The organism is Cellulomonas xiejunii (genome assembly GCF_024508315.1).
Classification (GTDB): domain Bacteria; phylum Actinomycetota; class Actinomycetes; order Actinomycetales; family Cellulomonadaceae; genus Cellulomonas; species Cellulomonas xiejunii.
In genome coordinates this window covers 2177961-2293303 of record NZ_CP101987.1, presented here as the reverse complement: position 1 = coordinate 2293303, position 115343 = coordinate 2177961, and the positions used below count along the sequence as shown (strand labels likewise).

The following is a 115343-nucleotide window of genomic DNA, read 5'->3' as shown; positions in this document are numbered from 1 at the left end:
CGTCGACGGGTCGCCCAGCACACCCAGGAGGTCGTCCCGGAGCTGGAAGGCCTCCCCGAGCGGGAGCCCGACGGCACGGCAGCCCGCGATCGCGTCCTCGTCGGCGCCCGCGAGGGCCGCTCCGAGCACGATCGGGTGCTCGACGCTGTAGCGCGCGGACTTCGCACGGACGACGTCGCGCGCGCGCCGCTCGTCGTCCTGCGGGTCTCCCCACGGCATGGTCTGCGCGACCAGGTCGAGGTACTGGCCGATCGTCACCTCGGTCCGCATCACCTCGAACACCGAGTGCGCGGCCTGTGCGACGGGCTCGGGCAGGCCGGCGACCGCCCGGGACATCGCGTCGTCGCTCGCGACCAGCGCGAGGTCGCCGAGGAGGATCGCGGCACCGTCACCGAAGCGCCGGGCCGCACCGCGGCGTCCCGTGGCCCGGTGGTGGTCGGCGAAGACGTGGTGCGCCGTCGGCAGGCCGCGACGCGTGCTCGAGTCGTCCATGACGTCGTCGTGGAACAGCGCGGCGGCCTGGAAGAGCTCCAGGGCGGCGCCGGCCCTCAGGACGGGCTCCTCGCGCCCGTCGCCGGGCGTGCCGCCGTGCGCCCGCCAGGACCAGTAGCAGAAGGCGGCGCGCAGCCGCTTGCCGCCGGCGAGCATGCTCTCGACCGCGTCGGCCAGGGGTGCGGCGTCGGCGCTGATGACGCGGGCCGTCTCGCGCAGGTCCGCGACGTGCCGGGCGAGTGCTGCGTCCACCCCGGCACGCAGGTTCTCACGGTCGACGACGGAAGCGTTCGCGGTGGGCACGAGCCCACCCTAGGGTGCGGGAACGGCGACCGTCCCGCCAAGCGTCATCGTCCTGCGACCGTCACGGTCGAGGACGCCCACGACCAGGAGCTCGGCGCCGTCCGCGCGGGAGAACGTGGTCTGCGCGGCCAAGCCGGGCTCGGGCGCCGGCGGCGCGGACTCGCTGAACCCGGCGGCCAGCAGCGGCGCGCGCACGGCGTCGAGCAGGCCGCCCGTGTCCTGGTCCGTGCGCACGTTGAGGCTGATGCGGAGCCGGTTGTCGCCGAGCGGCTCGGCGGAGGACACGAGGACCTCCGCGTCGGGCGGCACGGGGACCAGTGCGGCAGGGAAGCCCGGGGCGAGGGTCCCCACCGCGGTGTCGTCCGCGATGTCGTCGGAGAGCAGGGACTCGCTGGGCGTGGGCGCGGGTGATGCCGCGCTGGAGGACGGTGCCACGGGGGCAAGCTCCGCCGGTGACGTGCAGCCTGCCGTCAGGCCGACACCGAGCAGCGCGGTGGATGCCAGGGCGATGAGGGTCGGGCGGGACACGGCGCCAGGGTAGCCGGGCACCTCCGCAGGATCACGGCCCGAGCGCCGAGCCGACCACAGGACCGGTCCGCTCGAGCTCCGCCCACAGGTCGGTTCGCGGCGCCCCATCGCAGGCCCGGAGAGCGGTTCGGTGGAGCCATGGAACCTCCTCTCCTCCTCCGCATCAGCGAGTCCCGTGAGCTCCTCGCGCTCGTCCCGCACCTTCTCGGCTTCCAGCCGCAGGACAGCGCCGTCGCCGTGAGCCTTCGCGGGCCTCGCGGCCAGGTGGGGCTCGTCGCGCGGGTCGACCTCGCGGACATCGCCGACGCGGTCCACGGCCCGCAGGTCGCACGATCGCTCGCGAGCCACCTCGACCGTGACGGCGCACGCCGCTGCGTCCTGGTCCTCTACGCCGAGGACTCTGCGCCCGCGGGTGCCGCTCGTGTCGAGGCTGCGGCCTCGCACGTCGCCGAGGCCTTCGACGTCCCGTTCGGCGGCGCCGACGTCCTCGTGGTCGGTGACCACGCGTACCGCTGCCTCGCCTGCGACCCCACGTGCTGCCCACCGCAGGGGCGCCCCCTGAGTGACCTGCAGGGGTCGCGTGCCGGAGCGGAGATGGTGCTCGCCGGGTCGGTCGTGGCGGCCGGGAGGGACTCGCTCGGCCGGGTACCGGCGGCACCGGCCGACGCCCGACGGGGGGTTGCACGTGTGCGTCGACGACGGGCCGAGGCGCGGACACGCGCACTGGTGAGCGGGCCGCAGGCGTTGGGTCGCTGGCGGGCGGAGTCCCTCGCAGCGTGGCGCGCACTCGTCGCGCCCCCGTCCGGTACGCACGCCGGGCCGCTCACGCGGTCCGCTCTGCTGGGGCGCGTCGAGGCCGGGCTCGCGGACCGTCGCGTTCGCGACGCGGTACTCGTCGCCTGCCTGCCGGACGCCGGGTCGCTGCCCGAGCGCGTGCTCGTGCGCGGCGGTCCGGACGAGGACGCGGAGGTCGGGGCGGCGATCGGACGTCTCGTGGACCCGGCGTCGGGGGAGCCGCCGGGCGATGACGTCCACGCCGTCCGGACGGCGCTCGAGGACGTCGTGGCGCACGGCCGCCGTGGCGCGCAGGCGCCCGCGTCGACCCTGCTGGCGACCATCGCGTGGTGGCAGGGCGACGGGGCGCGGGCGGCGGTGCTGCTCGACCGGGCGCTCCAGGACGACCCGGCGTACCGCCTGGCTCTGCTCCTGCGCAGCGCGGTCGACGCCGGTCTGGCGCCCGGGTGGGTGCGGCGGCGCGGATGACGGGTGGGGAGCGTGGATGATCAGGCGCTTCCCGCCCGTCGCGGTCGTCGCAGGTCCCGCGCTCCGGTAGCGTCGCGCACGAGGCCGGACGGGGCCAGGAGGAGGAACGACGATGGGAATCGTGGTCGGCTACCTGGCGACCCCCGAGGGGCGAGCAGCGCTGGATGCGGCGGTCGAAGAGGCTCGGCGCCGGTCCGTCCGCGTCGTGGTGGTGGTCAGCGTGCGTCGGGACGAGACGCCGGAGCGGCGAGGAGAGGTCGAGCAGGCCCTCGCGCGCGTCGACGAGGAGCTCCAGGCGCACGGTGTCGAGCACGACGTCCGGCTGCTCGACGGAGGCGACGTCGCCGACGACCTCATCAGCACAGCCGAGGAGGTCGGGGCGCAGCTCGTCGTCCTCGGTCTGCGTCGGCGCAGCCCTGTGGGCAAGCTCATCCTCGGCTCGAACGCGCAGCGGGTGCTCTTCGACGCGCCGTGCCCCGTGCTCACGGTCAAGCCCGCAGGCTGACGCCTCGGCGCCGCCGGTCCGTCCTCGCCGGGCACACGCGCACGGCGTGTGCCTGCACACGTGCGGTACGCCGGGAGGACTGCGGGAATGCCCTCGCCCGGCGCTGTGTTGCACCGGTCGACCCCCGAGTTCGATGTCACGCGCCGATCCACGGCTCGCGCGACAACACGCGCGGCGCGCCCCCGCGGGTCGGTACAATATCTGTCTGTCTCCCGGTCCTTCGGACACTCCACGGTTCCGGTTGCCGCGCTGACGAAAGGTCGTTTCTTGACGTCCCAGACCCCCCACCCCGCACTCCCGCGTGAGTTCCAGCACCCTGCTCTGCAGGAGTTGGTCATGCGAGGACGGACCCACGGCAGCGTCGACAGCGCCTCGGTTCGCGCCGCCTGCGAGGCTGCCGGTGTCGAGGGCGCCAAGCGGCTGCGCGCCGTCGTGCGTGGTCTCGGCACGGCCGGTGTCGACGTGAACGACCTCGGCTCCGCCGGACGGGCCGTCGCGGCGACGAGCGCCAAGTCGCGGCCCGCGGCCAAGGCCACGGTCGTGGACGGTGCCGCCAAGCCGGCGCGTGCCACGACGAAGGCGGCGGCCGCCAAGACCGCGACCAAGTCGGCCACCACGAAGGCGGCGACCGCGAAGGCCGCGCCCGCGAAGGCGTCGAAGGCGGGCGACGACGTGACGGACGAGGACGTCGACGTCGACGTCGCCGAGCTGGAGGACGTCGAGGTCACCGACACGGTGGAGATCGAGACGGACGACGTCGTGGACGCCGCGGAGGACGACGGCGAGGAGACCCCGGCCAAGCCGGCGGTCGCGAAGAAGGAGGACGAGCCCGAGGACACGGGCTTCGTCTACTCCGACGCGGACGACGACGACGCGCCGGCGCAGCAGGTCGTCACGGCCGGCGCGACCGCGGACCCCGTCAAGGACTACCTCAAGCAGATCGGCAAGGTCGCGCTGCTGAACGCCGAGCAGGAGGTCGAGCTCGCCAAGCGCATCGAGGCCGGCCTGTTCGCCGACGAGAAGCTCGCGGAGATCCGCGACACGCTCGAGCCGAAGATGCGTCGCGAGCTGGAGTGGATCGCGCAGGACGGCCGCCGGGCCAAGAACCACCTCCTCGAGGCGAACCTGCGTCTGGTCGTCTCCCTCGCCAAGCGCTACACGGGCCGCGGCATGCTCTTCCTGGACCTCATCCAGGAGGGCAACCTCGGTCTGATCCGCGCGGTCGAGAAGTTCGACTACACCAAGGGCTACAAGTTCTCGACGTACGCCACGTGGTGGATCCGGCAGGCGATCACCCGCGCGATGGCCGACCAGGCCCGCACGATCCGCATCCCGGTGCACATGGTCGAGGTCATCAACAAGCTCGCGCGCGTCCAGCGCCAGATGCTCCAGGACCTGGGTCGCGAGCCCACGCCGGAGGAGCTGGCCAAGGAGCTCGACATGACGCCCGAGAAGGTCGTCGAGGTCCAGAAGTACGGCCGCGAGCCCATCTCGCTGCACACGCCCCTCGGTGAGGACGGCGACAGCGAGTTCGGTGACCTCATCGAGGACTCCGAGGCCGTCGTCCCCGCGGACGCCGTGAGCTTCACGCTGCTGCAGGAGCAGCTCCACCAGGTCCTCGACACGCTCTCCGAGCGCGAGGCCGGCGTGGTGTCCATGCGGTTCGGCCTCACCGACGGCCAGCCCAAGACGCTCGACGAGATCGGCAAGGTCTACGGCGTCACGCGTGAGCGCATCCGCCAGATCGAGTCCAAGACGATGTCGAAGCTGCGTCACCCGTCGCGTTCGCAGGTGCTGCGGGACTACCTCGACTGACGGTCACCCCGCACGTCCACGAGAGCCCGGCCCCACGGCCGGGCTCTCGTCGTTTGCCAACGGGCCGGCGAGGCCCGCACGCCCGGCGTGCTGGTCGAGCACATCGGTTCGTGGTGGCCGGCGCGGGATCTGCGCAGGCGCGCGCCACGACGAAGGCCCCGGACCGTGGTCCGGGGCCTTCGGGGTTCGTGGTGGTCCGCTCGTCAGCCTGCAGCGGCGCCGGGGCCCGCCCCGTGCTCGGCGAGCAGGCGGTCCGTCTCGTCCTGGACGTGCGTCGCGACGCTCGCGAACTTCGGTGCGTGCTCCCGTGCGTGGTGCGCGCAGAACAGCAGCTCACCGACCGGGAGCACGACGCGGACGTAGGCCTGGGCGTTGCAGCGGTCGCAGCGGTCGGCAGCCGTCAGCGGGGTCCTGGATTCCATCGTCATCCCTGTCACATCTCCATACAACCACCCGCTCCGCGGTTCCATGCCCTCAGGAACGGGTGGTTCGCTCTCTGCGTACAAGATCGTGACGCGTTGCCACGTGTTCGTGATCCCCGCGCAACGTGACGTGCGGCACGCACCCCCCGGTGCCCGCACGCGTGGCGGGGCGCGGAGTGGGCGTCCGCACGGCATGGCGAGGAGGGCCTCGTGGACGCGCGCGGTTACCATCGGCGCCGTGACGACGACCTCCGCTCAGGCCGGCTACACGGCCCGGCACCTCTCGGTCCTCGAGGGCCTCGAGGCGGTGCGCAAGCGACCCGGCATGTACATCGGGACGACCGACAGCCGCGGCCTCATGCACTGCCTGTGGGAGATCATCGACAACTCCGTCGACGAGGCCCTGGGTGGGCACGGCGACCGCATCGAAATCGTGCTGCACGCGGACTCCTCGGTGGAGGTGCGCGACAACGGGCGCGGCATCCCCGTGGACGTCGAGCCGAAGACCGGGCTCACGGGTGTCGAGGTCGTCCTGACCAAGCTGCACGCCGGTGGCAAGTTCGGCGGCGGCTCGTACGCAGCCTCCGGAGGCCTGCACGGCGTCGGCGCGTCCGTGGTGAACGCGCTGTCCGCACGCCTCGACGTGGAGGTCGACCGCGGGGGGCGCACCCACCGCATGACGTTCCACCGCGGTGAGCCCGGGGTGTTCGACGACCGGGCGGGCGTCAGCCCTGACTCGCCGTTCGAGCCCTTCGTGCAGGGCTCCGAGCTCGCGGTCGTAGGCAAGGTCGCCAAGGGCGTCAGCGGGACGCGCGTGCGGTACTGGGCCGACCGGCAGATCTTCCCCAAGAGCGCGGTCTTCTCGTACGACGAGCTCGTGACCCGCGCGCGGCAGACGAGCTTCCTCGTGCCGGGCCTGGCCATCACGCTGCGGGACGAGCGCCGTGTGCCCGGCACGCCCGGTGAGCACGGTCCGCACGAGGAGACGTTCCTGCACACGGGCGGCGTCGTCGACTTCGTCGACCACCTCTCGCCGGACCCGGCGGTCACCGACACGTGGACCCTGCAGGGGCAGGGGACGTTCACCGAGACCGTGCCCGTGCTCGACGACCGCGGGCACATGACCCCGCAGGAGGTCTCGCGCACGTGCGACGTCGACATCGCGGTGCGGTGGGGCACGGGGTACGCGACCGAGGTCCGCAGCTTCGTCAACATCATCGCGACGCCCAAGGGCGGCACGCACCTGGCCGGCTTCGAGGCGGCACTGCTCAAGACCGTGCGTGCCCAGGTCGCCGCCAACGCGCGGCGCCTGAAGATCTCGGTGAAGGACTCGTCGTCCGAGCGGGTCGAGAAGGAGGACGTGCTCGCGGGTCTCACGGCCGTGGTCACCGTGCGCCTGGCGGAGCCGCAGTTCGAGGGCCAGACGAAGGAGGTGCTCGGCACCGGACCGGTGCGGGGCATCGTCGCGCGCGTCGTCGAGCAGGAGCTCACGGCCGTGCTCACGTCCTCCAAGCGCGACCACAAGGCGCACTCCGCGCTCCTGCTCGACAAGGTCGTGGGGGAGATGCGCGCGCGGGTGTCCGCGCGCAAGCAGAAGGAGATCTCGCGCCGGAAGAACGCGCTCGAGTCGTCCTCCCTGCCCGCCAAGCTCGCGGACTGCCGCATCGACGACGTCGCGCGCAGCGAGCTGTTCATCGTCGAGGGCGACAGCGCGCTCGGTACCGCGAAGCTCGCCCGCAGCTCGGACTTCCAGGCGCTCCTGCCGATCCGCGGCAAGATCCTCAACGTCCAGAAGGCGTCCGTCGGCGACATGCTGAAGAACGCCGAGTGCGCCGCGATCATCCAGGTGGTCGGGGCCGGCTCGGGCCGCACCTTCGACCTCGAGGCCGCGCGCTACGGCAAGATCGTGCTGATGACGGACGCCGACGTCGACGGTGCCCACATCCGCACGCTGCTGCTGACGCTGTTCTTCCGGTACATGCGGCCGCTCGTCGAGGACGGGCGGGTGTACGCGGCGGTGCCCCCGCTGCACCGCATCGAGGTCATCGGGGCGGGCTCGCGCAAGAACGAGTACGTGTACACGTACTCGGAGGCGGAGCTGGCGAGCACGCTGAAGAAGCTCGACCGCGCCGGTAAGCGCTACAAGGACGACATCCAGCGCTACAAGGGCCTGGGGGAGATGGACGCCGACCAGCTGGCCGAGACGACCATGGACCCGCGGCACCGCACGCTGCGCCGGGTCCGCATCGGTGATGCCGAGGCGGCGGCCGCCCACGTCGAGAAGGTGTTCGAGCTGCTCATGGGGTCCGACGTGGCTCCCCGCAAGGACTTCATCGTCGCCAACGCGCACGCCCTGGACCAGTCGCGGATCGACGCCTGAGGGGCGCCGCGGCCCGCGTGTCGACGCGCGACGCACTATGCGGTGGACCGGTGTCCGGCGCCGCGTCAGGCTGGGCGCCATGACCGACTCGACCGTTCCCCTGGCCGTCCGAGCGGCCGCGCCCGTGTACGCCCCGCAGCCGGCTGCCGGGCTGGGTCTGACGTGGCGCGCTGTCGGCGCGGCCGACGCGGGCGGGCTCGCTGCGCTGCGGGCGCGGTGCCAGGAGGCCGACGGGCTCCCGTACCGCACGTCGGTCGAGGAGGTCGTCGCCGAGCTGGAGCCGGCCTGGCGCGACCTGGCGCTCGACACCCTCGCCGGGTACGACGGCGACGGGACCGTGCGTGCGTGGGCACAGGTGGACACCGCGCCCGGCGACGAGCGCGTCGTCCGCGCGTTCGTCGAGGGCGACGTCGACCCGGCCTGGCGGGGTCGAGGCATCGGGGCCGCGCTGGTGGCCTGGTCGCACGCCCGCGCGCGGCAGGTGCTCGCCGCCTCCGGCAAGGAGCTGCCCGCACGGATCGCCACGTACTGCGACGACTCGACCCCCGACGTGGCGCGCGTGTACCAGGCCGCGGGGTTCACCCCCGTCCGGTACTACACGCACATGCGGCGTCCGCTCGACGTGCCACTTCCCGACGTGCCGCAGATCGACGGACTGCGCGTCGTGCCGTGGTCCCCGGGGCTGGACGACCAGGTCCGTCTGACGCACAACGCCGTGTTCGCGGACCACTGGGGCTCCGAGCCGCGCACCCCCGAGCAGTGGCGCGCGGCGCGCGCGATGTTCGCACCGACGTGGTCGTTCGTGGCGCTCGACGGCGCCGACCAGGTCGTCGGGTACGCGGTCTCGGCGCGCTTCGAGCACGATTGGCCGGCGGCCGGCTACCCGTCCGGGTACACCGAGCTCCTCGGCGTGCGGCGGGAGTGGCGCGGCCGACGCGTCGCGGTCGCGCTGCTGGCGAACGTGATGCGTGCGTACGCGGCTGACGGGATGCGGTACGCCGAGCTCGAGGTCGACACCGACAACCCGTCGGGCGCCCACGGGATCTACGCAGGGCTGGGTTACGAGGTCGCCCACTCGTCGACCATGCTGACGATCGAGCTGTGAGCACCGGCACGCCGCGGGACTGTGAGATCGGGCGGGACGCGCTCGCTCCGGCACGTCGCGACGTCCGGGACGGTTAGGGTCTGTGGACATGACCGACGTGCTCGACCTGCAGGACGTGACGATCCGCCGGGGGGCGACGACGATCCTCGACTCCCTGACGTGGCGGGTCCAGGACTCGGAGCGCTGGGTGGTGCTCGGCCGCAACGGTGCCGGCAAGACGACCATGCTGCAGGTCGCGTCCGGCCGCATGCACCCGACGTCGGGGACGGCCACCCTGCTCGGCGCGCGCATGGGCGCCACGGACGTGTTCGAGCTGCGCTCGCGGATCGGCTTCGCCAGCGCGGCCCTGGCCGACCGGATCCCGTCGGGCGAGACCGTGCGGGACGTCGTGCTGACCGCCGCCTACGGCGTGACGGGACGCTGGCGCGAGGCGTACGAGACCGTCGACGAGGTGCGGGCGACGGACCTGCTCCGGGCGTTCGGCGTCGACCACCTCGCGGAGCGCTGGTTCGGCACCCTGTCCGAGGGGGAGCGCAAGCGGGTGCAGATCGCCCGCTCGCTCATGAGCGACCCCGAGCTGCTGCTCCTCGACGAGCCGGCGGCGGGCCTCGACCTCGGGGGGCGCGAGGAGCTCGTCGGGGCGCTGGCCGAGCTCGCGCACGACCGACGTTCTCCGGCGCTCGTGCTGGTGACGCACCACGTCGAGGAGATCCCCCCGGGCTTCACGCACCTGCTCCTGCTGCGCGCGGGACGGGTGTTCGCCGCGGGTCCGATCGTCGAGACCCTGACCGCCGAGAACCTGTCCGGCGCGTTCGACCTGCCCCTGGGCCTGGACCACGTCGACGGCCGGTGGGCAGCGCACGCCACCGGGCGGTCCCCGGCCTGATCGTGGCCGTACCGTGATGCGTCGGCCACAGGTTCGCAAAGCGATCACATAGGATCGGTCCACGGACGACGACGACTGCGGAGGTGGCGGCCATGGGATGGCTCTGGTGGGTCGGGGGAGCCCTGACGCTCGGCATCCTGGAGATGCTCTCACTGGATCTCGTGCTCGTCATGTTCGCGGGCGGGGCCCTCGCGGGAGGGTTGGCCTACGCGCTCGGCGCGCCCGTCGCGGTGCAGATCCTCGTCGCAGCGGTCACCTCGATCGTCCTGCTCGTGGCGTTGCGCCCCTGGCTGCTGCGCCACCTCAAGGGCCGCGTCGACCTGCCGGAGACGAACGCCGCGGCGCTCGTCGGGCGACCCGCGACGGTCGTCTCCACCGTCGACGGCACGACCGGGCGGGTGAAGCTCGTCGGTGAGGTGTGGACCGCGCGCACCGCGGACGGCGGCTCGTTGCCGCCGGGTACGGCGGTGACCGTGACGAAGATCGACGGCGCGACCGCCGTGGTCAGCCCCGCGGTGGCCACCGCCCCGGGTGACACCGCGGCCCCCGGCGTCGCGCCCGCCTGACGGCGAGCCGACCGAGACACCGACCCGGGCTCCCGGGTCACCGTGGCCGTCCCGGTACGGGCGGCAGAACCTGCGGAGGTCCCATGAACGACGGCCCCGAAGCCGGCCAGATCGCCTTGATCGCCGTCCTCGTCCTGGTCCTGATCTTCGTCGTCGTCGCGCTGGCGCGCGCGGTGCGGATCGTGCCGCAGGCGGTGGCGATCATCGTGGAGCGGCTGGGACGGTACAACAAGACGCTCGACGCCGGTCTGCACCTGCTGATCCCGTTCGTGGACCGCGTGCGAGCGAGCGTCGACCTGCGGGAGCAGGTCGTGTCGTTCCCGCCGCAGCCGGTCATCACGTCCGACAACCTCGTGGTGAGCATCGACACCGTCATCTACTTCCAGGTGACGTCGCCGAAGGACGCGGTCTACGAGATCGCGAACTACATCACCGGTATCGAGCAGCTGACGGTCACGACGCTGCGTAACGTCATCGGGTCCATGGACCTCGAGCAGACCCTGACGAGCCGCGACCAGATCAACGGCCAGCTGCGCGGTGTGCTCGACGAGGCGACCGGCAAGTGGGGCATCCGCGTGAACCGCGTCGAGCTCAAGGCGATCGACCCGCCCGCCTCGGTGCAGGGCTCGATGGAGCAGCAGATGCGTGCCGAGCGTGACCGGCGCGCCGCGATCCTCACGGCCGAGGGCGTCAAGCAGTCCGCGATCCTCACCGCCGAGGGCGAGAAGCAGTCGGCGATCCTGCGGGCCGAGGGTGAGGCGCAGTCCGCCATCCTGCGGGCCGAGGGTGAGGCCCGCGCGATCCTGCAGGTCTTCGACGCGGTGCACCGCGGCGACGCCGACCCCAAGCTGCTCGCGTACCAGTACCTGCAGACCCTGCCGAAGATCGCCGCGAGCCCGTCGAACAAGATGTGGTTCCTGCCCGCCGAGCTCAGCGGCGCCCTGGGGTGGCTCTCGAAGGGCTTCCAGGGTGGCTCCGGCGACGACGGCGACTACCCGACGCGTCCCGCGGGGAGCTCGCCCATCGCCGACGGCGACCTGCCGCCCGTGTCGCTGACGGACCCGAGCGAGGCACTGGCCGAGGCGCGACGCGAGTCGGCGGCGGCCACGGCGGACGCGACGAGCGCGGGCACGCTCTCGGGGGTGCCCTTCGACCCGTCGGCCGAACGGGGTCAGCGACCCGGTGCGGGTCCGGCGGCGCCGCAGCAGCCGACGTACGGGTCGCCGACCGCGACGCCGCGGCCCGACCCGCAGCAGGACGTCCCGCCGCGCGACGACCCCCGTCCGCCGGCACAGCCGACGCCCTGACGCTCGTCCGCTCGCCCGACGCCGGCGCCCCCACGGGGTGCCGGCGTCGGCCTGTCCGCCCTGCGCGGAATGGTGGTGCCCACCGGCCTCAGGCGCGGCATCGTGTACCTGCCGCAGTCCGGCTCCTCGGGGGCCGGGCGCGTCGTCCACCGGCGGATCCCGCCGCCACGGAAGGGCCCTGACCATGCTGGTACGTCTGCTCCGGGAGCATCTGCGCCCCTACCGGGGTGCCGTCGTCGCCGTGCTCGCGCTGCAGCTCGTGCAGGTGATCGCGACGCTGTGGCTGCCGAGCCTCAACGCCGACATCATCGACGACGGGGTCGCGCAGGGTGACACGGCGACCATCTGGCGGCTGGGCGTGGTCATGCTGGGGGTCAGCCTGGTGCAGGTCGCCGCGTCGATCGCGGCGGTCTGGTACGGCGCTCGTGCCGCGATGTCGTTCGGTCGCGACGTCCGTGCCCGCGTGTTCGCGCAGGTCCAGTCCTACTCCCAGCAGGAGATGGGCCGGTTCGGCGCGCCGACGCTGATCACCCGCACGACGAACGACGTCCAGCAGGTGCAGATGGTCGTGTTCATGACGTTCGTGTTCCTCGTCATGGCCCCGCTCATGCTCATCGGCGGCGTGGTGATGTCGTTGCGCGAGGACGTCGGGCTCTCGGGCCTGCTGCTCGTGGTGGTGCCGGTGCTGGCAGTGGTCATCGGGCTGATCGTGTCCCGCATGGTGCCGTGGTTCCGGCAGATGCAGAAGCGCATCGACGCGGTCAACCGGGTCATGCGCGAGCAGCTGTCCGGCGTTCGCGTCATCCGGGCGTTCGTGCGCGAGCGCCAGGAGCAGGCGCGGTTCGAGGTCGCCAACACCGACCTGTACATCGCCTCGCTGCGAGCGGGCCTGCTGTTCGCCCTGATGTTCCCCGTCGTGATGCTGGTGATGAACCTCTCGAGCATCTCGGTCGTGTGGTTCGGCGCGCAGCGGGTGGACTCCGGTGAGATGCAGATCGGGTCGCTGATCGCCTTCCTCAGCTACATCATGTTCGTCCTCATGGCCGTGATGATGAGCTCGATGATGGTCGTCATGGTGCCGCGGGCCATGGTGTCGGCCGACCGCATCGGCGAGGTGCTGGACACCTCCACCACGGTCCGGGCACCCGACCGGCCCGTCGCGTTCCCGACGGGCGCGGACGCGCGTCCGGGGCTGCTCGAGCTGCGTGACGTCGAGTTCCGCTACCCGGGGGCGGAGGACGCGGTGCTGCGGGACGTGTCGTTCGTCGCCGAGCCCGGCCGGACGACCGCGATCATCGGCTCGACGGGCTCCGGGAAGACGACGCTGCTGCACCTCGTGCCGCGGCTCTACGACGTCACCGGCGGGCGCGTCCTCGTCGACGGCGTGGACGTGCGGGACGCCGACCCGGCCGAGCTCGGTGCCCGGATCGGGTTTGTGCCGCAGCGGCCGTACCTGTTCACCGGGACGGTGCGCAGCAACCTGCAGTTCGGCAGGCCCGACGCGGACGACGCCGAGCTGTGGCACGCGCTCGAGGTGGCCCAGGCGCGCGACTTCGTCGAGGAGCTCCCCGAAGGGCTGGACGCACCGGTGGCACAGGGCGGGACCAACCTGTCCGGCGGCCAGCGCCAGCGGCTCGCGATCGCGCGCGCGCTCGTCCGACGCCCGAGCATCTACCTCTTCGACGACTCCTTCTCCGCGCTCGACTACGCGACGGACGCGGCACTGCGGGCCGCCCTGGCGCCCGAGACGCGGGACGCCACCGTCCTCGTCGTCGCGCAACGCGTCGCGACCATCCGGTTCGCCGACCGGATCCTCGTCCTCGACGAGGGCCGTGTCGTCGGGGACGGCACGCACGACGAGCTCCTCGCCTCGAACGAGACGTACCAGGAGATCGTGTACTCCCAGCTGAGCGCGCAGGAGGCGGCATGAGCGGCACGGCGAAGGAACCGCGCGCCGGCGGCACGGCACCCCCGGGTCCGCCCCCGGGCGGTCCGCGCGGCGGTCACATGGGCCCGGGGCTCGGGATGCCCGGGCAGAAGTCGATGGACTTCCGCGGTTCGCTGCGTCGCCTGCTCACCGTGCTGCGCCCGGAGCGCGCACGGCTCCTCGCGGTCCTGGTCCTGGGGGCGCTGTCCGTCGCCGCGGCGGTCGCCGGTCCCAAGCTCCTCGGCAACGCGACCGACGTGCTGTTCGAGGGCGTCGTCTCGCGCCAGCTCGGGCAGGTCGTGCCGGCCGGGGCGTCGCAGTCGCAGGCCGTCGAGGCGCTGCGGGCCGCCGGGCAGGAGCAGCTCGCCGACCTCGTCAGCGGCATGGCGCAGCTGACCGTCGGGTCCGGCGTCGACTTCCAGCGGCTCGGCTCGATCCTGCTGGTCGTCCTGGCCGTGTACGTCGCGGCGTTCCTCTTCTCCTGGCTCCAGGGCCGCCTGACCGCACGCGCGGTGCAGAACACCGTCCGCCGGATGCGTTCGCAGGTCGAGGAGAAGCTCGCGCGCGTCCCCCTGTCGTACTTCGACCAGCAGCCGCGTGGCGAGCTGCTCTCCCGCGTGACCAACGACATCGACAACGTCGCCCAGACGGTGCAGCAGACCCTGTCGCAGCTCGTGACGTCGGTGCTCACGGTCGTGGGGGTCCTGGCGATGATGTTCTGGATCTCCCCGCTGCTGGCGGTCGTCGCCCTGGTCACCGTCCCGTTGTCCGTCGTGATCGCCGCGGCCATCGCCAAGCGCTCGCAGCCGCAGTTCGTCGAGCAGTGGGCCTGGACCGGCAAGCTCAACGCGCACATCGAGGAGATGTTCACCGGCCACGCGCTCGTGACCGTCTTCGGGCGTCAGGAGGAGGCCGCCGCGACGTTCGCCGAGCGCAACGAGCGGCTCTACGAGTCGTCGTTCCGGGCGCAGTTCATCTCCGGGATCATCCAGCCGGCCCTCGGGTTCGTCGCGAACCTCAACTACCTCGTGGTCGCGGTGGTCGGCGGCCTGCGGGTCGCGTCGGGCACGATGACGCTCGGTGACGTCCAGGCGTTCATCCAGTACTCACGGCAGTTCACGCAGCCGATCACGCAGATCGCCTCCATGGCGAACCTGCTGCAGTCGGGCGTCGCGTCGGCGGAGCGTGTCTTCGAGCTCCTCGACGCGGACGAGCAGTCCCCGGACCCCGCGCAGCCGGTCACGCTGCCGCCGCGCGTGCGGGGACGGGTCGCGTTCGAGGACGTGTCGTTCCGCTACGAGCACGACACCCCGCTGATCGAGCACCTGTCGGTCGTCGCCGAGCCCGGCCAGACCGTCGCGATCGTCGGGCCGACCGGTGCGGGCAAGACCACGCTCGTCAACCTCGTGATGCGGTTCTACGAGGTCGACGGCGGCCGGATCACGCTCGACGGCGTCGACACCCGGGACCTCACGCGCGACGCGCTGCGCTCCCAGGTGGGCATGGTCCTGCAGGACACCTGGCTGTACCAGGGGACCATCGCGGAGAACATCGCCTACGGCGTCGACGACGCGACGCACGTCCAGATCGTCGAGGCCGCCGTCGCCACGCACGTCGACCGCTTCGTACGGACGCTGCCCGAGGGGTACGAGACCGTCCTCGACGACGAGGGCGGTGCGGTGTCGGCGGGCGAGAAGCAGCTGCTGACGATCGCGCGCGCGTTCCTCGCCGACCCGGCGATCCTCATCCTCGACGAGGCGACGTCGTCCGTGGACACGCGCACCGAGGTGCTCGTGCAGCACGCGATGAACGCCCTGCGCGTGGGACGCACGTCGTTCGTCATCGCGCACCGCCTGTCGACGATCCGCGACGCGGACGTCATCCTCGTGATGGAGCACGGGCAGATCGTCGAGAAGGGCAGCCACGGCGAGCTCCTCGCTGCCGGTGGCGCCTACGCGCGGCTCTACGAGAGCCAGTTCGCCGCGGCGGTGGCCCCCGTCGACTGACGCGGCACGCGTGGCTGGTGGTCGACGGTCGCTCGGATCGACGGTCGGTGAGGCGCGTCACTGGTGACCCGAAGGTCCCACGGGGGCCCGCCGGCCACGACGTAGCGTCGAGTGGGACGACGTACCCGCCACGTGACGAGAGGGTCGACCCATCAGCTCCACCGCAGCCCCGGCACCCACGCACCCCTCACAGGGACGGAACCGTGGGAGCGGGCCCCCGCGTGCGGAGCGGCTGCGCCGCCCGAGCCGCCCGACCGTCGGCCTGGTCGTCGGTCCGCTGCTCGCGGCGCTCGTCGCCTGGGTGGTCCCCGACATGCCGCCCGAGGCCGCCGGTGCGCCCGCGTACGCCGGGGCGGTGACCGCAGCGACGCTCGTCCTCATGGGCGTGTGGTGGATGACCGAGGCGCTGCCGCTGGCCGTGACCGCGCTGCTGCCGCTGGTCGTGATGCCGGTCGCCGGCGTCGCGCCCGTGGCGGACGTCGCGGCGCCCTACGCCAACAAGGTGATCTTCCTGTTCCTCGGCGGGTTCGTCCTCGCCATCGCGCTGCAACGCTGGGACGTCCACCTGCGCATCGCGCTGGGGGTGGTGCGCCTGGTCGGGACCGCGCCGCGTCGTCTGGTCCTGGGGATGATGGTGGCGACCGCGCTGCTGAGCATGTGGGTCTCCAACACCGCGACCGCCGTGATGATGCTGCCCATCGGCGTGTCGGTGCTCGCGCTGCTCGGACGTGAGCGCGGCGGCGTCGACGCTCGGCTCTCCGCCGCGCTGATGCTCGGCATCGCGTACGCCGCCACGATCGGGTCGTTCGGCACCATCATCGCCAGCCCGCCCAACGCGCTGCTCGTCGGGTACATGTCCGAGACGTACGGCATCGAGATCTCCTTCGGCCAGTGGATGGCCGTGGGGCTGCCGCTGTCGGTGGTGTTCCTGCTGATCGCGTGGCTGGTCCTGACCCGCCTGGTCTTCCGCATCGACCCGGAGCCCCTGTGCGACGACGACTCCGTGGTCAGGACGGAGCTCGCCAGGCTCGGACCGATGGGCCACCCGCAGCGGCGCGTCGTCGTGGTCTTCGCGCTCGCGGCGCTCTCGTGGATCGCCCTGCCGCTGATCTGGCGCGGCACCCCGGTGACGGACGAGGTGGTCGCGATCCTCGTCGCCGTCCTGCTGTTCCTGCTGCCGTCGGGCGCGGACTGCGGCGGCCGGCTGCTCGACTGGTCGGACACGCGCGAGCTGCCGTGGGGCATCCTGCTGCTGTTCGGCGGAGGGCTGGCACTCGCGTCGCAGATCACGTCCTCGGGCCTGTCGCAGTGGATCGGTGAGCGGGCGAAGGGCCTGGACGGTCTGCCGACCGTCCTGGTCATCGCGGTGGTCTGCCTGCTGACGGTCGCGATGACGGAGTTCATGTCGAACACCGCGACCGCCGCGACCCTGCTGCCCATCATGAGCACGGTCGGAGCGGCCCTCGGCTACGGCCCGCTGCTGCTCGCGGTGCCGGTCGCCCTGGCGGCGGGTTGCACGTTCATGATGCCGGCGGCCACGCCGCCCAACGCCATCGCGTACTCGTCGGGGTACGTGCGGGTACCCGACATGATCCGGGCGGGGGCGCCCCTGAGCGTGGCGTCCGTGCTGCTGGTGACGATCACGGTCACGACCCTCGCATCGTGGGTGCTGGGGATCCCCGCCTGAGGATGAGAGTCTGTGCATCGGTGCGACGACGCCCCTGCTGTGGCTCGGTCGCCGACCGCTTCGTCCCCCTGTCCTGAGGAGCCGCATGACCCCCCCGCCGAACACGTCCGCAGCCGTGGCCAGTGCGGCCGTCGCCGATCCCGGGGTCGCGCACCGCACCCGGACGCGGACGGTGCAGCTGCTCGACCCGGCAGGCAGGCCGCTGGTCGGGTCGTCCGTCACCGTGGAGCAGACGGGCCACGACCTCGGCTTCGGGTGCATCGGGTTCGACGAGGTGCACCGTGCGGGGCGTCGGCTCGCGGGCAAGCCGTTCACGGCGGCGGAGGAGGAGCTGCACGAGCGGCTCGACGCCCTGTGGTTCGACCTGTTCGACACCGCGACGCTGCCGTTCTACTGGGGCACGTTCGAGCCGGAGGAGGGCAAGCCGCGCACCGCTGCGCTGCGTGCCGCGGCCGAGCACTTCGTCTCACGCGGTGCCCGCGTCAAGGGCCACCCCCTGGTCTGGCACACGGTCGCCCCGCAGTGGCTCGTGCCCAAGCCCGACGACGAGGTGCTGCGGCTGCTGCGCGCCCGCGTCCAGCGTGACGCGTCGGAGTTCGCCGGGCTCGTCGACACGTGGGACGCGATCAACGAGGTCGTGATCATGCCGGTCTTCACCAAGGACGACAACGCGGTGACGCGCGTCGCCAAGACCGTGGGCCGTGTCGGGATGGTGCGCCTGGCGTTCGAGGAGGCGCGGGCGGCCAACCCGTCGGCGACGCTGCTGCTCAACGACTTCGACATGTCCGCGGACTACGAGCACCTCATCGAGGAGTGCCTCGCCGCCGGCATCCGCATCGACGCACTGGGGCTGCAGAGCCACATGCACCAGGGCACGTGGGGCAAGGAGAAGACGCTCGACGTCCTCGAGCGCTTCGGCCGGTTCGGCCTGCCGCTGCACTTCACGGAGATCACCCTGATGTCCGGTGACCTCATGCCGAAGCACCTCGACGACCTGAACGACCACCAGGTCGAGCAGTGGCCCAGCACGCCCGACGGCCTCGAGCGCCAGGCGCAGGACGCGGTCGAGCTGTACTCCACGCTCGTCGCCGACCCGCGCGTGCAGGTCATCACGTACTGGGGGCTCTCGGACCACGGCATGTGGCTCAACGCGCCCGGTGGTCTCGTGTTCGCCGACGGGACGCCCAAGCCGTCGTACGACGCGCTGCGCGGCCTGATCCGCGGGCAGTGGTGGCTCGCGCCGACCACGGCGGTGACCGACGACGAGGGACGGGTGCAGGTGTCGGGTCTGCCCGGCCGCTACGCGGTGGAGGCGCACGGCACCCGGACCGAGGTCCAGGTGGGTGACGACGCCGCCGAGGTCGCCGTCACCGTGCGATGACCCCTACGGGGACCGGTCCGCGGTGCGGCGCACACCGCAGACGGGTGCGGGCTGAGTCCCGCGGTGCCCGGTGACCGATGCTCCTCCCATGCCACCGCTGCGCCCGCGGCTCGTCCGGGACCGTCTCACGCTCGGCCTCTACACCCCGTTCGTCGTGTGGGGCTGGTTGCTGTACAGCTTCAACCCCTCGGTGCCGCTGCTGGCTGACGAGCTCGGTGTCACCGCTGCGCAGGCGGGCCTGCACGGGACCGCGATGGCCGTCGGCGGGCTGGCGGCCGCGCCGCTGACGCCGCGCGCGGTCCGTCGCTTCGGTCGGCGCGCGACGATCGTCGTCGCCCTGGTGCTCGTGGCGGTGGGCGTCACGGGCCTGCTGCTCGGCCCGACCCTGCCGTGGACGCTGACGGGCATGTTCGTCACCGCGGTGGGTGGGAACGTGATGATCGCCTCCACGCAGGTCGGGGTCGCGCAGCACGCGGGTCCCGCTGCGTCGGCAGCCATCACGGAGGCCAACGGTGTGGGCTCGTCCGTCGGTCTGGTCGGGCCGATCGCCGTCGGGGCGTGCGTCGCCGCCGGGTGGGGCTGGCGCCCGGGCGTGGCGGTGACGGCGGTCCTGGCCGTGGTGACGGCGCTGGTCATCAGCCGTCTGCCCGCGACGCCGGCGTTGCCTCGGTCGTCGGTCCGGGGGGGACGGGGGGACGCGGCGGACACCGCGCCGACAGGGCGTGCGGACGTGTCGGACGCGGCACCCGTTCCGAGCGCCCCGGACGGACCCCAGGTCGACGGGACCGCCGACCGGTCGACGCCGGGCGGGTCCCGATTCTCGCGTCACGCGGCGCCGCTCTTCCTCGCGGCGCTCGTCGCCGCGATCGCGCTCGAGAACGCCACGACGTACTGGGCGACGGACCTCGTGCTGGCGCGCACCGACGCCGGGGCGGGCATCGCGACGGCGACGACCGCCGGTCTCGTCGCGGGCATGTCGATCATGCGGTTCATCGTCGGGCCGCTCTCGCTGCGGGTGCACCCGGCGCACCTGCTCGCCGGCTCCTTCGCCCTCGCCATCGCCGGGTGGGCGCTGCTGTGGACCGCGACGGACGTCGGGGTGGCACTGACCGGCCTGGTCGTCGCGGGGTTCGGCTACGGCGCGCAGTACCCGCTGGGCGTCGCGCTGCTCCTGGCGGTCTCGCCCGGGCAGGGCGACCGCGCTCAGTCGCACGCGACGCTCGCGGGGGCTCTCGCGATCGGCGTCGCGCCGTTCCTGCTGGGTGCGCTCGCCGACGCGTTCGGCACGCACCAGGCGTTCCTGCTCGTGCCCGTCGTGGCAGCGACGGGTGTCGTCGTCGCCCTCCTCGGTGCCCGGGCCGTGCGCCACCCGGCGCAGGCCGACCTGGGATGATGGCGCGGTGCTGCGCCCCGACGTCCAGTCCGTCACCGACCGCGACGACCCCCGGCTGACGGACTACGTCGGCCTGACCGACGTGGCGCTGCGCATGCGCGTCGAGTCAGCGAACGGCTTGTACATGGCCGAGAGCTCGACGGTCCTGGGGCGTGCGCTGCGCGCCGGCCACCGCCCGCGCTCCGTGCTGCTCGCACCGCGCTGGCTGCCCGACCTCGAGAAGATGCTCGCGGACACCCCCGGTGACGGGTCCGTGACCGTGTACGTCGCTGCCGAGCCGGTGCTGGAGGCCATCACCGGCTTCCACGTGCACCGTGGTGCTCTCGCGGCGATGCACCGGCCCGCGCTGCCGGCCGTCGCGGACGTGCTGGCGTCGGCGCGCCAGGGCGCCGGGGCCAGGCGCGTCGCGGTGCTCGAGGACCTCGTCGACCACACGAACGTCGGGGCCGCCTTCAGGTCCGCCGCGGCGCTGGGCGTCGACGCCGTGCTCGTCACCCCGCGCTGTGCCGACCCCCTGTACCGGCGCTCGGTGCGCGTGTCGATGGGCGCGGTGTTCCAGGTGCCGTGGACGCGGATCAGCCCGTGGCCCGAGGGGATCGCGACGTTGCGCGACGCGGGGTTCGTCACGGCGTCGCTCGCGCTGGCCGACGACGCGGTGACGCTCGACGACCTGGTCGCGGACCCGCCGGAGCGGCTCGCGCTCGTGCTCGGCACCGAGGGGGACGGGCTCAAGCCGGCGACGGTCGCCGCGGGGGACCTGACGGTGCGGATCCCGATGGCCGGGGGAGTGGACTCGCTCAACGTCGCGGCGGCCGCGGCTGTGGCGTTCTGGGCGACCCGGGTCTGAACGAGCCCCCGGGCCGCCCGCCGCTCAGGATCCGTCGCGCAGGTCACCCAGGCGGGTCGGCGTGAAGCTGATCCGGTCGAACGTCACCGCGCACCCCTCGCCGGTGGGCGACTGACCCTCGAAGCCGACCGTCACCACGCCCTGCGGGTCGTCCAGGGCGAAGTGCCGGACCAGCGACCACCGGGCGCCGTCGAGTGACGCGTGGTACGCGTACGCGGCGCCGATGCGCGAGACGCGCAGCCACACCTGGTTGCCGTCGACCGCGAAGCCGTTCGCGTCGTCGGACACGCCGCGCGTGACGACGGAGACGATGAGCGGGACACCGTCGGGCGAGTACTCGAAGCAGAGCTTGCCCCAGTTCCGGTCGTCGACGTGCAGCAGCAGCACACCGGCGTCGAACGTCGCGGCGAAGTCGACCGTGACGCGAGCAGTCAGCTGGAAGTCGCCCGCGGGCGGGGTGCCCAGCAGCGTGGGGGCGTTGAGGACGCCGTCGGAGTAGAACGAGATGCCGCCGCTCGGGTCGAGGAAGACGTCGGTGCGCGGCGGTGCGGTCACCCGCACGGTGCCCGGCACGTCGTCCACCACCCACGCGGAGCCGGCCGAGGGGGCCAGGTCGAAGGGGACGGCGGGGACGTGCAGGGGTGTCGTCATCGGGGATCTCCTGGAGGTGGTGGGTCGGCCGGTCGGGACCCATCGAGGCCTTCACGCCCGGCCTGGACAGGATCGCACCAGGCGGCGCGATCCTGTCGGCGCCGCGCACCGACCGCGCCCGGTGTCCCGCGAACGGACGCAGGGGCGGCCCCGGCAGGCAGGCGGGACGAGGCGACCGCGGTGGTGACGCGGCCACGTCCCGCGGCCGTCAGCCGAGCGCCAGCCCTGCGACCGCCTCGACGCCCGGGGCGCGCACCAGCAGTGCACCGGGCAGCGCGATCTTCGAGCGGCGCAGACCGCTCCCGATGATGACGGTGCCGCCCGCGTGGGGGTCGTCGTCGGCGACGGCGGCGTCGGCCAGCACCCGGTACCCGGCGGGCAGGCCGAGCGGCGTGATGCCGCCGTACTCCATCTGCGACTCCGCGGTCGCGCGGTCCACCGGCAGGAACGACGCCTTGCGGACGTCGAGCAGGCGCTTGACCGCGTTGTTGACGTCCGCGCGTGTGGTGGCCCGCACGAGGCACGCGGCGGTCCGCTCCTCGCCCGCTCGCCTGCCGGCGACGAGGACGCAGTTGACCGACGCCGACAGCGGCAGCGCGTAGGCCTCGGTCATGGCGGTGGTGTCCGCGAGGTCGGGGTCGATGGCGGCGACGAGCACGGCGTCGGCGACCGCCGGCTCGACGGCGGCCCACCCGCTGATCGCGGCGTGCGTGCTGGTGGCCAGCAGGTCCGGGCGGTCGACGGCCCGCTCCCAGGCGAGCGTCCCCAGTGCGGTGGTGGTCATGCGCGGCAGGCTACCGGCGTCGCGGGAGGGCCGCGGGGTGGCCGGCTCAGCGCTGGTACGTCCCCATGAGGACCGCACGTGCGACGGTGTGGAACACCAGCGCGCAGCTCGCCGCGCCCGAGGTCGTGTCGGGCGTCAGCCCCAGGTCGTCCGTGTCGAGCGCGTGGACCGCGACGTAGTACCGGTGCACCTGGTCGCCCGGCGGGGGAGCGGCCCCGACGTACCCGGCCACCCCGTCGTCGCCGCGCAGGTGGAACGCGCCGGTGGGCAGGCCCGAGCCGTCGGGACGTCCCGCGTCCCGGTCGAGCGACGTGACGTCGGGCGGCAGGCCGAGCACCGTCCAGTGCCACCACCCGGCGACGCCGGGCGCGTCCGGGTCGAAGACGTTCACCGCGAACCCGGCGGTCTGCTCGGGGAACCCGGACCAGGTCAGCTGCGGCGAGACGTTGCGCCCGGCGTCGGTGTTGGTGTGCACGTCAGGGATCGGCGCACCGTGCACCCAGTCCGTGCTGGTCACGGCGAAGGTGGGCACGGGCGGCAGCAACGGGTACGGCTCATGGGCGACGGGGCGTGTCAGGGACGTGGGCACGACGACCTCCGGTCCGTCCCGACGCCGGTCGCCGGGGCGGTCACCCCATCCTGGTCGTCACCTGCGCGCGGCGCACGTGCGAGCGGGCGTGCGCGAGCGCGTCCTGGAGGTCGTCGAACACGTGCTGGTCGTCGCTGAGGGCGCTGATCACGCCCACCCCCTCCGCGAGGCGGCGGTGCTCGGGACGCAGGCCCTTGAGGAGCACGACGATCCCGCGCCGGCGCATGTCCGTGATGATCTCGACCAGCGCGTTGGCGCCGCTCGCGTCGAGCACCCGCACGTTGCCCAGGCGGAGCACGACGACACGGACGTCGCTGACCAGCGCGATCTCGTCGAGGAACCGGCGCACGTCGGCGAAGAAGAGGGCGCCGTCGATGCGGTACACCGCGATGTGCTCGTGCAGCAGCGCGTGCTCGGTGTCCGCGGTGAGGTGGTCCTCCGACTCGTCGTCGAACGGCTCGCGGTGCAGCCCGCTGCTGCGCGCGACCGCGCGCAGGGCGAGGACGGCGGCGGCCGCGACCCCCACCTCGACGGCCATGACGAGGTCGAAGACGACCGTCACGGCCAGGGTCACGCAGAACACCAGCGCCCCGGAGCGGCTCGAGCGGCAGATCGCGCGCATGGTCGGCACGTCGACCATGCGCGCGGCGGTCACCAGCAGCACGCCGGCGAGGACGGACAGGGGGATGCGGCCCACGAGCGGGGCGGCGAGGTAGACGATCGCGGCGAGCACGAGCGCGTGCATGAGGGAGGCCACCCTGGTGCGGCCGCCCGAGCGGACGTTGACGGCGGTGCGGGCGATCGCACCGGTCGCGGGCAGGCCGCCGAACAGGCCGGACGCGACGTTCGCGAGACCCTGGCCGAAGAGCTCACGGTTGGGCCTCGTGCGGCCGATGTCGTCGGCCATCCCGTCCGCGACGCGCGCGGACAGCAGCGACTCGAGCGCCGCGAGGGCCGCGACGGCCAGCGCCGACGAGAACAGCGCGCTGGTGGTCGCGAGGTCGACGACCGGCAGGTGCGGGCCGGGCAGGCCGGAGGGAAGGGCACCGATGCGGTCGACGTCGAGGTGGGCCACCTCGGCGACGAGGGTGGCCGCCACGACGGCGATGAGCGAGGCGGGCAGCCCCTTGCGCAGCCGGGGCAGGACGATCATGACCGCGACGACCAGCGCGACCAGGCCGAGCGGTGCGACGGCCTGGGGCCAGTCCACGGCGCCGATCGTGCTCAGTGCGACGAGGCCCGCGTTCTCGCCGTCCGCGCGTGGCGTGTCGAGGGCGAGCGGCACCTGCTGCAGCGCGATGACGACACCGATGCCGCACGTGAACCCCTCGACGACGGGCCAGGGGATGTAGGCGACGAGTCTGCCGATGCCGAGCACGCCGGCCAGCACGACGATGCCGCCGGCCATGATCGCGACCACCGGCACGGCCTCGGTGCCGTGCCGCGCGACGACGGGCAGCAGGACGACCGCCATGGCCCCGGTGGGGCCGCTGACCTGCAGGTGGGAGCCCCCGAAGATGGCGGCGACGGCGCCCGCGACGATGGCGGTGACCAGTCCGGCGGCGGCGCCCAGCCCGGACGCGACGCCGAAGCCGAGTGCCAGCGGCAGGGCGACGACGGCGACCGTGACACCGGCGAGCAGGTCGTGACGCCAGGAGCGGGGCAGGTCGGTGTAGTCGGAACGTGCGGGGGCCAGCGCACGCACGCGTTGCGCGACGGAGGACGCGAGTGCCTCGACGGTCATCTCATGCCTCGGGTGCGGTCGCGGCGGTGTCGAGCAGGCCCTGGCGGCGCGCGGCGGCGTCGACGAGCACGGTCCGGGCAGCCGTGAGCATGTCGGCGACCGCGGGCAGGGTGAGCGCGTAGTGCACGGCGTTTCCGGTGCGTCGCGCGGTGACGACGCCCGCGCGGCGCAGCACGGCGAGGTGCTGCGACAGGTGGGATGCCTCGAGACCGAGCTCGGTCAGCAGCTCGCTGACCTGCCGGTCGCGGTCGACCAGGAGCTCGAGGGTGCGCACGCGCACGGGGTGGGAGAGGGCTTTGAAGAGCTCGGCCTTGACCTCCGCGAGGGGGCGGTCGTCACCGAGGGCGTGCAGGGGCACAAGAACTCCGAATGATGAGTTGATGGAACCGTCAAATCATAGACCTGCCGAGGAGTGGCCCGAGGTACTCGGTGCGCGGGGTGGTTCACCCGCACGAGGCGGATTGACACCTCCCGGGTGTCGGCGTGTACTGGCATGATCGAACACATGTTCGATCCGCTGAGGGTCGGGCAGGCGAACGGCGCCGCGTCCGGCTGCTCACGACGCGAGCCCCGGAGCGGGGCCGGCGTGGTGTCAGGACGCGAGGACGAGGAGCAGACGTGACCGGGACGAGCACCGTCGACCGCGCAGCGCGCGCACGTGCCGCGCTCGCGGCCGCGGAGCTGCGCACCGGTGCGCGCACGGTGCTGTCCACGATGCTGTCCGAGGCGCCCCCTCTCGACGCAGTGGCACCGGACGACGCGGCGGCGCTCGCGGTCGAGGTGCCGCGGACGTCGCTGCTCACCAGCGAACGGCCGCAGCTGCCCGTGCCGCCACCGCTGGCCGACCTGATGCCCGACGGGCTGCGACGCGGCGCGACCACGTCGGTCCTCGGGTCCACGTCACTGGTCCTGGGGGTGCTCGCGCACGCGTGCGCGTCCGGTGCGTGGGCGGTGGCGGTGGGGCACCCGCGACTCGGGCTGCTGGCTGCCGCGCAGGCGGGCGTCGACCTCGCGCGGTTCGCGCTCGTCCCCGACCCCGGTGCGGACGCGGCGCTCGTGCTGGCAGCGCTGGTCGACGGGATCGACGTCGTCCTGGTCGGGCCGGGTGCCCCGCTCGCGGACGCCGACCGCCGCCGCCTGTCCGCCCGCGCCCGCGAGCGCGGCGCCGCGCTGCTGACGACCACGACGTGGCCGGGCGCCGCCGTCGTGCTCGACGCCGGACCGGCGCGGTGGTCGGGCGTCGGTGCGGGGGACGGCCGGCTGCGCACGAGCGAGGTGCAGGTGCGTCGTACGGGTCGGGGCAGCGCCGCCGTCCCCACGGCGGTCGACGTCGTGCTGCCGTTCGCGCCACCGGGTGAGCACGTGCCCCGGGGTCCGGTGCGCCGCCGCACGCGGGCGGCCGGCGGTCTGCGGCTGGTCGGATGAGCACGCGGACGACGGTCGTGTGGGTGCCCGACTGGCCCGTGGTCGCGGCGATGGCGGCCGACGAGGTCCCGGTCGACGCCCCCGCGGCGGTGCACGACGGGCGACGGGTCACCGCGGTGTCGGCGCTCGCGCGCGCCGACGGGGTGCGTCGAGGGATGCGTCGGCGTCAGGCGCAGGGCGTGTGCCCCGAGCTGGTGCTCCTGCCCGCCGACGACGCCCGCGACGTGCGGCTGTTCGAGCCCGTGGCCGCGGCGACCGAGACCGTCGTCGCGGGCGTCGAGGTCGCCCGGCCGGGTCTGCTGCTGCTCCCCGCAGGTGGCGCGGCGCGCTACCACGGCTCGGAGGAGGCCCTCGCGGAACGCATCGTCGACGCGGTCGCCCGGGCCACGGGGCACGAGTGCGGCGTGGGGACGGCCGACGGGCTGCTCGCCGCGGTGCTGGCTGCCCGCTCCGGCGCTGTCGTCGAGCCCGGCGTGTCGGGCGTGTTCCTCGCGCCGCACGGCGTCACCGAGCTCGTGTACGCGACGACCACACCTGAGCAGGCTGCGGAGGTCGCCCGCCTGGTCGACCTGCTGCACCGGTTGGGGTTGCGCACGCTCGGCGCGTTCGCCGCGCTGCCGGCGCCCGACGTGCACGCGCGGTTCGGCCGGCTCGGCACGTGGGCGCGCACGCTCGCGCGCGGTCTTGACGAGCGTCCGCCTGCACGTCGCCGTCCCGAGGCCGACCTGGAGGTGAGCACCGACCTCGACCCGCCGGTCGACCGCGTCGACACGGCGACCTTCGCGGGCCGGCGTCTGGCCGAGCAGCTGCACGCCGACCTCGTCGCCCGGTCCGTGACGTGCGGGCGCCTCCAGGTGTCCGCACGCACGGACGACGGCACCGAGCTCGTGCGCACGTGGCGGACCGACCTGGGCGGGTGGGGTGCGATGGCCGCCGCCCGCATCACCGACCGGATCCGCTGGCAGCTCGACGGGTGGCTCACCGCGTCGGCCGTCGCGACCGCCCGGGACCGGCGGCGCGAGGCGTGGGAGCGGGACCGGGGCGTCGGGTCCGGTGACCGGCGGGTCGACGTGCGCGCGCCCGGCGACGAGGACGACCTCGCCCCGGTCGCGCTGGTCCGGCTGACGCTCACGGCGCTCGACGTCGCCCCCGCCGGTGCGGAGGCGACGCAGCTGTGGGGCGGCCCGTCAGGCGGTGACCTGCGTGCGCACCGGGCGCTCGAGCGTGCGCAGAGCATCGTCGGTGGCCCCGGGGTGCTGACCGCGACGCTGCAGGGCGGCCGTGACGTGCGCGACCAGGTGCACGTGCGGCCGTGGGGTGAGCAGAGCGACCCCCCGCGTCCGGCGGACCGGCCCTGGCCGGGGCGCCTGCCGGACCCCGCGCCCGCGACCGTGCTGGTCGACCCCGTGCGTGTCGAGGTGCGGGGCGTCGACGGTGCGCCCGTGCGGATCGACCGGCGGGGCCGGCTGAGCGGGTCGCCCGGCACCGTGCGTGCGCAGCCCGACGGCGACGACCAAGCCGTGGCCGGGTGGGCCGGGCCCTGGCTGCTGTCCGACCGCTGGTGGTCCCACCCGGGTGCGGCGCCGCAGGTCCGGGGGTACCTGCAGGTCGCGTTCGACGACGGCGGAGCGGTGCTGCTCACGCACACCGACGGGGTGTGGACCTACGAGGCGGACTATGACTGAGGACCGGTTCCCGGGGCGCGTCGTGCACGAGGCCCGCGCGGACTGGCCGCCGCGGTACGCCGAGCTGCACGCGCACTCCGCCTTCAGCTTCCTCGACGGGGCCAGCCAGCCCGAGGAGCTCGCCGCCGAGGCCGCGCGGCTCGGGCAGAGTGCGCTCGCGCTGACCGACCACGACGGGCTCTACGGGGTCGTGCGGTTCGCGCAGGCCGCGCGCGCCGTCGGGCTTCCCACCGTGTTCGGGGCAGAGCTTCACCTGCCCGCACCCGACCCGCGCCGCCACCCGCGCGAGAAGCGACCGGCACCCGGACCGCCGGTCCTCGACGCGCCCACGGGCGTCCCCGACCCGCGCGCGAGCCACCTGCTGGTGCTCGCGCGGGGGCCGGACGGGTACCGCGCGCTGTCGCGGGCGATCGCCGAGGGGCACCTGCGCACCGGGCGCAAGGGCGCCGCGGAGTACCACCTGGAGGAGCTGGCCGAGGCCGCCGCGGGCCAGTGGCTGGTGCTGACCGGGTGCCGTAAGGGCGCCGTGCGGCGGGCGCTGGCCGGGGGCGACCCCTCGGGGGTCCTCGGTGTCGCGCGCGGCGGGATCGAGGCCGCGCGGACCGAGCTGGACCGGCTCGTCGCGCTGTTCGGGCGGGACAACGTGGCCGTCGAGACGACGATGCACGGCGACGCGTACGACACCGACCGCGCCGACGCGCTCGCTCAGCTCGCGGCCGACGCGCGACTGCCGCTGGTGGCGACCGGCAACGTGCACTACGCCACCGAGCGCGACGCGGACCTCGCCCAGGCGCTCGCGGCCGTGCGCTCGCGGTCCTCCCTCGACGACCTCGACGGGTGGCTGCCCGGTGCGCCCGTCGCGCACCTGCGCTCGGCCACCGAGATGCTCTACCTGCACCGCCGGCACCCGAGCGCGGTGACCACGGCGGCGGACCTGGCCGCGGAGTGCGCGTTCGACCTGTCGCTCGTCGCCCCGAGCCTGCCGCCGTACCCGGTCCCCGACGGGCACACCGAGGCGACGTGGCTGCGTGAGCTGGTGCGCCGCGGCGCGCTCGAGCTGTACGGGCCGCCGGAGGCCGAGCGCGTGCCCGGTGCGTACGCGCAGCTGCAGCACGAGCTGCGCGTCATCGAGGACCTGGGGTTCTGCGGCTACTTCCTCGTGGTCTACGAGCTGGTCGAGTTCTGCCGCCGCAACGGGATCATGGCGCAGGGGCGCGGCTCGGCCGCCAACTCCGCGGTCTGCTTCGTGCTGCGCGTCACCGCGGTGGACCCCGTGAAGCACGGTCTGCTGTTCGAGCGGTTCCTGGCGCCCGAGCGCGACGGCCCCCCGGACATCGACGTCGACATCGAGTCCGCGCGCCGGGAGGAGGTCATCCAGCACGTCTACGCCATGCACGGCAGGTCGCACGCCGCGCAGGTCGCCAACGTCATCTCCTACCGGCCGCGCTCGGCGGTGCGCGACGCGGCCCGGGCGCTGGGGTACGACGTGGGGCAGCAGGACGCGTGGAGCTCGTCGATCGAGCGGTGGGGGAGCCTGCGCGGGCAGGAGAAACCGAGCCCGTGGTGGACGTTGACGCGGTCGGGGCCCGTGAGCCCGGAGACGCCGGGACGACCGACCGCCGACAACCACGATGTCGTCCCGGCGCACATGCCGCCGGCCGCGGCGGACACCGAGGACATCCCCGAGCACGTCATCGACCTGGCCGAGCGCTTCCTGCGTCTGCCGCGCCACCTGGGCATCCACTCGGGCGGCATGGTGATGTGCGACCGGCCCGTCATCGAGGTGTGCCCGGTGGAGTGGGCGCGCATGGAGGGGCGCACGGTCCTGCAGTGGGACAAGGAGGACTGCGCCGACGCGGGGCTGGTGAAGTTCGACCTGCTGGGCCTGGGGATGCTCACGGCGCTGCGGCTGGCGTTCACCGAGGTCGAGAGGCACGAGGGCGTCACGCTCGACCTGCACGGGCTGCCGCACGAGGACCCGGCGGTGTACGAGCTGCTGTCCGCGGCGGACACCGTGGGCGTCTTCCAGGTGGAGTCGCGCGCGCAGATGGGGACGCTGCCGCGGCTGCGGCCTTCGACGTTCTACGACATCGTCGTCGAGGTCGCGCTGATCCGGCCCGGGCCGATCCAGGGCGGGTCGGTGCACCCGTACATCGAGCGGGCCCAGGGTCGGCAGAAGGTCACGTACCTGCACCCGACGTTGGAGAAGTCGCTGAGCAAGACCCTCGGTGTGCCGCTGTTCCAGGAGCAGCTCATGCAGATGGCCATCGACGTCGCGGACTTCACGCCCGCGGAGGCGGACCAGCTGCGCCGCGCCATGGGGTCGAAGCGCTCGATGGAGCGCATGGAGGCGATGCGGGCGCGGCTCATGGACGGCATGGCTGCCAAGGGCATCGGGCCGAAGGTCCGCGAGGAGATCTTCGACAAGCTCAAGGCGTTCGCGGACTTCGGGTTCCCCGAGTCGCACGCGTACTCGTTCGCGTTCCTCGTCTACGCGAGCTCGTGGCTCAAGGTGCACCACCCCGCCGCGTTCTACGCCGGCCTGCTCGCGGCGCAGCCGATGGGCTTCTACTCACCGCAGTCCCTGGCCGCGGACGCCCGCCGGCACGGCATCGAGGTGCTGCGCCCGGACGTGCAGGCGTCCGACGTGCTGGCCGTCGTCGAGCGGGTGGGTCCCACGCCGCCGGGTGGTGAGCCGCGCCTGGTGCCGCAACCCAGCGGCACCGGTCCGACCCGACCCGTGGGGGTGCGCACGGGCGAGGGGTCGGTGCGCGCGCTCGCGGTGCGGCAGGGGTTGACGCAGGTGCGGACCATCGGCGAGGACGTCGCCCGCGCCCTTGTCGACGAGCGCACCGCCCGCGGCCCGTTCGCCGACCTGCACGACCTGGTGCAGCGGGTGCAGCTGACCACCGCGCAGCTCGAGGCGCTCGCGACGGCCGGTGCGCTGGACTGCCTCGGGGTGGACCGCCGGGCGGGGTTGTGGGCGGCGGGGGCGCTCGCGCAGGAGGGGCCGGACACCCTGCCGGGGGTGGCCGTCGGTGTGAAGGCGCCGACGCTGCCGGGGCTGTCCGACGTCGAGGTCGCCACGGCGGACGTGTGGGCCACGGGGGTGTCGGTCGACTCCTACCCGACGCAGTTCGTCCGCGAGGGTCTGGACGAGGCCGGTGTGCTGCGCGTCGAGCAGGCGTTCCGCACCGAGGAAGGCCGACGGATCGCCGTCGCCGGCGTCGTCACGCACCGCCAACGCCCGGGCACGGCCGGGGGAGTGACCTTCCTGTCCCTGGAGGACGAGACCGGGCTGCTCAACATCGTGTGCTCCGCCGGGCTGTGGCAGAGGTTCCGGCGGACGGCCCGGACGGCGAAGGCGATGGTCGTGCGGGGGCGGCTGGAGAAGGCGGACGGGGCGACGAGCCTCGTCGCGGAGCACCTCAGTCCGTTGTCGTTGAAGGTGCGCAGCAGGTCGCGGGACTTCCAGTAGCCCTGCCCTGCGCTGTTCGCGTCAGCCTGCCAGCCGGGACGACACCAGACGGTTGAGCGAGACGCCCTGCTCGGCCGCCTCCGTCGCGAGCCGGCGGTGGACCTCGGGCGGGATGCGCACCTGGAAACGTCCGGAGTACACGCGGTCCGCCAGTGGCAACGGCGGGGTCTCACCGCTCTCCGCCATGTCCTCGAGGACGTCCTGCAGGAGCGACTCGATGCCGGACAGTGCCGCGGTGCGGTCCGTGTCGATCCACGAGAGCGACGGGAACTCGGCGACGGTCGACACGTAGGCCTCGTCCTCGGCGGACCACGTGATCCGGTACGTGTAGTGGTCGGCGCTCGTCATCGTTCCTCCTGCTCCACCTTCTCGATCGCGGCCAGCACCTGCCGGACCTGGTACGGCTTCGCGGAACCGTGGTCGTCCTGGATGTTCACCCGAGGGTCGCCCTGCCACGGAGTCCTGAAGACCTGGTGCGACGACCCACGCTGACGCGGTTCGCCGAAGTAGTGCCGACAGACCCGCTCGAGGTCCGAGAAGCGCACACCCTGGGGCGAGCGACGCATCTCCGCGACGAGACGTTCAATCGACGGCATGAGTCATGGTGTCACTATTGACACTGGAAGTCACGTGGCCGACGGCCCCTCGCGAGCTGCGCGTGGTGGGGGAGAGGGCACCTAGTTCGCATTAGTGAGGCCGGATGTCCCTCAAGATCGGTGCTTGCGGTCGAGTGTGTCCAGAGCCGGGCGACCCTGCTGTCGACGCGCACGCGGCATCCGCATGGTGGCGGTCGATCGCAGAGAGCTCATCCGCTACCAGCACCTCGAGGGGTGCGGCCGCGCCCCTCGTCACCCCGAGAGATCACAGCCCTGAGGTCTCCTGCGTCATCGCGCTGAAGCACCGGCGATCGACGGTCGGATGGCGGAGTACAGCAGCATGTCCACCCGTCGCCCGCCGACGACCTGCCGGCTGCGCAGCAGCCCTTCACGTTCGTAGCCGGCGTTCTCGGCGGTGCGGGTGGACGCCACGTTCCACGGTTCGATGAAGAGTTCGATGCGGTGCAGCTGGGGGATGGTCCACGCGAACGCGGTGACCGCCGTCAGAGCGCGCGCCGCGATCCCTCGGCCGCGTTCGGTCGGTGCGACGCCGTACCCGGCGGTCGCACGCCCGTGCTCGATGTCGGCGATCCACAGCCCGACCTGCCCGAGCGCACGGTCGTTGTTGGCGTCCGCGACGCAGAACGAGTACCCGGCGCCCGTCACCAGCCGGTAGTGCTGCCGGTCGATCCACTCCTGGGCCTGCTCGGCCGTCGCATCGGCGACCAGTGTGCCGGTCAGGGGCGTGTACGGGTCCGTCGACAGGTTGTGGACCATCCCGACGTCGCGGGGTTCGAACGCCCGCAGGCGGACGCCACCGAACGTCGGGGCGGGCGTCGGCAGCACGAGCATGGGGACAGTGTCGGCGCACTGCCGAACCTCGTCCACGGCTCCGCGCTGGCGATTTCGTGCCTCGAGGATCTGCGCGGTGTCGCCGTGCGAGTCGCACTCAAGGCGGGAAGGTGCCCGCGGACCCGAACCCACCTGTGGGCGTGGATCGCGGTGGCTCTCATCGCGGTCGTTGCCGCGGGCGCGTTCGTCGCGGCTGGGCTCTAGCGCGGCGCTGGCGCGCTACCGCGTGCGCACCACGCTCCACGCCGCGCTGCGGCCCACCCCGTCGACCTCGACCAGTCCTTCGCTCCTCAGCTCGCCGAGGACCAGCCGGATCGTCTGGTCGGAGACCCCGGGCAGCGCGGCCCGGGCGTCGCTCATGCGGAACGAGCGACCTGCGTGCTGCAGCACGTAGGTACGGACGCGCTCCTGCTTGCTCCTGCCGCTGCGCGCGGTGGCGACGAGGGACGAGAGCTCGTCGGAGCAGTCGGCCAGCGCGCGGACCAGGGAGCGCAGCCACGGCCACGGGTCGTGCCGGCCGTCCTGCCAGTCCGCGGTCGAGTCGAGCAGGGCGGTGGCGTGCACGTCGGCGGATCGCGCGATGGCTGCGTCGAGCGACACGTACCGCGCCACGTCGTACCCGGCGTCGTGCAGCAGGCCCGGTGTCAGGGCGCGCGCGAGCCGGCCGTTGGCGGTGGTGAAGGGGCGGATCGCCATGAGGTCGAGCACGAACAGGCCCGTGAGCAGGACCGGGTGGTGGCGGCCGGTGACGAGCGCGCCGCGGTACCGGGCGATCAGCTCGTCGAGGTGGTGCGGGACGTCGGCAACCGCGACCGGGGTGAATCGCTTGACCCGCGCGGAGCGGGGGTCGCGGTCCAGCACGACGCTCTCCACCCGCCGGAGCCGTCCGCCTGGCGTCGGGGTGCGCGCGAGCAGCAGCCGGTGGACCTCCAGGACGAGGTCGACGTCCACGGGTCCCCGACCCTCGCCGGCGACGTGGTCGAACGCGTCGCGGCACCCGGCGAGCTCCTGCTCCTCCCGGCCCTGCAGCCGGTCGACATCTCCCGCGACGATGGCCGCCGCGCGTCGGTGCATCACGACGACCCCGTCGAGAGCGGCGGACGACTCGATGCTCGCGGGGCGTGCGCGGGCGGCCAGGCTCGACAGGAGGCCGGGCAGGACGTCCGGCAGGAGCCCCGCGGAGCCTTGTACCGCGTCCACGACGCGGAGGTCCGTGACGACGTCGAACGGGACGGACCCGATCAGGCCGTCGAGGTCGTCGAACGACTTCACGCTGTCACCGGTCTCCACCAATCATCACAACACGCCCCATAAGTTGGTGAGTTTAGCGTGTGAGTAACAACTATGCGTCCAGAATCGCCAGGAGACGCCGCGTCGTAGCTTTCGCACCGTGCGTCCCCGTGTCGACGCACCTACGACGTGCGCTCGGGCTCCGTGGCGACCTCCACGACGGCGGACGAGCACTCGTCCAGGAAGCAGAGCTCGCTCTCGCCGCAGACCGGGTCGAGGTGCGTGATGCCGACCTCCCACCGCCCCGGCGGCAGGTCGACGGGGACGACTTCGCGCGTGTCGTCGGGGGTGAGCACGACGTCCCCGGCCTCCTCCCAAGCGTCGTCGGAGCCGGCGGGCCGGCTGTGAAGCCGGAACGTCTGGTCCTGGAAGCGGCCCATCGTGACGTCGCTCCACGCCAGGCCGGCGCCCCGCTCGTCGGACACGGCCTCGACCGTGAGGAACGGCGACTCCGGCTGGTTGTCGCAGACCTCGTCGGCGCTGAGCTCGTCGGCGGCGACGTCCGAGCAGCCCGTCAGGGCGGCGAGCAGCACGACCGCCGCCCCCAGCGCACGTCGCACGTCTGCCATGCGGCGCACCCTAGGCGCCGGATCGTCCCGGTTCCGCCCCGGCGGTCGCGAGTCATCCGGACGGCCCAGCCGCCTGCTGGTGCACCGGGACGTGCCGCTGCGCACGCTCGGAACGGAGGTTCGCGGTCAACGGGTGGAAGACCTGGGCCACTCGGGTGAGACAACACGGATCTGCTGATCGGGCGCGAAACGGACCACCTAGCGCGCGAGCGCCGGGGCGAGCGTCAGTCGACGGCAGCCCCGTCGGGCGGCGGTCCGACCAGCGTGCCGAGGTGGGCCGTGAGCTCGTCCATGGTCCGCGCGAACGCCGCGGGCAGGTCGACGTCGTACGCGTCGGCGAGCACCAGCAGCGACCACAGGCAGTCGGCGAGCTCGTGCGCGAGGGCGTCGTCGAGGTCGGCGCGAGGTCGCACACCGGCCTTCCCCTGGACGAGCTTGGCGAGGTCGCCGACGTCGCCGACCAGGCCGAGCATCGTCTCCTGCGTCGTCCAGGCACGCCCGTAGCGCTCGGCCCCCACCTGGTCGTACAGCGCGCGCACCGCCAGGGCACGCGCCTGCATCGACCTCAGGTCGCCCGCGCTGCCGTCCTCGGTCACGCCGTGGTCACCCCCTCAGGAACCCCGGCCACCGGCTTGGTCCGCGACCGGCCGGCCGCGTCCTTCAGCACGATGTACTTGAGGTCGACGTGCGGCTCGAGCGCGCTGAACTTGTCGTTCGGCGCCCCGATGACCAGCTGGAACCCCAGCCCGCGCCACGCGCCGATCGCGCGGCCGGTGAACCGGGCGTCGGCCTTGATGAGGGCCTCGTCGAGGAACACCGGCGCGTAGCGCGGCCGCTCGGCACCGGAGTCACCGAGCTGGTAGCGCAGCGCCGCGCCGACGATGAACGCCACCAGCTCCTGCGACTCCCCGCCGGACTTCTCGCCGATGTGGTCGTACAGCGCGACGTGGTTGCCGTCGAGGTCGACCTTCTCGGCCGACAGCCGCACGTGCCGACGCACGTCGACGAGGTCCGCGTAGTCCGGTGCGGTGCGGCGGATGCGGTCGATGACCTTCGCCATGCGGTGGTACCGGCGCTCGCGCTCGGCGTCGGTCGCCTCGGTCGAGAGCACCTCGCGCAGCTCGCGCAGCTCCTTGCGGAACCGAGCGACGACCGTCGACTGGGTGTCGCGGGCGTCGATGCGCAGGCGGTGGTCGTCGTCCGCGAACGGCAGGTCCGCGAGGATGTCGTTGACGGGGCGGATGCGCTCCTTGATCTCCCGCACCGACCGCGACAGCGCGCTGTGCAGGTCCGCCAGGTCGTTGCCGGAGAGCCGCAGCAGGCTCTTGCGCCACTCCGCCTCGAGCTCGTGCAGGCCCTGGGTCTGCAGCTCGGTGAGGATCCGGTCGTAGTCGCGGTACGACGCGTCGGGATCGGTGCCGAGGTTCGGGTCGGGCCAGCGCTCGACGAACGTCTCGAACGTGCGGCGCAGGGCGTCGCGCGCGGTCGCGACGGTCTGCTGGGCGGACTGCCGGTCGGCGCGCAGCAGGTCCGCGGCACGCGCCACGACGGTGTCGAAGGCGTCCAGGGCGGCGGCCGGGTCCCTCCGGTCGTCGACGCGGGGGAGGTCCGGCTCGGTGCCGCCGAGCACGCTCTCGAGGTAGGCGCGCTGCTCGGGGTCGAGCTGCGTGCCCGCGTCCTGCGCGGCGTCGAGCGCGCCCTGGGTGACGTCGACCGCGTCCGTCGTGGCCGACCAGCGCTCGCCCAGGCCGCCTGCGGCGCCCTTGGTGCGCCCGAGCTGCTCGGTGAGGTCCTGGATGAGGACCTCGAGCTCGGCGGCCCGCTGCTGCAGGCGCCCGACGTCGGGGTTGCCCGAGGTGACCTCCTCGACGACCCGCTGCCACCGGTCCCGCTCGGCCTCGACACCGGCGATGTCGACCTGGTCCCAGGTCAGCTCGACGACCCCGGTGTACGCCTGCAGCGTCGCGTCGTGCCGGTCCCACGCGGACTCGGCCTCCTCGACGCGCGCCTCGGCCTCGCTGTACCGCGCCTCGGCGCGCTCGAGCTGCCGGTTGAGGTCCGTCAGGCGGCGCGTGTTCGTGAACCCCAGGACGTTGCGCGCGCCCTGGCCACCGTGGGCGCCGCGACGCCCCTCCGAGAGCTGCCCGCCGCGCGTGAGCGCCCTCTCGTGCTGCGCGAGCTCGCCGGGGGTGTCGACGCACACGTACGCGAACCGCGACGCCAGCTCGCTCTTGAGCCAGCCGGTGAACGGGCTCTGCCGGTAGTCCAGGCGGCCCGGCAGCGTGCGGCCGTCGAGGCCGACGTCGTCGCGCAGGTCGGTCGGCACGCCCTCGAACCGGATGCGCCGCCCCGTGCGCACGGAGTCGATCGCACGACGGAACGCCTGCAGGTGCGCGACGTCCAGCAGGATGAGCGTCGCGAACCCGCCCAGGGCGAGGTTGAAGGCGTCGCGCCACGGCTCGTGCTCGGTGCGGACCTCGACGAGCTCGGCGACGAACGGCAGGTCCTCGGGCGTCAGGCCGGCCGCCTGCGCGAGCGCGGCGCGCGTCGCGTGCAGGTCGCCGGGGATGTTGTCGTGGCGGTGGCGCGCGTCGGCGTGGTCGCGGCGCAGCACGGCCAGGTCCGCCGCGGCCTCCTTGCGCTCGGACATCGCGTCGACCAGGGCCTGGCGTGCGGCGGCCTTCGCGTCGGTGTCCGCCAGTGCGGTGCGTGCCCGCCCGACGAGGTCGGTGAACTCGTCGAGTGACGAGACGGTCTGCCCGAGCGTCGAGCGGAGCGCGTCGTCCAGGCGCGCCCGCGCGCGGCGGACCTCCTCGACGTGCGCCGCGACGCCCTGCAGCTCGCGCTGCGCGGTCGCCAGACGGTCGCCGCCGGACGCCCACAGGGTCTGCTTGACCCCGTCCAGCTCGGCGCGCGCCGCGGTGACGCGCGCGGATGTCTCCGCCGCCAGGCGCTGCGCCTCGCGGTGCCGGCTCTGCAGGTCGGCCTCGACGTCACGCAGCAGCCCCAGGCGCCGCTCGTGGCGCCACAGCGCGGCGGGGGAGGTGCCGTCGTCGAAACCGCCGACGGCGTCGACGACGCGCAGGCGGGCCGCCGCCTCCTCGATCGCGGCGCGGTGCTCGCGGATCGGCTCGAGCGCCTTGACCTGCTGCCGGGCGGTGATCATCTGGTCGCGCGTGCCCGTGAGCTTGTCGAACTGCTCGACCACGGCGTCGGCCGTGGCGAACGTGTCGGGCTCCTCGAGCACCATCGCCTTGTACAGCGCGTCGACGGTGGTGATCTGCTGGCCGGCCTGGATGCGGCCCAGCAGGGCGACGGCCTTGCCGCCGTCGCCCGCGGCGCCGATGCCGAGCGTCGAGTGCAGCCGCGCGGTGAACTCACGGTCGGTGTCGAAGCAGGTGAGGCCCGCGGCCGCGACCGCCGAGCGCGTCAGCCGCTGGGCGGCGGCCGGCTCCAGGTCCCGCAGGTCGAACTCGGTCTCGCACGTCGCCCGCACGGCCGTGACGTCCTCGAGCGTGCGCGCCGACGACGGCACGTACCAGCCGCGCACGGCCGTGAACCGCGTGCCCGACTGGTCGGCCCACGTCATCGCGATCGCCGACCACGTGTCCTTGCCGTCACCGCGCAGCACCCGCTGGCGGGTCCCCTCCGCGGTGCGCGACTCGTCGAGCTTGCCGCGCGCGTAGGACAGGATGTTGCGCTGGTCCTTGCCGCGCGGACGCCCCACGACCCCGCCGTTCGAGGCGCCGTTGAACGGCGTCGTGTGCGGCATGAGCAGCGCGATGTACCCGTCCATGAGCGTGGACTTGCCCGAGCCGGACCCGCCGGACAGCAGTGTCGCGGTCGACGCGAGGCGCACCCGGTGGTGGCCGTCGTAGCCGCCCCAGTTCACCAGCTGCAGGTCGAGGGCGACCCACTGCTGACCCGTCGACGCCGCGGGGATCAGCCCGAACAGCGAGTCGACCATCGTCACGGTGCCGTCTCCTCGTCCTCGTCCTCACCGGACGTCTGGTCCGCCAGCGCCTCGTCGATCGTCCCCTGGCCGGGGATCTCCTCGACCGGACCGCCCGGGGGTGCCTCACCGGGCCGCTCGCGCGTCGCGTCGACGGTCGTCCCGGCGGTGGGCCCGTCCGGGTGCGCCGTCTCCGCGATGTCCGTGGTCTCGGTGTCCGTACGTTCGTCGTCCGTGTCTGCGGCGTCCTCGGTGACGTGGAACCGCTGGGCGGGGGCCTCGTCGTGCGTCGCGGGCGTGTCGTGCGTGTCCGCGTCGCGCGTCTGCAGCCACTCGCGCAGCTCGCCGAGCCGCTCGTTGCTGAGCACGACCTCGACCAGCGGTGTCACGCGGTAGCGGCCCTCGGACTCCTCGTCGATGACGCCGTCCTTCGCGAGGCGGGCGACCGCCGTGCGGATCTCCCGCTGGTGCGCGGCGACGTTGGTGTCGTCGGGGTCGAAGTAGGTCAGCGCGGTGGCCTCGAGCTCCTCGACGTCGACGCGCGCCGACGTCTCTCCCGCGCCGCGCTCCCGCTGGAACACCGTGCGCAGGTGCACGAGGACGAGGGTCTCGGCGCGCGTGTACGCCTCGTCGCGCAGCAGCACGGGCACGTCGAGCTCGGCCGAGCGCACCTGGCGCTTGTACGCGATGCCGCGCTCGTGGTCGACGACCAGGTGGACGAACAGGTCGTGCAGCCGCGACTCGACCACCTGCTGGTTCTCCAGCAGGGTGCGCCACTGCGCGGGGTTGCGCTCGGCCAGCAGGAACCGGCGCTGCAGCAGCCGCACGAGCACCCGGCGCACGTCGGCGTCGAGCGTCCCGGTGTCGCCGGCGAACAGCTCGGCCGGGTCGTCCTCCATGGCGACGGGCGCGATGAACCCGCCGGCCTCCACGTCGTCGTGCATGACGGTGTCCGTCATCGGTCCTCGTCCCTCGTCCTCGTCGTCGTCGCGCCGAACGCGAACCGGCGGCGCGTGCCGTCGGGGCGGACCGCGTCCACGAACGCGAGCTCGTCGCTCTCCGTCATGCCGCGCTGGTGCGCGAGCTCCAGCAGGCCCAGCAGGTCGACCGGTCGGCGCAGCTCCGCCGGCGCGGCACGGAACGCCGCCGCCAGGTCGACCTCGGGTGCGTCCTCGCCGAACGTGCGCAGGTGCGCGTCGAGGTCGGCGTAGTGCGGCCCGCCCCACGCCCGGGCGTCGGTGTCCGCCACGTCCGCGCCGTCGTCCCAGTCCGCCAGCGCGTCGGGCGCCCGGGCGGGGCGCAGGTCGCCCGGCGTCTGGCGAAGGTGCTCGACGTCCGCGACGGGCAGCCGGCGCAGCGGCGTCACGGCCTGCCCGCGGCGCGAGTCCGGGAGCCACGCGGCCATCCCCGTCATGACGTCGCGCAGCAGGTCGTCGACCTGCCGGTCGCGCAGCGGGTCGTGGTTGCGCACCTGCGCCGTGATCACGTACGACGCCTCACGCTGCGCGGCGAAGACCTGGTCGAGGCCCTGCTCGATGCGCCGGACGATCTCGCGCAGCTCGGCCCGCTGGGGCGAGGGCAGCCGGGTCGCGAACCGGTGCCGCAGCACGGTGTCCAGCTGGGCCGACAGCTCGTCGAGCCGCTGCGGGTCGCCCAGCAGGCGCAGCGCACCGGCGAACGCGCGTCCCTCCGGGGTCGCGTCCATGACCTGCTCGCCGCGCTGCAGGTACTCGCGCAGCACGTCGCCAGTCGGGCGCTGGTCCTGGCGCAGCGCCGTGACGACGTCGCGCTGCATGGCCTTGATCGACTCGGCGACGCGCGCGAAGTCCGCCGGCAGCTCACGCACGAGGTGCAGGACGTTCTCGGCCTCCTCGAGCAGCTCCTCGTCATCGACCTCGTCGACCTCGCCCGTGCGCTCGAGGCGCGCGATCTCGGCCTGCAGCCGCTTCACCTCGGTGTCGAGGCGTGCGATGCGCATCATGACGTCGGGGTCGGCGTCGAGCGCGAGCCGCTCGACCGCCTCCAGCAGCGTGCGCACCCGCGACTGCGACACCCGGGCCCGGACGCCGCCGGCGCGCCCCGCGACCTCGAGGGCCCCGACCGCGTGCGCAGACAGGCGGTACACCTCGACGTCGTCGTCCAGCACCTGTCGCACGAGCCAGCCCGCGTCCGCCCACTGCCGGCACAGGTCGCGGGCCGAGCCGGTCGGCAGCCCGTCGCCGTGCCCCGCCGCCCGCAGCTGGTCGAGCGCGTCGGCGACCTCGGTGTGGGCGTCGGCGACCGGTACGGCAGGGCGCTCGACCGTGAACACGAGCGACAGCAGCGAGACGACCAGGGGAGCGTGCCGCTTGTGCAGCAGGTCCAGCATGGGGTTCTGGAACGCCCGGACAGCGCCCAGGTACGCCCCTTCGGCACGAGTGATCATCGCCGGACAGCGTAGGTGCTGTACGGGCCCCGGCTGGTCAGGGGGCGACGGCAGAGAGCGGGTCCTGGACGCCTCGGCGTGCGCGGCCCCAGCCGACTGTCCGGTTCGCCGTGGATCGCCCGCAATCCGGCGTCACGGGACGGCAGCGGGGTGGCGCTGATCACGGTGGTCGAGTCCCGGAGGGCGGCAACGAAGAAACCCCCGACCGCGTCTCCGCAGGTCAGGGGTTCTTCGTCGCTGTCTCAACGAGTGTCCGGAGGGGGACTTGAACCCCCACGCCCTTTCGGGCACTAGCACCTCAAGCTAGCGCGTCTGCCATTCCGCCACCCGGACAGGTGGGCGTCCGCGGAACCGTTTCCGGCCCCTCGGCGCGGCAGAGAACATACCACGGGGCCGGTGCCGATCCCGCATCGAGGTGCTGCCGCGCACGCCCACGGAGCGTCGGCGGGCAGCGGCCGGACCTGGGGGGCAGACTGCTCCTGACGGTTCCCCTGGGTGGAGGTCATCGCATGGTCGACGTGTCGGACACCCGGTCGTCGCCCGCGGTCCCGAGCGCCTCTGCGCGCAAGGTCGCCGGGGGCCGGCGCAACCCCGCCGTCATCGGCCGGGACGACACGGCGCCCCGGTGGCTGCGGAGGTCGGCGGGGGTCTCGTGGCGGCTGCTCGTCGTCCTCGCCGCGGTGGTCGTCGTGTTCTACGCGACGTCACGCGTCACGCTGCTGTTCATCGCGGTCTTCCTGGCTCTGGTCTTCACCGCCGTGCTGCGTCCGCTGGTCGAGCTGCTGGCGCGGGTCATGCCGCGGGGCCTGGCGACCGCGCTGTCGCTGCTCGGCGGCATCCTGTTCTTCCTCGGGATGCTCACCTACGTCGGCTACTCGATCGCCACGCAGTGGAACAACCTGAGCAAGCAGTTCGAGTCCGGCATCAAGCAGATCACCGACTTCCTCGAGAGCGGCACGCTGCCGTTCACGATCACCAACGCGCAGATCGCGGAGTGGATCGAGAACGGGGTCAAGTGGATCCAGGACCACGCGGGCGACCTGGCGGGCCAGGTGGCGGCGAGCGCCGGCTCCGTCGTCGAGGCGTTCACGGCGGTTGCCCTGGCGGTCTTCTGCACCGTGTTCTTCCTGGCACGTGGCGCCACGATGTGGACCTGGTTCCTCAACCAGCTGCCGATGCGGACCCGTCCGACGTGGATCACGGCCGGGGAAGCCGGCTGGTACACGTTCTCGGGGTACACCCGCGGCACCGTGATCATCGCCCTGACCGACGGCATCATCGCGTTCCTGCTGCTCACGCTCCTGCGGGTGCCGCTCGCGGCGCCGCTGGCGGTCCTGGTCCTCATCGGTGCGTTCATCCCGCTCATCGGTGCGCCCGCCGCCATGGTCGTCGCGATGATCGTGGCGCTCGCGGCCAACGGCCTGTGGTCGGCGGTGTTCGTCGGGGTGGGCATCGCGCTCATCGGCCAGCTCGAGGGGCACATCCTGCAGCCGCTCATCATGGGCAAGCAGGTCTCGCTCCATCCCGTGGTGGTTGCGCTCGCGGTCACGGCGGGCACGCTGACCGCGGGCATCCTCGGTGCGGTGATCTCGGTTCCGCTGGTCGCCGTCGCCTGGGCGATCTTCTCGCGGCTGCGGACGCTCGACCCGCCGATCCAGGACGAGGACGTCGTCGACGAGGACGAGACGACCGAGGACGACGCCGACGCCTCGGAGCTCGTCGGGTAGTCGTGCCGTCTGCGGACCGCCCAGAGCGCTTCGCTAGGTTGGCGCCGTGACATCGCACACGCTCGGCGCCGTCGACACGCCACGGGTGCAGGCAGGCCCGAGCCCGCAGCACCTCCTGGCGACCGTCCTGGGGGAGTACCTGGACTCGTCCGACGCCCGGCTGCCGGCGGCGGCCCTCGTCGCCGTGCTGGCGGAGTTCGGCATCAGCCCGGGCAGCACGCGTGCCGCCCTGGCCCGGCTCGTGCGCCGGGGCCTGGTCGCCTCGCAGGGCAGCGGTCGCTCGACGACCTACCACGTGAGGCCGGACGTGATCGTGCACCACCACGCCGTCATGCACGCGTTCCTCGCGTTCGGCGCGCAGCCGCGGCAGTGGGACGGGCACTGGGTCGTCGTCTCGTACTCCCTGCCCGAGTCGGGGCAGCCGCAGCGGCACGCGGTGCGCAAGGCACTGGGCGCGCGAGGATTCGCGCGGCTCTACGACAGCGTGTGGATCAGCCCGGCGCCGGACGCGGTGGCGGTCCGGGAGTCGCTGCGCGGGCTGCTGACCGACGTCCCCGGCGCGCGGTGGTCGGTGATGCGCGCCCGCTTCGAGGACGACCCGGCGGGCCAGGGCCCGGCGAACGCCTACGACCTCGCCGGCCTCGCGGCGGCGTACCGCACGTTCGTCGCGGACCACGCGGCGCTGCGGGCGGACGTCCGCGCGCGGCGCGTGCGCCCCGCCCAGGCGCTGGTGGCCCGGGCGACCCTCATGGACGCGTGGCGCACCTTCGCCGACACCGACCCGGACCTGCCGGCCGAGCTGCTGCCGGCGTCCTGGCCTCGTCCGCAGGCGCGCGAGACGTTCCTCGAGGTGCACACGGCGCTCGGCCCCCTCGCGCAGGAGCGGCTGATCGAGCTCATGGCGCCGTCATGGCCGGATGCCGCCTCCTGGGTGACGCACTTCGTCGCCGCGGACGACCCGCTGGCAGCGCCGCGCGGCGGGCGGCACTGACGCGGTCCTCAGCGGGTCGGCTGCGCGGAGGCGGTGGGTCGACCCCTGATGGTCGCGGAAACGATTAGGTGACGGCTGCCGGGCGGGCGCTTCTCGACATTTGTCGTGATCGCAGCAACCGTAAGGGTGGATCGTTCGCACACCCCTGGAGGTAGCCCCATGAGACGGACCATCGGACGGGCGGCGCTCACCGCCGTCGTGTCGCTCGGCGCACTGGTCGGCGCCGCCGCGCTGACCCCCGCGGTCGCCGCACCGAGCGGCTCAGGCCCGTACCCGGCGGACTACTCCACGACCGGGGCGCTGCCCAACCACACGATCTACCGTCCGGCGAACCTGCCGTCCGAGCGGATGCCCATCGTGGTGTGGAGCAACGGAGCGTGCTCCGCGGACGGGACGTCGGCCCAGAACTTCCTCAAGGAGATCGCCTCGCACGGGTTCCTCGTGATCTCGAACGGGCGGCCCGGTGGCGGTGGCAGCTCCAACTCCACGTGGCTGACGCAGGCCATGGACTGGGCGGTGGCCCAGAACTCGAACGGCCAGAGCAGCTTCTTCAACCGCCTGGACACCAGCAAGATCGGCGTCGCCGGCTTCTCGTGCGGAGGCGTCGAGGCCTACGCCGTGTCGGGAGACCCTCGCGTGACGACCACCGGGATCTTCAGCAGCGGTCTGCTCAACGACGCGGACGACTACCAGCTGCGTCGGCTCGACCACCCGATCGGCTACTTCATCGGGGGACCGAGCGACATCGCCTACCCGAACGCGATGGACGACTGGGGCAAGCTGCCCGCCGGTCTGCCCGCGTTCATGGGCAACCTCAACGTCGGTCACGGCGGGACGTACCACGAGACCAACGGCGGAGAGTTCGGCCGCGCGGCGCAGCTGTGGTTCCGGTGGCACCTCAAGGGTGACACGCAGGCCGGGCGCGCGTTCGTCGGGCAGAGCTGCGGGCTGTGCAACACGGCCTGGAACGTCCAGCAGAAGAACCTGACGCTCGTCGAGACGACGCCGACGCCCACCCCGACCCCGACGCCCACCCCGACGCCCACCCCGACGCCGACCCCGACGCCCAGCGTGACGCCCACGCCGAGCGTGACCCCCACGCCGACGCCGCCCCCGGCCTCGGGTGCGTGCACCGCGTCGTACAAGGTGGCGAACCAGTGGGGGGAGGGCTTCGTCGCGGACGTGACGGTGACCGCGGGTGCCTCTCTCAACGGCTGGGTCGTGCGCCTGGAGCTCCCCAGCGGTGCCGGGGTGTCCCACGCCTGGAACGGTGTGCGTGGCAGTGCGAGCAGCGGGTCCGTCACGGTGACGAACGCCGACTGGAACGGTCGTCTCGGGGCCGGCCAGAGCACCGCCTTCGGCTTCCAGGGCACCGGTAACGGGTCCGGTGCCACCGTGACGTGTGAGGCCGCCTGACGGTCACGCACCCGGGTGCGACGCGGTGGGCCCAGGGGGCGCCCACCGCGTCGCAGCCGTTGCACCCCGCGGGCCGACCGTGACGCCCGATCGAACAGGTGTTCGAGTAGCATGGTCGCCATGTCCGCCGCGACGATCCTGCACGCCGACCTGGACGCCTTCTATGCGTCGGTCGAGCAGCTGCTGGACCCGCGACTGCGCGGCCGGCCCATCGCCGTCGGGGGCAGCGCCCGCGGTGGCGTCGTGCTGGCGGCCTCGTACGAGGCGAAGGCCTACGGCGTCGCGGGCGGCATGCCCGGCTGGCGAGCCGCGCGGCTGTGCCCGTCGCTGCAGTTCGTCGCAGGACGGTTCCGCGAGTACCAGCCGCTCGCGGACCGCGTCATGGACGTCCTGGGTGACGTGACGCCCGTCGTCGAGCGGATCTCCATCGACGAGGCGTTCCTCGACGTCGCCGGCTCCACGCACCTGTTCGGGACCCCGGCGCAGATCGCGGCGCTGCTGCGGAGACGGGTGCGGGACGAGGTCGGTCTGCCCATCTCGGTGGGCGTGGCCCGGACCAAGCACCTCGCGAAGATCGCGTCGCAGGTCGCCAAGCCCGACGGCCTGGTCGTCGTGGAGCCCGACCGGGAGCGCGAGTTCCTCGAGCCGCTGCCCGTCGGGCTGATGTGGGGCGTGGGTCCGGTGGCCCGCGCCCGGCTCGCCGAGCGCGGCATCACGACGATCGGGGAGCTCGCGCGGACGCCGTCCGGAGCCGTGGAGCAGATCCTCGGCCGGGCGGTCGGGGCGCGGATGTCGGCGTTGTCGCACAACGACGACCCCCGACAGGTCGCCGGGGCGGGCCATGCCCGCTCGGTCGGGGCGCAGTCCGCGCTCGGACGTCAACGGGTCACCCCGGAGCTGGTGCGCGAGGTTCTCAGCCACCTCGCCGACCGCGTCGCCGGACGGCTGCGCGCCAAGGACCGTGCCGGACGGACCGTGACGGTGCGCGTGCGGTTCCCCGGCATGCGCTCGGTCACACGGTCGCTCACGCTGCCGGGGCCGGTCGCGACGACCCTCACGCTCACCGAGGTGGCCGAGCAGCTCGTCTGGCAGGCGATCCGCGAGCAGGCGCAGCCCGAGCCGGAGGTGACCCTGCTCGCGGTCGCGGTGTCCGGGCTCGTGCCGCAGTCCGCCCTGCAGCTCGAGCTGCCGCTGCTGGCCGACGACCCGCGACGGCCGGGGTCGGCGCCCGGGGCCGCGCGCTGGGCGGTGGACCGGTCGGTCGACGCCGTCCGCGCCCGGTTCGGCAACGGCGCGGTCGGCTACCTGCCGACCGCGATGCCCCGGCTGCGGACCGTGCCCGACGAGTTCCGCGAGCTCGCGGAGCACGAGCTGTGAGCTGCCCGCGAGCCGGTTGCTGACGAGGCCGGCCGGTCGGGCCCCTGCGGCCCCGCCGGCACGACGGGGGGCCGCGCTGCCCCCAGCGGATCCGCCGTCGGCAGCGCAGGGCACCGGTGCGTACCCGACCGCCGCACGACCTAGGCTCGGTGCCCGTGAGCAGCAGCGCGTCCAGCACCCTGAGCGGCACGACCGTGGGCGAGACCGGTGCGCCGGTCGTCTTCCTGCACGGCCTGTTCGGCCAGGGGCGCAACTTCACGCAGATCGCCAAGGCGCTGGCGCCGGAGTACCGGTCGTTGCTGCTCGACCTGCCGAACCACGGCAGGTCGCCGTGGACCGAGCAGTTCGACTACGCCGCGACCGCCGATCTCGTGGCGCAGCACCTGCGGGCCGAGCTCTCCGGCGACGGGCCGGTCCACGTCGTCGGGCACTCGATGGGCGGCAAGGTCGCGATGCTCCTCGCGCTGCGCCACCCCGAGGTGGTGGACCGGCTCGTCGTCGCGGACATCGCCCCCGCGTCGGGCGGGTCCCTGGGGGAGTTCGCGCACCTCCTCGACAGCCTGGCGGCGATCGACCTGACGACGCTGACGCGCCGGGGCGACGCCGACGCCCGCCTGGCCGAGCGCGTGCACGACGCGCGGGTGCGCGGCTTCCTGCTGCAGAACCTGCGCGCCGACGGCGACGGGTTCCGGTGGCAGGCCAACCTCGACCTGCTGCGGCGCGACCTGCCGGTGATCGGCGGCTTCCCCGACACAGCCGGCGCCACCTTCGACGGCCCGGTGCTGTGGGTCGCGGGTGACCGCTCCGACTACGTGCGCCCCGAGCACGCACCGGCCATGCGCACGCTGTTCCCCCGCACGACCCTCGTGACCCTCAAGGGCGCGGGCCACTGGGTGCACTCCGAGCAGCCCGAGGCGTTCGTCTCGGTCCTGCGCACGTTCCTCGGGGCGGACGAGGACTGACGGCACGCCGGAGGTCAGACGTCCGGCGCCGTCAGGCCGCGTTCCGCGTGCAGGCCGCGGTACACCGCGGTGCGCAGCTCGATCGCGTACGGCTCGCGCTGCGGCATCCGCAGGTCCCGGGCCACGGCGATCTCCGCCTCCACGTCGTACGGCACGCGGACGACCTGCAGCGAGAACGGCGCTGCGGTGTCCGCGCCTGGCTCGCCCTCCAGCACGACGTACGACGCGGTCGGCTCGTCGAGCGGGTTGCCGACGCTTCCGACGTTGAACAGCGTGCGTCCCTGCCAGGTCTCGATGTACGCGTCGTGCACGTCGCCGTACCCGACCATCGTCGGGGCGGGACCGTCGCCGGTCAGCTCCGTCGTGGCGAACATGCCGTCGAACTCCTCGACGGTGTGGTGGAAGTGCACGCGCACGTGCACGCTGCGTGCCGACGCGTGGAACAGGCGGATGCGCCGCCCGCTGAGCTCGACGTGGTGCACGAGGGGCAGTGACATCAGCCACGCGTGGTCGTCGGCGGTCAGCTCCTCGTACCACCAGGTCAACGCCTCGTCGCGGACCGTGTCCGGGTGGGGCAGGAAGTCGTCCCAGTTGCCGCGGACGGTGACGGCGCAGCGCTCGCGGCTGCGGGCGACGGCCGCCGAGCCGCGGGGGCCCTTGCCGGCCACGTCGCCCAGGTTCAGTACCGTGTCGATGCCCCGGGCGTCGATGTCCCGCAGCACCGCGTCGAACGCCGTCATGTTGCCGTGCACGTCCGACAGCACCGCGATGCGCTCCACGTCCCCGCTCCCTTCGTCGTCGGCGAGCGTACGGGGCGGGGTCCGGCGTGTCAGGCCGTGCGCGGGCCCACGTGCGTGTGCGCGGCGAGCTCGTGCAGGGCGTCGAGCAGGACGCGGTTGAACGCCGCGGGCGCGTGCGAGTTCACGTCGTGCCCCGCCCGCGGCACCACGGTGAGACGCACGCCCGGCAGCGCGCGCAGGTAGCGCCGCTCGTCGAGGCGCAGCGGGTCCCGCCGCCCGTTGACCACCCACACCGGCAGCAGCAGGCGACGCAGGTCACGCAGGGGCGAGTAGCCGGCCAGCGCGCTCAACATGTCGGTGACCACGTGCCACGTCCCCTGCCCGCGTCCCAGCCACTGCGTCACGCGCGTCGACGCGCGACGGTACAGGTGCAGCGGCTTGCCCTTGATCTCGGTCGAGCAACCCGCCAGCACGACGCCCGCGAGCCTGTCCTCGTGCTTGCTCGCGTACGCCAGGGACACGTACCCCCCGAGCGAGAGCCCGACCAGCAGCGGCGGTGCCGGGCACGCCTGGACCGCATCGTCGATCGCCGCGAGGGCGCCGTCGAGCGTGAAGCGCTCGTCGCTGCGGGTGCCGTGCCCGGGCAGGTCGATCGCGAACGTCGGGTGGCCGCCGCGACGCAGCGCGGACACCTGCGCGTGCCAGATCTCGGACGAGGTCCGGGTGCCGTGCACGAGCACGATGGGCCTGGTGATGGTCGGCCTCCTCTGCGATGTCGCGTCCCCGGTGACGTCGGCAGCGCGCGCCGTCCTCGAGCGCGGCGAGGTTAACTCGCGCACCTGGGAACCGGATGGGAGGAGGCGGAGCCCTCACCAAGCCCTCACACAACCCCGTTCCCGACCGGCCGTACCCCTCCAGCGTCCCTCAGGGCCGGGCGGCGTGCAGCACGCGTCGCGTCTGCTCGACATAACCGCCACCGAACAGCAGGGCGTGCACCGCGACCGGGTACAGCTGGTGCAGCCCGACCCGGTGCCGCCAGCCGCGCCGCAGCGGGTGCACCTCCTGGTAGGCGCCGAGCACGTCGTCCAGGTGCGGGAGCCCGAACAGCGCGAGCATCGCCAGGTCCGTCTCACGGTGCCCGCCGTGCGCCGCGGGGTCGATGAGCGTCACCCCCTGGGCGGTCCACACCACGTTGCCCTGCCACAGGTCACCGTGCAGCCGCGACGGGGCGTCGCCGTCGTCCCACCGTCCGTCGTGCAGCAGCGCGACGAGCCGGTCGAACGCCACGTCGTCGTCACGGGTCGTCAGCCCCGCGTCGCGCAGGGCGGTGGCGACGGGGGAGACGCGGCACTCGGCGAGGAACGGACCCCAGGTGCTGTACCGGCCCGCGCGCATCGGCAGCGGCGCGTCGAGCGGGCCGAACCAGCCGTCGCCCGGCCACCCGTCGGGCGGGACGCCGAACGCGTCGGCACCCGCGTCGTGCGTACGCGCCAGCGCTGCGCCGAAGGCGCGCGCCGCGTCCCGGTCGGGCGGCACGTGCCGCAACCGCACGAGATCGAGGTGGTCGTGCGCGACGTCGATCACCTCGACCACGCGCGCCCCGCCCGCGGCGGCGAGCCACCGCAGCCCGGCGGCCTCGCACGCGAAGAACCCCGGGGGCGCACCCGGGCGCGCCTTGCGGTGCACGGGCGTCCCGCCCGCCGGACCCGCACCCGGACGGCTCGCAGGCATGCCTGCACGCTACCGAACAGCCGCCGGGCGTCATACGGTCGCAGGACACGTACGCCGCACCGGGGGCGCACCACCGTCCTCGCCGTCCGACAGGAGCACCACGATGCAGGTCGGCATCCCGCGCGAGACCAAGAGCGGCGAGCACCGCGTCGCCCTCACCCCGGCAGGCGCGCAGCACCTGGTCGCGGCGGGCCACGAGGTCCTCGTCGAGACGGGCGCCGGCGCCGGGTCGGCGATCGACGACGCCGACTACGCGGCCGCCGGCGCACGCATCGTCCCGAGCGCGGCCGACGCCTGGTCCGCCGCGCTCGTCTGCAAGGTCAAGGAACCCGAACCGGCCGAGCACGCCTACCTGCGCGACGACCTCACCCTTTTCACCTACCTGCACCTCGCCGCCGACCCCGCCACGACCGACGCGCTCCTCGGCTCCGGGACCACCGCGATCGCCTACGAGACCGTGCAGCTGCCCGACGGGTCGCTGCCGCTGCTGGCGCCCATGAGCGAGGTCGCCGGCCGGCTGGCCACCCAGGTCGGCGCCTACCACCTCATGCGCGGCCCCGGCGGCCGTGGGGTGCTGCTGGGCGGTGTCCCCGGTGTCGACGGGGCCAAGGTCGTCGTGATCGGCGCCGGTGTCGTCGGCAGGCACGCCGCCCAGATCGCCGTCGGCATGCGCGCGGACGTCACGGTGCTCGACCTGTCGCTGCCGCGGCTGCGCGAGATCGACGACCTGTTCGGCGGACGCGTGCGTGCGCTCGCGTCGTCGACGTGGACGATCGAGCACGAGCTGCTCGACGCGGACCTCGTGATCGGGGCGGTCCTGCTGCCCGGTGCGCGAGCGCCACGCCTCGTGAGCGACGAGCTGGTCTCCCGCATGCGGCACGGGTCCGTCCTGGTCGACGTCGCCGTCGACCAGGGGGGCTGCTTCGAGGGCACCCGCCCCACCACGCACGACGACCCGACGTTCCGCGTGCACGGATCGCTCTTCTACTGCGTCGCCAACATGCCCGGCGCCGTGCCCGTGACCTCGACCCAGGCGCTGACCAGTGCCACGCTGCCGTACCTCACGCAGCTCGCCGACAGCGGCTGGCGTGCCGCGGCGTCGGACGACCCGGCGCTCGCGGGCGGTCTGACGACGCACGGCGGCCGGCTGCTCAACGAGGCCGTCGCGCAGGCGCACGGACGGGCGTGGACCCCGGTGGCCGAGGTGCTCGCGCGGGCCTGACGGGTACCCGGTGCCCTCCTGGCGCCGGGACCTGAGCTCCGGGGGTATGCCAGGGCGGGCCGACGCGGTGTCCGGGCCCCCGGGGATGTGACCATGGTGCCCATGACCTCCGACGTGCTCCCGCTCGACGCCGCCAACCCGTTCGCCCGTGCGTCCGACCTGCCGTACGGCCTGCCGGACTTCCGTGAGCTGCGTGAGGAGCACTACCTGCCCGCGCTGCGCGCCGGCATGGCCGAGCAGCGCGCCGAGGTCGAGGCGATCGCGACCGACCCGAACGAGCCGACCGTGGAGAACACGCTCGAGGCGCTCGAGCGGTCCGGGCGGCTCCTGCACCGCGTCGCCTCCGCCTTCTACGTCCAGGCGGGCGCCGAGTCCACGCCCGGTCTGCAGGACGTCGAGGAGGAGGTCGCGCCGCTGCTGGCGGCGCACTCCGACGCCATCTGGCTGGACGCGCGGCTGCACGCACGGGTCGAGGCGCTCGCCGCCCGCGTCGAGGCCGACGGCGTGCAGCTCCCACCCGACACGGCCTGGCTGCTGCACCGCACCCGGACGCGCTTCACGCGTGCCGGCGTCGGCCTGGACGAGGCGGACCAGCAGCGGCTGCGCGCGATCAACGCCGAGATCACGTCGCTCGACGCGGCCTTCGGGAGGCTGCTGCTCGCGGGCGCCAACGCCGCGGCGGTCCTCGTGACCGACGAGGCCGAGCTGGACGGCCTGCCGGACGACGCCCGCGACGCGGCGGCACAGGCCGCGGCCGCACGCGGCGACGAGGGTGCGTGGCTGATCGAGCTGCAGCTGCCCACCCAGCAATCTGTCCTGTCGCTGCTGCGCGACCGCGGGCTGCGCGAGCGCGTCATGACCGCGTCGCTCGGCCGCGGTGCGACCGGCGACGAGCACGACACGCGCAGCACCCTGCTGGGACTCGTGCGCCTGCGCGCCGAGCGTGCCCGGCTGCTGGGCTTCGAGCACCACGCGGCCTACGTGGCCGCGGACGCGACGGCCGGCTCCGCGCAGGCCGTCGAGGAGATGCTCGTGCGACTGGCTCCCGCGGCCGTGGCCAACGCCCGCGCCGAGGCCGCCGACCTCGAGCACGCGTTGCAGGCCGACCACCCGGGTGCGTCGCTCGAGCCCTGGGACTGGGCCTACTACGCCGGACGTGTCCGGCAGGAGCGCCGTGCGCTCGACGAGGCGGAGCTGCGCCCCTACCTCGAGCTCGAGCGCGTCCTCGCGGACGGGGTGTTCCGCGCCGCGAACGCGCTGTACGGGCTGACGTTCGCGGAGCGGCACGACCTCGTCGGGTACCACCCCGACGTGCGTGTGTTCGAGGTCTTCGACGCCGACGGCACGGGCCTCGGCCTCTTCCTGGGGGACTGGTGGACGCGACCCGCCAAGCGCGGCGGGGCCTGGATGAACTCGCTCGTCGACCAGTCGACCCTGCTGGGGGAGGCGCCGGTCGTCGTCAACAACCTCAACGTCCCCAAGCCGCCGCCCGGGCAGCCGACGCTGCTCACGTGGGACGAGGTCATCACGATGTTCCACGAGTTCGGGCACGCGCTGCACGCGCTGCTGTCGGCCGTGCGGTACCCGTCGCAGTCGGGTACGAGCGTGCCGCGGGACTTCGTGGAGTACCCGTCGCAGGTCAACGAGATGTGGGCGTGGGACCCCGAGGTCCTGCGGTCGTTCGCGGTGCACCACGAGACCGGTGAGCCGATGCCGCAGGAGTGGGTGCAGACCCTGCTCGCGGGGCGTCAGGACGGCGAGGGGTTCGCCACGACCGAGTACCTCGCGGCGGCGCTGCTCGACCAGGCCTGGTACCGCCTGGCGCCCGAGGACGTGCCGACGGCGCCCGAGCAGGTCGAGGAGTTCGAGGCTCGCGCGCTGCGCGACGCGGGTGTCGACCTGCGCACGGTGCCGCCGCGGTACCGCACGACGTACTTCAACCACATCTTCGGGTCGGGCTACTCCGCGGGGTACTACGCGTACATCTGGTCCGAGGTCCTCGACGCCGACACGGTCGAGTGGTTCGCCGAGAACGGCGGGCTGCGGCGCGAGAACGGCGACGCCTTCCGGACGCGGCTGCTGGGCCGCGGCGGGTCGATCGACCCGCTGCAGGCGTTCCGCGACCTGCGCGGCCGCGACCCGCGCATCGAGCCGCTGCTGGCGCGGCGCGGACTGGCGGCGGCGCAGTGACCGTGTCCGACACGCAGGTCCCGACCGCCCAGGACGAGGTCGTCGACCTCTGCCGCGACCTGATCCGCTTCGACACGACCAACCCCGGTGACGGCACGGGCCCGGGGGAGCGTGAGGCGGCCGAGTACGTCGTCGGCCTGCTGCAGGACGTCGGGCTCGAGCCCGAGCTGTTCGAGAGCGCACCGGGCCGCGCCAACGTCGTCGTGCGCCTCGAGGGTGCGGACCCGTCGCGTCCGGCGCTCGTCGTGCACGGGCACCTCGACGTCGTCCCCGCGCACGCGCCGGACTGGTCGGTGGACCCCTTCGCGGCCGAGGTGCGCGACGGGCTCGTGTGGGGTCGCGGGGCCGTCGACATGAAGGACATGGACGCGATGGTGCTCGCCGTCGTGCGGCAGATGGTCCGCGAGGGCCGCCGTCCGGCGCGGGACGTCGTCCTCGCGATGTTCGCCGACGAGGAGGCGGGCGGTCGGTTCGGCGCCCACTGGGCCGTGGAGCACCGCCCCGAGCTCTTCGCCGGGGCGACCGAGGCGATCAGCGAGGTCGGCGGGTTCTCGGTCGACGTCGCCGGGCAGCGCGTCTACCTCCTGCAGACCGCCGAGAAGGGGCTCGCGTGGCTGCGGCTCGTCGCCGAGGGGCGCGCCGGGCACGGCAGCCAGGTCAACACGGACAACGCGGTGACCCACCTGGCCGCGGCCGTCGCCCGCATCGGCGAGCACGCGTGGCCGTTGCAGCTCACCCCGACGGTCCGGGCCCTGCTCACGGGCGTGGCGGACCTCACCGGCCTGCCGTTCGGCCCCGAGGACCCGGACGCGGTGGACGCGCTGGTCGACGCGCTGGGCCCGGCGTCACGGTTCGTCGGCGCCACCCTGCGGCACTCGACGAACCCGACGCGCCTCGCGGCGGGCTACAAGGAGAACGTCATCCCCGGATCCGCGACCGCCGCGGTCGACGGACGCTTCCTGCCCGGCCTGTCCGCCGAGTTCGACGCGACGGTCGCGCGCCTCGCGGGGCCGCACGTGCGCATCGAGGACCTCGTGCGGGACACGGGCCTGGAGGCGCCGTCCGAGGGTGCGCTCGTCGACGCGATGGTGGCGGCCGTCGTGGCGGAGGACCCCGGCGCGCACGTCCTGCCCTACATGCTCTCCGGTGGGACGGACAACAAGTCGTTGTCGCTGCTGGGCATCACGGGGTACGGGTTCGCGCCGTTGCGCCTGCCGCCCGACCTGGACTTCGCCGGCATGTTCCACGGCGTGGACGAGCGGGTCCCGGTCGACGCGCTGCGCTTCGGCACACGCGTCCTCGACCGCCTGCTCACGACCTGCTGACCGGGGGACGGCCGCCTCACGACGAGGTGGCCGGAGGCGGGGACGGGCGTCAGACCGAGGTGTTCGCGAGCGTGGAGCGCACCCGGATGATCTTGCGCCGCAGCCACACCCGCCTCTCGCCGCCGGCGTAGAGGCGCAGGCGGGCGAGCTCCCAGCGGCCGTACTCGGCCTCGTCGGTGAGCATGCGCCGGGCGTCCCCGCCGGACGTCGTTGCCGGGATCCGCAGCACGCGGTACTCCCACTGGCCACCGTGCGCGTCCCACTCGCTGCGCCGCTCGCGCGCCCGACTGTCCGTCATCGCCCACCTCGTCCCGTCGGTGTGGTCCTGACGTCGCGTCAGGAGCGCCTGTCGGCGCCGCTGCGGTGCCATTGTGCCTCGGGCGGCGCTACGGTTCATCGCATGACCGTGGACCCGCGCGCCGCACTCGACCGACTGGTTGCCGCCCTCGAGGCGCACTACGCCGCAGTCGTGGGCAAGAACGGTGAGGACGACCCTGCCGTGGACGACGCGTACGACGTCCTGGCCGACGCGTTCGAGGTGTACGACGACGCGCTGGGCACGGTCCACGGCGAGGCGACCCCGTTCTACCTCGGTGAGGACGACGAGGACGGCGACGAGCCCGACGAGGACGACGAGGACGACGAGGACGACGACGACGACGAGGACGACGACGACCTCGACACCGACTTCGAGGTCGACGACCGCGCCTGAGTCACGTCACCGCGCCGTCCGGGACGCCCCGGACGTGCCGGCCTAGCGCTCGGGGTAGCCCGCGTTCGGCGCCGTGAGCTCGTCGAGCACCGCGACGATCTCCGGCGGCAGGCGCAGGTCGTGCACGGTCAGCGCACCGCGCAGCTGCGCCGCGGTGCGGGCCCCGACGATCGCGCCGGCCACCCCTGGCCGGGACGTCACCCACGCGAGGGCGACCTCCAGCGGCGTGCGGTCCAGCCCTGACGCGGCCATGACCACGGCGTCCACCACCCCGGCCGCGTCGGCCGTGAGGTACGGCTGCACGAACCCCGCGAGGTGCGCGGACGCCGCGCGCGAGTCCGACGGGATCGTGCGGCGGTACTTGCCCGTGAGCACGCCGCGTCCCAGCGGTGACCACGCGAGCAGCCCGGCACCCAGCGCGGCGCACGCCGGCAGCACCTCGCGCTCCACGCCACGCTGCAGGAGCGAGTACTCCGCCTCGACGGCGGCCAGCCCGGGGTCGGTCTCGAGGAGCGTGGCGGCACGCGCGACCTGCCAGCCCGCGTGGTTCGACAGGCCCACGTAGCGGGCCTTGCCGACCTGCACGGCGTGGCGCAGCGCCGAGACGGTCTCCTCCAGCGGGGTGCGCGGGTCGGGCGTCGCCAGCCACAGGTCGACACGGTCGGTCCCGAGGCGACGCAGCGACGCGTCGAGGCTGTCGAGCAGGGCACCGCGTGAGGCGTCGACCATCCCGCCCTCCGCCGTGCGCCGCACACCCGCCTTGGTGCAGATGACGACGTCCTCGCGGTCGACGACCTCACCGAGCAGGGTGCCGAGGAGCTCCTCGGAGCCGCCGTCGGCGTACGCGGCCGAGGTGTCGACGAGCGTGCCGCCCGCCTCGACGAAGTCGCGCAGCTGCTCGGCGGCCTCGTGGTCGTCGGTGTCGCGGCTCCACGTCATCGTCCCCAGACCCAGCGACGAGACGCGCAGGCCGGTGCGGCCCAGACGGCGGTGCTCCATGAGGCGTCACCCTAGCCGCGCCGGGCGCACCTCCGGAGCCCGACGAGCCGCGCGCCGGGACCGGACGGCACCGCTATCGTTGCGCCTCGTGGCAACGGGCATCGGTACGGGCGAAGCGATCTTCCTGGGGCTGGTCCAAGGTCTGACCGAGTTCCTGCCGGTCTCCTCCAGCGCCCACCTGCGCATCTTCGGTGAGCTCGTCGGGTCCGGTGACCCGGGCGCCGCGTTCACGGCGATCACCCAGCTCGGCACCGAGACCGCCGTGCTCCTCTACTTCCGCCGCGACATCAAGCGCATCGCGCTCGCGTGGTGGGCCGCGGTGCGTGGGGCCTACGGCACCGACTGGCGCTCGCGCGCGGGCATGCCCGCCGGGCAGCCGTCGGACCGCGACGCGCTCATGGCGTGGTTCATCGCGCTCGGCTCGGTGCCGATCGTCGTGCTGGGGCTGGCGTTCCAGGACGCGATCGAGCGCCCCTTCCGCAACCTGTGGCTCGTGGCGCTGACGCTGGCGGGGTTCGCGCTCGTCCTCGGGTGGGCGGACCGTCGCGGGGCCAAGACCCGGCGGCTCGAGGAGCTGACACCCAAGCACGCGATCGCCTTCGGGTTCTGGCAGGCGCTCGCGCTCGTGCCCGGGGTCTCGCGCTCGGGCGGCACGATCACCGGCGGTCTGCTCATGGGCTACACCCGCGAGGCCGCGGCGCGGTACTCGTTCCTGCTCGCCATCCCCGCGGTGTTCGGCTCGGGGCTGTTCCAGCTCGTCAAGAGCGTGGGCGACTTCGGGCAGGCCGGCACCCCGAGCCTCGGGGCGACGCTCGTCGCGACGCTCGTGGCGTTCGTCGTCGGGTACGTCGTGATCATCGCGTTCCTCAAGATCGTCTCGACCTTCAGCTACGCGCCGTTCGTGTACTACCGGCTCGGTCTCGCGCTGCTCGTCGTGCTCCTGCTGCTCACCGGTGTGCTCGAGCCGGTCACGGCGCCCGCGAACGCCTGACGCGGCTCACAGCCGGCCGGAGTGCCGGAAGGCCCGCCACAGGGCCAGGCACGCCGAGGGCGCCGCTCCCGGCGGTTAGGCTTCCGGCGTGCTCACCTGGCCCGCTCCGCAGATCCCTCGGCTCCCCGGGACCGGTGAGCCGGTCCGGGTGCTGGACACCTCGACCGGCCAGGTCGTCGTGGCGGCGCCGGGCCGCGACGCCCGGCTCTACGTGTGCGGCATCACCCCGTACGACGCGACCCACCTCGGCCACGCCGCCACGTACGTCGCCTTCGATGTGCTGGGGCGTGCGTGGCGCGACGCGGGTCAGCAGGTCACGTACGCGTCGAACGTGACGGACGTCGACGACCCGCTGCTCGAGCGCGCCACGGCCATCGGCGTCGACTGGCGCACCCTCGCGGCGGACCAGACCGCCCTGTTCGCGTCCGACATGGCAGCCCTCGGTGTCGTGCCACCCGACGTGTACCGCGGCGTCGTCGAGTCGGTCCCGCAGGTCGCCGCAGCGGTCGAGCTCCTCCTGGCACGTGGTGCGGCCTACCGGCTCGCGTCCCCCGACGGCGGCGACGACGTGTACGCCGACCTGTCCGCGGACGCGGCGTTCGGGTCGGTCGCGCGGCTCGACGACGCGGCGATGCTGGCGCTGAGCGCCGAGCGTGGCGGCGACCCCGAGCGCCCCGGCAAGCGCTCACCCCTCGACCCGCTGCTGTGGCGTGCCGAGCGCCCCGGCGAGCCCGCCTGGGACACCCCCGGCCTGGGGCGCGGCCGTCCCGGGTGGCACATCGAGTGCTCCGTCATCGCACGCGACGGTCTCGGTGTGCCCTTCGACGTGCAGGGCGGCGGATCCGACCTGGCGTTCCCGCACCACGAGTGCAGCGCGTCGCACCTGCGCCTGCTGGACGCGGGGGAGTCGGCGCGCGCGCACGTGCACACCGGGATGGTGGGGTACGAGGGCCACAAGATGAGCAAGTCACGCGGCAACCTCGTGCTGGTCTCCCGGCTGCTCGCGGACGGGGTCGAGCCCATGGCCATCCGCCTCGCCGTGCTCGCGCACCGGTACCGCGACGACTGGGAGTGGACCGACGAGGGCCTCGCGGCGGCGCAGCAGCGTGTCGTGACGTGGCGCCGGGCGCTGTCCGGCAACGGCGGGCCCGACGCGGCTCCGCTCCTCGCCGGGGTCCGTGCCGCCGTGGCGGACGACCTCGACACCCCGCGCGCGCTCGCGCTCGTCGACGCCTGGGCCGCGACCGCGCTCGCCGGTCAGGTGGAGTTCCACGCGGGCGCGCCGGGCGTCGTGTCCCGCACGATCGACGCGCTGCTGGGCGTGCGGATGTGACGACCCCCGCGGGTGACCGCGGGGCGCTCGATCAGCCGCCGGTGCCCTTGTCCCGCCGACGTAAGTAGCGCTCGAACTCCTGCGCGATGGCCTCGCCGCTCGCCTCCGGGAGCTCGGCGGTGTCCTTGGCCTCCTCGAGCTGGCGCACGTACTCGCCGATCTCGGAGTCCTCACCGGCCAGCTCGTCGACGCCCAGCTGCCACGCCGTCGCGTCCTCCGGCAGCTCCGCGAGCGGGACCGGCTCGCCGATGAGCGCCTCGATGCGGTGCAGGATCGCGAGGGTCGCCTTGGGCGAGGGGGGCGCCGCGACGTAGTGCGGCACCGCGGCCCACAGCGACAGGGCCTGCATGCCGCGCGCGGCGGCCTCGTGCTGCAGCACGCCGACGATGCCCGTCGGCCCCTCGTACGTGTTCGGCTCCAGGCCCATCAGCTCGCGGACGTGCGCGTCCTCGCTCGTCGCGTTGACCGGGATCGGACGCGTGTGCGGCACGTCGGCGAGCAGCGCCCCGACGGTGACGATGGTGCGGACGCCCAGGCCGGCCGCGATGTCGAGCAGCTCCCCGCAGTAGCGCCGCCACCGCATCGACGGCTCGATGCCGTGGACGAGCACCACCTGGCGTCCCGAGCGCGGGGTCGTCGCGACCGCGACCGCGGTCGTCGGCCACGTGATCTCGCGCGTTCCGTCGGGCCCCAGGCCGACCACGGGCCGGTTCACCTGGAAGTCGTGGTACTCCTCAGGGTCCAGCTCGTCGACCTGCTCGGCACCCCACACGTCGTGCAGGTGCTCGAGCGCCGTCGTCGCGGCGCTGCCCGCGTCGTTCCACCCTTCGAACGCCGCGAGCATGACGGTCTCACGGGCCGGCAGGTCCGGGGCTGCGTCCTCGTTCACCGTCCCAGCCTAGGGCGCGTGGGCCTTCGCGGCCGGACGCCGCGAGCGCACGGGGGTGCGCGGGTACGCTCGACCGACCGTCCACCAGCCGATCGCACGCACCAGGAGACCGCTCTGAGCACGTTCGCCGACCGCACGACCGCCGCCCGCGCCCAGGTCCGCGACATGCCCGGGCAGGTGCTCCCGGCGGCGGTGCTGTGGGACATGGACGGCACGCTGATCGACACCGAGCCGTACTGGATGGCAGCCGAGATCGAGCTCGTCGAGGCGCACGGCGGGGTGTGGACCCGCGAGCAGGCGGTCGCGATGATCGGCAGCTCGATGGACGTCGCCGCCGGGCTCCTGCAGGCGGCGGGCGTCGGCCTGCCGGTCGCCGAGATCGCCGACGCCCTCAACTCCTCCGTGCGTGCCGCCGTCGCCGCTGGCATCCCCTGGCAGGCGGGGGCGCACCGCATCCTGGGTGCACTGCACGTCGCGGGGGTGCCGCAGGCGCTCGTGACCTCGGCGTTCGAGGTGGTGGCGGCGCCCTTCGCGCGCACCGTGGGGCTGTTCGACGTCGTGGTCAGCGGTGACACCGTCAGTCGTCCCAAGCCGGACCCGGAGCCGTACCTGACCGCGGCGCGGCTGCTGGGCGTCGACATCACGGACTGCGTGGCGTTCGAGGACTCCCGCTCGGGTGTGGCGTCGGCCGTGGCGAGCGGGGCGCGGGTCGTCGCCGTCGACTCCCACGTGGTGCTGGACCCGCCGACGGAGGTCTCGCGCACGTCATCGCTGGAGAGGATCGGCCTTGACACGATCGCGCGCATCGCGCGCGGTGAGGTGCTGGACCTGCGCGACCACGTCTGACGCGCCGGACGCTGCCGTGCACCGCCGGGGGCGTCAGCCGGCCGGCGAGGGCGTCACCCCGATCGCGCGTTCCACCGCCCCCTCCGGGACCGGTGGCGGCGTCCCGCCGAACGACGGGCACCGGTCGCGGAACGAGCACCAGTCGCACAACCGCGAGGGGCGCGGGCGCCAGTCGCCCGAGCGGGCGGTGTCCTCGATGCCGGCCCAGATCGACCGCACGCGCGCCTCGAGCGTGTGCATCTCGGACTCGGTCGGCTCGTGGCTGACCACCACGCCGTCGCCGAGGTACGCCAGCTGCAGCCGCTTCGGCAGCACGCCACGCGTCCGCCACACGACGTACGCGTAGAACCGCATCTGGAACAGCGCGGAGCTCTCGTACCCGGCGCGCGGGGATCGGCCCGTCTTGTAGTCCACGACGCGCACCCAGCCGTTCGGTGCGACGTCGACGCGGTCGACGACGCCCCGCAGCCGCGGTCCGCCGTCGAGGTCGTGGCGCACCTGCAGCTCGCGGGCCCGCGGCTCGAGCCGCGTCGGGTCCTCGAGGGTGAACCAGGTGGCCAGCAGCCGCTCGGCCCCGGCGAGGAACTCCTCGCGCTCCGCATCGGTCGTGTGCAGGTCGACGCACCGGGGGTCCTGCTCCAGCACCTCCGCCCAGCGCTCGGGCAGCGCGGCGCACGCCGCCTCGAGCGTCCGCTCGGCGGCCGGCAGGTCGAAGAGCTTCTCGAGGACGGCGTGCACGAGCGTCCCGCGAGCCGCCGCGGGCGACGCGGGCTCGGGAAGGCGGTCGACGGCGCGGAAGCGGAACAGCAGCGGGCACTGCAGGTAGTCGTTGGCGCGCGAGGGCGACAGCCCCGGGACGCGCGGCTCGTCGGTCGGCCCGTCGGTCGGTGGGTCCACGGGCGTTCGGTCCTGCTGGGTGTCCACGCTCACGCGACGAGCGTAGGCGCGACCGCCGACACCTCCGCCTTGCGGTCGCCGCCCGTGCCGCCCCGGCGGCCGGTGCGGCGGAACGTAGGCTGACGACGTGAGCTCACCGCGACCCCCGCGTCCCTCCGGCTGGGTGCTGGGGCACGTCGCCGGCGCACCCGTCGTCCTGGCCCCCAGCTGGTTGCTCGCGGCCGTCGTGCTGACGCTGGTCTTCGCGCCCAGCGTGCAGACCTGGACGGGGGGCGGTGGTGCGCTGCCGTACGTCGTGGCTCTCGTGTTCGTCGTCCTGCTGTTCGCGTCCGTGCTCGTCCACGAGCTCGCGCACGGTCTGGTCGCCAAGGCCCGGGGCCAGCAGCCGCACGCCTTCGTGCTCACGCTGTGGGGCGGGCACACCACGTTCGGCGGTGCGGCGGCCACCCCGGGGACGAGTGCGCTCGTCGCGGTCGTCGGACCGGTCGCCAACCTCGTCCTCGCGGGTGGCTTCATGCTGGTCGCGGACCACGCGGTGCCCGACGGCACGCTGCTGCAGACCGTGCTGTGGGCAGGGGCCGTCGCCAACGGGTTCGTCGGCCTGTTCAACCTCGTGCCGGGGCTCCCGCTCGACGGCGGCCGCATCCTCGAGGCGGCCGTGTGGGCGGCCACGCGGGACCGCCACCGCGGCAGCGTGGTCGCGGGGTGGACCGGGCGCGTCGTCGCGGTCGGCGTGGTGCTCGTCGTGCTCGTCCGGCCGTGGCTCGCCGGCGTCACGCCCGACCTCGTCTCGGTGGCGTGGGCCGCCCTCATCGGTGCGTTCCTGTGGTCGGGTGCGTCGGCCGCCGTGCGGGCCGGGCGGACGGGCCGCGTCGTGGACTCCCTCACGCTGCAGAGCATCGGGCGGCCGGCCGTCGTCGTCGGGGCGCAGGCGTCGCTCGCGCAGGCGCGGGAGACGGCTGCCGCGGCGCACACGGCGGACGTCGTCGTGCTCGCCCCCGACGGCCGCCCCGCGGCGTACGTCGACACCGAGGCCGCTGCGCGCGTCCCGGCGGACCTGGCCGGTACGACGACCGTCCTGGCGGTCTCGACCCCCCTGCCCGTCGGCGCGGTCGTCGACGGCTCCCTGACGGGGGACGCGCTGCTGCGTGCGCTGTCCGCGGCGTCCGCGCACGGCCCCGTGGTCGCCGCCGTCGTCGACGGGCGCGTGGTGGCGCTCGTGCGCACGCGGGACGTCGTCGCGGCGCTGCGAGGGTGACACGCGCGCGGCACCTAGACTCGGCGCCCGTGACCACCCACGACGCCGCCGCACCCGCACCGACCGGGGCCGCCCAGCGGCGCGGACCCTTCCGCGCCGGGGAGCGCGTGCAGCTCACCGACCCGAAGGGCCGGCTGCACACCATCACCCTGCAGCCGGACGGCAACTTCCACACGCACCGCGGCTACCTGCGGCACAGTGAGCTCATCGGGGCGTCCGAGGGCGTGGTGGTGCAGAACACGTCGGGCATCGAGTACCTCGCGCTGCGTCCCCTGCTGGCGGACCACGTGCTGTCGATGCCGCGGGGCGCGGCCGTCGTCTACCCCAAGGACGCCGGGCAGATCGTCACCATGGGCGACGTCTTCCCCGGGGCGACCGTCGTGGAGGCGGGCGTGGGCTCCGGTGGTCTGACGCTGTCGCTGCTGCGTGCCGTCGGCGACGCGGGCCGCCTGGTGTCGATCGAGCGGCGCGAGGACTTCGCGGCGATCGCCCGGGGCAACGTCGAGTCGTTCTTCGGCGGTCCCCACCCCGCGTGGGACCTGCGCCTCGGCGACCTCGCCGACGTCCTGCCGACGGCTGCCGGCCCCGGCGAGGTCGACCGCGTCGTGCTCGACATGCTGGCCCCGTGGGAGAACCTCGACGTGGTGGCCGACGCCCTCGCGCCGGGTGGGGTGCTGGTCTGCTACGTCGCGACGACGACGCAGCTGTCCCGCCTGGCCGAGGACGTGCGCAGCGACGGCCGCTACACCGAGCCCGAGGCGTGGGAGTCCATGGTCCGCGGGTGGCACCTGGAAGGGCTCGCGGTCCGTCCGCAGCACCGCATGATCGGGCACACCGGGTTCCTCCTGACGACCCGCCGCCTCGCCGACGGGGTCGAGCCGCCGCACCGCAAGCGGCGCCCCGCGAAGGGCTCGTACCCGGTCGCCGAGGACGGCGCGCCCGCCACCGACACCGAGCTGTGGTCGCCCGAGGCGATGGGGGAGCGCGAGACGTCGGCCAAGAAGATCCGCCGGGCCCGCCGCGAGCTCCACGTCGCGCCCGAGGACCTCGGCCCGCAGGGGCCTGCCACGGGTGAGTGACCCGCAGGTGCGCCCGCACCGTGCCGCAGCACGGTGGGTGTCCACGGTGCGGGACGCTGCCGCCGCACGCGGCGCGGCCCGCGCGGAGTGTTGACACGGGCGGTTAGGGTCGTCTGACCAGCAGGCACAGCGACGTGCACGGTGGACCGCACGACGGTGCACCGCGACGCGGAACGGAGGCCGATCACATGACCGAACCCGTTGCCCCTGGACGTGACCTGCAACGCGAGCTGGCGGTGCTCGCCGCGAAGAACGAACGGCTCAGCGAGGCCCTGGTCGCGGCGCGTGAGCAGATCCTCGAGCTGAAGCGGCAGGTGGACGACCTCGCCAAGCCGCCGGGGACGTACGCGACGTTCCTCGGTGCGCGCGAGGACGGCTCGGTCGACATCGTCTCCGCGGGCCGCAAGATGCACGTCGGCGCGAGCCCGACCCTCGACGTGCACCACCTGCGTCCCGGCCAGGAGGTCATGCTCAACGAGGCACTCACGGTCGTCGAGGCCGGCGGCTACGAGAAGGTCGGCGAGATCGTCACCGTCAAGGAGATGCTGGGCGAGGGCCGTGCGCTCGTCGTCGGGCGCGGTGACGAGGAGCGGGTCGTCCGGTTCGCCGGTCAGGTCGCCGACGGCGGCGTGCGCGTGGGCGACGCGCTGACGATCGACGCGCGCAGCGGGTTCGTGTTCGAGGTCATCCCGCGGGCCGAGGTCGAGGAGCTGGTCCTCGAGGAGGTCCCGGACATCGACTACACCGACATCGGTGGCCTCGGACCGCAGATCGAGGCGATCCGCGACGCCGTCGAGCTGCCGTTCCTGCACCCCGAGCTGTTCCGCGAGCACGGGCTCAAGCCGCCCAAGGGTGTGCTCCTGTACGGCCCTCCCGGGTGCGGCAAGACGCTCATCGCGAAGGCCGTCGCGAACTCGCTCGCGGCGACCGCCGCATCGGCGCGTGGCGAGGACGCCGCCGACGCCCGCTCGTTCTTCCTCAACGTCAAGGGCCCCGAGCTGCTCAACAAGTACGTGGGTGAGACGGAGCGGCACATCCGCCTCATCTTTGCCCGGGCGCGCGAGAAGGCGTCGCAGGGCCACCCCGTCGTCGTCTTCTTCGACGAGATGGAGTCGCTGTTCCGGACGCGCGGCACGGGTGTCTCCAGCGACGTCGAGACGACGATCGTGCCGCAGCTGCTCTCGGAGATCGACGGCGTCGAGCGTCTCGACAACGTCATCGTGATCGGGGCGTCGAACCGCGAGGACATGATCGACCCCGCGATCCTGCGGCCCGGGCGGCTGGACGTGAAGATCAAGATCGAGCGGCCCGACGCCGAGGGCGCGCGGGAGATCTTCGCGAAGTACCTGACGCCGGACCTGCCGATCCACGGGGACGACCTCGCCGAGCACGGCGGCTCGGGACAGGCCGCCGTGGAGGCCATGATCTCGCGGGTCGTCGAGCGCATGTACTCGGAGGCCGACGAGAACCGGTTCCTCGAGGTCACGTACGCCAGCGGTGACAAGGAGGTCCTGTTCTTCAAGGACTTCAACTCCGGCGCGATGATCCAGAACGTCGTCGACCGCGCGAAGAAGTCGGCGATCAAGGACCTGCTCTCCACCGGTCAGCGCGGCATCCGGGTCGACCACCTGCTGTCGGCCTGCGTCGACGAGTTCAAGGAGAACGAGGACCTGCCGAACACGACCAACCCCGACGACTGGGCGCGGATCTCCGGCAAGAAGGGCGAGCGGATCGTGTTCATCCGCACGATCGTGCAGGGCAAGAAGGGCGTCGACGCCTCGCGGACCATCGAGAACGTCACGAGCACCGGTCAGTACCTCTGACCTGCCGCGCGTGACGGCGCGCGGCGGGCGCCGGCGTCCTGGCCCTCGGGCACGTGCCGCCGGTCGGCGGCGCGGCGCCTAGGGTGGACGCCGTGACCGTGCGGCGCGTGATGGGGATCGAGACGGAGTACGGCGTCCTGCAGCCGGGACGACCTCTGGCCAACCCGATGCTCCTGTCCAGCCACGTGGTGGCCGTGCACGCCACGGCGCGGGAGGCCGGGCGGTCACGCGCGCGCTGGGACTACGACGACGAGGACCCCCTGCACGACGCCCGCGGGTACCACCTGCAGCGCGCGTCCGCGCACCCGTCGATGCTCACCGACTCACCGACCGTCCCGGCGCCGTCCGGCGACGGACCGCAGGAGATGCCGCGCTCCGACGTCGAGGAGTACGAGGACCCGGGGGCGGCGAACGTCATCCTCACGAACGGCGCGCGGCTGTACGTCGACCACGCGCACCCCGAGTACTCCTCACCCGAGGTGACGACGCCGCTCGACGCGGTGCGGTGGGACCGGGCCGGCGAGCTCGTCATGCTGGAGTCCGTGCGTCGGCTCGCCGCCACCCCGGCGCTGCCCGACGTGACCCTGTACAAGAACAACGTCGACGGCAAGGGTGCGACGTACGGCACCCACGAGAACTACCTGGTGGACCGCGCCGTGCCGTTCAGCGACCTGGTCGCCCGGCTGACGCCGTTCCTCGTGACGCGCCAGGTGTTCACGGGTGCCGGCCGGGTGGGGCTGGGTCAGCGCGGTGAGCATTCCGGGTTCCAGCTCTCGCAGCGCGCGGACTACATCGAGGCCGAGGTCGGCCTGGAGACGACGCTGCGCCGTCCCATCGTCAACACGCGTGACGAGCCGCACGCCGACCCGGCACGCTGGCGCCGCCTGCACGTCATCATCGGCGACGCCACGATGCTCGAGGTGGCGACGTACCTGCGGCTCGGCACGACGTCGCTCGTCCTGTGGCTCGTCGAGCAGGCCGAGGCGGGCGGGAGGGCCCGCACGATCGCCCAGACGGTCGACCGGCTCGCGCTGCGTGACCCCGTCCAAGCCGTCCACCGGGTCAGCCACGACGTGTCGCTCACGGAACGTCTCGAGCTGGTCGACGGGCGCCGGCTCACGGCCCTGGAGATCCAGGCCGAGTACCTGGCCGCCGTGCGGGCGGCTCTCGACGCGGTCGGCGGCAGCCTGGATGAGCAGACGTCCGACGTCCTCGACCGGTGGGAGTCGCTGCTGCGTCGCCTCGGTGACGAACCGGCGTCGTGCGCACGCGAGGTGGAGTGGCTCGCAAAGCTGCGCCTGCTGGACGGTATGCGGCGACGCGACCACCTGGCGTGGGACCACCCGCGTCTGGCCGCGGTCGACCTCCAGTGGTCCGACGTGCGGCCCGAGCGTGGCCTGTACCACCGGCTCGCCGCAGCCGGTGCCGTCGACCTGCTGGTGACGCCCGAGCAGGTCGAGGACGCGGTCCAGCACCCGCCGCAGGACACGCGGGCGTACTTCCGCGGTGAGGCCGTCGCGCGCTACGGCGCGCAGATCTCCGCAGCGAGCTGGGACTCCGTGGTCTTCGACGTCCCCGGCACACAGACCCTGCAGCGTGTGCCCATGCGGGACCCGTTGCGGGGCACACGCGCGCACGTCGGCGAGCTGCTCGACCGCAGCCCGGACGCGCGGTCCCTGCTGGCGGCCCTCGGCGGGTGAGGCAGGCGCCCCCGGGCGTCAGCGCATCTCGCGCACGAACCGGACCGCCTCACGCGCCTGCTGCGCGCGGCGCTCGTAGGTCACGCCCAGGCCCAGCACGAGGGTCCCGCCCACCGCGAGCAGGATCCAGCCGTCGACGGCAGCCAGCGCACCGGCGGCGAGCGGGCTCAGGACGACGACGAGCGTGGTCAGCACGGCCGCAGCGCCGAGCAGAAGCGGGGCCTGCCAGCGGCGGACGGCACCGGCGACCACCACGACGACACCGAGCACCAGCAGCGCGGTGACGCGCCACCCGACGGGAGCGACCACGAGGCCCGTCAGCGGCGCACCGAGGGCCAGGCCCAGCGGTGGTCCCAGCGTCGGCCACGACGCGGACGTGGGTTCCCGGTGCATCTGTCGCACCCCCAGCGCGAGCACGAGCAGACCGAGCACGGTCCACGGCACGTCCGCCGGCTCCGGCCCGCCGCGCAGCGCGAGCGCGGCCGTCGCGAGGGACGCAGCCCCGACCCCCAGCCACGTGCCCACCTGATCACGCGCCCACCACGCGAGCGCGCCACCACCGGCGAGCACGAGCACGCCCCGCAGGGTGCCGAGCGCGGAGACGTCGACGGCGAGCACGCAGGGGAGCACGAGGAGCGCGACCTGCGTCGCGCGCAGCGCCGGACCGACGGGTCCGCTCCGCCACGTCCGGGCGTGGTGCAGCGCGACGAACCACGTCAGGGCGGCCACGAGCTCGACCCGCAGGAGGGACGCGGGGTGGGAGGTGTCGCCGGGGCCGAGCGCGGCGGCCCACGGGCCGGCGACCATGACGAGCAGTGCCGTCCCTGTCAGCACCCACGGGACGTCCGCGGCGGGCAGCCGTCCGGGGCGCCGGGCGGCCGGCGGGTCCGCCGTGCCCGGCGCCGGGGGGCGTCCGATCCGGGCCAGTGCCAGGAGGACCGCCGCCGTGGCGCCCCAGAGCAGCAGACGCAGGTCCGCCCCGCGCACGAGCGCCGACGGGAGCAGCGCGAGTGCGCCGACCGCGGCCCACGCGAGGGGCACCGGGCCGCGCCGGGCCGTCAGCGCGACCGCAGCGAGCGTCACGAGCCCGCCGACGAGCAACGGCAGGTCCTGCGCGGTGCCGACGGCGACCGGAGGCGCGTGCGACGCCAGGACGGACGTCGCACCGGCCACCGCCGCTGCCGTGAGCGCCAGCCCGAGCCCGGTGAGGCCTGTGCCCGCTGGTGCGCCGTCCGTGCCGCTCGCGGGCGCCGGCGCGCCGGGTGCGGACGTGCGGCGACCCGTCGCGCCACCGACCAGGGTGAGCGTCGCGGCGGCAGCGGCGAGCACCGTCGCCCGCACCACGGCGGCGGATGCCGACGGGGCAGCGAGGACGGCGAGGAGCGTCGGCGCGGTGGCAGCGGCGAGCAGGGCCCACGGCACGGTGCGGTCGAGCACGGCGCGGACCCGCGGCGACCGGACGACGGCGGCGCACGCGGCGAGCCCCAGCACCGCAGGCCACGACCAGGCCTCGACCAGGATGCTGCCGTCCGGAAGGGCAGGGCCGGTGGGCGCGGCCGTCGGGATCTGCGCTGCCGTCGCGGCACGCGCAAGGGGCCCGACGACGAGCAGCACGGCGCCGAGGCCTGCGAGGACCTCGGCCGCACCCGGCCGGCGGCGTGCCAGCGGCAGGGCGGCACCGACCACGCCAACCGCTGCAGCTGCCGCGAGCAGACCACGGTCGACCCACCGTGCGCCCACCTCCAGCACCGGCGGCAGCACTGCGGTCGGGAGGGTGGCGAGTGCGAGCCCCGCGGCCAGCAGGCGGGCGCCCCCGTCGCGACGCCGCGCGACCCGCCAGGCGCCCACCGCGGCCACGACCAGTGCGGGCGGCAGCGTGTACGGCTCGACGACGGTGGTGTCACGGGCGCCCAGGAGCACCCACCACGCGGACGTCGCCAGCCCCAGGGCGACCCACCACGCCCACCGCCGGTCCCGGGCGAGCGCGCACGCCGCGGCGCCGACGGCGGCGAGCAGGAGGGTCACCGCCGTGGCCCCGGCACCTGACGCGGTCGCGACGGCCACGCCGGCCGCGACGACGACCGTGCCCGACACCTCCGCAGCACGTCGGGCGACGTCCCCACCGGAGGGGCGCAGCAGCGGGGCGCACACCGCCGTCACGACGCCGCTCGTCGTCACCAGCAGCGAGCTCGCCTGGCCGGGGAGCCCGAGGGCTACGTGCCCGGTCGCGACCGTCAGCGCAGCGACGGGTGCGGCGGCCGCGGCACCGAGCACCACGTACCCGCCCGTGGGCAGCTCGGGCACGGCGCCCCACGCGCGTCCCCACCGCAGCAGCACGACCACGAGCGCAAGGGCGACCGCGGCGGTGACGAGCGGCGCCGCGGTCACGAGCACGGAGAGGTCGCTGCCGGTCGCGCGCGGCGGCGCCCCGAGGACCACGGCCGACGAGGGCCAGGCGACAGCGAGGGCGAGCACGACAGCAGTCAGGGCGGCGTCCCGCTCCGCGCCACCGCGGGCGGCCGCGCCGACGACCCGGGCGCGGGCGAGGAGCGCCGCGGCGACGGGTGCGACCGTCAGTGCGAGGGCGGTCGTCGGGGGCAGGCCCGTCGCCGTGCCACCGACGGCGCCCGCCGCCAGGAGCAGGCCCGCGGCGACGACCGTCGACGCGGGCCCCGAGGCGGGGGAGTGCGACCACGAGCGGGCCAGCACGGCCAGGACGGCCCCGAGGACGAGCGCGGCCGCCGTCCACGCGGCGTCGGGTGCGGCGCCGAGGACCGCGAGGACCGCGGCCGCGACCGCACCGGCGCGCGCGGCGACGGGACCGAGCCCGGTGCGTCGGTCCGCGACGAGGAACCCGGCGAGGACGACGGCCTGCCCGGCCACGAGGACGACGTCCGCGGTGGCGGCGAGCACCGGGAGAGCCACGGCGACGAGCACCACGACGGTCCGCCACGCGACGGCCGCCGCACGGGCCGTGCGCCGCTCGCCGCGGCGCGCGGTCAGGAGTCCCAACGCACCGGCGACGACGAGGGCCCCCACGGCTGCCGTCCCGGCGTCCGCGACGAACGCACGGGGAGTGCCGACCGCGAGGCGCGTCCCCGTCCAGGCCACGACGACGAGGACCGACCAGCTCGCCGCGCCGGCAGCCCCGAGGAGCGCTGCGCGCTCGGCGGCGAGGACGTCGGTGTCCCACGCCCGGCCGCGGGGCACCAGCACGAGAGCGGCGGCCACGAGGCACGCCCCGACGACGGCAGCCTGTGAGGCCGTCACTCCGTCGGTGCGCGGCGCCACGACAGCCGTGAGCGCGGTCGCGGCTGCCGCCGTCGCCGTGACGGCACCGGCCGCGGCCCACACGCCGCGCATCACCCGGGCGCCGCGCGTCGACCACGACGGCTGCGCGTCCGAGCCCAGCGCGACCGTGCGCGCCTCGACCGCGACCTGCCCGGCCAGCGCCACGGCCGCGGCGGCGAGGAGCGCGACGTACGTCCACGGGCCGCTCGTGAGGTGGACGACGCCCCCGACGGTGGCGGTCACGACGGCTGCGGGCAGCAGCAGGGCGGCGATGATGCGCATGACGGTGCGTTCGGCGCGCCCGTGGCACCACGGCGGTACCGCGCGTGCCGCGGTCAGGACGCCCCCGGCGAGGAGGAGCGCACACGCTGCGGCCGCGTCCGGCACCGCGGGCAGCCACGCCAGCGGTGCGAGGGGCACGAGTGCGGCGCCCGCGACCGCACCCGCCCGCAGCCGCGAGCGCACGCCCCACGCCGTCAGCAGCGCGCCGCACACCAGTGCGGAGACACCGGCCTGGCCGGTGCCGTCCCCGAGGGAGACCACGCCGGTCGCCCGCACGGCCCACGCGTCGAGCAGCAGCAGCACGACGGCCAGCGCGCCGACGGCCTCGGCACCCTGGGGCAGCCGGCGGGCGCGCAGCCACGACGCGAGCGCGAACACCACGAGCGTGCCCACGCCGATGACGGCCGCACGGCCGCGCAGGCCCATCACGTCCCACGCGAAGACGAGGAACGTGATGCTGGCCGCGACCAGCAGTGCCGCGCCGACGACCTGCAGGACGGTCTGCACCCGCCACGGGCGACGCTCCGCCGGGGCCGGGGCCGGGGCCGGGGCCGGGGTCGGGGCCGGGACCGGGATCGGGACGAGGGCTGCGGCGCCGGCCGGAGCGGTCCGGGGGACCGACGCCGGTGGGCCCGGCCGTGCTGTGGCCGACGGACGGCCCGCAGCACTCGGGGTGGCGACCACCGGGACGTGCGCCCGCGGCGCCGCTGCCGGGGGCGTCGCGAGGGCTGCCGGCGCGTGCGTGGTCGGCGGCTGCACCCGGGGTGTCCACGCGCGTCCGCCGCGGCCCGTCGTCTGCACCGCGCGCAGCGCGGCGACCCGGTCCTGACGGGCCGTCAGGGCGCGCACGACCGCCTGGCTGTCGCGCCACACGAGCGCCCCGTCGGGTCCCGACACGTCCAGTCCGCACGCGGCGCAGCGCCCGGCCCGCAGCGTCGCGGTGCAGGCGGGGCACGCGGTGGTGTCCTGCAGCGCGCGCAGGGTGCGGGTGTAGAGGGTGTCCGGGTGGTCGGGCATGGCACGCATCGTGCCAGTCCCGGGGGCGCGCAGAGGCTGTCTCCACAGGCGGTCCCCCGACCGGCGCACGTGTCGGGGTCGTCGAGCCCCGCCGTGCCCCCGGTTGCCGCCGTGGCGTACCGCCGGTACGTGCGGGCGGCGTTGGGCCTAGGGTGGGCACGCGGGGCACGCGGGACGTGACCGCAGGACGGAGGTCACCATGGCTGGGCAGGAGCACGTCAGGCACCGTCAGGACGACGAGCCCGCGGAGGAGCCCGGGACGCCGACCCCGGCGGCGCCGAGCGCGCAGGCCCGGGACGCGGAGGTCGACGCGTTGCTCGAGGAGATCGACGACGTCCTCGAGCAGAACGCCGAGCAGTTCGTGCGTGGGTTCGTCCAGAAGGGCGGTCAGTGAGCGCCGATGACACTGCACGACTCGTCCGGCAGGCTCCCGCACGCCTTCACCACGCCTGGTTCGTCGTCGTTCGTCGACTTCCTCTCCGGGTACGCCCCTGACCTGCTGCCGGGGCGTCGCCCGGTGCCGCCCGGCGACGTCCAGGCGCCGCACGGGACGACGATCGTCGCGCTGGTGTTCGACGGTGGTGTCGTCATGGCGGGTGACCGGCGCGCCACGATGGGCTCGATGATCGCGAGCCGGCACATCGAGAAGGTGTTCCCCGCGGACGAGTTCTCCGCCGTCGGCATCGCCGGGACCGCAGGCCTGGCCATCGAGCTGGTCCGCCTCTTCCAGCTCGAGCTCGAGCACTACGAGAAGATCGAGGGCAGCCTGCTGTCGCTCGACGGCAAGGCCAACCGGCTCGCGACGATGATCCGCGGCAACCTCGGCATGGCGATGCAGGGTCTCGCGGTCGTGCCGCTGTTCGCCGGGTACGACCTGGACGGCGGGCGCGGGCGCATCTTCTCGTACGACGTGACGGGTGGGCGCTACGAGGAGCAGGAGCACCACGCCGTGGGGTCGGGCTCGGTGTTCGCACGCGGCTCGTTGAAGAAGCGTTGGCGCGACGGCCTGGACGCGTCGACCGCGGTGCGTGTCGCCGTCGAGGCGCTCGTGGACGCGGCCGACGACGACTCCGCGACCGGGGGACCCGACCGGGCACGGCGCATCTGGCCCGTGGTCGCGACCGTGACGGAGGCGGGCTACCTGCGGGTGTCGGACGACGACCTGGCTGCCGCGGTCGAGACCGTCGAGAACGGCCGGCGCAGCACGCGACGCGACGGAGGTGCGCGATGAGCATGCCGTTCTACGTCTCGCCCGAGCAGCTGATGAAGGACCGGGCGGACTATGCGCGCAAGGGCATCGCCCGCGGACGTTCCGTGGTGGTGCTGCAGTACGACGACGGCATCGCGTTCGCGACCGAGAACCCGTCGCGTGCGCTGCACAAGATCTCGGAGATCTACGACCGCATCGCGTTCGCCGCCGTCGGCAAGTACAACGAGTTCGAGAACCTGCGGGTCGCGGGAGTCAGGTACGCCGACCTGCGCGGCTACTCCTACGACCGTGTGGACGTGACCGCACGCGGCCTGGCCAACGCGTACGCGCAGACGCTCGGCACCGTGTTCACCACGGAGTCCAAGCCGCTCGAGGTCGAGCTGGTCGTCGTCGAGGTCGGACGCGAGCCGGCCGGCGACCAGATCTACCGGTTGTCGTACGACGGCTCGGTCGCCGACGAGCACGGCTGGGTCGTGATGGGCGGCCAGGCCGAGCGCCTGGCCGGCCTGCTGGGTGCCGGGTGGCGCCCGGGCATGACGCTCGCGCAGGCGCTGGGGCTCGCGGTGCAGGTGCTGGGCTCGGCCGCGGACGAGGCGGAGCCGCGGGCACTGGGTGCCGCCGCGCTCGAAGTGGCGGTCCTGGACCGGACCCGGCCGCGGCGTGCGTTCCGCAGGCTGACGGGGGCGCTGCTGGAGGACGTGCTCGGCGGGGTCGACGCCCCGGCGGGCGGTGACGGTCCGCCGACGCCCTGAGGGTGTCGACCGCACCGGGCCGACGAGCGACGGGGAGTGACGAATGGACAGGCGCATCTTCGGTCTGGAGACCGAGTACGGGGTCACGTGCGCGGCGCAGGACGGCCGCGGCCTGTCCGCGGACGAGGTCGCGCGGTACCTCTTCCGCAAGGTCGTGGCGTGGGGGCGCTCGTCGAACGTGTTCCTGCGCAACGGCTCGCGCCTGTACCTCGACGTCGGCTCGCACCCCGAGTACGCGACCGCCGAGTGCGACGACTGGCGCCAGCTCGTCACGCACGACCGTGCGGGGGAGCGCATCCTCGAGGGCCTCGTGGCGGACGCCCAGCAGCGGCTCGAGCACGAGGGGCTGCCCGGACGGATCCACCTGTTCAAGAACAACACCGACTCGGCCGGGAACTCCTACGGCTGCCACGAGAACTACCTGGTGCGCCGGCAGGGCGACTTCGCCCGCCTGTCGGACGTGCTCGTGCCGTTCCTCATCACGCGGCAGGTCCTCACCGGCGCGGGCAAGGTCCTGACCACGCCCCGGGGTGCGGTCTACTGCCTGTCGCAGCGCGCGGACCACATCTGGGAGGCGGTCTCGAGCGCGACCACGCGGTCCCGGCCCATCATCAACACCCGTGACGAGCCGCACGCCGACGCGGAGCACTACCGTCGGCTGCACGTGATCGTGGGTGACTCGTCGATGTCGGAGACGACGACGATGCTCAAGGTCGGGTCGACGGACCTGCTGCTGCGCCTCATCGAGGCCGGCGTGACGATGCGCGACATGACGCTCGAGAACCCGATCCGCGCGATCCGGGAGATCAGCCACGACATGACCGGCAAGCAGCCGGTGACGCTCGCGTCGGGCCGCACGGTGACCGCGATCGACCTGCAGGAGGAGTACCTCTCGCGCGTCAGCGACTTCGTCACCGCCGAGACGGGGCCGTCCCCGGAGACCAAGCAGGTGCTCGACCTGTGGGAGCGCGGGCTGCGGGCGCTGCGCGAGGGAGACCTGACGCTCGTCGAGCGGGAGCTGGACTGGGTGATCAAGTACCGGATGATCGAGCGCTACCGCGCGAAGCACGACCTCGAGCTGTCCGACGTGCGGGTCCAGCGGCTCGACCTCGCGTACCACGACATCTCGCGCACCGAGGGCCTGTACAACCTGCTGGCCGCGCGCGGGCTCGTCGAGCGCGTCACCACCGACCTCGACGTGTTCGAGGCGACGGCGGTCCCGCCGCAGACGACGAGGGCGAAGCTGCGCGGCGACTTCGTGCGCGCGGCGCAGGACGCGCGGCGGGACTACACGGTCGACTGGGTGCACCTCAAGCTCAACGACCAGGCCCAGCGCACGGTCCTGTGCAAGGACCCGTTCCGCAGCGTCGACGAGCGCGTCGACCGGCTCATCGAGTCCATGTGACGTCCGCGGCCCACGCCGGGTCGCGGGGGTCGGACGTCACCGCGCGACGGGTGCCGGTGGTCGTACAGTGGGGCCCCGTCGTGCGAGGGCCGGTGAGGCACGGCGCGGCGACGTCGTGAAGGACCGAGCGAGGAGGAACGGACGTGCGGTTGGTGGCAGGTGCCCGCCGGGCGGCCCTTCCGGTTGTCGTGGCGATGCTGCTCGCGGCATGCACCTCGGTGACGGCGGTCGAGCCCGAGGTCACGGTGACGGGTGACGCGGGCCAGGCCCCGACCGTGACCTACGTGACGCCGCTGACCGTCGAGGAGACGTTCCGCAAGGAGATCTGGCCGGGAACGGGTACGGAGCTCGTCGACGGTGCCCCCGTGCTCATCGACTTCTGGCTGGAGAACGCGCGGGACGCGAGTCTCGTCAAGGAGAGCTACTCGACGAGTCCCACGCCCCGGATGCTGACGGTCGAGGACCTCGGCACGGACCTGTACGAGACGTTGCGCGGTCAGCAGGTCGGCGCGCGGCTCCTGCAGGTGGCACCCGGCGGGTCCGGAGCCGACTACCCGACGGTCACCGTGCTCGACGTGCTGCCGACGCGGGCGGTGGGGGAGCAGCTCGAGCCCGACCCGTCCCTGCCGGTGGTGACCGAGGACGGTGACGGGTCGCTGTCGCTCACGCCGACGGGCACGCCGCCACCGGACCGCCTGGTCGTCGAGCCGCTCGTGCGCGGCACCGGCGCACAGGTCGCCGCGGGTGACGTGATCACGGTCCAGTACGCCGGGTTCTCCTGGGACGACGGTGCCCTGTTCGACTCCACGTGGCAGCGCGTGCTGCCCGTCTCGTTCCTGCTGTCCGACGTGCCGTCCTGGGCCGAGGGACTGGTCGACCAGCCCGCCGGCAGCCGCGTGATGCTCGTCGTGCCTCCCTCGTACCCCCTGGGCGTGACCGACGCCGAGGAGCTCGCCGGAAAGACGGTGGTCTTCGTGATCGACATCCTCGCCACCGGCTCACCCGCGCAGGGCGCCCAGTGAGCCTCTCGCTGCGGGTCATCCCGTGCCTCGACGTGGACGCCGGCCGTGTCGTCAAGGGCGTGAACTTCGAGAACCTCCGGGACGCGGGCGACCCCGTCGAGCTCGCGCGGCGGTACGACGCGGAGGGCGCCGACGAGCTCACGTTCCTCGACGTCTCGGCGTCGTCGTCGGACCGCGAGACCACGTACGACGTGGTGCGTCGCACCGCCGAGGAGGTCTTCGTCCCGCTCACGGTCGGGGGCGGGGTCCGTTCGCCGGACGACGTGGACCGTCTCCTGCGGGCCGGGGCAGACAAGGTCGGCGTCAACACCGCGGCGATCGCGCGCCCCGAGCTCATCACCGAGATCGCCGACCGGTTCGGCTCGCAGGTGCTGGTGCTGTCGGTGGACGCCCGCCGCACGACGGGTGAGACGCGCACGCCCTCCGGCTACGAGGTGACGACCCACGGCGGGCGACGCGGCACGGGGGTGGACGCCGTCGAGTGGGCCCACCGGGCGGTCGACCTCGGGGTCGGTGAGATCCTGCTCAACTCGATGGACGCCGACGGCACGACCGCGGGCTTCGACCTGGAGATGATCACCGACGTGCGCGCTCGGGTGAGCGTCCCGTTGATCGCCTCGGGTGGCGCCGGCACCGTCGAGCACTTCGTCGAGGCAGCGCGCGCCGGGGCCGACGCGGTCCTCGCCGCGAGCGTCTTCCACTTCGGCACGCTCACCATCGGTCAGGTCAAGGACGCCCTGCGGGCCGCGGGGATCGTCGTCCGCTGACACGGACGGCCACGAGCCGGGTCGGCGAGGCGCCGCCGCGCGCCGCCGTCAGGGTCCGGTCAGGAGGTCCCGCACGGTGGCGACCTCGTCCTCGGCGCCGTCGACCCGCACGTTCGACGCCTGGAGGCGGCCGGACACAGCGAGCACGAGCTCTCCCACGTCGCCCCGCAGGACGACCGTCCCGTAGCCCTGCCGGGGGGCGTGCACGGCCGACCGCACGTCGTCGTCCCGGACCAGCACCACGCCCGGCCCGAGGCGGCGAAGGCGCAGCGGCGCCATGCGCACGAGCTGCGACCACAGGACGTCGACCAGGCCCTCGGGCAGCTCGCGGGGCGTGAGGTCGCCGGTGCCCCGGCGCACGTCCTCCGTGTGCACGAAGTACTCGGTCGCGTTCACCGCGTCGCCGGCCCACGCGAGCGGGCTCCACCGCGGGGGCGGCGTGGCGAACCGTTCGACCAGGTCGGCGTACCCGGGGGCGTCGGACGCGCTCTCCGCGAGCCGCTCCGTCGCCGCTGCGAGCCCACCGCGCACCGCGGACACGGCGAGCCCGGGCCGTTCACGGATCACCAGGTGCGCCGCCAGGTGCCGGGCCTCCCAGCCCGCGCACAGCGTGGGGTCGTGCGGGTCCGCGGCGCGCAGCGTCTCGCAGAGCCAGTCGCGTTCGGTCTCGTGCCACGTCATGGCACGTGATCGTGCCATGCGAAGCAGTGTCGCCGCGCACCGTGCCGTCCGGCGCGCGTCGGACGGGCGCAGCCGTGGGTGCGTGAGAAGATCGCCACTTCCCCCGTGTCGTCAGGAGTGTGACAGCCGTGCCCGCGCGCCCACGGACCCCCGCCGCCTCGCCGCGCCCGGACGCGCAGGCCGCCGGAGCGGCCCTCCGCGGCTCGACGGCCCGCCGGTCGGCCGCCCTGGTCTGGCGCGGGATGCGCGCGCACCCGCGAACGTACGTCGCGGCGGTCGCGACCTCCGCGCTGTTCGGCGGGCTGACGGTCGCGGTGAGCCGCGTGCTCGGCGCTGTCACCGACCAGGTCGTGGTCCCCGCGCTGGCAGGGTCCGAGCAGGCTCAGGACAGGATCTGGCTGGCCGGCCTCGTCGTCGCGCTCGTCGCGCTGCTGCTCGCCGTCAGCGTCGCCGGTCGGCGCGTCTTCGCGGGCATCGGTGTCGCCGACATCCAGGCGGACCACCGCCGGGCGGTCACGCGGCAGTACCTGCGGCTGCCGATGTCGTGGCACCGGCAGCACCCCACGGGTCAGCTGCTGTCGAACGCGGGGTCGGACGTCGAGGCGGCGACGGGGGTGTTCAACCCGCTGCCCTTCGCGCTCGGCGTGGTCGTGATGATCGGCGCCGCCACCGTGGCACTGCTGCGCACCGACGTGTGGCTGGCGCTGGCGGCACTCGTGGTGCTGCCGCTCGCGGTGATCGCGAACCTCGTCTTCCAGCGGCGGATGACCCCGGCGATCACGCGTGCGCAGCAGCTGCGTGCCGAGGTGGCCGACGTCGCGCACGAGAGCTTCGAGGCGGCCGCGCTGGTGAAGTCGCTCGGCACCGAGGAGCGGGAGGACGTGCGGTTCACCGAGCGCGCACGCGAGCTGCGGGACGCCAACGTCCGCGTCGGTGTCGTCCGCGCGGTCTTCGACCCCGTCATCGACCTGCTGCCGAACCTCGGCACGCTGCTCGTGCTGCTGGTCGGGGTGCAGCGGGTCGCGGCCGGTGCGATCGGCACCGGTGACGTCGTCGCCGCCGCCTACCTCCTGACGCTGCTGGCCGTACCCGTGCGCGCGTTCGGCTGGGTGCTCGGCGAGCTGCCCCGCGGCCTGGTCGGTCACGACCGGATCTCGCGGGTCCTGGACGCCCCGGGTGTGCCGAGCGAGGGCGTCACGCCGCTGGCCGCGGCCTCCCCGGGCGCCACGGTCGAGATGCGTGGGGTGCACCTACGGGTGCCCGGGTCCGACGGCGAGGTCGAGCTGCTGCACGGCGTGGACCTGCGGGTCGAGGCAGGGCGCACGCTCGCAGTCGTCGGACCGACCGGCGCGGGCAAGTCCACGCTCGTCGGTCTGGTGCCGCGCCTCGTCGACCCGTCGCAGGGCGCGGTCGAGGTCGACGGCGTCGACGTCCGAGACCTGCGTCCCGCCGACCTCGCGGCGCAGGTGGGCTACGTGAGCCAGTCGACGTTCGTGTTCGAGGACACGGTGCGCGGCAACGTCACGCTCGCGGACCCCGGCGACGCAGGGGCGCCCGGTGACGACGAGGTGTGGGCGGCCCTCGCCGCGGCACGCGTCGACGACGTGGTGCGGGCGCTGCCGGGCGGGCTGGACGCACCGCTCGGTGAGCGCGGCGCCAACCTGTCCGGCGGCCAGCGGCAGCGGCTCGCGCTCGCGCGCGCCCTCGTGCGCCGTCCCCGGGTCCTCGTCCTCGACGACGCGACCTCGGCGGTGGACCCGGGCGTCGAGCGCGACATCCTCACCGGGCTGCACGCAGGCACCGGGGGGACGGGCCCGACGGTGCTGCTCGTGGCGTACCGCATGGCCTCGGTCGTGCTCGCCGACGAGGTCGTGCACGTCGAGGCGGGTCGTGTCGTCGACCGCGGCACGCACGCCGAGCTGCTCGCGCGCGACGCGGGCTACCGCGAGCTGGCCACGGCGTACGAGCGCGAGTCACAGCGCCGGGCGCGCGAACGGGCCGACGCGGACGCGGCCGACGCGTGGGGCGACGACATCACGGCAGAGGGAGGACGTCGATGACGGCGAAGGACCAGCCGCGGACGTCCGCGCAGGACAGCCGCATGGCTCCGGCGAGCACCCTCGGCGTGCTCGCGACGCTGCGCCGCGCGGCGCAGGTGTCACCCGAGCTGCTCGACGGGCTGGCCGTGACGCTCGTGCTCGCCGTGGTCGCGGCGACCGCCCGCGTGCTCGTGCCGATCGCCGTGCAGCAGACGGTCGACACCGCGATCCTGGCGCCCGGTGGCGTCGACGTGTCGCGGGCCGCGGCGCTCGTCGGCATCGCGGCGGTCGGGCTCGCGGTCGGCGCCGCGTGCTCCGCACTGGTCAACGTGCGGCTCTTCCGGTCCAGCGAGGCGGGCCTGCTGACCCTGCGCACGAAGGCGTTCCGGCACGTGCACGACCTGTCCGTGCTGACCCAGAGCACCGAGCGGCGGGGGTCGCTCGTCTCCCGCGTGACGTCGGACGTCGACACGATCTCGATGTTCGTGCAGTGGGGCGGCATCATGCTGCTCGTCTCCGCGCTGCAGATCCTCGTGGCCACGACGCTCATGGCGGTCTACTCGTGGCAGCTCACGCTGCTCGTGTGGGCGTGCTTCCTGCCGCTGATGGTGGTCCTGCCGCGCATGCAGCGCGGCGTGAACCGGCGGTACGCAGCCGTCCGGGAGCGGTACGGCGCGATGCTCGGCGCGGTGTCCGAGGCGGTCGTCGGCGCCGAGACGATCCGGGCGTACGGGGTGTCGGAGCGCACGCAGCGTCGTGTCGACGCCGCGGTGGCCGCGACGCGGCGGGCCATGGTGCGCGCCCAGACGCTCGTGGCGGTGGTGTTCTCCTCCGGCGTGCTGGTGGCCAACCTCGTGCTCGCGGTCGTCGTGGTCGCCGGCACGTGGCTGGGTGTCGCAGGCGAGCTGACGGTCGGACGGGTGCTGGCCTTCCTGTTCCTCGTCCAGCTGTTCACGGGGCCGGTGCAGATGGCCACCGAGATCCTCAACGAGCTGCAGAACGCGATCTCGGGCTGGCGGCGCGTGCTGGGTGTCCTCGAGACACCCGTGGACGTCGCGGAGCCGGGCGAGGACGCCGTCCCCAGCCCGCGTGGCCCGGCGTCGCTGACGTTCGCGGACGTCGGCTACGCGTACCCGGACGGCCCGCCGGTGCTGCAGGACGTCGACCTGCACGTCGCCGCCGGCACGTCGGTCGCCGTGGTCGGGGCGACGGGCTCGGGCAAGACGACGATGGCCAAGCTCGTCGCCCGGTTCATGGACCCGACCACCGGGGCCGTGCTGCTCGACGGCACCGACCTGCGTCGTATCGCGTCGCACGACCTGCGGCGCAGGGTCGTGCTGGTCCCGCAGGAGGGGTTCCTGTTCGACGGGACGATCACCGAGAACATCGCCTACGGCCTGCGTGACGACGTGGTCGCCGCCGGGCCGTCGTCGCAGGTCGTCGCCCGCGTGGAGCAGGTCGTCGCCGAGCTCGGCCTCGACGCGTGGCTGGACGAGCTGCCCGCGGGCATGGCCACCCCTGTCGGGCAGCGTGGTGAGCTGCTGTCCGCGGGCGAGCGGCAGCTCGTGGCCCTCGCGCGGGCGCGGCTCGCGGACGGTGACCTCCTGCTGCTCGACGAGGCCACCTCCGCGGTGGACCCCGTCGCGGAGGTGCGGATCGCGCGCGCGCTGCGCGAGCTCGCCCGGGGCCGCACGACCTTGACGATCGCCCACCGCCTGTCGACGGCGGAGGCCGCGGACCTCGTCGTGGTCGTCCACGCCGGTCGCGTCGTCGAGGTGGGCACGCACGCCGACCTGCTGGCGCGCGGCGAGCACTACGCGGCGATGCACTCCGCCTGGGTGTCGCAGACGCGCTGACCTCGGCAGCCGGTGCAGCCCGTCGTGACCGCGCCGCGGGCGAGCCGTGCGGCCGTCGCGGACGGCGCGCCTCGGTGCGGGTCGCGCGTGGCAGGATCGTCGGGTGCCGCAGACCGACCCCTCCACCACCCCCGACGGACGCCTGGTGCGCAGCGCCCTGGACCCGGCCGTGGCCGCGCGCCTGCGCCGCGACGACGCCGGGCTCGTCGCCGCGGTCGTCCAGCAGCACGACACCCGCGAGGTGCTCATGCTCGGCTGGATGGACGACGAGGCGCTGCACCGCACACTCACGACGGGCCGCGTGACGTTCTGGAGCCGGTCCCGGCAGGAGTACTGGCGCAAGGGCGACACGTCAGGCCACGTCCAGCACGTGCGCTCCGTCGCGATCGACTGTGACGGGGACGCCCTGCTCGTCACCGTCGACCAGGTCGGCGCCGCCTGCCACACCGGCTCTCGCACGTGCTTCGAGGCCGGCGGGCCCCTGCCGGTCGTGCTGCCCCCGACCTCCGACCCGTCCGCGGCGGCAGCCGCCACCTCCCGAGGAGCCCAGCCGTGACCCAGCCGTCCGTCTCCGCCGCGCCGCGCGCGACCGCCACGGACGTGCCCTGGGGGGCGACCTGGCCGACGCGCGACGGGTTCCGGGACCTGGCCGCCGAGCGGCGCGTCGTGCCGGTCGTGCGCCGGCTCCTGGCCGACGACGTGACCCCCGTGGGTCTGTACCGCACCCTCGCGGCGGGGCGGCCCGGCACGTTCATCCTCGAGTCGGCCGAGTCGGACGGGACCTGGGGGCGGTGGTCGTTCGTCGGTGTGACGTCGCGCGCGTGCCTGTCGGTGCGTGACGGCCGAGCCGCCTGGTCCGGTGACGTGCCGGTGGGGGTCCCGACCGACGGGGACGTGCTCGACGTCCTGGGCCGCACGCTCGACGTCCTGCACACACCGCGCATCGCCGGGCTGCCGCCGCTGACCGGGGGAATGGTGGGTGTGCTCGGCTGGGACGTCGTGCACCACTGGGAGCCGACGCTGCCCGCGCGCGCGCCGGAGGAGCTCGGCATCCCCGAGGTGACGATGCTGCTGGCCTCCGACCTGGCGGCGGTCGACCACGTCGACGGGTCGGTGTGGCTCGTCGCCAACGCGATCAACTTCGACGCGACCGACGAGCGCGTCGACGACGCGTACGCGGACGCGGTGCGCCGCCTCGACGAGATGCAGGCCGCGCTGCGCCGGCCCGTGGTCCCCGCACCCGCGGTGATCGACCCGGCCGCACCGGTGCCGCAGCTCGAGTTCCGCAGCACACGCGAGGAGTTCGAGGCGCAGGTGCGCCGGGGCCAGGAGGCGATCCGCGACGGCGACGTCTTCCAGGTCGTGCTCTCGCAGCGGCTGGACCTGGACTGCCCGGCCGACCCGCTCGACGTCTACCGGGTGCTGCGCACCGTCAACCCGAGCCCGTACATGTACCTGCTCGCGCTGCAGGACGCGGACGGCCGCGACTTCTCCGTCGTCGGCTCCAGCCCCGAGACGCTCGTCAAGGTCAGCGACGGCCACGTCACGACCTTCCCGATCGCGGGGTCCCGTCCGCGCGGGGCGACGCCGGAGGAGGACCGGACCCTCGCGGACGAGGTGCTCGCGGACCCCAAGGAGCGGGCCGAGCACATCATGCTGGTCGACCTGTCGCGCAACGACATGGTCAAGGTGTGCGAGCCGACGAGCGTCGAGGTCGTGGAGTTCATGGCCGTGCGGCGGTTCTCGCACATCATGCACATCTGCTCGACGGTGGTCGGTCGCCTGCGCGCCGGGTCCACCGCGCTCCAGACCCTCGTCGCCACGTTCCCGGCCGGCACGCTCTCCGGTGCGCCGAAGCCGCGGGCGATCGAGCTGATCGACGAGCTGGAGCCGGCGCGGCGCGGTGTCTACGGCGGGACCGTCGGGTACTTCGACTTCGCCGGGGACATGGACATGGCCATCGCGATCCGCACCGCGGTGATCCGCGACGGGCGGGCGAGCGTGCAGGCGGGCGGTGGCATCGTCGCCGACTCCGTGCCGGCCCTCGAGTACGAGGAGTCGCGCAACAAGGCCGCGGCCGCCGTCCGGGCGATCCAGCTCGCGGCGTGCCTGCGCGACGACCTGCCGTGAGCGACGCGCCGACCCCCGGTGCCGCCCGTGCCGGGACCGACGGGCCCGCGCGCCGCGGCCGGTGGGTGCTCCTGCTCGTGCTCGCGGCGGCTCTCGTCGCGGTCGTCGCGCTGCCGACCTGGGTCGTCGCCGAGGGCAGCAGCTCCCTCGAGCGCTCCGTGGACGTCCGGGTGACCGGTTCGGCTGTCGCGCCGCAGGCCACGGCTGCCGGTCTCGTCCTGCTGGCCGCTGCCGCTGCCGTCGCGCTCGTCGGACGCGTCGGCCGCTGGGTCGTGGCGATCGTCACGGTGGGTGCGGGACTGCTCGTCTGCGCCGCCGCGGGCGGGGTGCTCGCCGACCCCGGCGGCGCCGTCTGGGGAGCCGTGGCCGAGGCCACGGGTGTCGCTGTCGACGACCCGTCCGCGTCGCTCACCGCGTGGCCCGTCGTCGCCGTCGTGGCGGGCGTCGTCGTGGTGCTGCTCGGCGCGGCGCTGACGCGCGCGGGCGGCTCGTGGCGGCACACGTCGCGCCGCCACGAGCGTCCGGGCGGGGCCGCGCCGGCGACCACGGGCGCGGCCGACGAGCGCGCGGACTGGGATGCGTTGAGCCGGGGCGACGACCCGTCCTGACCAGCGTGGACGGGGCGGTCTCGGATAGGGTGTCCCGACACCGAGCACGAAGGACGTACCTCTGATGGCCGATCACTCGCTGGCCCACCGCGCGCAGAACCCGACGCGCACCGAGACCATGCACCTGCCGCCGACGACGCCTCCGACCAACCACGGTCGCACCGTCGCGGCGTGGACGACGACCTGGGGTGTCGTCCTCGGCGGCCTGGTCGCCGCGCTCGGGGTGGCGTTCACTCTCGTCTGGCTGTTCTGGGTCGGCATGGGCGTCATCGTCCTGGCCCTCGTCCTGGGCAAGGTCCTGCAGCTGCTGGGACACGGGCAGGGCGGCGCAGCGACGCTCGCCCGCGCGCAGCGACGCGGCGGCCACTGACCGCACCGGGGAGTCCTCCGGTCCGCACCACCACCGACGCTGGGAGAGCTGCATGACGACCCCGAACGAGCCCCGCGACCCGTACACGCCCGACGAGCCAGGCGCCGGTTCGGCCGAGCCCGGTCCGGTGCCCCCGTCCCCGGGCCCCCCGCCGACAGGGGACGTCCCGCCGTACCCCGCCGGGACCAGCCCGGACGCACCGTCGGCAGCGCCGACCCCGGGTCAGCCTCCCGCCTACGGGCAGCCTCCCGCCTACGGGCAGGGCCAGCCGCCGGCGTACGGCCAGCCGCCGGCGTACGGCCAGGCTCCGGCGTACGGCCAGCAGCCCGGCTACGGCCAGCAGCCCGGCTACGGTCAGCAGCCCGGCTACGGCGGTGCGCCGTCGACCGCGCGCAACTCGCTCGGCGGTTGGTCGCTCGGGCTCGGCATCCTCTCGATCGTGCTGTGCTGCTTCGCCGTCGGCATCATCCCCGGCGCGATCGGCATCTGGCTCGGGATCAAGGGCCGGGCGGCAGCGGCGCGCGGCGAGGCCACCAACGGCGGCCTCGCGCTCGCGGGCATCATCCTCAGCGTCCTCGGTGTCCTCATCGGGCTGTACTTCCTCGTGAGCATCGCCATGGGCATCGCCCAGTACGGCGGTCTGGACGGATTCATGGAGTACGTCCAGGAGGAAGTGGAGCGTCAGCAGCAGCTGCAGACCCCGTGACACCTGCCCCGCGGGTGGCAGCGAGCCCCGGCACCGCGTCCCCGCCGCACCTGCGGCGGGGCGCGGTGCCGCTCGCTGTGGGCGCGGCCGCGGTGGGTGGTGCGGTGCTGCTGGTCGCACGGTCGCCGTACGTGCCCCTCAGCTACGGCATCTGCCCCTCGGTCCTCTTCCTCGGGGTGTCGTGCCCGGGCTGCGGAGGTCTGCGTGCGACGCACGACCTGCTGACGGGGGACCTCGCCGCTGCGTGGCAGGCGAACCCGCTGTGGACGCTCGCGGCGCCGCTCCTGGCGTTCGCCTGGGCGCTGTGGACCGTGCGACGGCTGCGTGGCCGGCCCGGCCCGGTCGCGCCGGCGTGGGTGCCGTGGACCGTCCTCGTAGCGGTCGTGGCGTTCGCCGTGCTGCGCAACGTCCCGGCCCTCGTGCCGTACCTCGGACCTGCGCCGCTGCCCTAGCGGCTCGAGGCGCCACGGTCGCGATCACCCCGTCCCCAGTCCCGCACCCAGGAGGCACCGTCATGAGCACACCGCACGAGCCGCAGCCCGGACCCGCGTACGGGCAGGAGGCGGCGTACGTCGCGCACGGCGGCGCCGCGCCCGTGGACGCGACCCCGAAGCACGCACCCGCACCGGGACCGCAGCCCGTGACGCCGCCCGACCAGGACGTGCAGCCCGGTCCGCCGGACGGCGGGTACCCGGTCCTCCCGCCGCCGGCGTACGCGCCGCGCAACGACCTCGCGGTGTGGTCGCTCGTGCTCGGGCTGCTGGGCGTCATGGGCTGCGTGTTCTTCACCGGGATCCCGGCGGTGGTCGTCGGCAACAACGCGCGCCGCGCCGTTGCTGCCGGGCAGGCGAACAACGACGGGATGGCGACCGCGGGCATCGTGCTCGGCTGGGTCGCGACCGGCCTGGGCGTGCTCGTCATCCTCGTGCTGGCGTTCATGGTGCTGCTGCCCCTGCTGTTCCTGGGTCTCGCCCTCCCGTTCCTCGCCGTGGCGCCGTAGGGCGACACGGACCAGCGGTGGACCAGGAGCTGGACCATGCGCCGGGGGTGACGGCGGCGGTCCACACCTCGGGCGGTGGACTGACGTGGTGCTCGGCACGTCTACCATGGCTCGTCGGCGACGACCCAGGCCCACAGAGCGGGACGTGCCGCACCAACCGGCCAGAGGGGATGATCGGTCGATGACAGTGCTGGACGACATCGTCGCGGGGGTCAAGGAAGACCTCGCCACACGGGAGGCGGCCACGCCTCTCGGTGAGCTGAAGGAGAGGGCTGCCCGTCGGGAGTCGGCGCTGCAGTGCGTCGCGCGGCTCAAGATGGCAGATGCGGTGACCGTGATCGCCGAGGTGAAGCGGTCGAGCCCGAGCAAGGGTGCGCTCGCCGCGATCTCGGACCCGGCGGCGTTGGCCGCTGAGTACGCGAAGGGCGGTGCGGTCGCGATCTCGGTGCTCACCGAGCAGCGCCGGTTCAACGGCTCGCTGGCCGACCTGGACGCCGTCCGCGCCCGCGTCGACGTGCCCGTGCTGCGCAAGGACTTCGTGGTCTCGCCCTACCAGGTGTGGGAGGCGCGGGCGCACGGCGCCGACCTGGTGCTGCTCATCGTCGCCGCGCTCGAGCAGACCGTGCTCGAGTCGCTGGTCGAGCGGGTGCACTCCCTCGGGATGACCGCGCTCGTCGAGGTCCACGACACCGAGGAGGTCGCGCGGGCGGTCGACGCGGGCGCGCGGGTCATCGGCGTCAACGCGCGTGACCTGCGCTCGCTGGAGGTCGACCGGACCACCTTCTCGCGGGTGGCGCCCGCGATCCCCTCGGACGTCGTCAAGGTCGCCGAGTCCGGCGTGCGGGGACCGCACGACGTCATGGACTATGCGCGTGCCGGAGCGGACGTGGTGCTCGTCGGCGAGGCCCTCGTGACGGACGACGCCCCTCGCCAGTCCGTGGCGGACCTCGTGGCGGCGGGTGCCCACCCCGCGCTGCGGGCGGTGCGGCAGTGACCGGGGCCGGGGGCGGACGCGGCCACGTGGGACGGAGCATGCGTGACGTGCTGCGCGGGGGCGGCCCGCTCGCGCGGCACGAGGGGCCGTACTTCGGGGAGTTCGGCGGCCGGTTCGTCCCGGAGGCGTTGATCGCTGCGCTCGACGAGCTCGAGACGTACTACCGCAAGGCACTGGCCGACCCCACGTTCTCCGACGAGCTCGAGCGTCTGCACCGCACCTACACGGGACGCCCGAGCCCGATCACCGAGGTGCCGCGGTTCGCGCAGCACGTCGGCGACGGCGTGCGCGTCTTCCTCAAGCGTGAGGACCTCAACCACACGGGGTCGCACAAGATCAACAACGTGCTCGGACAGGCCCTGCTGGTCAAGCGCATGGGCAAGCGACGGGTCATCGCCGAGACGGGCGCCGGTCAGCACGGCGTCGCGACCGCCACGGCCGCAGCGCTGCTCGATCTCGAGTGCACGGTCTACATGGGCGAGGAGGACACGCAGCGCCAGGCGCTGAACGTCGCGCGCATGGAGCTGCTCGGCGCGACGGTCGTGCCCGTCACGATCGGTACCCGCACGCTCAAGGACGCGATCAACGAGGCGCTGCGCGACTGGGTGGCCAACGTCGAGTCGACGCACTACCTGCTCGGCACGGTGACCGGCCCCCACCCGTTCCCGGAGATGGTTCGCGACTTCCACAGGGTGATCGGCGACGAGGCCCGGGCGCAGATCCTCGACGAGACCGGTGCGCTGCCCGACGCGGTCGTGGCGTGCGTCGGCGGCGGGTCCAACGCGATGGGCATCTTCAACGCGTTCCTCGACGACCCGCAGGTCCGCCTGTTCGGGTTCGAGGCGGGCGGTGAGGGCATCGCGTCCGGGCGGCACTCCGCACGGTTCTCCGGTGGGGCGCCCGGCGTCCTGCATGGCGCGCGCAGCTACCTGCTCCAGGACGAGGACGGGCAGACCCTGCCGAGCCACTCCGTGTCCGCGGGCCTCGACTACCCGAGCGTCGGGCCCGAGCACGCCTGGCTGCACGACACCGGGCGTGCGCAGTACCGCCCCGTGACGGACGGTGAGGCGATGGAGGCGTTCCGCCTGCTGTGCCGCACGGAGGGCATCATCCCGGCCATCGAGTCCGCGCACGCGCTTGCCGGCGCGATCGCGCTCGGTCGCGAGGCCGCGACGTGGGCAGCCGACGGGAGGGACCCCGTGATCCTGGTCAACCTGTCGGGCCGCGGTGACAAGGACGTGGCGACGGCGGCCGCGTGGTTCGGACTGATCGAGCCCGAGCCCGTGCTCAAGGCCGACGAGGGGGAGCAGCTGTGAGCGTCACGGACGTGCGGTCGGCGACGGGGGAGAAGCTCGACGAGCTGGCCCGCGGACCCCAGCCCCGTGCGGCACTCATCGGCTACCTGCCGGTCGGGTTCCCGTCGGTACCCGGCTCGGCGCGCGCGGTGCGGGCGATGGTCGAGGCTGGCGTGGACATCGTCGAGCTGGGCGTGCCGTACACCGACCCCGTCATGGACGGACCGGTCATCCAGGCAGCGGCGAACCACGCGCTGGCGCAGGGCACGCGCGTGCGGGACACGCTGCTCGTCGCCGAGCAGGTGGCGGATGCCGGCGCGCCGGTCCTGGTGATGACCTACTGGAACCTCGTGCTGCGCTACGGGGTCGAGGCGTTCGCGCGGGACCTCGCCGCCGCGGGCGGCGCGGGCCTCATCACCCCCGACCTGATCCCTGACGAGGGCGCGGAGTGGCTGGCCGCGTCCGACGCGCACGGCCTCGACCGTGTCTTCCTGGTCGCGCCGAGCTCGACGCCCGAGCGGCTGGTGTCGACCGTCGCCGCGAGCCGCGGGTTCGTGTACGCGGCGTCGACCATGGGCGTCACCGGCGAGCGCGCCACCGTGGGTGAGCGCGCGGAGCAGCTCGTCGCCGACACGCGGGCCGCGGGCGCGTCGCGCGTGTGCGTCGGTCTGGGCGTCTCGCGTCCCGAGCAGGCGGCGCAGGTGGCGGGGTACGCCGACGGCGTGATCGTGGGCTCGGCGCTGGTGCGGCCGCTGCTCGAGGCGCCGGACGAGGCCGCAGGCCTCGACGCCCTCACGGGTGTGGTGCGTGGCCTGGCCGGCGGTGTGCGCTCGGCGGTGCGGGCCCCGCGATGACCGTCCTCCCGCTCGCGATCCCGAGCCCCGGGCAGAGCGTCTGGCACCTGGGTCCGTTCCCTCTGCGGGCGTACGCGATCGCGATCCTCCTCGGCATCGTCGTGGCGACCGTCATGACGCAGTGGCGGTGGAAGAAGCAGGGGGGAGACCCCGAGACCGTCCTGGACATCGCGTACTGGGCGGTGCCCTTCGGGATCGTCGGCGGCCGGCTGTACCACGTCGTCAGCTCACCCGACGCGTACTTCGGACCCGGTGGCGACCCCTGGAAGGCGCTCGCCATCTGGGAGGGCGGCCTCGGCATCTGGGGCGCCGTCGCGCTCGGTGCGCTCGGTGCGTGGATCGGCTGTCGCCGCCACGGGGTGCGGCTGGCGGCCTTCGCCGATGCCCTGGCTCCCGGGCTGCTCGTGGCGCAGGGCATCGGTCGTCTCGGCAACTGGTTCAACCAGGAGCTGTTCGGCGGGCCCACGACCCTGCCCTGGGGGTTGCGCGTCGACGACGCCCACCTGCCTGCGGGCTATGAGCCCGGCACGCTGTTCCACCCGACGTTCCTGTACGAGATGCTGTGGAACTTCGCTGCGGCCGCACTGCTGATCTACCTGGGATCTCGGCTCCGCCCGGGCAGCGGGAGGACGTTCTGGTTGTACGTCGTGCTGTACACGACGGGCCGCCTGTGGATCGAGATGCTGCGCATCGACCCCGCCGAGACCGTGCTCGGTCTGCGACTCAACGTCTGGACGTCCATCGTGGTGGGCCTCGGCGCGCTGATAGCGTTCGTCGTGGTCGGACGTCGGAACCCCGGACGTGACACGACCGTCCTGTCGACACCCCCCACCACGCAGGACGACGAGGCGGACATCCCCGGTCGCGCACGGTGACACCCGGTGCGTCCGACGCGATGTCGTCCGACGCGGTCATCGATACCGGCGTGCGGACGGTATCGTCGCCTTTCACCACGGGCCGACGACGTCCCGGTACCCCCCATGTTCGTTCGACGCCCCGGCTCTGCCGGGGACTGTGAGGACGGTGCTGATGTCGACGTCGCCCGCGAGCCCCGCTGCTGCCGTGGCGCCAGACCGGCACGGCCTCTACGACCCCGCCGCCGAGCACGACGCGTGCGGCTTCGCCTTCGTGGCGACGCTGCGCGGCACGCCCGGGCGTGACATCGTCGACGCCGGCCTGACGGCGCTCCTGAACCTGGACCACCGCGGCGCGGTGGGCGCGGAGGAGGACAGCGGTGACGGCGCCGGCATCCTGACGCAGATCCCTGACGCGTTCCTCCGTGACGTCGTCGACGCCGAGCTGCCCGCCGCGGGCTACTACGCCATCGGCATGGCCTTCCTGCCGGTCGACGACGCTGCGCGGGCGCAGGCTGTGGCGGCCGTCGAGGCCGTCGCGGCGGAGGAGAAGCTCGAGGTCCTCGCGTGGCGTGACGTTGTCGTGACCGCCGACCTGGTCGGGCCGACCGCACGCGCGTCCATGCCGGTGTTCCGCCAGCTGGTCGTCGCCGACCCGTCGCGCGAGCTGTCCGGGATCGCGCTCGACCGTCGGGCGTACCGGCTGCGCAAGCGCGCCGAGCGTGAGCACGGTGTCTACTTCGCGTCGCTGTCGGCGCGGACCATCACCTACAAGGGGATGCTGACCACCGGGCAGCTCGAGCCGTTCTTCGCGGACCTCTCGGACCCGCGGTACGCGTCCGAGATCGCGCTGGTGCACTCGCGCTTCTCGACGAACACCTTCCCCTCGTGGCCGCTCGCGCAGCCGTTCCGCATGGTCGCCCACAACGGTGAGATCAACACGGTGCGGGGCAACCGCAACTGGATGGCCGCCCGCGAGGGCATGCTCTCGTCCGACCTGCTGGGCGACCTCGCCCCGCTCCTGCCGGTCTGCACCCCCGGCGGGTCCGACTCCGGCAGCTTCGACGAGGTGCTGGAGCTGCTGCACCTGTCGGGCCGGTCCCTGCCGCACGCCGTGATGATGATGATCCCGGAGCCGTGGGAGAACCACGCGCAGATGGACCCGTCCACCCGCGCGTTCTTCGAGTACCACTCCACGCTCATGGAGCCGTGGGACGGCCCCGCCGCCATGACGTTCACCGACGGGACGCTCATCGGTGCCGTGCAGGACCGCAACGGTCTGCGCCCGGGTCGGTACTGGGTGACCGAGGACGGCCTCGTGGTCTGCGCGTCCGAGGCGGGCGTCCTCGACATCGACCCCGCGTCGATCGTCGCCAAGGGCCGCCTCGAGCCGGGTCTGTTCTTCCTCGTCGACACGGGCCGGGGTCGGATCGTCGCCGACGTCGAGGTGATGGCCCAGCTCGCCGCCCAGCGGCCTTACGCGCAGTGGGTGCAGGAGAACGCGGTCCACCTCTCGCAGCTGCCGGACCGTGAGCACGTGGCCCACTCGGCCGCGTCCGTGCGGCGCCGGCAGCGCGCCTTCGGGTACACCGAGGAGGAGCTGAAGATCCTCCTGGCACCCATGGCCTCGGCGGGCGCCGAGCCGCTCGGCGCGATGGGCTCGGACACCCCCGTGGCCGTCCTCTCGAAGCGTCCGCGGCTGCTCTTCGACTACTTCACGCAGATGTTCGCGCAGGTGACGAACCCGCCGCTGGACGCGATCCGCGAGGAGCTCGTCACCTCGATCGGCGGGGCCATCGGCCCCGAGCCGAACCTGCTGGTGGACGGGCCCGAGCACGCGCGCAAGATCATGCTGCCGTTCCCGGTCATCGACAACGACCAGCTCGCCAAGATCGTGCACGTCGCGAAGGAGCCGTCGCTCGGCTTCCGTGCGACGACGATCCGCGGTCTGTACAAGGTCGACGGGGGAGGGGCGGCGCTCGAGCGGCGCCTCGAGGAGATCTTCGCCGAGGTCGACCGCGCGGTCGCCGACGGCGTGAGCTTCCTCGTCCTGTCGGACCGCAACTCCGACGCGGACCTCGCACCGATCCCGTCGTTGCTGCTGCTGTCGGCCGTGCACCACCACACGCTGCGCCGTCACACCCGTACGCAGATCTCGCTCGTCGTCGAGGCGGGCGACGTGCGCGAGGTGCACCACGTGGCCCTGCTCGTCGGGTACGGCGCGGCCGCCGTGAACCCGTACCTGGCCATGGAGACCGTCGAGGACCAGGCGCGCAGCGGCTACCTGCCGGGCGTGACGCCCGAGAAGGCCGTCGCCAACCTCATCAAGGCGCTCGGCAAGGGCGTCCTGAAGGTCATGTCGAAGATGGGCATCTCGACGATCGCGTCCTACCGCGGTGCGCAGGTGTTCGAGGCGATCGGCCTGTCCCACGCGCTGGTCGACCGGTACTTCACGGGCACGACCAGCCGGCTCGGGGGCATCGGGCTCGACGTCATCGCCGCCGAGGTCGCGGCGCGTCACGCCGACGCCTACCCCGCGAGCGGCAACCGCCAGGCGCACCAGCGGCTCGCGGTCGGCGGCGAGTACCAGTGGCGTCGCGGCGGCGAGGAGCACCTGTTCGACCCCGAGACGGTGTTCCGGCTGCAGCACTCGACCCGCACGCGTCAGATGGACGTGTTCCGGCAGTACACGGCGCGCGTCGACGAGCAGTCCGAGCGCCTCATGACGCTGCGGGGCCTGCTGCGGTTCAAGGAGGGCGTCCGCCCGCCCGTGCCCATCGACGAGGTCGAGCCCGTCAGCGAGATCGTCAAGCGGTTCAACACCGGGGCGATGTCGTACGGCTCGATCTCCGCCGAGGCCCACGAGACGCTGGCGATCGCCATGAACCAGATCGGTGGCAAGTCGAACACGGGCGAGGGAGGCGAGGACCCCGACCGACTGCACGACCCGCGGCGTCGCTCCGCGATCAAGCAGATCGCCTCCGGCCGCTTCGGCGTGACCTCCGAGTACCTGACCAACGCCGACGACATCCAGATCAAGCTCGCCCAGGGCGCCAAGCCCGGCGAGGGCGGTCAGCTGCCCGGGCACAAGGTGTACCCGTGGGTCGCGAAGACCCGGCACTCGACGCCGGGCGTCGGCCTCATCTCGCCGCCGCCGCACCACGACATCTACTCGATCGAGGACCTCGCGCAGCTCATCCACGACGCGAAGAACGCCAACCCGTCGGCGCGGATCCACACCAAGCTCGTCAGCGAGTTCGGTGTGGGCACGGTGGCCGCGGGGGTGGCCAAGGCGCACTCGGACGTCGTGCTGATCTCGGGGCACGACGGCGGCACGGGCGCGAGCCCGCTGACGTCGCTGAAGCACGCCGGCACGCCGTGGGAGATCGGCCTGGCGGAGACGCAGCAGACGCTCGTGCTCAACGACCTGCGCGACCGCGTCGTGGTGCAGGTCGACGGCCAGCTCAAGACCGGTCGTGACGTGCTGGTCGGTGCGCTGCTGGGTGCGGAGGAGTTCGGCTTCGCCACGGCGCCGCTGGTCGTCTCCGGCTGCGTGATGATGCGCGTCTGCCACCTGGACACCTGCCCCGTGGGGGTCGCCACGCAGAACCCGGAGCTGCGAGCGCGGTTCACGGGCCGTCCGGAGTTCGTCGTGACGTTCTTCGAGTTCATCGCCCAGGAGGTGCGTGAGCACCTCGCGGCGCTTGGCTTCCGGTCGATCAAGGAGGCCGTCGGCCGTGTCGAGATGCTCGACACGCGCCACGCCGTCGACCACTGGAAGGCCGAGGGGCTGGACCTGACGCCCGTTCTCGCCGTGCCCCAGCCGAAGCCGGGCTCGGGCCTGTCCCACGCGCGGGCTCAGGACCACGGGCTCGATCGGGCGCTGGACAACCAGCTCATCGCCCTGGCTGCTGACGCCCTCGAGCGTGCAGAGCCCGTGCGCATCTCGCTGCCCGTGCGCAACGTCAACCGGACGGTCGGCACCATGCTGGGCCACGAGGTGACCAAGCGGTACAGCGGTGCGGGTCTGCCCGACGACACGATCGACGCGACGCTGACCGGCTCGGCCGGCCAGTCGTTCGGTGCGTTCGTGCCGCGGGGCATCACGCTGCGCCTCTTCGGCGACGCGAACGACTACGTCGGCAAGGGCCTGTCGGGTGGTCGCCTGGTCATCCGTCCCGACCGGAGCTCCTCCCTGAGCAGCCAGCACAACGTCATCGCCGGCAACGTCATCGGGTACGGCGCGACGAGCGGGCAGATCTTCCTGCGCGGCCTGGTCGGCGAACGCTTCGGGGTGCGCAACTCCGGCGCGACGCTCGTCGTCGAGGGGGTGGGCGACCACGCGTGCGAGTACATGACGGGCGGCACGGTCCTCGTCCTGGGCCCCACCGGTCGCAACCTCGGCGCGGGCATGTCGGGGGGCACCGCCTACGTGCTCGACCTCACGCCCGAGCTGGTCAACGTCGACGCCGTCCGCAGCGGCGAGCTCGCGCTCGACCCGCTGGACGACGAGGACTTCGCACTCGTCGAGAGCCTGCTGCGTTCCTACGCGGAGGAGACGGGCTCGCTCGTCGCGGCCCAGCTCCTGGAGGACCCGGCCAGCACCCGCGCGCGGTTCACCCGCCTGCTGCCCACCGAGTACGCCCGTGTCCGCGGTGCCCTCGCGCAGGCCGAGGCCGACGGCCTCGACCCGAGCGCGCCGGGCGTCTGGGACAAGATCCTGGAGGTGGCCCGTGGCTGACCCCCGCGGCTTTCTGAAGGTCCGGGAACGCGAGCTCCCGCCCAACCGCCCGGTCGAGGTGCGCCTGCGCGACTGGAGGGACGTGCACGCACACCTCGAGGAGGGTCAGCCGTTCCTGCGGGAGCAGGCGGGCCGGTGCATGGACTGCGGCATCCCGTTCTGCCACAACGGCTGCCCGCTGGGCAACCTCATCCCCGAGTGGAACGACCTCGTGCGGCAGGGGCAGTGGGCCGACGCGATCGACCGGTTGCACGCGACCAACAACTTCCCCGAGTTCACGGGGCGGATCTGCCCGGCTCCCTGCGAGTCGAGCTGCGTGCTGGGGATCAACCAGCCGCCGGTCACCATCAAGAACGTCGAGGTCTCGATCATCGACGAGGCGTTCGCGCGCGGGCTGGTCACGCCGCAGGTTCCCCAGCGACTGACCGGGCACACGGTCGCGGTCGTCGGGTCGGGCCCCGCGGGGCTCGCCGCCGCCCAGCAGCTCACGCGTGCGGGCCACACCGTCGCGGTGTACGAGCGCGACGACGAGATCGGCGGCCTGCTGCGGTACGGCGTGCCGGACTTCAAGCTCGAGAAGGTCCACATCGACCGCCGGCTCGAGCAGATGCGCGCCGAGGGCACGCGGTTCCGGCCGGGCGTCGAGGTCGGCAAGGACGTCACGTGGGTGCAGCTGCAGGCCCGCTACGACGCGATCGTGCTGGCGACCGGCGCCACGGTGCCGCGCGAGCTGCAGGTGCCGGGGCTCGGCCTCGACGGCGTGCACGTCGCCATGGACTACCTGCACCAGGCCAACGCGGCCGTCGCGGGCAAGGACGTGCCCGAGCCGATCACCGCCGAGGGCAAGCACGTCGTCATCATCGGCGGCGGCGACACGGGCTCCGACTGCCTGGGCACGGCCCTGCGCCAGGGTGCGGCCTCGGTCACGACCCTCGCGATCGGCAAGCGGCCGCCGACGGAGCGTCCGGAGTCCCAGCCGTGGCCGACCGACCCGGTCCTCTTCGAGGTCTCGTCGTCGCACGAGGAGGGCGGTGAGCGCGCCTACCTCGCCTCGACCGTCGCGTTCCTCGGTGACGAGGGCGACGCGGGCGGGCACGTGCGCGCGCTGCGCCTGGCGACCACCGAGTACCTGCCGGACGGCCGCCGCGTGCCGACGCCCGGCACCGAGCGGGACGTCCCCGCCGACCTGGTGCTCATCGCGATGGGCTTCACGGGTCCCGAGACCGGTGACCTCACCGACCAGCTCGGTGTCGAGCTCACGCGTCGTGGTGCCGTGGCCCGGGACGACGACTTCTGCACCAGCGTGCCGGGCGTCTTCGTCGCCGGCGACGCAGGTCGCGGGCAGTCGCTCGTCGTCTGGGCCATCGCCGAGGGCCGTGCCGCTGCGGCGTCCGTGGACGCCTACCTGTCGGGCTCCTCCGAGCTCCCCGCCCCCGTCTCGGCGAGCACGGTGGCACTGCGCCCCTGAGCCCGTCCCCCCAAGTCCCATCCCGGGATGTGCGTACCCGCAGGCCGGGCTCGCCCCCCGGGACGTCCGGCCTTAACGCCGAAATCCAGGAAGGCATAGTCTCGAGTTATGCGTAGAGCCAAGATCGTCTGCACCATCGGTCCCGCGACGGAGTCGCCCGAGCAGGTCCAGGCCCTCGTCGACGCCGGCATGGACGTCGCACGCCTGAACCGCAGCCACGGTGACACCGAGGTCCACAAGCGTGTGTACGACAACGTGCGCGCCGCAGCCAAGGCCTCGGGCCGCTCGGTCGCCGTCCTCGTCGACCTCCAGGGCCCCAAGATCCGCCTCGGGCGGTTCATCGAGGAGAAGCACGACCTCGCCGTCGGCGACGTGTTCACCATCACGACGGACGACGTCGAGGGCACCAAGGAGCGTGTCTCGACGACGTTCAAGGGCCTGCCCGGCGACGTGAAGCCCGGTGACCCGATCCTCATCGACGACGGCAAGGTCCTCGTCCGCGTCACCGCGGTCGAGGGCAGCGACGTCGTCACCCGCGTCGAGGTCCCCGGCCCGGTGTCGAACAACAAGGGTCTCAACCTGCCGGGCGTCGCGGTGTCCGTGCCGGCCATGAGCGACAAGGACGAGGAGGACCTGCGCTGGGCCCTCGAGGTCGGCGCCGACTACATCGCGCTGTCGTTCGTCCGCTCGGCGGCCGACTACGACGACGTGCGTCGCATCATGGAGGAGGAGGGCCGGGTCGTCCCGGTCATCGCCAAGATCGAGAAGCCGCAGGCGGTTGAGAACCTCAACGAGATCGTCCAGGCGTTCGACGGCATCATGGTCGCCCGTGGCGACCTGGGCGTCGAGCTGCCGCTCGAGCAGGTCCCGCTCGTGCAGAAGCGCGCGGTCGAGCTGGCGCGGCGCAACGCCAAGCCGGTCATCGTCGCGACCCAGGTGCTCGAGTCCATGATCACGAGCCCGCGCCCCACGCGCGCCGAGGCGTCCGACTGCGCCAACGCGGTGCTTGACGGTGCGGACGCGGTCATGCTGTCCGGCGAGACGAGCGTCGGCGACTACCCGATCGAGGCCGTGCGCACGATGGCACGGATCATCGAGAGCACCGAGGAGCTCGGCCGTGAGCGCATCGCGCCCCTCGGCTCGGTGCCGTCGTCGCGGGGCGGGGCGATCACGCGTGCCGCTGCCGAGATCGGTGAGCGCATCGGTGTGAAGTACCTCGTGACGTTCACGCAGTCCGGCGACTCCGCGCGGCGGATGTCCCGCCTGCGGGCGCCGATCCCGCTGCTCGCCTTCACGCCCGAGGAGGACGTGCGCAACCGCCTGTCGCTCTCGTGGGGCGTGCAGACCTACCAGGTGCCGCGGGTCGACAGCACGGACTCGATGGTCAGCCAGGTCGACCACACGCTGCGCGCGAATGGCCTGGCCGAGGTCGGCGACTACGTCGTCGTCGTCGCCGGGACGCCCGTGGGCGTCGTGGGATCGACCAACACGGTCGTCGTGCACAAGATCGGTGACGACGAGATCGCACGCACGCGTATCGCCTGATCCCGGCACGACGACGGCCGCCACCCCGCGCACGCGGGGCGGCGGCCGTCGTCGTCCGTCGGGCGGGGGCCGTCAGCGCGGCGTCACGCGGCTGCGCGCCACCTCCGCGCCCCAGTGCTCGATCGTCTGGAGCACCCAGAACGCCGCGAAGAGGCCCACGAGCAGCGCCTCCACGACGAGCACCGCGTGCGCCCAGGTCTCGACCGTGGCGTTCAGCGCGACCACGACGGACAGCGTGAGCAGCATCGTCGCGCCGAGGAGGGCGTAGGCCAGCGCCCACCGGCTCGACACCGCCCGTGCCGCGAAGGCGTTGCGCACGACGACGGCGACCACGGCGACGAAGAGCAGCACGGCAGCCGTGTCGTGCGCCGACCGCAGCAGGACGTCGGGTGCTGCGACGAGGGTGACGGCCACCGCGAGCACCACGAGGGCGCCGGCACCGCGCGCGAGCGTCGCAGGTGTCGATCCTCCGCTCCGGACCGCCACGAACGTGCGGGCGCCGGTCGCCAGGAGGCCCGCGACGACGAGCGCCGTCAGGCTGGTTCGCGCGTCGGCGAGGGCGGCGGGCACGTCCGCGACGACGTCGCCCGGGCACCCGCTTCCGGGTTCGGTGGGCGTCAGGGCGACGACGAGGGCGAGGAAGCCCGCGATGTCGAGCAGCGCGTCCTCGACGTCGTCCGTGCCCGTGTAGACCACGAGCAGGGTGCCGACGGCGCACAGGGCACCCACGACCGCGTCGTGCGCCCCGGTCCAGTAGTAGGCGCTCAGCGAGTCCAGCCAGCAGCCTGCCCGCGACGCCTCCACGGCGACGGCCGTGACCAGGAGGACGAGGAGCAGCACCACACCGAGGCGCAGGCTGCGGTACGTGGACCGTACGGCCCGGCGCTCCGCCGTCGACATGCCCCCCAGCTCCACCTCGGCCACCTCCCGCGCACACCCTGCCACCGCCCGCACGGAGCCGCGCGGTGTCGGCGCCAGCGAGGAGCCCGGGGAGCGATGTCAGGGGTCGCGCCTAGCGTGGGAGGACCAGGACGGACCTCAGGAGGCGTCATGACCACGCTCGAGAACCGCGACCGCACCGCACTGCTCGTCATCGACGTCCAGACCGGCGTGCTCGACGGGGCCCACGACCGTGACGGCGTCGTCGGGCGGATCTCCTCCCTCGTCGAACGCGCCCGCGGGGACGGCACGGACGTCGTGTGGGTGCAGCACAGCAGCGACGAGTTCCCGCTGGGCTCCGCGCCGTGGCAGATCGTCCCGGAGCTGACGGTGCACGAGGCGGACCCCGTGGTGCACAAGCGGTACGGCGACGCCTTCGAGGCGACGGACCTGGAGGACGTGCTCGCCGCGCGTGGCGTCGGACGGCTCGTCGTCGCGGGCGCGCAGACGGACGCCTGCGTGCGCTCGACCCTCCACGGCGCGTTCACGCGCGGGTACGACGTCACCCTGGTCTCCGACGCCCACACCACCGAGGACCTGACCGCGTGGGGTGCGCCGTCGCCCGGCGACGTCATCGCGCACACCAACCTGTACTGGGGCTTCCAGGAAGCGCCCGGACGGACGGCCGGTACGGCGAGCGCCGCAGAGGTGGACCTGGGCCAGGCGGCGATCTGAAGCGCGAGAGCCCCGTGCCCCGTGCCCGCGCAGGCCCACAGGGCGCCGACGACGTCCTCGTGCCGTGGCACGAGCATGCGGTGCCCCGAGTGGGATTCGAACCCACACTGGATCGGGTTTGAGCCGAACGCCTCTGCCGGTTGGGCTATCGGGGCTGCGGGGTCAGCCTAGTGGGATCCGACGCTGCCACGTCGTCACCGTCCGCCGCTCGCGGGCCTCGGACGAGCGCTCCGCACGACGTGATGGTGACCACGAGCCGCTGCGCAACACCACACGCGGCAGGCGCACTACTCTGAGCACGTGACCAAGGACGACAGCACCGAGCCCACGCAGGACGCGCCGCAGGCCGTGGACCTGTCCGCCGATCCCGCACCGCGTGCGGCAGCGCCGTCCGCGAGCAGGCCCGCGCGCCGGGCTGTCGTCGCGGAGGACGAGGCGCTCATCCGCATGGACGTGGTCGAGACGCTCACCGAGGCCGGGTTCGAGGTCGTCGGCGAGGCCGGTGACGGCGAGCGCGCGGTCGAGCTCGCGACCGAGCTGCGGCCGGACGTCGTGGTGATGGACGTGAAGATGCCCGTGCTCGACGGCATCTCCGCGGCGGAGCGCATCGGCAAGGCGCACCTTGCGCCGGTCGTGCTGCTGACCGCCTTCTCGCAGACCGAGCTCGTGGAGCGGGCACGCGACGCCGGTGCGATGGCGTACGTCGTCAAGCCGTTCAGCCCGGCGGACCTGCTGCCGGCTGTCGAGATCGCCATCTCCCGCTACGCGCAGATCACCGCGCTGGAGTCGGAGGTCGCGGACCTGGCCGAGCGCTTCGAGACCCGCAAGCGCGTGGACCGCGCCAAGGGCCTGCTGATGACGAAGATGGGCCTGTCCGAGCCGGAGTCCTTCCGGTGGATCCAGAAGACGTCGATGGACCGCCGCCTGACGATGCGCGAGGTCGCCGACGCCGTGATCGAGCAGGTGGGTGGCGCGGCGTCCTGACGTCCCCCGCCTGGCGCCCGCGGCGCCCACCCGAGCCCGTACCGACACCCCCGTCGGTGCGGGCTCGCTGTGTCGATGGTCACAAGTCCACAACGACATGGGGGTGAGACATTGCCATTCACATGGCGGACACAAACCATGAGTACGTTCGCGCCACATCGTCGGGGCCCGCCCACGGGTCGCGGTCGTGCAGGGCTCACAGAGGGGTACCACACGAATGATTCGATCGACACGTGCAGGACGCGGGCTGGCGGTCGCCGGGGCGGTCGCGCTCGCGCTCACCGCCTGCAGCAGCGGTTCCAGCGACACCGGCGACGGCGAGGCGACCGGAGGAGGCAGCGGGGAGCCGCTCCGCATCGGGACGATCCTTCCCGTCACCGGCTCGCTCGCGCAGCTGGGCCCGCCCGAGATCGCCGGCGTCGACCTCGCGGTGAAGGAGATCAACGACGCAGGCGGCCTGTTCGGTGCCGACGTCGAGGTCGAGCACACGGACTCCTCGGACGCCGAGAACGCGTCGGTCGCCACCGGATCGGCGCAGCAGCTGATCTCCTCGGGTGTGTCGGTCGTCATCGGCGCCGCGTCCTCGTCGGTGACCAAGAACATCGTCGACGACATCACGGGCGCCGGCATCGTGCAGGTCTCACCGGCCAACACGGCGACGGACCTGTCCGGCTACTCGGACTTCTACTTCCGCACGGCGCCGCCGGACACCGTCCAGGGCGACGTCCTCGGCAACCTCATCGTCGGCGACGGGGCCAGCAACGTCGGCATCCTCGTCTTCAACGACTCGTACGGCACGTCCCTGCGGGACGTCGTCGAGGGCGTCGTCACCGAGGCCGGCGGGACCGTCGTCTACGGCACGTCGGGGGAGGAGTTCGACCCCACGGAGACGAACTTCGCCACCATCGTCGCCGACGCCATCGCCGCGTCCCCGGACGCCATCGCGATCCTGTCCTTCACGAACCAGACGCCGGCGATCGTGCGCGAGCTGGTGTCGCAGGGCTGGGACATGAGCAAGACGTACTTCGTGGACGGCAACCTGCAGAACTTCGGCGTCGAGGGCGACATCGGCTTCCCGGCCGGCACCCTCGCCGACGCGCAGGGCACGCTGCCCGGTGCGTACCCGTCCGAGGAGTTCCAGGCGCGCATGCTGGAGATCGACCCGGACCTCAAGGACTACTCGTACGGCCCCGAGTCGTACGACGCGACCATGCTCGTGGCGCTCGCGGCGTTCAAGGGCGGCGCGTCCGACGGTGAGACCATCCAGGCCAACATGGTCGCGGTCTCCGGCGCGGACGGCGGCACCGACTGCACGGGCTGGGAGGAGTGCAAGGCGCTCCTCGAGGACGGCGAGGACATCGCGTACCAGGCGGTGTCGGGCGTCGGGCCGTTCAACGAAGCGAACGACCCGTCGTCGGCGTTCATCGGCATCTACCAGTTCGGGCCGGAGAACACCTACACGTTCAGCCGCTCGGAGGAGGGCGAGGTCCCGCAGGGCTGACCTCGCCGGCCGCCTGATCGACGGCCCCCGGAGCCAACGGCTCCGGGGGCCGTCGGCGTCTGTGCCAGTGAGGCTGCGGAGGGGCGACGAGGCAGAGACGACGGGGCCCGGTGGGCGGCCCCTGCTGGCCGGCCACCGGGCCCCGCGCTGCTCGTCAGGCGGCGGGGGAGTCCTCGGGACCCGTCCGCTCGGCGTCCCGGGCGGCATCCACGTCGGTCGCGAGCGTCCCCAGGTAGAGCTCGATGACCTTCGGATCGTGCATGAGCTCCCGGCCCGGGCCGGAATACGCGTTGCGGCCTTGGTCGAGGACGTAGGCGCGGTCACAGATCTGCAGCGCACGCCGCGCGTTCTGCTCGACGATGACGACCGAGACGCCGGCCTTGTTGATGCGGCGGGTGCGCAGGAACGCCTCGTCCTGCCGGACCGGGGACAGCCCGGCGGACGGCTCGTCGAGGAGCAGGACGGACGGCTCGGGCATCAGCGCCCGCGCCATCGCCACCATCTGCCGCTCGCCGCCGGACAGGGCTCCCGCGCGCTGCTTGCGACGGTGCGTCAGCTCGGGGAACAGCGCGAGGACCACCTCGAGCCGATCCGCGAACTTGTGGGGCGTCTGGTAGACGCCCATCTGGAGGTTCTCCTCGATCGTCAGGCTCGGGAACACGTTGTTCGTCTGCGGGACGAACCCCACGCCACGCTGCACGAGCACGTCGGCTCGCAGGTTCGTGATCGACTCACCCTGCAGCGTCAGGGTTCCCGATCGGATGCCGACGAGTCCGAAGAGCGCCTTGAGCAACGTCGACTTGCCCGCGCCGTTGGGGCCGATGATCCCGACGAGCTCGCCGGGGTGCAGGACGAGCGAGCACTCGTTGAGGATGTTCACGCCCGGCACGTAGCCCGCGACCAGGGAGTCGGCGTGCAGCAGCGGCTCACCCTGCGGCTCTCCACGGTGGAGCGCAGGTGCGGTGGTCTCGGTCACGGCGCCTTCTCCTCAGCCTTGGTCGTCGGCGACAGCTCGGCGTCGGCCTCGGCCTCCGCCTCCGCGTCGATGACACCGCCCTCGTCCAGCAGGGCGTCGTCGCCGAGGTCGGTGTCGTGGTGCGCGCCGAGGTACGCGTCGATGACCGCCTGGTCGGCCATGACCTCCGACGGCGGGCCCTCCGCGACGACCTTGCCCTGCGCCATGACGACGACCCAGTCAGAGATGTGCCGCACCATGTGCATGTCGTGCTCGACGAAGAGCACCGTCGTGCCGGAGTCGCGCAGGTCCGTGATGTGACCCAGGAGGGACTGCGTCAGCGCCGGGTTCACGCCGGCCATCGGCTCGTCGAGCATCACGAGCGTCGGGTCGGACATCAAGGCGCGTGCCATCTCCAGGAGCTTGCGCTGACCGCCCGAGAGGGACCCGGCGAAGTCGTCCTTCTTCGTGTCGAGCTTGAAGCGCTCGAGCAGCGTCATCGCCTTCTCGGTGATCGCCCGCTCGCGGGGCGCCCACAACGGCTTCACGAGTGCGGTGAACAGTCCCTCGCCCGGCTGGTCCCGGGCGCCGAGGCGCATGTTGTCGAGCACCGTCATGCGGGCGAGCGCCTTGGTCAGCTGGAACGTGCGCACCATGCCGGACTTGGCGACGCGGGAGGCCGCGACGCCGGCCAACGGCGTGCCGTCGAAGACCCAGCTGCCGGTGTCCGGCTTGTCGAACCCCGTCATGAGGTTGAAGAAGGTCGTCTTGCCGGCGCCGTTGGGCCCGATGAGCGCGGTGATCACGTGCTTCTGGATCTCGACGTGCTCGACGTCCACCGCGTTGACGCCACCGAAGCTGCGCCGCACCCCGTCGGCGACGAGCAGGGCATCGGGCTTCGGCGCACCGGGCACACGGGGGATCTGGGCCAGGCCGTTCCTGGCCCGCGCGACGACATCCTCAACGGGCATTGATCGCGAGCTCCTTCTTGTCGCCCAGGATCCCCTGGGGCCGGAAGACGATGAGCATCATCAGGGTCAGCCCGACCAGGATCCAGCCGATCTGCTCGATCTGCTGCACCGACAGCACCTCGGGGGGGACGACGCCGCGAAGGAATCCACGGACGAAGACCAGCGACCCCCAGAAGAGCAGGGACCCGAGCACGGGCCCGAACACCGTGGCCGCACCACCGAGCAGCAGGATGGTCCACGTGTTGAACGTGACGGGCCGGCCGAGCGAGTCGGCCTGCACCGAGCTGGCGAGCACGAACACGATGCCGCCCAGCGCGCCGAAGACGCCACCGAGGACGAGGGCCTGCAGCTTGTAGCCGTAGACGTTCTTGCCGAGCGCGCGCACGGCGTCCTCGTCCTCCCGGATGCCCTTGAGGACTCGCCCCCACGGGCTGCGGATCAGGCGCCACACGAGCAGGCACGCGAGCAGCACGAGCCCCCAGCCGACGATCCGCAGCCACCACGAGTTGGAGGTGTTGGTCGCCAGGGTGATCGGACCGAGCGCCCAGCGGTCGTCGGGGAACGGCGACGCGTCCTGGAACGTGCCCTTGAACGCGTTGCCCGTCAGGCCCTCGGAGCCGCCGGTGACGTCCGTCAGGGCCGTGGAGCGCCCGACCATGCGGACGATCTCCGCGGCCGCGATGGTGACGATCGCGAGGTAGTCGCCGCGCAGCTTGAGCGTCGGCAGGCCGAGGAGGAGCGCGAAGACGACCGCGGCCGTGATCGCCACGACGAACGCGAGCCACAGCGGGGCTCCCTGGATCGTCGCGACGGCGAAGCCATAGGCACCGAGCAGCATGAACCCGGCCTGCCCCATGTTGATCAGGCCCGTGAGCCCGAAGTGGATGTTCAGCCCGATCGCCGCGAGCGCGTACGCGATCGCGGTCGGGCCCAGCATCTCGTTGAGGACGTTCGTGAAGAGCTGTCCGTAGTCCATGACGGCGACGACCTCCCGCTAACCGATGCGCTCGGCGCGCCCGAGGATGCCCTGCGGCCGCAGCAGCAGGACGAGGATGAGGATCACGAGCGCGCTCGCGTAACGCATGTCGCTCGGCATGACCAGCGTCGAGAGCTCCACGACGAGGCCGATCACGAGCGCGCCGAGCACGGCGCCGAGCGGTGACCCCAGCCCTCCGAGGGTGATCGCGGCGAACATCAGCAGCAGGAGCGTCGACCCGAAGTTGAACCGCGTCGTGTTGAGGTACAGGGCCAGGAGCACGCCGCCGAGGGACGCGAGCCCGGCGGAGACGATCCACACGCGGCTGACCACCGACTCGACCTTGATGCCGGTGGCGGCTGCGAGCGCCGGGTTGTCGGACACCGCCCGGGTCGCGCGACCGAGCCGCGTCCGGGCGAGCACGAAGGCCACGGCGGCCAGCACGACGAGCGCGATCCCGACCGACACGAGCGACTGCCCGGAGATCTGGACGGGCCCGATCTGCATGCGCTGGGAGATCCCCGACACGATCGGGGCGGGCCGTGCACCGAAGAAGAAGAGGAACGACGACAGCATCGCGAGCGACAGGCCGATCGTGACGATCATCTGCTGCGTGATACCCACGCCGCGGCGTCGCAGCGGCCCGAACAGCACCCGGTTGAGCAGCCATCCCATGACCCCACCCGCCGCCGTGGAGATGACGATCGCCAGCCACAGCGGCAGGCCCCACCACTGCACGGCCATGAACGCCGTCATCCCACCGAGGGTGACGAGCTCACCGTGCGAGAAGTTCGACAGTCCCGTCGTCCCGTAGATGAGGTTCGCGCCGAGCGCGGCCAGCGCGAGCAGCACACCGAAGACCAGGCCCGCGAGCACGAGCTGGGCGTACCGGTTGGTCCCGGGACCCGCCGAGGCCTCCGCGCTCGCCTCCGCCTCGGCACCCGCCTCGGTGTCGGCGCCCGCCCCCGTGTCGGCACCGCCCGTGGTCCCGGTCTCGGCACCCGTCGAGGCGTCCCCGTCGTCCGGCTCGCCCGTCTCCGCGCCGGCCTGCTCCGGGGGCACGACCTGCACGATCCGCCCGGCGGAGCGTCCGAGGGCCACCGTGACGACGGCCGGGTTGGCTGCGGGGTCCTTGAGGACCGTGCCGGCGGGCAGAGTGCTCTCGTCGACCGTGACGGTGTAGTCACCCGCCGCGGTCAGCGGTACCGACGCCTTCCCGGCAGCGTCGGTCGTGGCGGCGAGGGTGCCCCCCTCGCCCTCGACGCTCAGGGCGACGCCGGCGGCCGGCCCGGAGCCCGGGACGGTCACCGTCACGTTGAGGCACGCGGTGGCGTCGTCCGGGCTGCAGGGGGTGGTCGCCGCGTGCGCGGACCCGCCGACGACGAGCGTCGACAGGGCGGTGAGGACGGCCAGCAGGATGCCGGCACCTCCTCGTCGCAGGGCGACGGAACGGTCCCGGCACGCGACTGGTCGCACGTCAGACCTCCGTCCTGATGGTCGGGCACGGGCACACGGTGTCGCCGCACGGGTGATGGGTGCTCGCCCACCGGTCAGCAGACGATAGGGAGGGATTGTGTCCTGTTCATTACGTCTGCGCGAGGGTTCTGCTCCGATCGGTAGCGAACCGCGTCGTGCAGCGCACCCTGTTCCGGGGGGTTCCTCCTGGTTCACCGGGACGTGTGCCGTCCTGGGCTAGGCAGGCGACCGTCTCTGGGCCATCATCGAGACAGGGCGTGCGGACCGGGGGACCGGACGCCCGACGTCCGACCCTCGTCCCCGGGAGGCCCGCAGTGCGGCCAGGTGTGCACGTCCGACGCGCGTCGTCGTCCGACCTCGAGGACCTCGTCGACCTCTGCCTGCAGGCCCGCGCGGAGTCGGGTGTCGGGCGCCAGCTGTGCTCCGACGACCGCGCGCTGCTGCGGGACCAGCTCGCGGTGCTCGCTTCCGTCCCGGACGGCGTCACCCTCGTGGCGACCTGCGACGGCGAGCCCGCCGGGATGGTCCTGGGCCGGCTCCTGGGGCCGGGACTGCTCTCCGGCACGCTGGTCCTGAGCCTGGACGCCGTGTACGTGCGCCCCCACCAGCGACGACGCGGACTGGGGCACGCCATGCTCCAGTCGGTCGCCGAGCTCGCGGACGCCGCCGGGGCCACCGACGTGTACGCGGCCCCGCTGCCCGGCTCGCGCGGCATGCAGCGCTTCCTGGCGCGCCTGGGGTTCGCGCCCGCCGCGGCGCACCGCACCGTGGGCACCGGTGCGCTGCTGCGGCGTCTGGCGCTCGACGTCCCGGCGCCCGCACGACGCCCCGCCTCGCGCGGTCTCGAGGACCTCATCGAACGTCGCCGCCGGGCGCGGGCTCGCGCGGCCGGGGAGCCCGAGCGTGCCCGTCAGACGGGTGCGTCGATGAGCATGCAGGTGAGCCGCGCCGTGCACAGGCGTCTGCCCTCGGCGTCCTCGACGACCACCTCGTAGGTCGCCAGCGACCTGCCGAGGTGCAGCGCGCGTGCCGTCGCGGTGACGACACCCGTCCGGGCCGAGCGGTGGTGGGTGGCGCTGAGCTCGATCCCCACGGCCGCGCGCCCCGGGCCGGCGTGGGCCACGGCGGCCAACGAGCCGAGCGTCTCCGCCAGCACGGCGGAGGCCCCGCCGTGCAGGAGCCCGTACGGCTGCGTGTTGCCCTCGACGGGCATGGTGCCGGTTGCCCCGTCCGCGTCGACGTGCGTGATCTCGATGCCCATGCGGTGCAGGAGCGTGTCGTCGGTGGGCGGGACCACGAAGGGGATGTCGGACATGGCAGATAGGTTGGCACCGTGCGTGCCGACCAGCCAACGACCCCCAGCTCGACGACCCCGCGTCTGCTCCTCATCGACGGACATTCGATGGCGTACCGCGCGTTCTACGCGCTGCCCGTCGAGAACTTCGCGACGTCGACCGGGCAACCGACCAACGCGGTGTTCGGTTTCACCTCGATGCTCGCCAACCTGCTGCGCGACGAGGAGCCCACGCACGTCGCGGTCGCGTTCGACGCCGGCCGGACCACGTTCCGCACGGAGCGGTTCGAGTCCTACAAGGGCAACCGCGCTGCCACCCCGGAGCCCTTCCGCGGGCAGGTCGACGTCATCAGGACGCTGCTGGCCACCATGCACGTGCAGGTCCTCGACAAGCCCGGCTTCGAGGCGGACGACATCCTCGCGACCCTGACCACGCAGGCGCGCGACCAGGGCATGGAGGTCCTGGTCTGCTCGGGGGACCGGGACACGTTCCAGCTGGTGGGCCCGACGGTCACGGTGCTGTACCCCGTGCGCGGGGTGTCCGAGGTGACGCGCATGACGCCCGCGGCGGTCGAGGCGAAGTACGGGCTGCCGCCCGAGCGCTACCCCGACCTCGCGGCGCTGGTCGGCGAGACGAGCGACAACCTGCCCGGGGTCCCGGGCGTCGGCCCGAAGACGGCGGCCAAGTGGATCGCGCAGTACGACGGCCTCGCCGGCGTCCTGGCGAACGCGGAGCGGATCACCGGCAAGGCGGGGGAGTCCCTGCGGGCGAACCTCGAGCAGGTCGCGCTCAACCGCGAGCTCAACCGGCTCGTCGACGACCTCGAGCTCCCCGTCGGCCCGGAGGACCTCGCGGTCCGCCCGTGGGACCGTACCGCGCTGCACGAGCTCCTCGACGAGCTGGAGTTCCGAACGTTGCGGGATCGCCTCTTCGCCATGCTTCCGGACGAGGGCCGCGACGAGCGCGTCGCGACCGCGGCCGCGCTCGACCTCGTCGAGACCGGGGTCGGTGGCCTGGGCGCCTGGCTCGACGCCCGGGCCGACGAGGTGCTCGGTCTCGACCTCCGTGGCACCGGCGCCCCCGGCCGCGGCGACGCCTGGGGAGTCGCGATCGCGGACGGCGCCGGGCAGGCGGTGGCGTACGACCTGACAGCGATCGAGCCCGCCGACGACGCGGCGCTCGCGGCCTGGCTCGCCGACCCGGCACGCGGCAAGGCGCTGCACGCGGCCAAGGAGGCCTGGCACGCGCTCGACGGACGCGGGCTCGCGCTCGCGGGCGTGCGCTTCGACACCGAGCTCGCCGCCTACCTCTGCCAGCCGGACCGTCGCGCCTACGACCTGTCCGACCTCGCGATCGGCTACCTGCGTCGTGAGCTCGGGAGCGACGAGAGCTCGTCGCAGGCGCAGGGCGCCCTGGACCTGGAGGTCGACGGCGCGGACGAGGGCAGGCGCGCGGCCGTGCGCGCCGCGGCGGTGCGGGACCTCGTCGACGTCCTGGGCGGCGAGGTCGCGGACCGCGGCGCGACGACGCTGCTCGACGAGCTCGAGCTGCCGCTGCAGGGCGTCCTGGCGCGCATGGAGCGGACGGGCATCGCCATCGACGTCGAGTACCTGACGTCGCTCGAGCGAGGCTTCGACGAGCAGGTGCGCAGTGCCGCCGCCGAGGCCTACGCGGTGATCGGGCGCGAGGTGAACCTCGGTTCGCCCAAGCAGCTGCAGGAGGTGCTCTTCGACCAGCTCGGCATGCCGCGCACCAAGCGGATCAAGACGGGGTACACGACCGACGCGGCCGCCCTGACCGACCTGTTCGCGCGGACCGGGCACCCGTTCCTGGAGCACCTGCTCGCGCACCGCGACGCGATCCGCCTGCGCCAGACCGTCGAGGGGCTGCTGCGCTCGGTCGCCGACGACGGGCGCATCCGCACGACCTTCCAGCAGACCATCGCCGCGACCGGCCGACTGTCCTCGGCCGACCCGAACCTGCAGAACATCCCGATCCGCACGGAGGCCGGGCGGCAGATCCGGCGCGCGTTCGTCGTGGGTCCCGGGTACGCCACGCTGCTGACCGCGGACTACTCGCAGATCGAGATGCGGATCATGGCGCACCTGTCCGGCGACGAGGGCCTCATCGAGGCGTTCCGCTCGGGGGAGGACCTGCACAGCTACGTCGGCTCACGCGTGTTCGGCGTCCCGACGGACGAGGTCACCCCGGCCATGCGATCGAAGATCAAGGCCATGAGCTACGGGCTCGCCTACGGGCTGTCGTCGTACGGGCTGTCCCAGCAGCTGTCCATCGACGTCTCGGAGGCGTCGGCGCTCATGGCCGACTACTTCGAGCGGTTCGGCGGCGTGCGCGACTACCTGACGGGCGTGGTCGACGCGGCACGCGCCACGGGCTACACCGCGACGATCCTCGGACGTCGGCGGTACCTGCCGGACCTCACGAGCGACAACCGGCAGCGCAGGGAGACGGCGGAGCGCATGGCGCTCAACGCCCCCATCCAGGGCAGCGCCGCCGACCTGATCAAGCTCGCGATGCTCGGTGTCGACGCGGAGCTCGTGCGTCGAGGGCTGCGCTCGCGGATGCTGCTGCAGGTGCATGACGAGCTCGTGCTCGAGGTCGCGCAGGGGGAGCGCGAGGAGGTCGAGGAGCTCCTCCGCGAGCAGATGGGGCGTGCGGGGGACGGCCTGCCGGGCGGCCCGCTCGACGTGCCGCTCGACGTCTCGGTCGGTGCGGGCGCCAGCTGGCACGAGGCGGGGCACTGACGGCACCCTTTCTGGGCACCGGGCGTCACCGGATCGTGTGACGTCAGTCGGGCTTCGCGACACTCCGCGGAGATTTCGTGCGCCATCTGTGGAAATTTCGGGCTGTCGTACGTCACAGTGGTCCCCCTGACGGCGACGGGGCCGTCCGGACCAGCGGAGGTGCACGTGTCCGAGAGTGCTCAGGAGACCGACTACCAGCGCGTTCAACGCTCGCCGGAGTTCCAGGACCTGCGACGCAGGTTCCGCAACTTCGTGTTCCCCATGACCGCGTTGTTCCTGGCGTGGTACTTCCTGTACGTCCTGCTCGCGAACTATGCGCACGGCTTCATGAGCCAGCGGGTGGTCGGCAACATCACGGTCGGGCTGCTCTTCGGCCTCGGCCAATTCGTCTCCACGTTCGTCATCACCATGACGTACGCGCGGTGGGCGAACCAGAAGCAGGACGCGGTGGCCGAGAACCTCCGTGAGCACATCGAGTCCGGCGCGCTGATCGACGGCAGCGACTCGCGCCGCACCGAGGGGAGCCCCGCATGAACCGCTACGACGCCACCGTGCTGGCCGCGGCCGCCGACGGCGGCCAGGTCGGCGACCCCGTGGTCAACATCGCGATCTTCGGCGCGTTCGTCCTCGTGACGCTGGTCATCGTGTTCCGCGCGTCGCGCAACAACAGGACCGCTGCGGACTACTACGCGGCCGGGCGGTCGTTCACCGGGCCGCAGAACGGCACCGCGATCGCCGGCGACTACCTCTCCGCGGCCTCGTTCCTCGGCATCTGCGGCGCCATCGCGATCTACGGGTACGACGGCTTCCTGTACTCCATCGGCTTCCTGGTCGCGTGGCTCGTGGCCCTGCTGCTCGTCGCCGAGCTGCTGCGCAACACCGGGCGCTTCACGATGGCGGACGTCCTGTCGTTCCGGCTCAAGCAGCGCCCCGTGCGCATGGCGGCGGCGATCTCGACGCTCGCCGTCGTGTTCTTCTACCTGCTGGCGCAGATGGCCGGCGCGGGTGGGCTCGTCGCGCTGCTCCTCGGCATCGACGGGGTCGCCGGGCAGGCGCTCGTGATCGCTGTGGTCGGCGCCCTGATGATCCTGTACGTGCTGGTCGGGGGCATGAAGGGCACCACGTGGGTGCAGATCATCAAGGCGATCCTGCTCATCGCCGGTGCCGGCCTGATGACGGTCTGGGTGCTGGCGAAGTTCGGCTTCGACCTCTCGGCACTGCTGCAGGGGGCGATCGACAAGGCGGGCGAGGGCGGTGAGACGCTGATCGAGCCGGGACGTCAGTACGGTGCGTCCGGACTCACGCAGCTCAACTTCCTGTCCCTCGCGCTCGCCCTGGTCCTCGGGACGGCGGGCCTGCCCCACGTGCTCATGCGCTTCTACACCGTGCCGTCCGCCAAGGAGGCCCGCCGGTCCGTGGTGTGGGCGATCTGGCTGATCGGCATCTTCTACCTCTTCACGCTGGTGCTCGGCTACGGCGCGGGCGCGCTCGTGGGGCCGGAGACCATCATGGCGTCCCCGGGCAAGGCGAACTCGGCAGCGCCGCTGCTGGCCTACGAGCTGGGCGGGGTGTTCCTGCTCGGGATCATCTCGGCGGTCGCCTTCGCCACGATCCTCGCCGTGGTGGCAGGCCTCACCATCACCGCGGCGGCCTCCTTCGCGCACGACATCTACGCGTCGGTCATCAAGCGGGGCGAGGTGGCCCCCGACGGCGAGGTGCGCGTCGCGCGGATCACCGTCCTGGTCATCGGCGCCCTGGCGATCGTGGGCGGCATCTTCGCCAACGGGCAGAACGTCGCCTTCCTCGTGGCGCTCGCCTTCGCGGTCGCGGCGTCGGCGAACCTTCCGACGATCATCTACTCGCTCTTCTGGAAGCGGTTCAACACGGCCGGGGCGCTGTGGAGCATGTACGGCGGGCTCATCTCCTGCGTCGTGCTCATCGCCCTGTCCCCGGTGGTGTCCGGCAAGGTCGACCCCGTCACCGGTGACAGCCTGTCGATGATCCGGGACACGTCGGTGGACTTCGCCGTCTTCCCCCTGGAGAACCCGGGGATCATCTCGATCCCGCTCGCGTTCCTGCTGGGGATCGTCGGGACGCTGCTTTCGAAGGAGAAGCCGCACCCGGAGAAGTTCGCCGAGATGGAGGTGCGCTCGCTCACCGGGGCCGGGGCCGAGAAGGCCACGGTCGCCCACTGAGCTCAGGCTGGGGGCCGGTGCGCACGCACGATCAGCGTCCCGGGCAACCGGGCGCCGCGCACGGGCCCCCAGCCACCCCAGACCCGCTCGTGACCGGCGGGCCACTCGGGCTCGAGCAGACCGTCGAGCACGAACCCGGCCCCGACCACGTCGGCGACGTGGTCGCCCACCGTGCGGTGGTACTCCGCGTACAGGACGCGGCCGTCCGCCGCGGTCTCGACGTAGGGGCGCCGGTCGAAGTACGAGCGCGTCGCGGTCAGCCCGCCGACCCCGGGATCGTCGGGGAAGGCCCAGCGCAACGGGTGGGTCACCGAGAACACCCACCGGCCACCCGGTCGCAGCACGCGGGCGACCTCCGCGTGCACGCGGGGTGCGTCCGGGACGAAGGGCAGCGCACCGAAGGCGGTGAACACGACGTCGAAGCACGCGTCGGCGAACGGCAGGGACCGGGCGTCGGCCTGCACGAGCGGGACGCGGACGCCGGCGGCAGCGTCCAGGCGGGCCGCCGCGGCGAGCATGCCGGCGGACACGTCGGTGGCGACGGCGCGCGCTCCCGCGACCTTCTGCAGCCAGCGCGTCCCCTGGGCGGCGCCGGCACCGATCTCGAGAACCCGGGCGCCGCGGACGTCGCCGAGGAGAGCGGCCTGCGACTCGCGCAGCCCCTCGGGGCACCACAGCAGGTCCTCGGGACCGAGGAACGCGCCGTGCTCGTCGAGGTACTCCTGCGCGTTCGCGTCCCACCACCCGCGTGCCGCGCGTCCGCCCAGCTCGTCCGGCACCGTGCGGTACCCGGCCTCCGCCAGCGCGTCCTTCGATGATTCGTCCGACATGGTGCCAGTCTGTCCGATGCCCAATCCGTACCAATGCGTAACAACCGCGTGACACGCCGCACCTAGCGTTCACCGGGTTCCCGCGTGGCGCGATGCACATCACGCCGTGCTCCTGACGAGAGGTGGCAGCTGTGAGGACCAGATGGCAGATCGTCGCGGGGGGACTGGTGGTGGGTCTCGCCCTGACCGCGTGCGCCGCGAGCGACAGGGAGGCCGGTGGAAGCACGGCCGGCGGTGAGTCCGGCGCAGGGCGCGACACGTTCATCTTCGCGGCGTCGGGCGACCCGTCGTCGCTGGACCCCGCGTTCGCGAGCGACGGCGAGTCGTTCCGCGTCGCGCGGCAGATCTTCGAGGGGCTCGTCGGCGTGGAGCCGGGCACGGCCGATCCCGCCCCGCTGCTCGCCGAGTCGTGGGACGTCAGTGACGACGGCCTCGAGTACACGTTCCACCTGAAGGACGACGTGACCTTCCAGGACGGAACCGACTTCGACGGCGACGCCGTGTGCTTCAACTTCGATCGCTGGAACAACTTCACCGGGGTCCTGCAGTCCGAGTCCCTGTCGTACTACTGGCAGAAGGTCAACGGCGGGTTCGCGAGCAGTGACGTGGCGAGCCTGAACGGCACCGGTAAGTACGAGTCGTGCGAGGCGCCCGACGCGACCACGGCGGTCATCCACCTGCAGAGCCCGCTGCCCGAGCTCGTCTCGGCGCTGTCCCTGCCGGCGTTCTCCATGCAGTCGCCGACCGCACTCGAGAAGTACGACGCGGACGGCGTGACGGGCGACGGCGAGGCGCCGGTGCTCCCCGAGTACGCGACCAGCCACCCCACCGGTACCGGGCCGTACACGTTCGAGTCGTGGAGCCCGGGCGAGGAGGTCGTGCTCAGCGCGTACGACGGCTACTGGGGCGAGCAGGGGCAGGTGCGGCGCATCGTCTTCCCGATCATCTCCGACGCCACCGCGCGCCGTCAGGCGCTGCAGGCCGGTGACATCGACGGGTACGACCTCGTCGGGCCGGCCGACGTCGTGGCGCTCGAGGAGGCAGGCTTCCAGATCGTCGACCGCGAGCCGTTCAACGTCCTCTACCTCGGGATGAACCAGGCCAACCCCGACCTCGCCGACCTCAAGGTGCGCCAGGCGATCGCGCACGCGATCGACAAGGAGGCGCTCGTCGCCCAGACGCTGCCCGAGGGGACCGAGGTGGCCTCGAACTTCGTCCCGCCGGCGGTGGCCGGGTGGAACGCCGACGTGGCGACGTACGACTACGACCCCGACAAGGCACGGGCGCTGCTCGCCGAGGCGGGGAAGTCGGACCTCACGATCGACTTCAACTACCCGACGAACGTCTCACGGCCCTACATGCCCACACCGGAGCAGGTGTTCACCGCGATCACGGCGGACCTCGAGGCCGTGGGCATCACCGTGAACCCCGTGCCGGACCCGTGGAACCCCGAGTACCTCGACAAGATCCAGGGCGGCCCCCAGCACGGCCTGCACCTGCTCGGGTGGACCGGCGACTACAACGACACCTACAACTTCATCGGCGTGTTCTTCGGGGGAACCTCGAACGAGTGGGGCTTCGACAACCCCGAGCTGTTCACGGCGATCAACGACGCCCGGTACGTCGCGGACGTCGACGCGCAGCGGGAGGCGTACGAGGCCGCGAACGCGGCGATCCTCGACTTCCTCCCCGGAGTCCCGCTCGCGCACCCCGTGCCGTCGCTCGCGTTCAAGGCCGACGTCCACGGCTACCCGGCCTCGCCGGTGCAGGACGAGGTCTACAACGTGATCACCCTGGGCGACTGAGGAGCGGCCGGACCAGATGACCCGACTG

At 73.4% G+C, this 115343-nt stretch carries 96 protein-coding genes, 2 tRNA genes and 1 pseudogene (2 of these 99 cut by a window edge); 64 read left to right on the top strand and 35 right to left on the bottom strand.

Annotation, left to right across the window (positions count from 1 at the left end):
* Both NP048_RS10460 and NP048_RS10455 read right to left on the bottom strand, forming a co-directional pair.
* A protein-coding gene (locus tag NP048_RS10460; protein ID WP_227575552.1) for a polyprenyl synthetase family protein crosses the window boundary here: on the bottom strand, nucleotides 1–795 show its 5' portion. Its footprint begins 324 nt before the window's first position; only the first 795 of its 1119 coding nucleotides appear in the window; it begins with the start codon at nucleotides 793–795; the stop codon falls past the left edge of the window.
* Nucleotides 796–804: 9 nt separating this feature from the next.
* Nucleotides 805–1323, bottom strand: coding sequence for a hypothetical protein (locus tag NP048_RS10455; RefSeq protein ID WP_227575551.1), 519 nt, complete (start codon nucleotides 1321–1323; stop codon nucleotides 805–807).
* A gap of 138 nt (nucleotides 1324–1461) precedes the next feature.
* Here NP048_RS10455 and NP048_RS10450 point away from each other — a divergent pair, with 138 nt between their 5' ends.
* The 3 genes from NP048_RS10450 (at nucleotide 1462) to NP048_RS10440 (ending at nucleotide 4906) form a co-directional block, all read left to right on the top strand.
* Complete coding sequence (locus tag NP048_RS10450) at nucleotides 1462–2586, top strand: DUF4192 domain-containing protein (RefSeq protein ID WP_227575550.1); 1125 nt, start codon at nucleotides 1462–1464, stop codon at nucleotides 2584–2586.
* A gap of 112 nt (nucleotides 2587–2698) precedes the next feature.
* On the top strand, nucleotides 2699–3091 hold the full coding sequence (locus tag NP048_RS10445) for a universal stress protein (protein WP_227575549.1): 393 nt from the start codon (nucleotides 2699–2701) through the stop codon (nucleotides 3089–3091).
* 336 nt (nucleotides 3092–3427) lie between these two features.
* Complete coding sequence (locus NP048_RS10440) at nucleotides 3428–4906, top strand: RNA polymerase sigma factor (protein ID WP_227575548.1); 1479 nt, start codon at nucleotides 3428–3430, stop codon at nucleotides 4904–4906.
* A 203-nt stretch (nucleotides 4907–5109) separates the two neighbouring features.
* Here NP048_RS10440 and NP048_RS10435 read toward each other — a convergent pair whose 3' ends face one another.
* Nucleotides 5110–5334 carry a DUF7455 domain-containing protein gene (locus tag NP048_RS10435; RefSeq protein WP_227575547.1) on the bottom strand — a complete coding sequence of 75 codons (225 nt, stop codon included), beginning with the start codon at nucleotides 5332–5334 and terminating at the stop codon, nucleotides 5110–5112.
* Between the two features lie 232 nt (nucleotides 5335–5566).
* Between NP048_RS10435 and NP048_RS10430 the strand changes: the two genes are divergently transcribed.
* The 11 genes from NP048_RS10430 (at nucleotide 5567) to NP048_RS10380 (ending at nucleotide 20813) form a co-directional block, all read left to right on the top strand.
* Nucleotides 5567–7708, top strand: a complete 2142-nt coding sequence (locus NP048_RS10430; RefSeq protein ID WP_227575546.1) for a DNA gyrase/topoisomerase IV subunit B — start codon at nucleotides 5567–5569, stop codon at nucleotides 7706–7708.
* Nucleotides 7709–7787: 79 nt separating this feature from the next.
* Nucleotides 7788–8813, top strand: a complete 1026-nt coding sequence (locus NP048_RS10425; RefSeq protein WP_227575545.1) for a GNAT family N-acetyltransferase — start codon at nucleotides 7788–7790, stop codon at nucleotides 8811–8813.
* 88 nt (nucleotides 8814–8901) lie between these two features.
* Nucleotides 8902–9699, top strand: coding sequence for an ABC transporter ATP-binding protein (locus NP048_RS10420; RefSeq protein ID WP_227575544.1), 798 nt, complete (start codon nucleotides 8902–8904; stop codon nucleotides 9697–9699).
* 92 nt (nucleotides 9700–9791) lie between these two features.
* Nucleotides 9792–10265, top strand: coding sequence for an NfeD family protein (locus tag NP048_RS10415; protein ID WP_227575543.1), 474 nt, complete (start codon nucleotides 9792–9794; stop codon nucleotides 10263–10265).
* A gap of 83 nt (nucleotides 10266–10348) precedes the next feature.
* Nucleotides 10349–11572: an SPFH domain-containing protein gene (locus NP048_RS10410; protein WP_227575542.1), complete on the top strand. Its 1224-nt coding sequence runs from the start codon at nucleotides 10349–10351 to the stop codon at nucleotides 11570–11572.
* 184 nt (nucleotides 11573–11756) lie between these two features.
* Entirely contained in the window at nucleotides 11757–13502 is a 1746-nt protein-coding gene (locus NP048_RS10405; protein WP_227575541.1) for an ABC transporter ATP-binding protein, read from the top strand.
* On the top strand, nucleotides 13499–15505 hold the full coding sequence (locus tag NP048_RS10400; RefSeq protein ID WP_372456774.1) for an ABC transporter ATP-binding protein: 2007 nt from the start codon (nucleotides 13499–13501) through the stop codon (nucleotides 15503–15505). The genes NP048_RS10405 and NP048_RS10400 overlap by 4 nt, the downstream gene beginning before the upstream one ends.
* A gap of 313 nt (nucleotides 15506–15818) precedes the next feature.
* Nucleotides 15819–17192 (top strand): SLC13 family permease, encoded by a 1374-nt coding sequence (locus NP048_RS10395; RefSeq protein ID WP_372456773.1) that lies wholly within the window; start codon nucleotides 15819–15821, stop codon nucleotides 17190–17192.
* An 85-nt stretch (nucleotides 17193–17277) separates the two neighbouring features.
* Nucleotides 17278–18573 (top strand): endo-1,4-beta-xylanase, encoded by a 1296-nt coding sequence (locus tag NP048_RS10390; RefSeq protein ID WP_227575540.1) that lies wholly within the window; start codon nucleotides 17278–17280, stop codon nucleotides 18571–18573.
* An 88-nt stretch (nucleotides 18574–18661) separates the two neighbouring features.
* Nucleotides 18662–19966 (top strand): MFS transporter, encoded by a 1305-nt coding sequence (locus NP048_RS10385; RefSeq protein WP_227575539.1) that lies wholly within the window; start codon nucleotides 18662–18664, stop codon nucleotides 19964–19966.
* A gap of 7 nt (nucleotides 19967–19973) precedes the next feature.
* Nucleotides 19974–20813, top strand: coding sequence for a TrmH family RNA methyltransferase (locus tag NP048_RS10380; protein ID WP_227575538.1), 840 nt, complete (start codon nucleotides 19974–19976; stop codon nucleotides 20811–20813).
* A 24-nt stretch (nucleotides 20814–20837) separates the two neighbouring features.
* Here NP048_RS10380 and NP048_RS10375 read toward each other — a convergent pair whose 3' ends face one another.
* The 5 genes from NP048_RS10375 to NP048_RS10355 all read right to left on the bottom strand — a co-directional run bounded on the left by NP048_RS10375 (nucleotide 20838) and on the right by NP048_RS10355 (nucleotide 24939).
* Nucleotides 20838–21464 (bottom strand): DUF1349 domain-containing protein, encoded by a 627-nt coding sequence (locus NP048_RS10375; RefSeq protein ID WP_227575537.1) that lies wholly within the window; start codon nucleotides 21462–21464, stop codon nucleotides 20838–20840.
* Between the two features lie 208 nt (nucleotides 21465–21672).
* Nucleotides 21673–22248, bottom strand: a complete 576-nt coding sequence (locus tag NP048_RS10370; protein ID WP_227575536.1) for a YbaK/EbsC family protein — start codon at nucleotides 22246–22248, stop codon at nucleotides 21673–21675.
* A gap of 46 nt (nucleotides 22249–22294) precedes the next feature.
* Nucleotides 22295–22837, bottom strand: a complete 543-nt coding sequence (locus tag NP048_RS10365) for a YbhB/YbcL family Raf kinase inhibitor-like protein (protein WP_227575535.1) — start codon at nucleotides 22835–22837, stop codon at nucleotides 22295–22297.
* 40 nt (nucleotides 22838–22877) lie between these two features.
* Nucleotides 22878–24581, bottom strand: coding sequence for a SulP family inorganic anion transporter (locus NP048_RS10360; protein WP_227575534.1), 1704 nt, complete (start codon nucleotides 24579–24581; stop codon nucleotides 22878–22880).
* A gap of 1 nt (nucleotide 24582) precedes the next feature.
* Complete coding sequence (locus NP048_RS10355; RefSeq protein ID WP_227575533.1) at nucleotides 24583–24939, bottom strand: ArsR/SmtB family transcription factor; 357 nt, start codon at nucleotides 24937–24939, stop codon at nucleotides 24583–24585.
* Between the two features lie 260 nt (nucleotides 24940–25199).
* Between NP048_RS10355 and NP048_RS10350 the strand changes: the two genes are divergently transcribed.
* Genes NP048_RS10350 through NP048_RS10340 form a run of 3 tightly spaced genes read left to right on the top strand, consistent with a single transcriptional unit; the run spans nucleotide 25200 to nucleotide 31169 of the window.
* On the top strand, nucleotides 25200–26006 hold the full coding sequence (locus NP048_RS10350) for a hypothetical protein (RefSeq protein WP_227575532.1): 807 nt from the start codon (nucleotides 25200–25202) through the stop codon (nucleotides 26004–26006).
* Entirely contained in the window at nucleotides 26003–27691 is a 1689-nt protein-coding gene (locus NP048_RS10345) for a DNA polymerase Y family protein (protein WP_227575531.1), read from the top strand. Before NP048_RS10350 ends, NP048_RS10345 begins: the two co-directional genes overlap by 4 nt.
* Nucleotides 27684–31169 (top strand): error-prone DNA polymerase, encoded by a 3486-nt coding sequence (locus NP048_RS10340; RefSeq protein WP_227575530.1) that lies wholly within the window; start codon nucleotides 27684–27686, stop codon nucleotides 31167–31169. The genes NP048_RS10345 and NP048_RS10340 overlap by 8 nt, the downstream gene beginning before the upstream one ends.
* A gap of 21 nt (nucleotides 31170–31190) precedes the next feature.
* On the opposite strand, the gene NP048_RS10335 is transcribed toward NP048_RS10340, so the two are convergent.
* The 10 genes and pseudogenes from NP048_RS10335 to NP048_RS10290 form a co-directional block, all read right to left on the bottom strand.
* On the bottom strand, nucleotides 31191–31517 hold the full coding sequence (locus tag NP048_RS10335; RefSeq protein WP_227575529.1) for a type II toxin-antitoxin system HicB family antitoxin: 327 nt from the start codon (nucleotides 31515–31517) through the stop codon (nucleotides 31191–31193).
* Nucleotides 31514–31765 carry a toxin HicA gene (locus NP048_RS10330; protein WP_227575528.1) on the bottom strand — a complete coding sequence of 84 codons (252 nt, stop codon included), beginning with the start codon at nucleotides 31763–31765 and terminating at the stop codon, nucleotides 31514–31516. Before NP048_RS10330 ends, NP048_RS10335 begins: the two co-directional genes overlap by 4 nt.
* Before the next feature lie 288 nt (nucleotides 31766–32053).
* A complete protein-coding gene (locus NP048_RS10325) occupies nucleotides 32054–32617 on the bottom strand; it encodes a GNAT family N-acetyltransferase (protein ID WP_227575527.1) in 564 nt (187 codons plus the stop codon).
* A 219-nt stretch (nucleotides 32618–32836) separates the two neighbouring features.
* Nucleotides 32837–33889: a Fic family protein gene (locus tag NP048_RS10320; protein WP_227575526.1), complete on the bottom strand. Its 1053-nt coding sequence runs from the start codon at nucleotides 33887–33889 to the stop codon at nucleotides 32837–32839.
* 140 nt (nucleotides 33890–34029) lie between these two features.
* Nucleotides 34030–34476: a hypothetical protein gene (locus NP048_RS10315; protein WP_227575525.1), complete on the bottom strand. Its 447-nt coding sequence runs from the start codon at nucleotides 34474–34476 to the stop codon at nucleotides 34030–34032.
* 224 nt (nucleotides 34477–34700) lie between these two features.
* Nucleotides 34701–35072 (bottom strand): MazG nucleotide pyrophosphohydrolase domain-containing protein, encoded by a 372-nt coding sequence (locus NP048_RS10310; RefSeq protein WP_227575524.1) that lies wholly within the window; start codon nucleotides 35070–35072, stop codon nucleotides 34701–34703.
* Complete coding sequence (locus tag NP048_RS10305; RefSeq protein ID WP_227575523.1) at nucleotides 35069–38449, bottom strand: ATP-binding protein; 3381 nt, start codon at nucleotides 38447–38449, stop codon at nucleotides 35069–35071. The genes NP048_RS10310 and NP048_RS10305 overlap by 4 nt, the downstream gene beginning before the upstream one ends.
* 296 nt (nucleotides 38450–38745) lie before the next feature.
* A pseudogene (locus NP048_RS10300) lies at nucleotides 38746–39372 on the bottom strand (DUF4194 domain-containing protein); the annotation flags it as partial.
* An 11-nt stretch (nucleotides 39373–39383) separates the two neighbouring features.
* A complete protein-coding gene (locus NP048_RS10295) occupies nucleotides 39384–40853 on the bottom strand; it encodes a DUF3375 domain-containing protein (protein ID WP_227575522.1) in 1470 nt (489 codons plus the stop codon).
* A 250-nt stretch (nucleotides 40854–41103) separates the two neighbouring features.
* A tRNA-Leu gene (locus tag NP048_RS10290) sits at nucleotides 41104–41186 on the bottom strand.
* Nucleotides 41187–41362: 176 nt separating this feature from the next.
* Here NP048_RS10290 and NP048_RS10285 point away from each other — a divergent pair.
* The 5 genes from NP048_RS10285 (at nucleotide 41363) to NP048_RS10265 (ending at nucleotide 47326) form a co-directional block, all read left to right on the top strand.
* Entirely contained in the window at nucleotides 41363–42580 is a 1218-nt protein-coding gene (locus NP048_RS10285; RefSeq protein ID WP_227575521.1) for an AI-2E family transporter, read from the top strand.
* Nucleotides 42581–42626: 46 nt separating this feature from the next.
* Nucleotides 42627–43571 carry a PaaX family transcriptional regulator gene (locus tag NP048_RS10280; protein WP_227575520.1) on the top strand — a complete coding sequence of 315 codons (945 nt, stop codon included), beginning with the start codon at nucleotides 42627–42629 and terminating at the stop codon, nucleotides 43569–43571.
* Nucleotides 43572–43730: 159 nt separating this feature from the next.
* Entirely contained in the window at nucleotides 43731–44987 is a 1257-nt protein-coding gene (locus NP048_RS10275; protein WP_227575519.1) for a cellulose binding domain-containing protein, read from the top strand.
* Nucleotides 44988–45107: 120 nt separating this feature from the next.
* Complete coding sequence (gene dinB / locus NP048_RS10270) at nucleotides 45108–46364, top strand: DNA polymerase IV (protein ID WP_255619468.1); 1257 nt, start codon at nucleotides 45108–45110, stop codon at nucleotides 46362–46364.
* A gap of 155 nt (nucleotides 46365–46519) precedes the next feature.
* The gene (locus tag NP048_RS10265) at nucleotides 46520–47326 is read left to right on the top strand and encodes an alpha/beta fold hydrolase (RefSeq protein WP_227575517.1); all 807 of its coding nucleotides are present in this window, start codon (nucleotides 46520–46522) and stop codon (nucleotides 47324–47326) included.
* A gap of 14 nt (nucleotides 47327–47340) precedes the next feature.
* Here the strand turns inward: NP048_RS10265 and NP048_RS10260 are convergent, their stop codons facing one another.
* The 3 genes from NP048_RS10260 to NP048_RS10250 all read right to left on the bottom strand — a co-directional run bounded on the left by NP048_RS10260 (nucleotide 47341) and on the right by NP048_RS10250 (nucleotide 49797).
* Nucleotides 47341–48105 carry a metallophosphoesterase family protein gene (locus NP048_RS10260; RefSeq protein ID WP_227575516.1) on the bottom strand — a complete coding sequence of 255 codons (765 nt, stop codon included), beginning with the start codon at nucleotides 48103–48105 and terminating at the stop codon, nucleotides 47341–47343.
* A gap of 50 nt (nucleotides 48106–48155) precedes the next feature.
* Nucleotides 48156–48800: an alpha/beta fold hydrolase gene (locus NP048_RS10255; RefSeq protein WP_227579745.1), complete on the bottom strand. Its 645-nt coding sequence runs from the start codon at nucleotides 48798–48800 to the stop codon at nucleotides 48156–48158.
* Between the two features lie 190 nt (nucleotides 48801–48990).
* Nucleotides 48991–49797, bottom strand: a complete 807-nt coding sequence (locus tag NP048_RS10250) for a fructosamine kinase family protein (RefSeq protein ID WP_227575514.1) — start codon at nucleotides 49795–49797, stop codon at nucleotides 48991–48993.
* A gap of 103 nt (nucleotides 49798–49900) precedes the next feature.
* Between NP048_RS10250 and ald the strand changes: the two genes are divergently transcribed.
* From ald to NP048_RS10235, 3 genes are all read left to right on the top strand, one after another.
* Nucleotides 49901–51019 carry an alanine dehydrogenase gene (gene ald, locus NP048_RS10245; RefSeq protein WP_227575513.1) on the top strand — a complete coding sequence of 373 codons (1119 nt, stop codon included), beginning with the start codon at nucleotides 49901–49903 and terminating at the stop codon, nucleotides 51017–51019.
* 93 nt (nucleotides 51020–51112) lie between these two features.
* Entirely contained in the window at nucleotides 51113–53209 is a 2097-nt protein-coding gene (locus tag NP048_RS10240) for a M3 family metallopeptidase (RefSeq protein ID WP_372456772.1), read from the top strand.
* Nucleotides 53210–53211: 2 nt separating this feature from the next.
* Nucleotides 53212–54534 carry a M20/M25/M40 family metallo-hydrolase gene (locus tag NP048_RS10235; protein WP_227575511.1) on the top strand — a complete coding sequence of 441 codons (1323 nt, stop codon included), beginning with the start codon at nucleotides 53212–53214 and terminating at the stop codon, nucleotides 54532–54534.
* 49 nt (nucleotides 54535–54583) lie between these two features.
* Here the strand turns inward: NP048_RS10235 and NP048_RS10230 are convergent, their stop codons facing one another.
* Entirely contained in the window at nucleotides 54584–54832 is a 249-nt protein-coding gene (locus NP048_RS10230) for a DUF5703 family protein (protein WP_227575510.1), read from the bottom strand.
* Between the two features lie 102 nt (nucleotides 54833–54934).
* Here NP048_RS10230 and NP048_RS10225 point away from each other — a divergent pair, with 102 nt between their 5' ends.
* Nucleotides 54935–55246, top strand: coding sequence for a primosomal protein (locus NP048_RS10225; RefSeq protein ID WP_227575509.1), 312 nt, complete (start codon nucleotides 54935–54937; stop codon nucleotides 55244–55246).
* Nucleotides 55247–55288: 42 nt separating this feature from the next.
* Here the strand turns inward: NP048_RS10225 and NP048_RS10220 are convergent, their stop codons facing one another.
* Entirely contained in the window at nucleotides 55289–56245 is a 957-nt protein-coding gene (locus NP048_RS10220; RefSeq protein WP_227575508.1) for an aldo/keto reductase, read from the bottom strand.
* Between the two features lie 88 nt (nucleotides 56246–56333).
* On the opposite strand from NP048_RS10220, the gene NP048_RS10215 reads away from it, so the two are divergent.
* Entirely contained in the window at nucleotides 56334–57236 is a 903-nt protein-coding gene (locus NP048_RS10215; RefSeq protein WP_372456771.1) for an undecaprenyl-diphosphate phosphatase, read from the top strand.
* Between the two features lie 88 nt (nucleotides 57237–57324).
* Nucleotides 57325–58569, top strand: a complete 1245-nt coding sequence (gene mshC, locus NP048_RS10210) for a cysteine--1-D-myo-inosityl 2-amino-2-deoxy-alpha-D-glucopyranoside ligase (protein ID WP_227575507.1) — start codon at nucleotides 57325–57327, stop codon at nucleotides 58567–58569.
* A 31-nt stretch (nucleotides 58570–58600) separates the two neighbouring features.
* On the opposite strand, the gene NP048_RS10205 is transcribed toward mshC, so the two are convergent.
* Entirely contained in the window at nucleotides 58601–59458 is an 858-nt protein-coding gene (locus tag NP048_RS10205; RefSeq protein ID WP_284439698.1) for a PAC2 family protein, read from the bottom strand.
* A gap of 165 nt (nucleotides 59459–59623) precedes the next feature.
* Between NP048_RS10205 and NP048_RS10200 the strand changes: the two genes are divergently transcribed.
* Nucleotides 59624–60304 carry an HAD family hydrolase gene (locus tag NP048_RS10200; RefSeq protein ID WP_227575506.1) on the top strand — a complete coding sequence of 227 codons (681 nt, stop codon included), beginning with the start codon at nucleotides 59624–59626 and terminating at the stop codon, nucleotides 60302–60304.
* 33 nt (nucleotides 60305–60337) lie between these two features.
* Here the strand turns inward: NP048_RS10200 and NP048_RS10195 are convergent, their stop codons facing one another.
* Complete coding sequence (locus NP048_RS10195; RefSeq protein WP_372456790.1) at nucleotides 60338–61228, bottom strand: RecB family exonuclease; 891 nt, start codon at nucleotides 61226–61228, stop codon at nucleotides 60338–60340.
* Between the two features lie 100 nt (nucleotides 61229–61328).
* Here NP048_RS10195 and NP048_RS10190 point away from each other — a divergent pair, with 100 nt between their 5' ends.
* The 4 genes from NP048_RS10190 to dop all read left to right on the top strand — a co-directional run bounded on the left by NP048_RS10190 (nucleotide 61329) and on the right by dop (nucleotide 67061).
* Complete coding sequence (locus NP048_RS10190) at nucleotides 61329–62459, top strand: site-2 protease family protein (RefSeq protein ID WP_227575505.1); 1131 nt, start codon at nucleotides 61329–61331, stop codon at nucleotides 62457–62459.
* Nucleotides 62460–62488: 29 nt separating this feature from the next.
* Entirely contained in the window at nucleotides 62489–63538 is a 1050-nt protein-coding gene (locus tag NP048_RS10185) for a tRNA (adenine-N1)-methyltransferase (RefSeq protein ID WP_227575504.1), read from the top strand.
* Between the two features lie 188 nt (nucleotides 63539–63726).
* Entirely contained in the window at nucleotides 63727–65361 is a 1635-nt protein-coding gene (arc, locus tag NP048_RS10180; protein ID WP_227575503.1) for a proteasome ATPase, read from the top strand.
* 92 nt (nucleotides 65362–65453) lie between these two features.
* Nucleotides 65454–67061: a depupylase/deamidase Dop gene (dop, locus tag NP048_RS10175; protein ID WP_284439697.1), complete on the top strand. Its 1608-nt coding sequence runs from the start codon at nucleotides 65454–65456 to the stop codon at nucleotides 67059–67061.
* 18 nt (nucleotides 67062–67079) lie between these two features.
* On the opposite strand, the gene NP048_RS10170 is transcribed toward dop, so the two are convergent.
* On the bottom strand, nucleotides 67080–71651 hold the full coding sequence (locus NP048_RS10170; RefSeq protein WP_227575502.1) for an SCO7613 C-terminal domain-containing membrane protein: 4572 nt from the start codon (nucleotides 71649–71651) through the stop codon (nucleotides 67080–67082).
* Nucleotides 71652–71850: 199 nt separating this feature from the next.
* Between NP048_RS10170 and NP048_RS10165 the strand changes: the two genes are divergently transcribed.
* From NP048_RS10165 to hisF, 6 genes are all read left to right on the top strand, one after another.
* Nucleotides 71851–72045: a ubiquitin-like protein Pup gene (locus tag NP048_RS10165; RefSeq protein WP_227575501.1), complete on the top strand. Its 195-nt coding sequence runs from the start codon at nucleotides 71851–71853 to the stop codon at nucleotides 72043–72045.
* 6 nt (nucleotides 72046–72051) lie between these two features.
* Nucleotides 72052–72882 carry a proteasome subunit beta gene (gene prcB / locus NP048_RS10160; protein WP_227575500.1) on the top strand — a complete coding sequence of 277 codons (831 nt, stop codon included), beginning with the start codon at nucleotides 72052–72054 and terminating at the stop codon, nucleotides 72880–72882.
* Nucleotides 72879–73613, top strand: a complete 735-nt coding sequence (prcA, locus tag NP048_RS10155; protein ID WP_227575499.1) for a proteasome subunit alpha — start codon at nucleotides 72879–72881, stop codon at nucleotides 73611–73613. The genes prcB and prcA overlap by 4 nt, the downstream gene beginning before the upstream one ends.
* Nucleotides 73614–73656: 43 nt before the next feature.
* Entirely contained in the window at nucleotides 73657–75018 is a 1362-nt protein-coding gene (pafA, locus tag NP048_RS10150; RefSeq protein WP_227575498.1) for a Pup--protein ligase, read from the top strand.
* Nucleotides 75019–75170: 152 nt separating this feature from the next.
* On the top strand, nucleotides 75171–76040 hold the full coding sequence (locus NP048_RS10145; RefSeq protein WP_227579734.1) for an FKBP-type peptidyl-prolyl cis-trans isomerase: 870 nt from the start codon (nucleotides 75171–75173) through the stop codon (nucleotides 76038–76040).
* Entirely contained in the window at nucleotides 76037–76807 is a 771-nt protein-coding gene (gene hisF, locus NP048_RS10140; RefSeq protein WP_227575496.1) for an imidazole glycerol phosphate synthase subunit HisF, read from the top strand. Before NP048_RS10145 ends, hisF begins: the two co-directional genes overlap by 4 nt.
* A 48-nt stretch (nucleotides 76808–76855) precedes the next feature.
* Here the strand turns inward: hisF and NP048_RS10135 are convergent, their stop codons facing one another.
* A complete protein-coding gene (locus NP048_RS10135) occupies nucleotides 76856–77488 on the bottom strand; it encodes a TIGR03085 family metal-binding protein (protein ID WP_256769260.1) in 633 nt (210 codons plus the stop codon).
* A gap of 128 nt (nucleotides 77489–77616) precedes the next feature.
* On the opposite strand from NP048_RS10135, the gene NP048_RS10130 reads away from it, so the two are divergent.
* The 16 genes from NP048_RS10130 to pyk all read left to right on the top strand — a co-directional run bounded on the left by NP048_RS10130 (nucleotide 77617) and on the right by pyk (nucleotide 97948).
* Entirely contained in the window at nucleotides 77617–79548 is a 1932-nt protein-coding gene (locus tag NP048_RS10130; RefSeq protein WP_372456770.1) for an ABC transporter ATP-binding protein, read from the top strand.
* Nucleotides 79545–81383 carry an ABC transporter ATP-binding protein gene (locus NP048_RS10125; RefSeq protein WP_227575494.1) on the top strand — a complete coding sequence of 613 codons (1839 nt, stop codon included), beginning with the start codon at nucleotides 79545–79547 and terminating at the stop codon, nucleotides 81381–81383. The genes NP048_RS10130 and NP048_RS10125 overlap by 4 nt, the downstream gene beginning before the upstream one ends.
* 103 nt (nucleotides 81384–81486) lie before the next feature.
* Nucleotides 81487–81939: a phosphoribosyl-AMP cyclohydrolase gene (hisI, locus tag NP048_RS10120; RefSeq protein WP_372456769.1), complete on the top strand. Its 453-nt coding sequence runs from the start codon at nucleotides 81487–81489 to the stop codon at nucleotides 81937–81939.
* Nucleotides 81936–83513, top strand: a complete 1578-nt coding sequence (locus NP048_RS10115) for an anthranilate synthase component I (protein ID WP_227575493.1) — start codon at nucleotides 81936–81938, stop codon at nucleotides 83511–83513. The genes hisI and NP048_RS10115 overlap by 4 nt, the downstream gene beginning before the upstream one ends.
* Nucleotides 83510–84121, top strand: a complete 612-nt coding sequence (locus NP048_RS10110) for a Trp biosynthesis-associated membrane protein (RefSeq protein WP_227575492.1) — start codon at nucleotides 83510–83512, stop codon at nucleotides 84119–84121. Before NP048_RS10115 ends, NP048_RS10110 begins: the two co-directional genes overlap by 4 nt.
* A 64-nt stretch (nucleotides 84122–84185) precedes the next feature.
* The gene (locus tag NP048_RS10105; protein ID WP_227575491.1) at nucleotides 84186–84491 is read left to right on the top strand and encodes an HGxxPAAW family protein; all 306 of its coding nucleotides are present in this window, start codon (nucleotides 84186–84188) and stop codon (nucleotides 84489–84491) included.
* A 52-nt stretch (nucleotides 84492–84543) separates the two neighbouring features.
* Nucleotides 84544–85197, top strand: a complete 654-nt coding sequence (locus NP048_RS10100) for a hypothetical protein (protein ID WP_227575490.1) — start codon at nucleotides 84544–84546, stop codon at nucleotides 85195–85197.
* Complete coding sequence (locus NP048_RS10095) at nucleotides 85194–85649, top strand: DUF2752 domain-containing protein (RefSeq protein ID WP_227575489.1); 456 nt, start codon at nucleotides 85194–85196, stop codon at nucleotides 85647–85649. Before NP048_RS10100 ends, NP048_RS10095 begins: the two co-directional genes overlap by 4 nt.
* 62 nt (nucleotides 85650–85711) lie before the next feature.
* On the top strand, nucleotides 85712–86197 hold the full coding sequence (locus NP048_RS10090; protein ID WP_227575488.1) for a DUF4190 domain-containing protein: 486 nt from the start codon (nucleotides 85712–85714) through the stop codon (nucleotides 86195–86197).
* Nucleotides 86198–86378: 181 nt separating this feature from the next.
* Nucleotides 86379–87191 carry an indole-3-glycerol phosphate synthase TrpC gene (gene trpC / locus NP048_RS10085; protein ID WP_227575487.1) on the top strand — a complete coding sequence of 271 codons (813 nt, stop codon included), beginning with the start codon at nucleotides 86379–86381 and terminating at the stop codon, nucleotides 87189–87191.
* Between the two features lie 38 nt (nucleotides 87192–87229).
* Nucleotides 87230–88507, top strand: a complete 1278-nt coding sequence (trpB, locus tag NP048_RS10080; RefSeq protein WP_227575486.1) for a tryptophan synthase subunit beta — start codon at nucleotides 87230–87232, stop codon at nucleotides 88505–88507.
* A complete protein-coding gene (gene trpA / locus NP048_RS10075; protein WP_227575485.1) occupies nucleotides 88504–89340 on the top strand; it encodes a tryptophan synthase subunit alpha in 837 nt (278 codons plus the stop codon). Before trpB ends, trpA begins: the two co-directional genes overlap by 4 nt.
* Nucleotides 89337–90215 carry a prolipoprotein diacylglyceryl transferase gene (gene lgt / locus NP048_RS10070; RefSeq protein WP_227575484.1) on the top strand — a complete coding sequence of 293 codons (879 nt, stop codon included), beginning with the start codon at nucleotides 89337–89339 and terminating at the stop codon, nucleotides 90213–90215. Before trpA ends, lgt begins: the two co-directional genes overlap by 4 nt.
* A 154-nt stretch (nucleotides 90216–90369) precedes the next feature.
* The gene (gene gltB / locus NP048_RS10065; protein WP_227575483.1) at nucleotides 90370–94935 is read left to right on the top strand and encodes a glutamate synthase large subunit; all 4566 of its coding nucleotides are present in this window, start codon (nucleotides 90370–90372) and stop codon (nucleotides 94933–94935) included.
* Entirely contained in the window at nucleotides 94928–96403 is a 1476-nt protein-coding gene (locus NP048_RS10060; protein ID WP_227575482.1) for a glutamate synthase subunit beta, read from the top strand. The genes gltB and NP048_RS10060 overlap by 8 nt, the downstream gene beginning before the upstream one ends.
* A gap of 108 nt (nucleotides 96404–96511) precedes the next feature.
* Complete coding sequence (pyk, locus tag NP048_RS10055; RefSeq protein WP_227575481.1) at nucleotides 96512–97948, top strand: pyruvate kinase; 1437 nt, start codon at nucleotides 96512–96514, stop codon at nucleotides 97946–97948.
* A 72-nt stretch (nucleotides 97949–98020) separates the two neighbouring features.
* On the opposite strand, the gene NP048_RS10050 is transcribed toward pyk, so the two are convergent.
* Nucleotides 98021–98863 (bottom strand): hypothetical protein, encoded by an 843-nt coding sequence (locus NP048_RS10050; RefSeq protein ID WP_256769259.1) that lies wholly within the window; start codon nucleotides 98861–98863, stop codon nucleotides 98021–98023.
* 135 nt (nucleotides 98864–98998) lie between these two features.
* Between NP048_RS10050 and NP048_RS10045 the strand changes: the two genes are divergently transcribed.
* Nucleotides 98999–99562 (top strand): isochorismatase family protein, encoded by a 564-nt coding sequence (locus NP048_RS10045; RefSeq protein WP_227575479.1) that lies wholly within the window; start codon nucleotides 98999–99001, stop codon nucleotides 99560–99562.
* A gap of 81 nt (nucleotides 99563–99643) precedes the next feature.
* Here the strand turns inward: NP048_RS10045 and NP048_RS10040 are convergent.
* Nucleotides 99644–99717 (bottom strand) — tRNA-Leu (locus NP048_RS10040).
* 145 nt (nucleotides 99718–99862) lie between these two features.
* Here NP048_RS10040 and NP048_RS10035 point away from each other — a divergent pair.
* The gene (locus NP048_RS10035; protein WP_372456768.1) at nucleotides 99863–100546 is read left to right on the top strand and encodes an ANTAR domain-containing response regulator; all 684 of its coding nucleotides are present in this window, start codon (nucleotides 99863–99865) and stop codon (nucleotides 100544–100546) included.
* A gap of 217 nt (nucleotides 100547–100763) precedes the next feature.
* Nucleotides 100764–102047 carry an ABC transporter substrate-binding protein gene (locus tag NP048_RS10030; RefSeq protein WP_227575478.1) on the top strand — a complete coding sequence of 428 codons (1284 nt, stop codon included), beginning with the start codon at nucleotides 100764–100766 and terminating at the stop codon, nucleotides 102045–102047.
* 154 nt (nucleotides 102048–102201) lie between these two features.
* Here the strand turns inward: NP048_RS10030 and NP048_RS10025 are convergent, their stop codons facing one another.
* Genes NP048_RS10025 through NP048_RS10010 form a run of 4 tightly spaced genes read right to left on the bottom strand, consistent with a single transcriptional unit; the run spans nucleotide 102202 to nucleotide 106425 of the window.
* Nucleotides 102202–103023, bottom strand: a complete 822-nt coding sequence (locus tag NP048_RS10025) for an ABC transporter ATP-binding protein (RefSeq protein WP_227575477.1) — start codon at nucleotides 103021–103023, stop codon at nucleotides 102202–102204.
* On the bottom strand, nucleotides 103020–103973 hold the full coding sequence (locus NP048_RS10020) for an ABC transporter ATP-binding protein (protein WP_227575476.1): 954 nt from the start codon (nucleotides 103971–103973) through the stop codon (nucleotides 103020–103022). The genes NP048_RS10025 and NP048_RS10020 overlap by 4 nt, the downstream gene beginning before the upstream one ends.
* On the bottom strand, nucleotides 103963–104949 hold the full coding sequence (locus NP048_RS10015; protein ID WP_227575475.1) for a branched-chain amino acid ABC transporter permease: 987 nt from the start codon (nucleotides 104947–104949) through the stop codon (nucleotides 103963–103965). Before NP048_RS10015 ends, NP048_RS10020 begins: the two co-directional genes overlap by 11 nt.
* 18 nt (nucleotides 104950–104967) lie before the next feature.
* Nucleotides 104968–106425, bottom strand: a complete 1458-nt coding sequence (locus tag NP048_RS10010) for a branched-chain amino acid ABC transporter permease (RefSeq protein ID WP_227575474.1) — start codon at nucleotides 106423–106425, stop codon at nucleotides 104968–104970.
* A gap of 326 nt (nucleotides 106426–106751) precedes the next feature.
* Between NP048_RS10010 and NP048_RS10005 the strand changes: the two genes are divergently transcribed.
* Nucleotides 106752–107420: a GNAT family N-acetyltransferase gene (locus NP048_RS10005; RefSeq protein ID WP_227575473.1), complete on the top strand. Its 669-nt coding sequence runs from the start codon at nucleotides 106752–106754 to the stop codon at nucleotides 107418–107420.
* Here NP048_RS10005 and NP048_RS10000 read toward each other — a convergent pair.
* Nucleotides 107336–107740, bottom strand: coding sequence for a PaaI family thioesterase (locus tag NP048_RS10000; RefSeq protein ID WP_227575472.1), 405 nt, complete (start codon nucleotides 107738–107740; stop codon nucleotides 107336–107338). The two genes, NP048_RS10005 and NP048_RS10000, sit on opposite strands and share 85 nt — an antisense overlap.
* Before the next feature lie 87 nt (nucleotides 107741–107827).
* Between NP048_RS10000 and polA the strand changes: the two genes are divergently transcribed.
* From polA to NP048_RS09985, 3 genes are all read left to right on the top strand, one after another.
* The gene (polA, locus tag NP048_RS09995) at nucleotides 107828–110485 is read left to right on the top strand and encodes a DNA polymerase I (protein ID WP_255619553.1); all 2658 of its coding nucleotides are present in this window, start codon (nucleotides 107828–107830) and stop codon (nucleotides 110483–110485) included.
* 165 nt (nucleotides 110486–110650) lie between these two features.
* The gene (locus NP048_RS09990; protein ID WP_227575470.1) at nucleotides 110651–111019 is read left to right on the top strand and encodes a DUF485 domain-containing protein; all 369 of its coding nucleotides are present in this window, start codon (nucleotides 110651–110653) and stop codon (nucleotides 111017–111019) included.
* Nucleotides 111016–112680, top strand: coding sequence for a solute symporter family protein (locus tag NP048_RS09985; protein WP_227575469.1), 1665 nt, complete (start codon nucleotides 111016–111018; stop codon nucleotides 112678–112680). The genes NP048_RS09990 and NP048_RS09985 overlap by 4 nt, the downstream gene beginning before the upstream one ends.
* Nucleotides 112681–112682: 2 nt before the next feature.
* Here NP048_RS09985 and NP048_RS09980 read toward each other — a convergent pair whose 3' ends face one another.
* On the bottom strand, nucleotides 112683–113510 hold the full coding sequence (locus tag NP048_RS09980; protein ID WP_227575468.1) for a class I SAM-dependent methyltransferase: 828 nt from the start codon (nucleotides 113508–113510) through the stop codon (nucleotides 112683–112685).
* A gap of 131 nt (nucleotides 113511–113641) precedes the next feature.
* Here NP048_RS09980 and NP048_RS09975 point away from each other — a divergent pair, with 131 nt between their 5' ends.
* The gene (locus tag NP048_RS09975; protein ID WP_227575467.1) at nucleotides 113642–115315 is read left to right on the top strand and encodes an ABC transporter substrate-binding protein; all 1674 of its coding nucleotides are present in this window, start codon (nucleotides 113642–113644) and stop codon (nucleotides 115313–115315) included.
* A gap of 16 nt (nucleotides 115316–115331) precedes the next feature.
* Nucleotides 115332–115343 carry the beginning of an ABC transporter permease gene (locus NP048_RS09970; protein ID WP_227575466.1) on the top strand. Its footprint extends 993 nt past the window's final position, so 12 of the gene's 1005 nt are visible here — the first part of the coding sequence; its start codon is at nucleotides 115332–115334; the stop codon falls past the right edge of the window.

Coding starts and splice junctions, on each gene's coding strand:
- NP048_RS10450 (WP_227575550.1), top strand. CDS start 1,462: ATGGAACCTCCTCTCCTCCTCCGCATCAGCGAGTCCCGTGAGCTCCTC.
- NP048_RS10445 (WP_227575549.1), top strand. CDS start 2,699: ATGGGAATCGTGGTCGGCTACCTGGCGACCCCCGAGGGGCGAGCAGCG.
- NP048_RS10440 (WP_227575548.1), top strand. CDS start 3,428: ATGCGAGGACGGACCCACGGCAGCGTCGACAGCGCCTCGGTTCGCGCC.
- NP048_RS10435 (WP_227575547.1), bottom strand. CDS start 5,334: ATGACGATGGAATCCAGGACCCCGCTGACGGCTGCCGACCGCTGCGAC.
- NP048_RS10425 (WP_227575545.1), top strand. CDS start 7,788: ATGACCGACTCGACCGTTCCCCTGGCCGTCCGAGCGGCCGCGCCCGTG.
- NP048_RS10420 (WP_227575544.1), top strand. CDS start 8,902: ATGACCGACGTGCTCGACCTGCAGGACGTGACGATCCGCCGGGGGGCG.
- NP048_RS10415 (WP_227575543.1), top strand. CDS start 9,792: ATGGGATGGCTCTGGTGGGTCGGGGGAGCCCTGACGCTCGGCATCCTG.
- NP048_RS10410 (WP_227575542.1), top strand. CDS start 10,349: ATGAACGACGGCCCCGAAGCCGGCCAGATCGCCTTGATCGCCGTCCTC.
- NP048_RS10405 (WP_227575541.1), top strand. CDS start 11,757: ATGCTGGTACGTCTGCTCCGGGAGCATCTGCGCCCCTACCGGGGTGCC.
- NP048_RS10400 (WP_372456774.1), top strand. CDS start 13,499: ATGAGCGGCACGGCGAAGGAACCGCGCGCCGGCGGCACGGCACCCCCG.
- NP048_RS10395 (WP_372456773.1), top strand. CDS start 15,819: ATGCCGCCCGAGGCCGCCGGTGCGCCCGCGTACGCCGGGGCGGTGACC.
- NP048_RS10390 (WP_227575540.1), top strand. CDS start 17,278: ATGACCCCCCCGCCGAACACGTCCGCAGCCGTGGCCAGTGCGGCCGTC.
- NP048_RS10385 (WP_227575539.1), top strand. CDS start 18,662: ATGCCACCGCTGCGCCCGCGGCTCGTCCGGGACCGTCTCACGCTCGGC.
- NP048_RS10375 (WP_227575537.1), bottom strand. CDS start 21,464: ATGACGACACCCCTGCACGTCCCCGCCGTCCCCTTCGACCTGGCCCCC.
- NP048_RS10370 (WP_227575536.1), bottom strand. CDS start 22,248: ATGACCACCACCGCACTGGGGACGCTCGCCTGGGAGCGGGCCGTCGAC.
- NP048_RS10360 (WP_227575534.1), bottom strand. CDS start 24,581: ATGACCGTCGAGGCACTCGCGTCCTCCGTCGCGCAACGCGTGCGTGCG.
- NP048_RS10345 (WP_227575531.1), top strand. CDS start 26,003: ATGAGCACGCGGACGACGGTCGTGTGGGTGCCCGACTGGCCCGTGGTC.
- NP048_RS10340 (WP_227575530.1), top strand. CDS start 27,684: ATGACTGAGGACCGGTTCCCGGGGCGCGTCGTGCACGAGGCCCGCGCG.
- NP048_RS10335 (WP_227575529.1), bottom strand. CDS start 31,517: ATGACGAGCGCCGACCACTACACGTACCGGATCACGTGGTCCGCCGAG.
- NP048_RS10330 (WP_227575528.1), bottom strand. CDS start 31,765: ATGCCGTCGATTGAACGTCTCGTCGCGGAGATGCGTCGCTCGCCCCAG.
- NP048_RS10325 (WP_227575527.1), bottom strand. CDS start 32,617: ATGCTCGTGCTGCCGACGCCCGCCCCGACGTTCGGTGGCGTCCGCCTG.
- NP048_RS10315 (WP_227575525.1), bottom strand. CDS start 34,476: ATGGCAGACGTGCGACGTGCGCTGGGGGCGGCGGTCGTGCTGCTCGCC.
- NP048_RS10295 (WP_227575522.1), bottom strand. CDS start 40,853: ATGATCACTCGTGCCGAAGGGGCGTACCTGGGCGCTGTCCGGGCGTTC.
- NP048_RS10285 (WP_227575521.1), top strand. CDS start 41,363: ATGGTCGACGTGTCGGACACCCGGTCGTCGCCCGCGGTCCCGAGCGCC.
- NP048_RS10275 (WP_227575519.1), top strand. CDS start 43,731: ATGAGACGGACCATCGGACGGGCGGCGCTCACCGCCGTCGTGTCGCTC.
- dinB (WP_255619468.1), top strand. CDS start 45,108: ATGTCCGCCGCGACGATCCTGCACGCCGACCTGGACGCCTTCTATGCG.
- NP048_RS10250 (WP_227575514.1), bottom strand. CDS start 49,797: ATGCCTGCGAGCCGTCCGGGTGCGGGTCCGGCGGGCGGGACGCCCGTG.
- ald (WP_227575513.1), top strand. CDS start 49,901: ATGCAGGTCGGCATCCCGCGCGAGACCAAGAGCGGCGAGCACCGCGTC.
- NP048_RS10240 (WP_372456772.1), top strand. CDS start 51,113: ATGGTGCCCATGACCTCCGACGTGCTCCCGCTCGACGCCGCCAACCCG.
- NP048_RS10230 (WP_227575510.1), bottom strand. CDS start 54,832: ATGACGGACAGTCGGGCGCGCGAGCGGCGCAGCGAGTGGGACGCGCAC.
- NP048_RS10225 (WP_227575509.1), top strand. CDS start 54,935: ATGACCGTGGACCCGCGCGCCGCACTCGACCGACTGGTTGCCGCCCTC.
- NP048_RS10220 (WP_227575508.1), bottom strand. CDS start 56,245: ATGGAGCACCGCCGTCTGGGCCGCACCGGCCTGCGCGTCTCGTCGCTG.
- NP048_RS10200 (WP_227575506.1), top strand. CDS start 59,624: ATGCCCGGGCAGGTGCTCCCGGCGGCGGTGCTGTGGGACATGGACGGC.
- arc (WP_227575503.1), top strand. CDS start 63,727: ATGACCGAACCCGTTGCCCCTGGACGTGACCTGCAACGCGAGCTGGCG.
- NP048_RS10170 (WP_227575502.1), bottom strand. CDS start 71,651: ATGCCCGACCACCCGGACACCCTCTACACCCGCACCCTGCGCGCGCTG.
- NP048_RS10165 (WP_227575501.1), top strand. CDS start 71,851: ATGGCTGGGCAGGAGCACGTCAGGCACCGTCAGGACGACGAGCCCGCG.
- prcB (WP_227575500.1), top strand. CDS start 72,052: ATGACACTGCACGACTCGTCCGGCAGGCTCCCGCACGCCTTCACCACG.
- prcA (WP_227575499.1), top strand. CDS start 72,879: ATGAGCATGCCGTTCTACGTCTCGCCCGAGCAGCTGATGAAGGACCGG.
- pafA (WP_227575498.1), top strand. CDS start 73,657: ATGGACAGGCGCATCTTCGGTCTGGAGACCGAGTACGGGGTCACGTGC.
- NP048_RS10135 (WP_256769260.1), bottom strand. CDS start 77,488: ATGACGTGGCACGAGACCGAACGCGACTGGCTCTGCGAGACGCTGCGC.
- NP048_RS10125 (WP_227575494.1), top strand. CDS start 79,545: ATGACGGCGAAGGACCAGCCGCGGACGTCCGCGCAGGACAGCCGCATG.
- NP048_RS10105 (WP_227575491.1), top strand. CDS start 84,186: ATGGCCGATCACTCGCTGGCCCACCGCGCGCAGAACCCGACGCGCACC.
- NP048_RS10100 (WP_227575490.1), top strand. CDS start 84,544: ATGACGACCCCGAACGAGCCCCGCGACCCGTACACGCCCGACGAGCCA.
- NP048_RS10090 (WP_227575488.1), top strand. CDS start 85,712: ATGAGCACACCGCACGAGCCGCAGCCCGGACCCGCGTACGGGCAGGAG.
- trpC (WP_227575487.1), top strand. CDS start 86,379: ATGACAGTGCTGGACGACATCGTCGCGGGGGTCAAGGAAGACCTCGCC.
- trpB (WP_227575486.1), top strand. CDS start 87,230: ATGCGTGACGTGCTGCGCGGGGGCGGCCCGCTCGCGCGGCACGAGGGG.
- lgt (WP_227575484.1), top strand. CDS start 89,337: ATGACCGTCCTCCCGCTCGCGATCCCGAGCCCCGGGCAGAGCGTCTGG.
- gltB (WP_227575483.1), top strand. CDS start 90,370: ATGTCGACGTCGCCCGCGAGCCCCGCTGCTGCCGTGGCGCCAGACCGG.
- pyk (WP_227575481.1), top strand. CDS start 96,512: ATGCGTAGAGCCAAGATCGTCTGCACCATCGGTCCCGCGACGGAGTCG.
- NP048_RS10045 (WP_227575479.1), top strand. CDS start 98,999: ATGACCACGCTCGAGAACCGCGACCGCACCGCACTGCTCGTCATCGAC.
- NP048_RS10030 (WP_227575478.1), top strand. CDS start 100,764: ATGATTCGATCGACACGTGCAGGACGCGGGCTGGCGGTCGCCGGGGCG.
- NP048_RS10020 (WP_227575476.1), bottom strand. CDS start 103,973: ATGCCCGTTGAGGATGTCGTCGCGCGGGCCAGGAACGGCCTGGCCCAG.
- NP048_RS10015 (WP_227575475.1), bottom strand. CDS start 104,949: ATGGACTACGGACAGCTCTTCACGAACGTCCTCAACGAGATGCTGGGC.
- NP048_RS10000 (WP_227575472.1), bottom strand. CDS start 107,740: ATGTCCGACATCCCCTTCGTGGTCCCGCCCACCGACGACACGCTCCTG.
- polA (WP_255619553.1), top strand. CDS start 107,828: ATGGCGTACCGCGCGTTCTACGCGCTGCCCGTCGAGAACTTCGCGACG.
- NP048_RS09985 (WP_227575469.1), top strand. CDS start 111,016: ATGAACCGCTACGACGCCACCGTGCTGGCCGCGGCCGCCGACGGCGGC.
- NP048_RS09980 (WP_227575468.1), bottom strand. CDS start 113,510: ATGTCGGACGAATCATCGAAGGACGCGCTGGCGGAGGCCGGGTACCGC.